General features: G+C 60.8%; 115 protein-coding genes and 1 pseudogene (1 of these 116 cut by a window edge). 50 read left to right on the top strand and 66 right to left on the bottom strand.

Going from position 1 to position 111,310, the window contains the following annotated elements:
• Nucleotides 1–157 precede the first annotated feature (157 nt).
• Nucleotides 158–805, top strand: a complete 648-nt coding sequence (locus tag J0663_RS19950; RefSeq protein ID WP_207242092.1) for a MarC family protein — start codon at nt 158–160, stop codon at nt 803–805.
• A gap of 123 nt (nt 806–928) precedes the next feature.
• On the opposite strand, the gene J0663_RS19945 is transcribed toward J0663_RS19950, so the two are convergent.
• A complete protein-coding gene (locus J0663_RS19945) occupies nt 929–1,438 on the bottom strand; it encodes a single-stranded DNA-binding protein (RefSeq protein WP_207242091.1) in 510 nt (169 codons plus the stop codon).
• 284 nt (nt 1,439–1,722) lie between these two features.
• Between J0663_RS19945 and uvrA the strand changes: the two genes are divergently transcribed.
• The 3 genes from uvrA to J0663_RS19930 are packed head-to-tail and all read left to right on the top strand — an operon-like array spanning nt 1,723 to nt 5,932.
• Nucleotides 1,723–4,644 (top strand): excinuclease ABC subunit UvrA, encoded by a 2,922-nt coding sequence (gene uvrA / locus J0663_RS19940; RefSeq protein ID WP_207242090.1) that lies wholly within the window; start codon nt 1,723–1,725, stop codon nt 4,642–4,644.
• Entirely contained in the window at nt 4,641–5,102 is a 462-nt protein-coding gene (locus J0663_RS19935; protein WP_207242089.1) for a GNAT family N-acetyltransferase, read from the top strand. The genes uvrA and J0663_RS19935 overlap by 4 nt, the downstream gene beginning before the upstream one ends.
• Nucleotides 5,103–5,125: 23 nt before the next feature.
• Nucleotides 5,126–5,932: a DUF72 domain-containing protein gene (locus J0663_RS19930; protein ID WP_207242088.1), complete on the top strand. Its 807-nt coding sequence runs from the start codon at nt 5,126–5,128 to the stop codon at nt 5,930–5,932.
• Nucleotides 5,933–5,938: 6 nt separating this feature from the next.
• On the opposite strand, the gene J0663_RS19925 is transcribed toward J0663_RS19930, so the two are convergent.
• The gene (locus tag J0663_RS19925) at nt 5,939–7,411 is read right to left on the bottom strand and encodes an NAD(P)H-hydrate dehydratase (RefSeq protein WP_207242087.1); all 1,473 of its coding nucleotides are present in this window, start codon (nt 7,409–7,411) and stop codon (nt 5,939–5,941) included.
• 344 nt (nt 7,412–7,755) lie between these two features.
• Here J0663_RS19925 and J0663_RS19920 point away from each other — a divergent pair, with 344 nt between their 5' ends.
• The 3 genes from J0663_RS19920 to hspQ all read left to right on the top strand — a co-directional run bounded on the left by J0663_RS19920 (nt 7,756) and on the right by hspQ (nt 10,070).
• Nucleotides 7,756–8,094 (top strand): P-II family nitrogen regulator, encoded by a 339-nt coding sequence (locus J0663_RS19920; protein ID WP_003539626.1) that lies wholly within the window; start codon nt 7,756–7,758, stop codon nt 8,092–8,094.
• Nucleotides 8,095–8,172: 78 nt separating this feature from the next.
• On the top strand, nt 8,173–9,582 hold the full coding sequence (glnA, locus tag J0663_RS19915) for a type I glutamate--ammonia ligase (protein WP_085778160.1): 1,410 nt from the start codon (nt 8,173–8,175) through the stop codon (nt 9,580–9,582).
• Between the two features lie 158 nt (nt 9,583–9,740).
• Nucleotides 9,741–10,070: a heat shock protein HspQ gene (gene hspQ / locus J0663_RS19910; RefSeq protein WP_064802571.1), complete on the top strand. Its 330-nt coding sequence runs from the start codon at nt 9,741–9,743 to the stop codon at nt 10,068–10,070.
• Nucleotides 10,071–10,375: 305 nt separating this feature from the next.
• On the opposite strand, the gene J0663_RS19905 is transcribed toward hspQ, so the two are convergent.
• On the bottom strand, nt 10,376–11,029 hold the full coding sequence (locus tag J0663_RS19905) for an invasion associated locus B family protein (RefSeq protein WP_207242086.1): 654 nt from the start codon (nt 11,027–11,029) through the stop codon (nt 10,376–10,378).
• Between the two features lie 287 nt (nt 11,030–11,316).
• On the opposite strand from J0663_RS19905, the gene J0663_RS19900 reads away from it, so the two are divergent.
• From J0663_RS19900 to J0663_RS19890, 3 genes are all read left to right on the top strand, one after another.
• Entirely contained in the window at nt 11,317–13,119 is a 1,803-nt protein-coding gene (locus tag J0663_RS19900) for an extracellular solute-binding protein (protein ID WP_207242085.1), read from the top strand.
• 64 nt (nt 13,120–13,183) lie between these two features.
• On the top strand, nt 13,184–13,855 hold the full coding sequence (locus J0663_RS19895) for a DsbA family oxidoreductase (protein WP_207242084.1): 672 nt from the start codon (nt 13,184–13,186) through the stop codon (nt 13,853–13,855).
• 11 nt (nt 13,856–13,866) lie between these two features.
• Nucleotides 13,867–14,424 carry a GrpB family protein gene (locus tag J0663_RS19890; RefSeq protein WP_207242083.1) on the top strand — a complete coding sequence of 186 codons (558 nt, stop codon included), beginning with the start codon at nt 13,867–13,869 and terminating at the stop codon, nt 14,422–14,424.
• A 37-nt stretch (nt 14,425–14,461) separates the two neighbouring features.
• On the opposite strand, the gene J0663_RS19885 is transcribed toward J0663_RS19890, so the two are convergent.
• The 3 genes from J0663_RS19885 to J0663_RS19875 are packed head-to-tail and all read right to left on the bottom strand — an operon-like array spanning nt 14,462 to nt 18,749.
• Nucleotides 14,462–14,929, bottom strand: coding sequence for an OsmC family protein (locus tag J0663_RS19885; RefSeq protein WP_207242082.1), 468 nt, complete (start codon nt 14,927–14,929; stop codon nt 14,462–14,464).
• Between the two features lie 14 nt (nt 14,930–14,943).
• Nucleotides 14,944–18,447 carry a transcription-repair coupling factor gene (gene mfd / locus J0663_RS19880; protein WP_207242081.1) on the bottom strand — a complete coding sequence of 1,168 codons (3,504 nt, stop codon included), beginning with the start codon at nt 18,445–18,447 and terminating at the stop codon, nt 14,944–14,946.
• Nucleotides 18,444–18,749, bottom strand: coding sequence for an FAD assembly factor SdhE (locus J0663_RS19875; protein WP_207242080.1), 306 nt, complete (start codon nt 18,747–18,749; stop codon nt 18,444–18,446). Before J0663_RS19875 ends, mfd begins: the two co-directional genes overlap by 4 nt.
• 92 nt (nt 18,750–18,841) lie before the next feature.
• Here J0663_RS19875 and recG point away from each other — a divergent pair, with 92 nt between their 5' ends.
• Nucleotides 18,842–20,947, top strand: a complete 2,106-nt coding sequence (gene recG, locus J0663_RS19870) for an ATP-dependent DNA helicase RecG (RefSeq protein ID WP_207242079.1) — start codon at nt 18,842–18,844, stop codon at nt 20,945–20,947.
• On the opposite strand, the gene J0663_RS19865 is transcribed toward recG, so the two are convergent.
• The 14 genes from J0663_RS19865 to pcsA form a co-directional block, all read right to left on the bottom strand.
• Nucleotides 20,944–21,651, bottom strand: a complete 708-nt coding sequence (locus tag J0663_RS19865; RefSeq protein WP_207242078.1) for a DUF502 domain-containing protein — start codon at nt 21,649–21,651, stop codon at nt 20,944–20,946. The genes recG and J0663_RS19865 overlap by 4 nt on opposite strands.
• A 135-nt stretch (nt 21,652–21,786) precedes the next feature.
• Nucleotides 21,787–23,613, bottom strand: a complete 1,827-nt coding sequence (glmS, locus tag J0663_RS19860) for a glutamine--fructose-6-phosphate transaminase (isomerizing) (protein ID WP_207242077.1) — start codon at nt 23,611–23,613, stop codon at nt 21,787–21,789.
• 111 nt (nt 23,614–23,724) lie between these two features.
• Nucleotides 23,725–25,086, bottom strand: a complete 1,362-nt coding sequence (gene glmU / locus J0663_RS19855) for a bifunctional UDP-N-acetylglucosamine diphosphorylase/glucosamine-1-phosphate N-acetyltransferase GlmU (protein WP_207242076.1) — start codon at nt 25,084–25,086, stop codon at nt 23,725–23,727.
• Between the two features lie 173 nt (nt 25,087–25,259).
• Nucleotides 25,260–26,036 carry a FadR/GntR family transcriptional regulator gene (locus J0663_RS19850; RefSeq protein WP_207242075.1) on the bottom strand — a complete coding sequence of 259 codons (777 nt, stop codon included), beginning with the start codon at nt 26,034–26,036 and terminating at the stop codon, nt 25,260–25,262.
• Nucleotides 26,037–26,051: 15 nt separating this feature from the next.
• Entirely contained in the window at nt 26,052–27,020 is a 969-nt protein-coding gene (gene yjfF / locus J0663_RS19845; RefSeq protein ID WP_207242074.1) for a galactofuranose ABC transporter, permease protein YjfF, read from the bottom strand.
• Between the two features lie 5 nt (nt 27,021–27,025).
• A complete protein-coding gene (locus tag J0663_RS19840) occupies nt 27,026–28,030 on the bottom strand; it encodes an ABC transporter permease (RefSeq protein ID WP_207242073.1) in 1,005 nt (334 codons plus the stop codon).
• The gene (gene ytfR / locus J0663_RS19835; protein ID WP_207242072.1) at nt 28,027–29,550 is read right to left on the bottom strand and encodes a galactofuranose ABC transporter, ATP-binding protein YtfR; all 1,524 of its coding nucleotides are present in this window, start codon (nt 29,548–29,550) and stop codon (nt 28,027–28,029) included. The genes J0663_RS19840 and ytfR overlap by 4 nt, the downstream gene beginning before the upstream one ends.
• A gap of 118 nt (nt 29,551–29,668) precedes the next feature.
• On the bottom strand, nt 29,669–30,631 hold the full coding sequence (gene ytfQ, locus J0663_RS19830) for a galactofuranose ABC transporter, galactofuranose-binding protein YtfQ (RefSeq protein WP_207242071.1): 963 nt from the start codon (nt 30,629–30,631) through the stop codon (nt 29,669–29,671).
• A gap of 144 nt (nt 30,632–30,775) precedes the next feature.
• The gene (locus J0663_RS19825) at nt 30,776–31,852 is read right to left on the bottom strand and encodes a BMP family ABC transporter substrate-binding protein (RefSeq protein WP_207242070.1); all 1,077 of its coding nucleotides are present in this window, start codon (nt 31,850–31,852) and stop codon (nt 30,776–30,778) included.
• A 49-nt stretch (nt 31,853–31,901) separates the two neighbouring features.
• Nucleotides 31,902–32,822, bottom strand: coding sequence for an ABC transporter permease (locus J0663_RS19820; protein WP_064712807.1), 921 nt, complete (start codon nt 32,820–32,822; stop codon nt 31,902–31,904).
• Nucleotides 32,819–33,904, bottom strand: coding sequence for an ABC transporter permease (locus J0663_RS19815; protein WP_207242069.1), 1,086 nt, complete (start codon nt 33,902–33,904; stop codon nt 32,819–32,821). The genes J0663_RS19820 and J0663_RS19815 overlap by 4 nt, the downstream gene beginning before the upstream one ends.
• Nucleotides 33,894–35,462 (bottom strand): ABC transporter ATP-binding protein, encoded by a 1,569-nt coding sequence (locus J0663_RS19810; RefSeq protein WP_207242068.1) that lies wholly within the window; start codon nt 35,460–35,462, stop codon nt 33,894–33,896. The genes J0663_RS19815 and J0663_RS19810 overlap by 11 nt, the downstream gene beginning before the upstream one ends.
• Nucleotides 35,463–35,501: 39 nt before the next feature.
• On the bottom strand, nt 35,502–36,482 hold the full coding sequence (locus tag J0663_RS19805) for a quinone oxidoreductase family protein (protein ID WP_207242067.1): 981 nt from the start codon (nt 36,480–36,482) through the stop codon (nt 35,502–35,504).
• 10 nt (nt 36,483–36,492) lie between these two features.
• Complete coding sequence (gene pcsA / locus J0663_RS19800; protein ID WP_207242066.1) at nt 36,493–37,221, bottom strand: phosphatidylcholine synthase; 729 nt, start codon at nt 37,219–37,221, stop codon at nt 36,493–36,495.
• Between the two features lie 345 nt (nt 37,222–37,566).
• Here pcsA and J0663_RS19795 point away from each other — a divergent pair, with 345 nt between their 5' ends.
• Nucleotides 37,567–38,379 (top strand): ferredoxin--NADP reductase, encoded by an 813-nt coding sequence (locus J0663_RS19795; RefSeq protein WP_207242065.1) that lies wholly within the window; start codon nt 37,567–37,569, stop codon nt 38,377–38,379.
• Between the two features lie 52 nt (nt 38,380–38,431).
• Here the strand turns inward: J0663_RS19795 and J0663_RS19790 are convergent, their stop codons facing one another.
• The 7 genes and pseudogenes from J0663_RS19790 to J0663_RS19760 form a co-directional block, all read right to left on the bottom strand.
• Complete coding sequence (locus tag J0663_RS19790) at nt 38,432–39,046, bottom strand: GntR family transcriptional regulator (RefSeq protein ID WP_207242064.1); 615 nt, start codon at nt 39,044–39,046, stop codon at nt 38,432–38,434.
• A 102-nt stretch (nt 39,047–39,148) separates the two neighbouring features.
• Nucleotides 39,149–39,520 (bottom strand): VOC family protein, encoded by a 372-nt coding sequence (locus tag J0663_RS19785; protein ID WP_207242063.1) that lies wholly within the window; start codon nt 39,518–39,520, stop codon nt 39,149–39,151.
• A 79-nt stretch (nt 39,521–39,599) separates the two neighbouring features.
• Nucleotides 39,600–40,802, bottom strand: a complete 1,203-nt coding sequence (locus J0663_RS19780; protein WP_207242062.1) for an ABC transporter permease — start codon at nt 40,800–40,802, stop codon at nt 39,600–39,602.
• Nucleotides 40,792–41,508: an ABC transporter ATP-binding protein gene (locus tag J0663_RS19775; RefSeq protein ID WP_207242061.1), complete on the bottom strand. Its 717-nt coding sequence runs from the start codon at nt 41,506–41,508 to the stop codon at nt 40,792–40,794. Before J0663_RS19775 ends, J0663_RS19780 begins: the two co-directional genes overlap by 11 nt.
• 12 nt (nt 41,509–41,520) lie before the next feature.
• Nucleotides 41,521–42,807, bottom strand: coding sequence for an efflux RND transporter periplasmic adaptor subunit (locus J0663_RS19770; RefSeq protein ID WP_207242060.1), 1,287 nt, complete (start codon nt 42,805–42,807; stop codon nt 41,521–41,523).
• A 226-nt stretch (nt 42,808–43,033) separates the two neighbouring features.
• A pseudogene (locus tag J0663_RS19765) lies at nt 43,034–43,407 on the bottom strand (GFA family protein).
• 8 nt (nt 43,408–43,415) lie between these two features.
• The gene (locus J0663_RS19760; protein WP_207242059.1) at nt 43,416–43,625 is read right to left on the bottom strand and encodes a hypothetical protein; all 210 of its coding nucleotides are present in this window, start codon (nt 43,623–43,625) and stop codon (nt 43,416–43,418) included.
• 329 nt (nt 43,626–43,954) lie between these two features.
• On the opposite strand from J0663_RS19760, the gene J0663_RS19755 reads away from it, so the two are divergent.
• Complete coding sequence (locus J0663_RS19755; RefSeq protein ID WP_004673791.1) at nt 43,955–44,137, top strand: hypothetical protein; 183 nt, start codon at nt 43,955–43,957, stop codon at nt 44,135–44,137.
• Between the two features lie 560 nt (nt 44,138–44,697).
• Here the strand turns inward: J0663_RS19755 and J0663_RS19750 are convergent.
• The 5 genes from J0663_RS19750 to J0663_RS19730 form a co-directional block, all read right to left on the bottom strand.
• On the bottom strand, nt 44,698–45,777 hold the full coding sequence (locus J0663_RS19750; protein WP_207242058.1) for an ABC transporter ATP-binding protein: 1,080 nt from the start codon (nt 45,775–45,777) through the stop codon (nt 44,698–44,700).
• A gap of 30 nt (nt 45,778–45,807) precedes the next feature.
• Nucleotides 45,808–46,857: a carbohydrate ABC transporter permease gene (locus J0663_RS19745; protein WP_207242057.1), complete on the bottom strand. Its 1,050-nt coding sequence runs from the start codon at nt 46,855–46,857 to the stop codon at nt 45,808–45,810.
• A complete protein-coding gene (locus tag J0663_RS19740) occupies nt 46,854–47,891 on the bottom strand; it encodes a carbohydrate ABC transporter permease (protein WP_207242056.1) in 1,038 nt (345 codons plus the stop codon). Before J0663_RS19740 ends, J0663_RS19745 begins: the two co-directional genes overlap by 4 nt.
• Nucleotides 47,892–47,902: 11 nt before the next feature.
• Complete coding sequence (locus J0663_RS19735) at nt 47,903–49,162, bottom strand: ABC transporter substrate-binding protein (protein ID WP_207242055.1); 1,260 nt, start codon at nt 49,160–49,162, stop codon at nt 47,903–47,905.
• A 63-nt stretch (nt 49,163–49,225) separates the two neighbouring features.
• Nucleotides 49,226–51,742, bottom strand: coding sequence for a hypothetical protein (locus J0663_RS19730; RefSeq protein WP_207242054.1), 2,517 nt, complete (start codon nt 51,740–51,742; stop codon nt 49,226–49,228).
• A 184-nt stretch (nt 51,743–51,926) separates the two neighbouring features.
• Between J0663_RS19730 and J0663_RS19725 the strand changes: the two genes are divergently transcribed.
• Nucleotides 51,927–52,973 carry a LacI family DNA-binding transcriptional regulator gene (locus J0663_RS19725; RefSeq protein ID WP_207242053.1) on the top strand — a complete coding sequence of 349 codons (1,047 nt, stop codon included), beginning with the start codon at nt 51,927–51,929 and terminating at the stop codon, nt 52,971–52,973.
• Nucleotides 52,974–52,994: 21 nt separating this feature from the next.
• Here the strand turns inward: J0663_RS19725 and J0663_RS19720 are convergent, their stop codons facing one another.
• Genes J0663_RS19720 through J0663_RS19700 form a run of 5 tightly spaced genes read right to left on the bottom strand, consistent with a single transcriptional unit; the run spans nt 52,995 to nt 58,140 of the window.
• Complete coding sequence (locus J0663_RS19720; RefSeq protein ID WP_207242052.1) at nt 52,995–53,738, bottom strand: ABC transporter ATP-binding protein; 744 nt, start codon at nt 53,736–53,738, stop codon at nt 52,995–52,997.
• Nucleotides 53,735–54,580, bottom strand: coding sequence for an ABC transporter ATP-binding protein (locus J0663_RS19715; protein ID WP_207242051.1), 846 nt, complete (start codon nt 54,578–54,580; stop codon nt 53,735–53,737). Before J0663_RS19715 ends, J0663_RS19720 begins: the two co-directional genes overlap by 4 nt.
• A gap of 16 nt (nt 54,581–54,596) precedes the next feature.
• Nucleotides 54,597–55,499 carry an ABC transporter permease gene (locus J0663_RS19710; RefSeq protein WP_207242050.1) on the bottom strand — a complete coding sequence of 301 codons (903 nt, stop codon included), beginning with the start codon at nt 55,497–55,499 and terminating at the stop codon, nt 54,597–54,599.
• The gene (locus J0663_RS19705; protein WP_207242049.1) at nt 55,496–56,524 is read right to left on the bottom strand and encodes an ABC transporter permease; all 1,029 of its coding nucleotides are present in this window, start codon (nt 56,522–56,524) and stop codon (nt 55,496–55,498) included. Before J0663_RS19705 ends, J0663_RS19710 begins: the two co-directional genes overlap by 4 nt.
• A gap of 20 nt (nt 56,525–56,544) precedes the next feature.
• Nucleotides 56,545–58,140, bottom strand: coding sequence for an ABC transporter substrate-binding protein (locus J0663_RS19700; RefSeq protein ID WP_207242048.1), 1,596 nt, complete (start codon nt 58,138–58,140; stop codon nt 56,545–56,547).
• A gap of 132 nt (nt 58,141–58,272) precedes the next feature.
• On the opposite strand from J0663_RS19700, the gene J0663_RS19695 reads away from it, so the two are divergent.
• The 3 genes from J0663_RS19695 to kdgD all read left to right on the top strand — a co-directional run bounded on the left by J0663_RS19695 (nt 58,273) and on the right by kdgD (nt 60,984).
• On the top strand, nt 58,273–58,983 hold the full coding sequence (locus tag J0663_RS19695; RefSeq protein WP_207242047.1) for a FadR/GntR family transcriptional regulator: 711 nt from the start codon (nt 58,273–58,275) through the stop codon (nt 58,981–58,983).
• A 63-nt stretch (nt 58,984–59,046) separates the two neighbouring features.
• Nucleotides 59,047–60,021 (top strand): mannonate dehydratase, encoded by a 975-nt coding sequence (locus tag J0663_RS19690; RefSeq protein WP_207242046.1) that lies wholly within the window; start codon nt 59,047–59,049, stop codon nt 60,019–60,021.
• 36 nt (nt 60,022–60,057) lie between these two features.
• Nucleotides 60,058–60,984 carry a 5-dehydro-4-deoxyglucarate dehydratase gene (kdgD, locus tag J0663_RS19685; protein ID WP_207242045.1) on the top strand — a complete coding sequence of 309 codons (927 nt, stop codon included), beginning with the start codon at nt 60,058–60,060 and terminating at the stop codon, nt 60,982–60,984.
• A 374-nt stretch (nt 60,985–61,358) separates the two neighbouring features.
• Here the strand turns inward: kdgD and J0663_RS19680 are convergent, their stop codons facing one another.
• The 4 genes from J0663_RS19680 to J0663_RS19665 all read right to left on the bottom strand — a co-directional run bounded on the left by J0663_RS19680 (nt 61,359) and on the right by J0663_RS19665 (nt 65,620).
• Nucleotides 61,359–62,432 carry an ABC transporter ATP-binding protein gene (locus tag J0663_RS19680; RefSeq protein WP_207242044.1) on the bottom strand — a complete coding sequence of 358 codons (1,074 nt, stop codon included), beginning with the start codon at nt 62,430–62,432 and terminating at the stop codon, nt 61,359–61,361.
• A 23-nt stretch (nt 62,433–62,455) separates the two neighbouring features.
• Nucleotides 62,456–63,304, bottom strand: coding sequence for a carbohydrate ABC transporter permease (locus J0663_RS19675; protein ID WP_064712815.1), 849 nt, complete (start codon nt 63,302–63,304; stop codon nt 62,456–62,458).
• Entirely contained in the window at nt 63,297–64,235 is a 939-nt protein-coding gene (locus tag J0663_RS19670) for a carbohydrate ABC transporter permease (protein WP_207242043.1), read from the bottom strand. Before J0663_RS19670 ends, J0663_RS19675 begins: the two co-directional genes overlap by 8 nt.
• 80 nt (nt 64,236–64,315) lie before the next feature.
• Entirely contained in the window at nt 64,316–65,620 is a 1,305-nt protein-coding gene (locus J0663_RS19665) for an ABC transporter substrate-binding protein (protein ID WP_207242042.1), read from the bottom strand.
• Between the two features lie 198 nt (nt 65,621–65,818).
• Between J0663_RS19665 and J0663_RS19660 the strand changes: the two genes are divergently transcribed.
• From J0663_RS19660 to J0663_RS19630, 7 genes are all read left to right on the top strand, one after another.
• The gene (locus J0663_RS19660; RefSeq protein ID WP_207242041.1) at nt 65,819–67,018 is read left to right on the top strand and encodes an ROK family transcriptional regulator; all 1,200 of its coding nucleotides are present in this window, start codon (nt 65,819–65,821) and stop codon (nt 67,016–67,018) included.
• A gap of 35 nt (nt 67,019–67,053) precedes the next feature.
• Complete coding sequence (locus tag J0663_RS19655) at nt 67,054–68,154, top strand: Gfo/Idh/MocA family protein (RefSeq protein WP_207242040.1); 1,101 nt, start codon at nt 67,054–67,056, stop codon at nt 68,152–68,154.
• A 16-nt stretch (nt 68,155–68,170) separates the two neighbouring features.
• Complete coding sequence (locus J0663_RS19650) at nt 68,171–68,812, top strand: ThuA domain-containing protein (RefSeq protein WP_207242039.1); 642 nt, start codon at nt 68,171–68,173, stop codon at nt 68,810–68,812.
• Nucleotides 68,813–69,163: 351 nt separating this feature from the next.
• Nucleotides 69,164–70,123 (top strand): helix-turn-helix domain-containing protein, encoded by a 960-nt coding sequence (locus J0663_RS19645; RefSeq protein ID WP_246590325.1) that lies wholly within the window; start codon nt 69,164–69,166, stop codon nt 70,121–70,123.
• 96 nt (nt 70,124–70,219) lie between these two features.
• Nucleotides 70,220–70,618 carry a GlcG/HbpS family heme-binding protein gene (locus J0663_RS19640; protein WP_207242038.1) on the top strand — a complete coding sequence of 133 codons (399 nt, stop codon included), beginning with the start codon at nt 70,220–70,222 and terminating at the stop codon, nt 70,616–70,618.
• A gap of 54 nt (nt 70,619–70,672) precedes the next feature.
• A complete protein-coding gene (locus tag J0663_RS19635; RefSeq protein WP_207242037.1) occupies nt 70,673–71,476 on the top strand; it encodes an SDR family oxidoreductase in 804 nt (267 codons plus the stop codon).
• Between the two features lie 81 nt (nt 71,477–71,557).
• Entirely contained in the window at nt 71,558–72,100 is a 543-nt protein-coding gene (locus J0663_RS19630) for a nuclear transport factor 2 family protein (RefSeq protein WP_246590324.1), read from the top strand.
• Nucleotides 72,101–72,263: 163 nt separating this feature from the next.
• On the opposite strand, the gene J0663_RS19625 is transcribed toward J0663_RS19630, so the two are convergent.
• The gene (locus tag J0663_RS19625; protein WP_207242035.1) at nt 72,264–72,743 is read right to left on the bottom strand and encodes a DUF2938 domain-containing protein; all 480 of its coding nucleotides are present in this window, start codon (nt 72,741–72,743) and stop codon (nt 72,264–72,266) included.
• A 323-nt stretch (nt 72,744–73,066) separates the two neighbouring features.
• On the opposite strand from J0663_RS19625, the gene J0663_RS19620 reads away from it, so the two are divergent.
• Nucleotides 73,067–73,864: a creatininase family protein gene (locus J0663_RS19620; protein ID WP_207242034.1), complete on the top strand. Its 798-nt coding sequence runs from the start codon at nt 73,067–73,069 to the stop codon at nt 73,862–73,864.
• 9 nt (nt 73,865–73,873) lie between these two features.
• On the opposite strand, the gene J0663_RS19615 is transcribed toward J0663_RS19620, so the two are convergent.
• Nucleotides 73,874–74,824 (bottom strand): LysR family transcriptional regulator, encoded by a 951-nt coding sequence (locus J0663_RS19615; protein WP_207242033.1) that lies wholly within the window; start codon nt 74,822–74,824, stop codon nt 73,874–73,876.
• 182 nt (nt 74,825–75,006) lie between these two features.
• Here J0663_RS19615 and J0663_RS19610 point away from each other — a divergent pair, with 182 nt between their 5' ends.
• From J0663_RS19610 to J0663_RS19580, 7 genes are all read left to right on the top strand, one after another.
• Nucleotides 75,007–76,023 carry an ABC transporter substrate-binding protein gene (locus tag J0663_RS19610; protein WP_207242032.1) on the top strand — a complete coding sequence of 339 codons (1,017 nt, stop codon included), beginning with the start codon at nt 75,007–75,009 and terminating at the stop codon, nt 76,021–76,023.
• Between the two features lie 67 nt (nt 76,024–76,090).
• A complete protein-coding gene (locus tag J0663_RS19605; RefSeq protein WP_085778108.1) occupies nt 76,091–76,918 on the top strand; it encodes an ABC transporter ATP-binding protein in 828 nt (275 codons plus the stop codon).
• Nucleotides 76,915–77,757, top strand: a complete 843-nt coding sequence (locus J0663_RS19600; protein WP_183703176.1) for an ABC transporter permease — start codon at nt 76,915–76,917, stop codon at nt 77,755–77,757. Before J0663_RS19605 ends, J0663_RS19600 begins: the two co-directional genes overlap by 4 nt.
• Nucleotides 77,757–79,070 (top strand): cytosine deaminase, encoded by a 1,314-nt coding sequence (locus J0663_RS19595; RefSeq protein ID WP_207242031.1) that lies wholly within the window; start codon nt 77,757–77,759, stop codon nt 79,068–79,070. Before J0663_RS19600 ends, J0663_RS19595 begins: the two co-directional genes overlap by 1 nt.
• A 1-nt stretch (nt 79,071) precedes the next feature.
• Complete coding sequence (locus J0663_RS19590; RefSeq protein ID WP_207242030.1) at nt 79,072–80,481, top strand: FAD-binding oxidoreductase; 1,410 nt, start codon at nt 79,072–79,074, stop codon at nt 80,479–80,481.
• On the top strand, nt 80,478–81,059 hold the full coding sequence (locus tag J0663_RS19585; RefSeq protein ID WP_207242029.1) for an NAD(P)H-dependent oxidoreductase: 582 nt from the start codon (nt 80,478–80,480) through the stop codon (nt 81,057–81,059). The genes J0663_RS19590 and J0663_RS19585 overlap by 4 nt, the downstream gene beginning before the upstream one ends.
• 43 nt (nt 81,060–81,102) lie before the next feature.
• The gene (locus J0663_RS19580; protein ID WP_207242028.1) at nt 81,103–81,495 is read left to right on the top strand and encodes a RidA family protein; all 393 of its coding nucleotides are present in this window, start codon (nt 81,103–81,105) and stop codon (nt 81,493–81,495) included.
• A gap of 29 nt (nt 81,496–81,524) precedes the next feature.
• Here the strand turns inward: J0663_RS19580 and J0663_RS19575 are convergent, their stop codons facing one another.
• The 3 genes from J0663_RS19575 to J0663_RS19565 all read right to left on the bottom strand — a co-directional run bounded on the left by J0663_RS19575 (nt 81,525) and on the right by J0663_RS19565 (nt 82,337).
• Entirely contained in the window at nt 81,525–81,791 is a 267-nt protein-coding gene (locus J0663_RS19575) for a hypothetical protein (RefSeq protein WP_207242027.1), read from the bottom strand.
• Nucleotides 81,791–81,961: a hypothetical protein gene (locus tag J0663_RS19570; RefSeq protein ID WP_164517744.1), complete on the bottom strand. Its 171-nt coding sequence runs from the start codon at nt 81,959–81,961 to the stop codon at nt 81,791–81,793. The genes J0663_RS19575 and J0663_RS19570 overlap by 1 nt, the downstream gene beginning before the upstream one ends.
• A gap of 118 nt (nt 81,962–82,079) precedes the next feature.
• Nucleotides 82,080–82,337, bottom strand: a complete 258-nt coding sequence (locus tag J0663_RS19565; RefSeq protein ID WP_207242026.1) for a DUF982 domain-containing protein — start codon at nt 82,335–82,337, stop codon at nt 82,080–82,082.
• A gap of 404 nt (nt 82,338–82,741) precedes the next feature.
• Between J0663_RS19565 and J0663_RS19560 the strand changes: the two genes are divergently transcribed.
• Nucleotides 82,742–83,569: a nickel-binding protein gene (locus tag J0663_RS19560; protein WP_207242025.1), complete on the top strand. Its 828-nt coding sequence runs from the start codon at nt 82,742–82,744 to the stop codon at nt 83,567–83,569.
• Nucleotides 83,570–83,749: 180 nt separating this feature from the next.
• Here J0663_RS19560 and J0663_RS19555 read toward each other — a convergent pair whose 3' ends face one another.
• Both J0663_RS19555 and J0663_RS19550 read right to left on the bottom strand, forming a co-directional pair.
• On the bottom strand, nt 83,750–84,043 hold the full coding sequence (locus tag J0663_RS19555) for a DUF982 domain-containing protein (protein WP_207242024.1): 294 nt from the start codon (nt 84,041–84,043) through the stop codon (nt 83,750–83,752).
• A 582-nt stretch (nt 84,044–84,625) separates the two neighbouring features.
• Nucleotides 84,626–85,570, bottom strand: coding sequence for an AraC family transcriptional regulator (locus J0663_RS19550; protein ID WP_207242023.1), 945 nt, complete (start codon nt 85,568–85,570; stop codon nt 84,626–84,628).
• A gap of 76 nt (nt 85,571–85,646) precedes the next feature.
• Between J0663_RS19550 and J0663_RS19545 the strand changes: the two genes are divergently transcribed.
• Entirely contained in the window at nt 85,647–86,474 is an 828-nt protein-coding gene (locus tag J0663_RS19545; protein WP_207242022.1) for an oxidoreductase, read from the top strand.
• A gap of 500 nt (nt 86,475–86,974) precedes the next feature.
• The gene (locus J0663_RS19540) at nt 86,975–88,765 is read left to right on the top strand and encodes an ABC transporter ATP-binding protein (protein ID WP_207242021.1); all 1,791 of its coding nucleotides are present in this window, start codon (nt 86,975–86,977) and stop codon (nt 88,763–88,765) included.
• Nucleotides 88,766–88,891: 126 nt separating this feature from the next.
• Here the strand turns inward: J0663_RS19540 and J0663_RS19535 are convergent, their stop codons facing one another.
• Nucleotides 88,892–90,298, bottom strand: a complete 1,407-nt coding sequence (locus J0663_RS19535) for an adenylate/guanylate cyclase domain-containing protein (RefSeq protein ID WP_207242020.1) — start codon at nt 90,296–90,298, stop codon at nt 88,892–88,894.
• A 281-nt stretch (nt 90,299–90,579) separates the two neighbouring features.
• Here J0663_RS19535 and J0663_RS19530 point away from each other — a divergent pair, with 281 nt between their 5' ends.
• Nucleotides 90,580–91,317, top strand: a complete 738-nt coding sequence (locus tag J0663_RS19530; protein WP_207242019.1) for a hypothetical protein — start codon at nt 90,580–90,582, stop codon at nt 91,315–91,317.
• On the opposite strand, the gene J0663_RS19525 is transcribed toward J0663_RS19530, so the two are convergent.
• Together J0663_RS19525 and J0663_RS19520 are read right to left on the bottom strand one after the other, a co-directional pair.
• Entirely contained in the window at nt 91,314–92,825 is a 1,512-nt protein-coding gene (locus J0663_RS19525; protein WP_207242018.1) for an FAD-dependent monooxygenase, read from the bottom strand. The genes J0663_RS19530 and J0663_RS19525 overlap by 4 nt on opposite strands.
• Nucleotides 92,826–93,163: 338 nt before the next feature.
• Nucleotides 93,164–93,334 carry a hypothetical protein gene (locus J0663_RS19520; RefSeq protein WP_207242017.1) on the bottom strand — a complete coding sequence of 57 codons (171 nt, stop codon included), beginning with the start codon at nt 93,332–93,334 and terminating at the stop codon, nt 93,164–93,166.
• 207 nt (nt 93,335–93,541) lie between these two features.
• Between J0663_RS19520 and J0663_RS19515 the strand changes: the two genes are divergently transcribed.
• Nucleotides 93,542–93,787 (top strand): hypothetical protein, encoded by a 246-nt coding sequence (locus J0663_RS19515; protein WP_207242016.1) that lies wholly within the window; start codon nt 93,542–93,544, stop codon nt 93,785–93,787.
• Between the two features lie 78 nt (nt 93,788–93,865).
• Here J0663_RS19515 and J0663_RS19510 read toward each other — a convergent pair whose 3' ends face one another.
• Nucleotides 93,866–94,069 carry a CsbD family protein gene (locus J0663_RS19510; RefSeq protein ID WP_207242015.1) on the bottom strand — a complete coding sequence of 68 codons (204 nt, stop codon included), beginning with the start codon at nt 94,067–94,069 and terminating at the stop codon, nt 93,866–93,868.
• Between the two features lie 336 nt (nt 94,070–94,405).
• Here J0663_RS19510 and J0663_RS19505 point away from each other — a divergent pair, with 336 nt between their 5' ends.
• The 4 genes from J0663_RS19505 to J0663_RS19490 all read left to right on the top strand — a co-directional run bounded on the left by J0663_RS19505 (nt 94,406) and on the right by J0663_RS19490 (nt 97,950).
• Entirely contained in the window at nt 94,406–94,714 is a 309-nt protein-coding gene (locus J0663_RS19505) for a hypothetical protein (protein ID WP_207242014.1), read from the top strand.
• Nucleotides 94,715–95,109: 395 nt separating this feature from the next.
• Nucleotides 95,110–96,405 carry a tyrosine-type recombinase/integrase gene (locus J0663_RS19500; RefSeq protein WP_207242013.1) on the top strand — a complete coding sequence of 432 codons (1,296 nt, stop codon included), beginning with the start codon at nt 95,110–95,112 and terminating at the stop codon, nt 96,403–96,405.
• Complete coding sequence (locus tag J0663_RS19495) at nt 96,389–96,742, top strand: hypothetical protein (protein WP_207242012.1); 354 nt, start codon at nt 96,389–96,391, stop codon at nt 96,740–96,742. Before J0663_RS19500 ends, J0663_RS19495 begins: the two co-directional genes overlap by 17 nt.
• Before the next feature lie 116 nt (nt 96,743–96,858).
• Nucleotides 96,859–97,950, top strand: coding sequence for a hypothetical protein (locus tag J0663_RS19490; protein WP_207242011.1), 1,092 nt, complete (start codon nt 96,859–96,861; stop codon nt 97,948–97,950).
• Nucleotides 97,951–98,347: 397 nt separating this feature from the next.
• Here the strand turns inward: J0663_RS19490 and J0663_RS19485 are convergent, their stop codons facing one another.
• From J0663_RS19485 to J0663_RS19475, 3 genes are all read right to left on the bottom strand, one after another.
• The gene (locus J0663_RS19485) at nt 98,348–98,692 is read right to left on the bottom strand and encodes a hypothetical protein (RefSeq protein WP_207242010.1); all 345 of its coding nucleotides are present in this window, start codon (nt 98,690–98,692) and stop codon (nt 98,348–98,350) included.
• 189 nt (nt 98,693–98,881) lie between these two features.
• Nucleotides 98,882–99,109: an HNH endonuclease gene (locus J0663_RS19480; protein WP_246590409.1), complete on the bottom strand. Its 228-nt coding sequence runs from the start codon at nt 99,107–99,109 to the stop codon at nt 98,882–98,884.
• 78 nt (nt 99,110–99,187) lie between these two features.
• Nucleotides 99,188–99,454 (bottom strand): hypothetical protein, encoded by a 267-nt coding sequence (locus J0663_RS19475; protein WP_207242008.1) that lies wholly within the window; start codon nt 99,452–99,454, stop codon nt 99,188–99,190.
• Nucleotides 99,455–99,680: 226 nt separating this feature from the next.
• Between J0663_RS19475 and J0663_RS19470 the strand changes: the two genes are divergently transcribed.
• The 8 genes from J0663_RS19470 to J0663_RS19435 all read left to right on the top strand — a co-directional run bounded on the left by J0663_RS19470 (nt 99,681) and on the right by J0663_RS19435 (nt 103,773).
• Nucleotides 99,681–99,848, top strand: coding sequence for a type II toxin-antitoxin system antitoxin (locus J0663_RS19470; RefSeq protein ID WP_207242007.1), 168 nt, complete (start codon nt 99,681–99,683; stop codon nt 99,846–99,848).
• 1 nt (nt 99,849) lies between these two features.
• Nucleotides 99,850–100,752, top strand: a complete 903-nt coding sequence (locus tag J0663_RS19465) for a restriction endonuclease (RefSeq protein WP_207242006.1) — start codon at nt 99,850–99,852, stop codon at nt 100,750–100,752.
• A 173-nt stretch (nt 100,753–100,925) separates the two neighbouring features.
• Nucleotides 100,926–101,456, top strand: a complete 531-nt coding sequence (locus J0663_RS19460; RefSeq protein ID WP_207242005.1) for a hypothetical protein — start codon at nt 100,926–100,928, stop codon at nt 101,454–101,456.
• Nucleotides 101,453–101,998, top strand: coding sequence for a hypothetical protein (locus tag J0663_RS19455; protein ID WP_207242004.1), 546 nt, complete (start codon nt 101,453–101,455; stop codon nt 101,996–101,998). The genes J0663_RS19460 and J0663_RS19455 overlap by 4 nt, the downstream gene beginning before the upstream one ends.
• Complete coding sequence (locus J0663_RS19450) at nt 101,995–102,531, top strand: helix-turn-helix transcriptional regulator (protein WP_207244574.1); 537 nt, start codon at nt 101,995–101,997, stop codon at nt 102,529–102,531. Before J0663_RS19455 ends, J0663_RS19450 begins: the two co-directional genes overlap by 4 nt.
• A 321-nt stretch (nt 102,532–102,852) precedes the next feature.
• Nucleotides 102,853–103,140 (top strand): CopG family transcriptional regulator, encoded by a 288-nt coding sequence (locus tag J0663_RS19445; RefSeq protein ID WP_246590323.1) that lies wholly within the window; start codon nt 102,853–102,855, stop codon nt 103,138–103,140.
• A gap of 18 nt (nt 103,141–103,158) precedes the next feature.
• Nucleotides 103,159–103,368, top strand: a complete 210-nt coding sequence (locus J0663_RS19440; RefSeq protein ID WP_207242002.1) for a hypothetical protein — start codon at nt 103,159–103,161, stop codon at nt 103,366–103,368.
• 30 nt (nt 103,369–103,398) lie between these two features.
• Nucleotides 103,399–103,773 (top strand): thermonuclease family protein, encoded by a 375-nt coding sequence (locus J0663_RS19435; protein WP_207244548.1) that lies wholly within the window; start codon nt 103,399–103,401, stop codon nt 103,771–103,773.
• Between the two features lie 38 nt (nt 103,774–103,811).
• Here J0663_RS19435 and J0663_RS19430 read toward each other — a convergent pair whose 3' ends face one another.
• Together J0663_RS19430 and J0663_RS19425 are read right to left on the bottom strand one after the other, a co-directional pair.
• Entirely contained in the window at nt 103,812–104,201 is a 390-nt protein-coding gene (locus J0663_RS19430; RefSeq protein WP_207242001.1) for a type II toxin-antitoxin system death-on-curing family toxin, read from the bottom strand.
• Nucleotides 104,198–104,767 carry a hypothetical protein gene (locus tag J0663_RS19425; RefSeq protein ID WP_207242000.1) on the bottom strand — a complete coding sequence of 190 codons (570 nt, stop codon included), beginning with the start codon at nt 104,765–104,767 and terminating at the stop codon, nt 104,198–104,200. Before J0663_RS19425 ends, J0663_RS19430 begins: the two co-directional genes overlap by 4 nt.
• A 202-nt stretch (nt 104,768–104,969) precedes the next feature.
• Between J0663_RS19425 and J0663_RS19420 the strand changes: the two genes are divergently transcribed.
• On the top strand, nt 104,970–105,821 hold the full coding sequence (locus tag J0663_RS19420; protein WP_207241999.1) for a YecA family protein: 852 nt from the start codon (nt 104,970–104,972) through the stop codon (nt 105,819–105,821).
• A gap of 96 nt (nt 105,822–105,917) precedes the next feature.
• Here the strand turns inward: J0663_RS19420 and J0663_RS19415 are convergent, their stop codons facing one another.
• From J0663_RS19415 to J0663_RS19375, 9 genes are all read right to left on the bottom strand, one after another.
• Entirely contained in the window at nt 105,918–107,294 is a 1,377-nt protein-coding gene (locus tag J0663_RS19415; protein WP_207241998.1) for an SGNH/GDSL hydrolase family protein, read from the bottom strand.
• Nucleotides 107,287–107,550, bottom strand: coding sequence for a hypothetical protein (locus J0663_RS19410; protein WP_207241997.1), 264 nt, complete (start codon nt 107,548–107,550; stop codon nt 107,287–107,289). Before J0663_RS19410 ends, J0663_RS19415 begins: the two co-directional genes overlap by 8 nt.
• Before the next feature lie 32 nt (nt 107,551–107,582).
• On the bottom strand, nt 107,583–107,891 hold the full coding sequence (locus tag J0663_RS19405) for a hypothetical protein (protein ID WP_207241996.1): 309 nt from the start codon (nt 107,889–107,891) through the stop codon (nt 107,583–107,585).
• Complete coding sequence (locus J0663_RS31310; RefSeq protein ID WP_246590322.1) at nt 107,888–108,061, bottom strand: anaerobic dehydrogenase; 174 nt, start codon at nt 108,059–108,061, stop codon at nt 107,888–107,890. The genes J0663_RS19405 and J0663_RS31310 overlap by 4 nt, the downstream gene beginning before the upstream one ends.
• A 49-nt stretch (nt 108,062–108,110) precedes the next feature.
• Entirely contained in the window at nt 108,111–108,482 is a 372-nt protein-coding gene (locus tag J0663_RS19395) for a hypothetical protein (protein WP_207241994.1), read from the bottom strand.
• Nucleotides 108,479–109,204, bottom strand: a complete 726-nt coding sequence (locus J0663_RS19390; protein WP_246590321.1) for a lysozyme — start codon at nt 109,202–109,204, stop codon at nt 108,479–108,481. The genes J0663_RS19395 and J0663_RS19390 overlap by 4 nt, the downstream gene beginning before the upstream one ends.
• Nucleotides 109,205–109,341: 137 nt before the next feature.
• Nucleotides 109,342–109,845, bottom strand: coding sequence for a DUF7338 family protein (locus J0663_RS19385; RefSeq protein ID WP_207241993.1), 504 nt, complete (start codon nt 109,843–109,845; stop codon nt 109,342–109,344).
• Complete coding sequence (locus J0663_RS19380) at nt 109,842–110,198, bottom strand: hypothetical protein (RefSeq protein WP_207241992.1); 357 nt, start codon at nt 110,196–110,198, stop codon at nt 109,842–109,844. Before J0663_RS19380 ends, J0663_RS19385 begins: the two co-directional genes overlap by 4 nt.
• A protein-coding gene (locus tag J0663_RS19375; protein ID WP_207241991.1) for a hypothetical protein crosses the window boundary here: on the bottom strand, nt 110,198–111,310 show its 3' portion. Its footprint extends 30 nt past the window's final position; only the last 1,113 of its 1,143 coding nucleotides appear in the window; its start codon lies beyond the right edge, outside the window; it ends in the stop codon at nt 110,198–110,200. Before J0663_RS19375 ends, J0663_RS19380 begins: the two co-directional genes overlap by 1 nt.

Below are 111,310 nucleotides of genomic sequence, written 5' to 3'. Positions count from 1 at the left end.
TGAACAGGCTTTTGCGGCTTAAAGAGGGTGAAGCGTCGATGTTTCGCGGCCGGACCGGACAAATCCGCCGCGGGCGGCGGCGGGGTATTTGCCAAATCGGAACCGCCGCTTCACAATCATCAAGAACCACACATCCATATGATGTTCCGGAGAGACGATGGCAAGCGCCGACCAGTTGATCAACGCCTTCACGACGCTCATCGTCACCATCGACCCGCCGGGGCTCGCGCCGCTCTTCCTGGGGCTGACGATCGGTATGAGCCGCGCCGAACGCAGGCAGGTAGCTTTGCGCGGTTCGACCATTGCCTTCATCATCCTCGCCATCTTCGCCCTGTTCGGCGCAGGCGTGCTCGGCGTTCTCGGGATCTCGATCGGCGCCTTCCGTCTTGCCGGCGGGCTCCTGCTCTTCTGGATCGCCTTCGAGATGGTGTTCGAGAAGAGGCAGGACCGCAAGGAGAAGACGACCGAGGTGGCGATCACCAAGGATCACATCGAGAATATCGCCGTCTTTCCCCTAGCCCTGCCGCTGATCGCCGGACCCGGCGCGATTTCGGCGACCATCCTCTTGTCCGGCACGCTGGCGACCTCGGTCGAAAAAGCCCAGTTGATCGGCGTCATCGCCGCCATTCTGCTGCTGACCTTCCTGACGCTGCTGATCGCCGAAAGGCTCGACCGTTTCCTCGGCGTCACCGGCCGGGCAATCCTGACGCGCCTCCTCGGCGTCATCCTCGCCGCCCTTGCTGTGCAGTTCGTCGTCGACGGCGCGAAAGCAGCGCTCAATCTCATCAGCGCGACGCCGCATTGAAATGATGGCAGATGCCACAGGACAGAGCCGATCCGGCTCATCCGCCGAGGATTAAAGAAAAAGAGCATGACGCCGAGTGGGGCATCATGCTCTCAGACGCTCTATAACAGGAAGGGCGGCCGATCAGAACGGGATGTCGTCGTCGAGATCGCGCGAGAAGTTGCCGCCGCCACCGCCGCGGCTCGACGAGGAGGAGGATGACGGGGCGCCGTAGTCGTCGCCGTAATCATTGCTGCTGCCGCGGCCGCCGCCGAAGCCGGAGCTCGCGCCACCGCCATCGCCGCGGCCATCGAGCATGGTTAGCGTCGAATTGAAGCCCTGCAGCACCACTTCCGTCGAGTAACGGTCCTGGCCCTGCTGATCCTGCCACTTGCGGGTCTGCAGTTGGCCTTCGACATAGAGCTTGGCGCCCTTCTTCACATATTGCTCGACGACCTTGCAGAGGCCTTCGTTGAAGACGACGACCGTGTGCCACTCGGTCTTTTCGCGACGTTCACCGGAATTGCGGTCACGCCAGGTCTCCGAGGTCGCGATACGAAGATTGGCGATCGGCCGGCCGTCCTGAGTGCGGCGGATTTCGGGGTCGGCACCCACGTTTCCAACCAGAATTACCTTGTTCACGCTACCAGCCATGCTTCTCACCCTGCCTGCCGCCCTGCCCGGCGGCGTTTCAATCGATCGGCGCACCTTAAACCATCACGGACCGCCGATGCGCATGGGCGGCATTTAATCCACATGTTTATCCATCAGAAAGCCGCATGCATCCATCAGGAATTTTGTTCTTTATTTGTTCTAGTTTATCCTTATGATCCTGTCAACAGAATCGAAAACCTTGAGCCATCCAGGATATTCAGCCTCGACTCGCCGGTCGGCATCACTAAATAAGGGCTGTTATCCAGAAAACCAAAGCAGAGACGATGAGCGAACTGAAGACGATCTCCATCCGCGGCGCGCGCGAGCACAATCTGAAGAGCATCGATCTCGATCTGCCGCGCAACAAGCTGATCGTCATGACCGGGCTTTCGGGATCCGGCAAATCCTCGCTCGCCTTCGACACCATCTATGCCGAGGGCCAGCGGCGTTATGTCGAGAGCCTGTCGGCCTATGCCCGGCAGTTTCTCGAAATGATGCAGAAGCCCGATGTCGACCAGATCGACGGGCTCTCTCCGGCGATCTCGATCGAGCAGAAGACCACCTCGCGCAATCCGCGCTCGACGGTCGGCACCGTCACCGAGATCTACGACTATATGCGCCTGCTCTTTGCCCGCGTCGGCGTTCCCTATTCGCCGGCGACCGGCCTGCCGATCGAGAGCCAGACCGTCAGCCAGATGGTCGACCGCATCCTCGCTTTCGGCGAGGGCACCCGTCTCTATATTCTCGCGCCGCTCGTGCGCGGGCGCAAAGGCGAATACAAGAAGGAACTGGCGGAGCTGATGAAGAAGGGCTTCCAGCGCGTCAAGGTCGACGGCCAGTTCTACGAGATCGCCGAGGCGCCTGTTCTCGACAAGAAATACAAGCACGACATCGACGTCGTGGTCGACCGCATCGTCGTGCGCCCGGATGTGTCGGCACGTCTGGCCGACAGTCTCGAAACCTGCCTCAAGCTCGCCGACGGGCTGGCGATCGCCGAATTCGCCGACAAGCCGCTGCCCCCCGAGGAGACCTCGGCCGGCGGCTCGGCCAACAAGTCGCTGAATGAGACGCATGAGCGGATGCTTTTTTCGGAAAAATTCGCCTGCCCGGTTTCGGGCTTCACCATCCCGGAGATCGAACCCCGGCTGTTCTCCTTCAACAATCCCTTCGGCGCCTGCCCGACCTGCGATGGCCTCGGCGCCCAGCAGAAGATCGATCCCGACCTGATCGTGCCAGAGCCCGAACGGACGCTGCGCGACGGGGCGATCGCGCCCTGGGCCAAATCGACCTCGCCCTATTACAATCAGACGCTGGAAGCACTCGGCAAACATTATGGCTTCAAGCTCGGCACCCGCTGGAACGACCTGTCCGACGAAGCCAAGGACGTCATCCTCAATGGCACCGACGACAAGATCGAGTTCCACTACGCCGACGGTGCCCGCTCTTATACGACGCACAAGAATTTCGAAGGCATCATCACCAATCTCGAGCGCCGCTGGAAGGAAACCGATTCCGCCTGGGCGCGCGAGGATATCGAGCGCTTCATGTCGGCCGCCCCCTGTCCGGCCTGCAACGGCTACCGCCTGAAGCCGGAAGCACTCGCCGTGAAGATCAACAGGCTGCATATCGGCGAAGTAACCGAGATGTCGATCCGCATCGCGCGCGACTGGTTCGAGACGCTGCCGGCGACCTTCAATGCCAAGCAGAACGAGATCGCTGTCCGCATCCTCAAGGAAATCCGCGACCGCTTGCGCTTTTTGAACGATGTCGGCCTGGAATATTTAAGCCTGTCGCGTAACTCCGGCACGCTGTCGGGCGGCGAGAGCCAGCGCATCCGGCTCGCCTCGCAGATCGGCTCGGGCCTGACGGGCGTGCTCTACGTGCTCGACGAGCCGTCCATCGGCCTGCATCAGCGCGACAACGCCCGGCTGCTCGACACGCTGAAGCACCTGCGCGACATCGGCAACACCGTCATCGTCGTCGAACATGACGAGGATGCGATCCTGACGGCTGATGATGTGGTCGATATCGGCCCGGCCGCCGGCATCCATGGCGGCCAGGTCATCGCCCATGGCACGCCGCAGGACATCATGGACAATCCGAAGTCGCTGACCGGCAAATATCTCTCGGGCGAGCTCGGCGTTCCCGTTCCCGAGGAGCGCCGCAAGCCGAAGAAGGGCCGCGAGATCAAGGTAATCGGCGCGCGCGGCAACAATCTGAAGAACGTTACCGCGTCGATCCCTCTCGGGGTCTTCACGGCGGTGACCGGCGTTTCCGGCGGCGGCAAGTCCACCTTCCTGATCGAGACGCTTTATAAATCGGCGGCGCGCCGTGTGATGGGCGCGCGTGAAATCCCTGCGGACCACGATCGGATCGATGGTTTCGAGCATATCGACAAGGTGATCGATATCGACCAGTCGCCGATCGGCCGGACACCGCGCTCGAACCCGGCGACCTATACCGGCGCCTTCACGCCGATCCGCGATTGGTTCGCCGGCTTGCCGGAAGCCAAGGCGCGCGGCTACCAGCCGGGCCGCTTCTCCTTCAACGTCAAGGGCGGGCGCTGCGAAGCCTGCCAGGGCGACGGCGTCATCAAGATCGAGATGCACTTCCTGCCAGATGTCTACGTCACCTGCGACGTCTGCCACGGCAAGCGCTATAACCGGGAGACGCTCGACGTCACCTTCAAGCAGAAATCGATCGCCGACGTGCTCGACATGACGGTGGAGGAAGGCGTCGACTTCTTCGCAGCGGTACCTGCCGTGCGCGACAAGCTGCAATCGCTGAAGGATGTCGGCCTCGGTTATATCAAGGTCGGCCAGCAGGCCAATACGCTCTCGGGCGGCGAAGCGCAGCGCGTCAAGCTCGCCAAGGAGCTGTCGAAGCGCTCGACCGGACGCACGCTCTATATTCTCGACGAACCGACGACCGGCCTGCATTTCCACGACGTCGCCAAGCTGCTTGAAATGTTGCATGAACTGGTCAATCAGGGCAATTCGGTGGTGGTGATCGAGCACAATCTCGAAGTGATCAAGACGGCCGACTGGGTGCTCGATTTCGGCCCCGAGGGCGGTGATGGCGGCGGCGAAATCGTGGCCGTCGGCACGCCTGAGGCGATCGTCAGGGAAAAGCGTTCCTATACCGGCCAGTTCCTGAGGGAATTGCTGGAGCGTCGGCCGGCCAAAAAGGCGGTTGCGGCGGAATGACGATGAGGCTGGCGTCGCCCGACGATCTTGAAACGATCGCGGCGCTGACGGCAGCCGCCTATCGGCCCTATACCGAACTCTTCGGCGCTCCGCCGATCCCTGTGACGGAGGACTATGGGCCAAGAATCCAGCGCGGCGAGGTGTGGTTGCGGCAGGCCAGCGGCGAAGCGGCTGGCCTTGTCGTCCTCGAGCGACATCGCGATCACCTCATGTTGTTCAGCATCGCCGTCTCGCCGTCCTTTCAGGGCGCCGGGCATGGGCTGGCGATGCTCAACTGGCTGGAAGGCAAGGCGCGGGAATGGGTTCTGCCGGAGATCCGGCTCTATACCAATGCGCTGATGGAGCGGAACATCGCCCTCTACAGCGCCCGCGGCTTTCAGGAAACGGGTCGCCGGCCGAACCCTTATCGGCCAGGATGGGTTCTCGTCGACATGACGAAAGAGATGGTTGCGGCCTGAGCGGCTGCCAAAGGGAGGACGACATGACGAAATCCGGCATTATCCGCACCGGCATCGGGGGTTGGACCTTCGAGCCCTGGCGCGGGCATTTCTTTCCAGAAGACCTGAAACAGAAGGACGAGCTGCATTATGCCAGCCGCCAGTTGAAGGTCATTGAGGTCAACGGCACCTATTACAGCACGCAGAAGCCGGCGGTCTTTGCCAAATGGGCGGCCGATGTGCCCGAGGGTTTCGTCTTTTCGCTGAAGGCGACGCGTTTCGTCACCAATCGGCGGGTGCTTGCCGAGGCTGGTGAATCGATGGAGCGGTTTCTGACATCCGGAATCAGCGAACTCGGCGACCATCTCGGGCCGCTGCTCTGGCAGTTCGCGCCGACGAAGAAGTTCGATCCGGAAGATTTCGAGGCTTTTCTGAAGCTGCTGCCGGCAAAGCAGGACGGGCTGGCGCTCCGCCATGTGGTCGAGGTGCGGCACGATTCCTTCAAGGTGCCGGAATTCGTCGCGCTGCTGGCTAGATATGGGGTGGCGCCGGTCTGCGCCGAACATTTCGAATATCCGATGATCGCCGACGTTACCGCCGATTTCGTCTATGCGAGGCTGCAGAAGGGATCGGACGATATTCCGACCTGTTACCCCGACAAGGATCTGAAGGCCTGGGCAGACCGGCTCCAGAGCTGGGCCGAGGGCAAGGTTCCGGACGATCTGCCGCTGATCGACCAGGATCGGAAAGTGAAGGCCGAGCCGCGCGACGTCTTCGCCTTCATGATCCATGAGGGCAAGGTCAATGCGCCGCACGGGGCGATCGCCCTGCAGAAGTTGGTCGAGCAATAAGTCGGGTTAAAGCGGCAATACCGCCGCTGCGAGATCCTCCGCCGTCAGCCCCTTGCCGGCGCGGTGGGCTGTCTCTCCATGCAGCCAGACTCCGGCGGCCGCGGCCTCGAAAGCCGGCTGGCCCTGGGCGAGTAATCCGCCGATAATGCCGGCGAGGACGTCGCCGGAACCGGCGGTGGCAAGCCAGGCTGGCGCATTGGTGTTGATGAGCGCGCGCCCGTCCGGCGAGGCGATGACGGTATCGGCCCCTTTGTAGACGATCGCGGCATTGGCGCGGCGCGCGGCCGCCACCGCCTTGTCCACCTTCCCCAGATTTTCGTCGTCGCCGATGTCAGGAAAAAGCCGCGAAAATTCGCCTTCGTGCGGCGTCAACACCAGACGCGGCTCGCCGCGGAAAAGATCAAAAAGCTGTTGCGGGTCGTCCTTGAACGAAGAGATACCGTCGGCATCGAGCACGAGCCGTCGATCGGCAAGCGCGCTGACGAAGCCGCGGGCTCTCGCGCCGATGCCAAAGCCGGGACCGAGGACGAAAGTCTGCAACCGCTTGTCGGAGAGCCACTCAGCAAGGTCCGCCTCGTCGTCGACTGCATGCAGCATGACGGCTGTGAGATGCGCGGCATTGGCAGCCATCGCTGCCCCGGAGGCGGCGATCGTGACCAGGCCGGCGCCTGCTTTCAGACCGGAGATCGCTGACATGCGCGCAGCCCCCGTCTTGTCGGCGTCGCCCGAGAAAACGACCAGATGGCCTCGCTTGTATTTGTGGGTTTCCAGCTGCTCGGCCGGCAGCGCGCCCTTCCAGGCGTCAGGTGTATTCTCAGCGATGGCACCGCCCGCCTCGGCCCGGATGATCCGAGCAGGAATGCCGATATCGAAAACCTCCAGCTCGCCGCAAAGCTCCCTGCCCGGCATCAGGAGATGGCCAGGCTTGCGCGTCATGAAGGTGATGGTGTTACGAGCACGAAAGGCGGCGCCCAGCACCTTACCGGTGCGGCCATCGAGGCCGGAGGGCAGGTCGATGGCCAGTACGGGCAAATCGGCCTCGGTGACGCGGTTGATCAAGCGTCCGACTTCCACGGGCACCGCGCGGGCCAGCCCAGCGCCGAACAGGCCATCAATGACAACGTCGCCGCTCTCGGGACGGTAGACCTCGAGCCCCTGTCCCTCAAGAGCGCAACCGGACCGAGCGCGCGCCGCATCCCCTTTCAGCCGAGCCGGATCCCCCAAATGAAACAACACCGTCTTCGCCCCACTCTGCTGCAGATGCCTTGCCGCAACATAGGCGTCGCCGCCATTGTTGCCGGGTCCGCAGAACACAACAAAACGCAGCGCGCCGGGATGACGTCGCAGAGCGGCAGCCGCGGCCGCGGCCCCCGCCCTTTCCATGAGGTCGAAGGAACAGATCCCCGACGCGGCTGCGGCCGCATCGACCGCCGCCATTTCGGAAGGTGTGAGAAGGAGGTTGGACAGGTTCTCGCTCATCAGCCTATTCAATTCAAAAAACGCTCAAAAAACAACCACCTGAAATCTTACTGCAAAGACTGCATTTTATGCATCTGCTTAGATTTTAGGCTGCCCAGAAGACATTTTGAGATTCGCGATAGGAGCGGATTTTTTCAGCTTCTGGGGCAATTTTAGGCGTCAGGCGATGTTATTTCACCTCTCCAGCCGCAAATCCGGTTCGGATTTTCCCGCAGGGGCGCCGATTTTGACGAAATCTGTGTCTTTTTTCACCGGGATGGATTTCAAACTGGCACGATATCTGCATCATATCCGCGAGCGGGAACATCCCTGCCATATCAGGAGAAGCGGAGAGACATTTTCTCATGAAAAAGATCGAAGCGATCATTAAGCCTTTCAAGCTGGACGAAGTGAAGGAAGCCCTTCAGGAAGTCGGCCTGCAGGGTATTACAGTCACGGAAGCCAAGGGCTTCGGTCGTCAAAAAGGCCACACGGAACTCTACCGCGGAGCCGAATATGTCGTCGATTTCCTGCCGAAGGTGAAAGTCGAGGTGGTGCTGGCCGACGAGAACGCGGAGGCCGTCATCGATGCGATCCGCAAGGCGGCGCAGACGGGCCGCATCGGCGACGGCAAGATCTTCGTCTCAAATGTCGAAGAGGTTATCCGCATCCGTACCGGCGAGACCGGCATCGATGCCATCTGACCACTTTGCCAAGCGTGCAAAGTCCGATACCGTCACCGCGCCAACCTATTGTTATCACAAATTGGAGGAAGGTATTTAATGGCGACCGCAAGCGAAATTTTGAAGCAGATCCAGGAAAACGACGTCAAGTTCGTCGATCTGCGCTTCACCGACCCGAAGGGCAAGCTGCAGCACGTCACGATGGACGTTGCCAGCGTCGACGAGGACATGTTCGCTGACGGCGTGATGTTCGACGGCTCTTCGATCGGCGGTTGGAAGGCCATCAACGAGTCCGACATGGTGCTGATGCCTGACACCGAAACGGTGCACATGGACCCGTTCTTCGCTCAGTCGACCATGGTTATCGTCTGCGACATCCTCGATCCGGTCTCCGGCGAGGCCTATAACCGCGATCCGCGCGGCACCGCAAAAAAGGCCGAAGCCTATCTCAAGGCCTCCGGCATCGGCGACACTGTCTTCGTCGGTCCGGAAGCGGAATTCTTCGTCTTCGACGACGTCAAGTACAAGGCCGATCCCTACAATACCGGCTTCAAGCTTGATTCGACCGAACTGCCGTCGAACGACGATACCGATTACGAAACCGGCAACCTCGGCCATCGTCCGCGGGTCAAGGGTGGTTATTTCCCGGTTCCCCCGGTCGACAGCGCCCAGGACATGCGATCGGAAATGCTGACGGTGCTGTCCGAGATGGGCGTCGTCGTCGAAAAGCATCACCATGAAGTTGCCGCCGCTCAGCACGAACTCGGTATCAAGTTCGATACGCTGGTGCGCAACGCCGACAAGATGCAGATCTATAAATATGTCGTGCACCAGGTGGCGAACGCCTACGGCAAGACGGCAACCTTCATGCCGAAACCGATCTTCGGCGACAACGGCTCGGGCATGCACGTGCATCAGTCGATCTGGAAGGGCGGCAAGCCGACTTTCGCCGGCGACGAATATGCCGGCCTTTCCGAAACCTGCCTGTTCTATATTGGCGGCATCATCAAGCACGCCAAGGCGATCAATGCCTTCACCAACCCGTCGACGAATTCCTACAAGCGTCTTGTGCCGGGTTATGAAGCGCCGGTGCTGCTCGCCTATTCGGCCCGCAACCGTTCGGCCTCCTGCCGCATTCCGTTCGGCTCAAACCCGAAGGCAAAGCGCGTCGAAGTCCGTTTCCCGGATCCGACCGCCAACCCCTACCTCGCTTTTGCGGCCATGCTGATGGCAGGCCTCGACGGCATCAAGAACAAGATCCATCCGGGTAAGGCGATGGACAAGGATCTGTACGATCTGCCGCCGAAGGAACTGAAGAAGATCCCGACCGTCTGCGGCTCGTTGCGCGAAGCGCTTGAGAGCCTCGACAAGGACCGCAAGTTCCTGACTGCCGGCGGCGTCTTCGACGACGACCAAATCGACGCGTTCATCGAGTTGAAGATGGCAGAGGTGATGCGTTTCGAAATGACGCCGCATCCAGTCGAATACGACATGTATTATTCGGCCTGATCGGCCGCAATGACGGAAAGTCCCGGTTCGCCGGGGCTTTCACCTCCCCGGTCATGAACGCCAGAAGGAGGATATGACGTTCATGTGACGCGCAGGTGCAAAAATCTTGATTTGCACTGCACCAATCACCAAATTTGGTGATGAAAGGAAGTCGTACCATGAAAGAAAGACTAGCAAAGTTCAGTATCGGCGAAGTGGTCCGGCACAAGGTTTTTCCGTTTCGCGGCGTCATCTTCGACGTTGATCCGGAGTTCGCGAATACGGAGGAATGGTGGAATTCCATTCCCGCCGAAGTGCGCCCCAGCAAGGACCAGCCATTCTATCACCTGCTCGCGGAGAATGATGAAAGCGAATATGTCGCCTACGTCTCCGAGCAGAACCTGGTGAATGACGAAAGCGGCACGCCGCTTCGCAACCCGCAGATCTATCAGATTTTCGATCAGGCCCCGTCAGGGCAGTTCAAACCCAAGATGAGCTTCGCCCACTAAGATCGGATGACCGACCGCAGGAACAAGGCCTCGCATCTCCCGGCGAGGCCTTTTTCTTTCGGTGCAAAACCCGGCGGAATGCCCCTCATCCGGCTGCCGCCACCTTCTCCCCGTAAACGGGGCGAAGGGACCCTGCCGCCGCCCTCTCCGTTCCCTCCTCGCTCTCGCAGGGCACGTCCCCTCGCCCCGTTAGAACGGGGAGAGGGTTAGGGTGAGGGGCAGCCATTGGCGCCGTAAAGAGAGCAAAGTCCAGCAACAAAAAACCCGGCCTGAAGCCGGGTTTCCATTCCATATAGCGGCAGTTTTTACTGCGCCTTGGCGGCCTTCTGGGCATCTTCCAGCTTCTTGCGGGCTTCTTCAGCCTTCTTCTGCATGCTGTCCTGCAGGCTGCGCTGGCTTTCGGCGAGCTTCGTTTCGGTAACCGGTTCGCCATCATAAGCGCCGGTGAAGCCTTCGAGCGAGATCTTGATCGGGTTGGGGGCACGGCGGAAATTGATCGACGTGAAAATCACATCGCTGCCCTTCTTGAGGCTGGCGATCATTGCATCGGTCAGCGGGATTTCTGCGGTGCACTTGTCCGGCAGGCAGACGGCGTAGTCGAGCTTCTGGCCCTTGCCCCCATCGATCTGCATGCTGATGCCGGGAGGAATCAGGCGTGCTGTCGGAACGGAGACCTGCAGGAGCTTGCGGTTGATCTTGCCGGAAACCGAAATGAGGCCGACGGCCGTGACGAGCTGACCGCCATTGGCAAGGATGAGGTTCTGGACAACGCAGATGTCGTTGTCTTCCTGCTTGCTGCAGGTCTTGTACCAACCGAGCTTGGGAGCGCCAACGCCCTGGGCCGGAGCCTGTGCCGCTGCTTCCTGTGCGAAGGAGGAGACCGGAGCCGAAGCGGCGCCGAACATCACTGCCAGGACGGACAGTGCTGCCCGCATTTTCTTTTCAGACTTGAACATCATAGCGAATTCCGTCTCCTGATATCCGTTCGGAGCAGCGACGTGCCGCCCCAACCATCGGGTCGTTCGGCACTCCACCTCATCGAAAAATAAGGCAAATGCATGACCCCTAAACTTCGGGTTCACCTGTTACATCGCAGCGTTCAAGATATCCAGCTTTTCTTTGCCAATTTGAGAGGCAATTTCGCAGCCAGGCCAAAGAAATCGCCGCTTAGTGTTGGAATCGATCGACCCCATGCTAATCTCGCGGTGAATCACGCACGTTTTTTCCGCGGATCAAGGATTGCCGAATGCTCCGGATCGTCGTCTCCCTCGTCCTATCGCTGCTGTGCGGCACTGTTGCAGCCGAACCGCTGCACGGCATCGCGATGCATGGCGAGCCGGCCTTGCCGCCCGACTACAAGCACTTTCCTTACGTCAATCCCGAAGTGAAGAAGGGCGGTAAAATCACCTACGGTGTGGTCGGCACGTTCGACAGCCTCAATCCGTTCATCGTGAAAAGCAATCGCACCACGGCGCGCGGCATGTGGGATCCGGAATACGGCAATCTCGTCTACGAATCACTGATGCAGCGTTCCAGGGACGAGCCCTTCACGCTTTACGGCCTGCTTGCCGAGACTGTCGAATGGGACGACGCCAGGAGCTTCATCCAGTTCAACCTCAATCCGAAGGCGAAATGGGCCGACGGCCAGCCGGTGACGCCTGAAGATGTGATGTTCACCTTCGAACTCTTGCGCGACAAAGGCCGCCCGCCCTATTCCGAACGCCTGAAAGTCGTCGCCAAAATGGAGAAGGTCGGCGAACATAGTGTGCGCTTCACCTTCAACGAGAAGGCCGATCGCGAGACTCCGCTGATTTTCGGCCTTTTCCCGGTACTTCCGAAACATGCGGTCAATCCGGAAACCTTCGACCGAACCTCGCTGACGCCGCCGGTCGGTTCGGGCCCCTACAAGGTAAAGACGGTGAAGCCCGGCGAGAGCATCACCTATGAACGCGACCCGAATTACTGGGGCAAGGATATTCCGGCCAAGGTCGGAACTGACAATTACGACCAGATAACGGTGCAGTACTATCTGCAGGACACGACGCTGTTCGAGGCCTTCAAGAAAGGCGATGTCGACATCTATCCCGACGGCAATCCCGGCCATTGGGCCAATGCCTATAATTTCCCCGCCGCCACCTCCGGGGCCGTGATCAAGGACGTGTTCACGCCAAAACTCCCGAGCGGCATGCTCGGCTTCGTATTCAATACGCGCCGCCCGATCTTTGCCGATCCGAAGGTGCGTGAAGGCCTGTCACTGGCGTTCGATTTCGAATGGGCGAACAAGAACCTCTACTCGGGCGCCTACAAACGCACGCAGAGCTTCTGGCAGAATTCCGAGCTTTCAAGCTTCGGCGTTCCTGCCAATGCAGCCGAGCTTGCCCTGCTGGGGCCGATCAAGGACAAAATCGCGCCGGAGATTCTGAACGGGACCTATAAGCTGCCGGTCACCGACGGCTCCGGCCGCGACCGGAATGTGCTGAAGCAGGCCGTCGCGCTTCTGAAAGAGGGCGGCTATACGATCCAGGGCGGCAAAATGCTTGACGCTTCCGGCCGCCAGCTCGCCTTCGAAATCATGACGCAGAATGCCGACCAGGAGAAGCTTGCCATTGCTTATCAGCGTTCGCTGCAGACGATCGGCATCGCCGTATCAATTCGCACGGTCGACGATTCGCAGTATCAGAGCCGGACAAACAGCTTCGATTACGACATGATCATCAAATCCTATACCTCATCGCTGTCGCCTGGAACCGAGCAGCTCGGTCGCTGGTCTTCGGCTGCGCGCGTGCAGGAGGGGAAGGACAGCTTTGCCGGGGCTAACGACCCCGATCTCGACACGCTGATCGATCATGTGCTGAAAGCGCGTTCGGCGGACGATTTCACTGCCGCCGTGCGCGCCTACGACCGGCTGCTGCTATCGAGCCACTACGTGCTGCCACTCTATCACATCGGCCAGCAATGGGTCGCGCGCAGCAAGCGCATCGGTCGTCCCGACACGACGCCGCTTTACGGCAACCAGCTGCCGGTCTGGTGGGATGCGAGCGTGCAGTAAAACGCCGCCTGGACCGCCAAGGCCCAATGTCTCTTCGGAGACGCATAGAATAAGGAAGACCCTCATGGAGCGTATCACCATCGACATCGTCTCGGATGTCGTCTGCCCCTGGTGCTATCTCGGCAAGGCACGGCTGGAACTTGCCATCGCCGAAGTGCAGGACGAAATCGGCGTCGACATCAACTGGCGACCATACCGACTCAATCCCGACTATCCCAAGGAAGGCGTCGACCAGAAGAAGGCACTGGCTGAGAAGCTCGGGGGCGAGGAGCGTGTGGCGCAGGCGCACAAGATGCTCACCGATTTAGGCCGTGAGGTCGGCATCGCCTTCGATTTCGAGGCGATCAAGATCGGCCCGAACACGCTCGACGCCCACCGGCTGATCCACTGGGCGATGATCGAAGGCCGTGAGAAGCAGGACAAGGTGGTTACGGCGCTGTTCAAGGCGAATTTCGAGGCAGGCCGTAATGTCGGCGACCACGCGGTGCTGCTCGATATCGCCGAGAAAGCCGGGCTCAATCGCTCGGTCATCGCCTCGTTGTTGGCTTCCGAAGCAGACAGCAACCTCATCGTTGCCGAAATCACCGCGGCACAGGAGATGGGCGTCAACGGCGTGCCCTTCTTCATCTTCGATCAGCAGTATGCCGTCAGCGGCGCCCAGACACCCGCCTTGCTCGCGAATGCATTGCGCGATATCGCCAAGGCGAAGGCCGAGGCGCGATCGGGGCTCAACTGACGCTGCCGGTCATGCGGATCGAGATCGAGGAGGCGCGGCAAAGCTGGGTCGAGGATTTCACGACCCTCAAATCCGCAATCATGGGAGCAGCACCCGCCGGGGCATATGTGCATCACATCGGCTCGACCGCCGTTCCCGGACTTCCCGCCAAGAATATCATCGATATTCAGCTGACGGTGAACGATCTCGCTGACGTAGATGCCGACGCCTTCAAAGAGGCGGGCTTCGAGCACAGACCGATCGTCATCGATCACTGCCCTCCGGGACTTGATCTGGCCGAAGGCGAACTGCGCAAGGCCTTCTATCGCAGCAAGGGGCGCCCGGCGAACCTGCACATCCGCGAAAAAGGCCGTTTCAATCAGCGATATTCTCTTCTTTGCCGCGACTTCCTGCGCGCCCATCCGATGGCGGCAAGCGCCTACGCTCTGATCAAGCAGCGGCTCGCCCAACGTTTTCCCGACGACGTCGATTTTTACTACGACATCAAGGACCCGGTGTTCGACATCATCATGGACGGCGCCAATGACTGGGCAAAGCTGATCGGCTGGTCCGAACCCCCAGGCGACTGAAGCCGCCAGATCACGCTTCGCGCAATTTTGCGGCGGCTCAGCCCAGAACCGGTACGCAGCGCACCTCAGTCTTCACCGAATTGGCGATGAAACATTCGTCGTGGGCGCGATGATGCAGGCCTTCCAGCTCGCTGAGGGAAGGCTGCTTTTCGCCGCTGAAGACGACATGCGGCTTTAGCGTCACCACGGTCATGGCAAGCCGGCCTTCGCCATTCTTCTCCATGACGCCCTCGGCGGCATCGGTGTAGCTGTCGACGCAAAAGCCTTGCTTGGCGGCAATCGACAGGAACCAGAGCATGTGGCAGCTGGAGAGCGAGGCGACGAAAGCCTCCTCCGGATCGACCGCATCCTCGGCGGAATAGGGCAGCGGAACGACATGCGAGGATGAGGACGCCCTCACCTCAATGCCGCCGGCGAAGGTCCAGCGGTGGGCACGGCTGTAGCGGTTGTCGGTGAAGATCGCGCCGCTCCGCTCCCAGGCGACCGTTGCGCCGTATTTCGCCATGTCTGTTCCTCCGTTTATTTCGCGAGTTCCGCCAGTTGCGTCATGATGACAGCCGCACCCTGCAGGCGTTTTTCCGGTGTCGGCAGGTCGCGGGTCAGGAACAGGCTGTGATCGCGACGGATCTTCGCCATCGTGCCCTGCTTGCCGATATAGCCGACGAGGTTTGCCGGATTGGGGAATTCCTTGTTGCGGAACTGCACGACGACGCCCTTCGGGCCAGCATCGAGTTTTTCGACGTTAGCGGTGCGGCAGAGCGACTTGATGTAGACGATCTTCAACAGATGCTGGACTTCGATCGGCATCGGCCCGAAGCGGTCGATCATCTCGGCGCCGAAGCCGTCGATCTCCTTCAGTTCCGTGATTTCGCCGAGACGACGGTAAAGCGCCATGCGCAGATGCAGGTCGGGCACGTAATCCTCGGGGATCATCACCGTCGTGCCGACGGAGATTTGCGGCGACCAGCCGGTGTCGTGAATCTCGTCGACACCCTTGACCTCGGCGACCGCCTCTTCCAACATCTGCTGATAGAGCTCGAAGCCGACCTCCTTGATATGGCCGGACTGTTCCTCGCCGAGCAGATTGCCGGCGCCGCGGATGTCGAGATCGTGGCTTGCCAGCTGGAAGCCGGCTCCGAGTGTGTCGAGCGACTGCAGCACCTTCAGCCGGCGTTCGGCCGTCGCCGTTAGCACCTTGTTGACAGGCAGGGTGAAGAGCGCGAAGGCGCGCACCTTGGAGCGGCCGACGCGGCCGCGCAGCTGATAGAGTTGGGCAAGGCCGAACATATCGGCGCGGTGGACGATCAGCGTGTTAGCCGTCGGCACATCGAGACCGGATTCGACGATGGTTGTGGACAACAGCACGTCGTAGCGGCCTTCATAGAAGGCGTTCATGATGTCTTCGAGTTCGCCGGCCGGCATCTGGCCATGAGCGACGGCGACCTTCAGCTCCGGCACATCCGACTGCAAGAAGGCATGCACGTCCGCGAGATCGGCAAGCCGCGGGCAGACATAGAAGCTCTGGCCGCCGCGATAGTGCTCGCGCATCAGTGTCTCGCGGATGACCAGGCTGTCGAAGGGCGAGATGAAGGTTCGCACCGCCATGCGATCGACCGGCGGCGTGGTGATCAGCGACAGTTCGCGCACTCCGGTCATGGCGAGCTGCAGCGTGCGCGGGATCGGCGTCGCCGAGAGCGTCAGCACGTGCACGTCGCTCTTCAGCTCCTTCAGCCGCTCCTTGTGCTTGACGCCGAAATGCTGTTCCTCGTCGATGATCAGCAGACCGAGATTGGCGAATTTGATGCCGGCGCCGAGCAGCGCATGCGTGCCGACGACGATATCGGTCTTGCCGTCCGCCACTTCCTTTTTGGTCAGCGCCAACTCCTTCGACCCAACGAGGCGCGAGGCCTGCTGGACGCGCACCGGCAGACCACGGAAACGCTCGGAAAAGGTCTTGAAATGCTGGCGGGCGAGCAAGGTCGTTGGCACGACGACGGCGATCTGGACGCCGTTCATTGCTGCAACGAAAGCGGCGCGCAGCGCCACTTCCGTCTTGCCGAAGCCGACGTCCCCGCAGACGAGACGATCCATCGGCCGGCCGGCGCCGAGATCGGAGCGCACAGCGTCAATGGCATTGTCCTGGTCCTCGGTCTCGTCATAGGGGAAGCGGGCAGCAAACTCGTCGTAAAGGCCGTCCGGCGCCGTCAGCATCGGCGCATGGCGCGTCAGCCGCTCGGCAGCAATGCGGATCAGCGCATCGGCCATGTCGAGCAGGCGCCGTTTGAGCTTGGCCTTGCGCATCTGCCAGGCGCCGCCGCCGAGCTTGTCGAGCTGGGCATCGGTGCCCTCGCCGCCGTAGCGCGAGAGAAGATCGATGTTTTCGACCGGCAGGAAGAGCTTGGCCTCGTCGGCATATTGCAGTTCGAGGCAGGCATGCGGGGCGCCCGCAGCCTCGATGGTCCTCAGCCCGATGAAGCGTCCGATGCCGTGTTCGGCATGAACGACGATCGAGCCCTCGTCGAGGCCGGCGACCTCCGAGATGAAATCGGCGGCGCGCTTGCGGCGCTTGGAGCGGCGCACCATACGGTCGCCGAGGATGTCCTGCTCGCCGATGACGACGAGCTCGCCCGCCTCGAAGCCGGATTCGAGATTGAGCACCGCAGCAGCGGCCTCGCCTTTCGCCAGCGAGCCGAGATCCTTCAGCGCCTCGACGGGCTTGACCTTTTCCAGGCCATGTTCGTTCAGCACCTGCAGCAGGCGTTCGAGTGAGCCTTCGGTCCAGGCGGTGACGAGCACTTTTGCGCCGGCGGCACGCCGGTCGGCGATGTGCTTGACGACGACATCGAAGATGTTGATGCGCTCGGCATCGCCGCCGCCCTCTGCATTCGAGCGGGCCCAGCGCTGACCCTGGCGGGCGTCGACATTGACGACCCGCCTCGCCTCACCTTCGATTTCATTGAAGGGACTGATGCGGATGGCGCCGAGCGCTTCGAGCGTTTTGGCGAAGAGCTTGCTGTCGAGATAAAGCTGGCCTGGCGTCACCGGCTTGTAGGGCGTGCCCTGCGCCATCTGGCCCTTGGCCGACTGGCCGGAATTCAGGCGGGCATCGAAATAATCGAGAACGAGCTTGGAGCGCTCTTCCGCCGCTTCGCGCACCGTGTGATCGGTGACGATCCGGAAACCGCTCAGATAATCGAAGACGGTATCGAGCTTCTCGTAGAAGAGCGGCAGCCAATGCTCCATGCCGGGGTAACGCCGGCCTTCGGAAACGGCGAGATAGAGCGCGTCGTCGCGCGTCGTTGCGCCGAAAGCCGAAAGGTAGTTCTTCCGGAAGCGGCTTATGTTATCGGGGGTCAGCGTCACCTCGCTCATCGGATTGAGATCGAGGGAGCGCACCTGGCCGGTGGTGCGCTGGCTGGCGGGATCGAAGCTGCGGATCGATTCCAGCGTGTCACCGAAGAAATCGAGGCGAACCGGCTCTTCCGAACCCGGCACGAAGACGTCGAGAATGCCCCCGCGCACGGCATATTCGCCGACTTCGCGAACGGTCGCAACGCGGTCGAAGCCGTTGCGCTCCAGGCGCCCGGCGAGATCGTCCATGCGCAGCTGGTTGCCGGGGCGTGCCGAAAAGCTCAGGCTTTCGATGACGTCATGCGGCGCCACCTTCTGCAGCATGGCATTGGCGGTGACCAGCACGATCGCGGCGTGCGGTTTCTTGCGGTGGGCGATCAGTCCACCCAACGCCGCAAGCCGGCGGGCCGATGTATCGGCGCTCGGCGAGACGCGGTCGTAGGGAAGACAGTCCCAGGCCGGCAGGGTGAGAACCGGAATGTCGGGGGCGACGAAGCCGAGCATCTGTTCCAGATCGGCCATGCGATGGCCGTCGGACATGACATAGGCGACCGGCTCTCCCGTTCGGGCGAGTTCGGCAAGCAGCAGCGGTTCGAGGCCGGCAGGCACATTGCCGATCGTCAGCGGCTCGGCAATAGCCGCAAGCTTCTTCGCATCGAAACCAGGGATCATTCCGGCGTCCTGAGGGGCTTGTCGAAATCGGGCTTGTAGGCGGCGATGCGGGCAAACATCGGTGTCTGGAAACGCTCGGGCACCGGCCAGGTTCCCATGACCCAGCGGACGAGATCATTGTCCTCTTCCGCCATGATCGTCTCGAGCTCGTCGAGTTCGGCTTCCGAAAGCGTCGCGAGCTCGGCTTCGGCGAATTGACCGAAAACCAGATCCATCTCGCGGATGCCGCGGTGCCAGCAGCGGAAAAGGATCCGGCGGCGGCGCGGGTCGAGACCGGCACTCGTGAGCGTGACACCTGTCATGGCATTACCTTCCTGTTGATGCGCCTCTATAGCCCCTCGAAAGCGGCTTGTCAGCCTTGCCAAGGCCGCATTGTTCATCGCATTTTGGCCGCATGCGCCCCGCCATTCTCGATCCGCTGTTTTCTCCCGTTTCGGGCCTTCCGGGCGTCGGCCCGAAGATCGCTGAATTGCTCGTCAAGCTGCTCGGACGCGAGACGACGGAGGATTGCCGGGTCATCGACCTCTTGTTCCACGCGCCGTTCTCGCTGATCGACCGGCGCAACCAGCCGGGAATAGCCCTGGCACCACAGGGCGCGATCGTGACGATCACCGCACGCGTCGACCGCCATCAGGTGCCGCCGCGCGGCAAAAGCAATGTTCCCTACCGCGTCTTCCTGCATGACGAGACCGGCGAGTTGACGCTGGTGTTCTTCCGTGGGCAGGCGGCATGGCTGGAAAAGCAACTGCCTGTAGACGCCGAGGTGACGGTCAGCGGCAAGGTCGACTGGTTCAACGGCCGCGCCTCGATGGTTCATCCCGACTATATCGTCAGGGCCGAGGAGGCGGAGAGCCTTCCGCTCGTCGAGCCGATCTATCCGCTGACGGCGGGGCTCTCCCCGAAAACGCTGCGCAAGATCATCGACGCCGCCCTGCCACGCTTTCCCGAACTGCCGGAATGGATCGACTCCGCGCTGACGCAGCGACAGGGCCTTCCGTCGATCCGCGACGGTTTTCATATGCTGCACGAGCCGCGCGATCTCGCCGATATCGACCCGCAAGCCCCTGCCCGCCGGCGGCTCGCCTATGACGAATTTCTGGCCGGTCAGCTGTCGCTCAGCCTGGTGCGCCAGAGGCTGCGCAAAGTGGCGGGTCAGCCGGTACATGCGACCGGCTCCGTCAGCAGCATGATCCTGAAGACGGTGCCCTTCTCGCTCACGTCAAGCCAAAACGAGGCGATCGCCGACATTCTGAAAGACATGGCCGGAGCCGAGCGGATGCTGCGGCTGCTGCAGGGCGATGTCGGCTCCGGCAAGACTCTGGTGGCGCTGATGGCGATGGCGGCGGTGATCGAGAGCGGTGGCCAGGCTGTGCTGATGGCGCCGACCGAAATCCTCGCCCGTCAGCACCACGCGACGATCTCGAAATTCGCCGCCTCCGCCGGGCTCGGCATCGAGGTGCTGACAGGGCGCACCAAGGGACGCGAGCGTGAGGAAATCCTCGAGCGCATCGCCTCCGGCGCCGCACAGATCATCATCGGCACACATGCGCTGTTCCAGGAGAGCGTCAGCTACGCCAATCTGATGCTTGCCGTCGTCGACGAGCAGCACCGTTTCGGCGTGCACCAGCGCCTGCGGCTGACCGCCAAAGGCATCTCGCCGCATATGCTCGTCATGACGGCGACGCCGATCCCCCGGACCCTGGTGCTGGCCGCCTTCGGCGATATGGATGTTTCCAAGCTGACCGAGAAACCGGCCGGCCGGAAGCCCATCCAGACGATCACCGTGCCGATGGAACGGACCGCCGAGATCGTCGGGCGGCTGCAGAGCGCGATCGCCGAGGGCAGGAAAGCCTACTGGATCTGCCCGTTGGTCGAAGAATCCGAGGAGCTCGACCTGATGTCGGCCGAAGAGCGGCATGCGACGCTCGTCTCCGCGCTCGGCCCGGATATCGGCCTGATCCACGGTCGCATGAACGGCGCGGAAAAGGATGCGGCAATGATGGCCTTCAAGAACGGCGAGACCCGACTTCTGGTCGCCACGACTGTCGTCGAAGTGGGCGTCGACGTGCCGGATGCGACAATCATGGTGATTGAACACGCCGAACGCTTCGGTCTGGCGCAGCTGCATCAGCTGCGCGGCCGTGTCGGGCGCGGCGACGAGGCCTCGACCTGCATCCTGCTCTACAAGGGACCGCTCGGCGAGACCGGTCACGCGAGGCTTTCGATCATGCGGGAGACGGAGGATGGTTTCCGAATCGCCGAGGAAGATCTGAAGCTGCGCGGCGAAGGCGAGTTGCTCGGCACGCGGCAATCCGGCACGCCGGGGTTCCGCATCGCCAGCCTCGAGGCGCATGCCGATCTGCTCGAGATCGCCCGCAAGGACGCTGCCTATCTGATCGAGCGCGATCCGGAATTGACCAGCGAAAGAGGACAGGCGGTCCGCACTCTGCTCTATCTCTTCCGCCGCGACGAGGCGATCCGCTTCCTGAGAGCAGGTTAGTCTGCTTTTGAAACCGCCACCGGCTTCGGCCGCGGCAGATGTTTCTGCTTCGGCTCGGACGGTTTATGCTCCGGAGCGACGAGACCGCCCGAAATCAAGAACTTGGCGGCGTCTTCCGGGCTCATGTCGAGCATGACAATCTTTTCGCGCGGCACGAAAATGAGAAAGCCGGCTGTCGGCACGGGCGTCGGCGGCAGGAAGACGGCGACCATGTCCTGACCCATGGCATTGAACTTCGAGGCAATCTCGCCCTTGGCGTCGGTGGCAACGAAGACCAGCGCCCACAGGCCGGGACCGGGATATTCGATCAGACCGACCTTCTTGAAGGAATTCGACTGCTCCTTCAGCACGGTTTCGAAAATCTGCTTCACGCTTCTGTAAATCGTGCGCACCAGCGGCATACGCTGGACGACCGATTCGCCGAAACGGACGATGCTCTGGCCGATGAGGTTCTTGCCGAGGAAGCCGACGACGGTGATCAGGACGACAGCAATCAGCAGGCCGAAACCGGGGATGGCAAAATTGAGATAGCTTTCCGGGTTCCAGCGCGCCGGAATATAGGGCCTGACCCAGCTGTCCGACCAGTGGATGAAGGTCCAGGTCAGCCAGATGGTAATCGCGATCGGCGCGCAGATGATCAGACCTGCGAGAAAATTGTTTCTCAGCCGGGTCGCGACCGGCATTCTGGGGGCGTTGTCGGCCATCGCTTCCTGATGAACTCCATCTCAGTCGTGGACAGGCCGGAACGCCGGCCCTTCCCCCTTGTCCGCATACCAAAATTGCCAGAATTCGATCCGCCGCACAATACGTTTCGGCGCGGAGACCCGGCTCCCGCAGGCTTATTCCACGGTCACGGATTTCGCCAGGTTGCGCGGCTGATCGACGTCGGTGCCCATGAAAACGGCAGTGTGATAGGCGAGCAGCTGGATCGGCGGCGAAAAGATCATCGGCGCGATGATTTCGTCGACCACCGGCAGGACGATCGTCGCCATGGTCGGCAGTTTCGAGGCCGCAGCACCCGCTTCATCGGTGATGAAAATGATGCGGCCGCCGCGGGCTGCGACCTCCTGCATGTTCGAGACCGTCTTTTCGAAGAAGCGGTCGTAAGGGGCGATGACGATGACTGGCATGTTCTCGTCGATCAGCGCGATCGGCCCGTGCTTCAATTCACCAGCAGCATATCCTTCGGCGTGGATATAGGAAATTTCCTTGAGCTTCAGCGCGCCTTCCATGGCGAGCGGAAAGCTGGTGCCGCGGCCGAGATAGAGCACGTCCTTGCACTTCGACAATTCGCGCGACAGGCTTTCCATCTGCGGCTGAATGAGGTTCAGCACCCGGCTCATGATCCGCGGCATTTCGGCGAGATGGCGCACCAGCGCCCTCTCCTCTTCTGCGCCGACTGTGCCGCGCGCCTTGCCGGCGCCAATTGCCAGCGACGCCAAGACGGCAAGCTGACAGGTAAAGGCTTTCGTCGAGGCAACGCCAATCTCGGGACCGGCCATGATCGGGAAGACGGCATCGGATTCACGGGCAATCGTCGATTCGCGGACATTGACGACGGCGCCGATCTTCAACCCGTTGTCGCGGCAGTAGCGAAGGGACGCCAGCGTATCGGCGGTTTCGCCGGATTGGGAGATGAAGAGTGCGGCCTGCGAGGGCGACAGCGGCATTTCGCGGTAGCGGAATTCGGAGGCGACGTCGATTTCAACAGGCAGGCGGGCATAACGCTCGAACCAGTACTTGCCGACGAGGCCGGCGAGATAGGCAGTGCCGCAGGCTGAGATCGCAAGGCCGCTTACTGCCTTGAAATCGATCGCGGCGGCATTGGCGCCGATCGTGTTTTCCGCGAAATCGACATAATGGCTGAGCGCATGGGAGATGACCTCCGGCTGCTCGTAAATTTCCTTTTCCATGAAATGGCGATGGTTGCCCTTGTCGACGACATAGGCGGTCGCCTGCGAGATCTGACGGGCGCGCTTGACCGGCTTGCCGGCAAAATCGAGCACGGACACACCGTCCCGGGTGATGACTGCGCAATCGCCGTCGACCAGGTAGGTGATTTCGTTGGTGAAGGGCGACAGCGCAATCGCATCCGAGCCGAGGAACATCTCGCCGCGGCCATAACCGACGGCAAGCGGCGGTCCGGAACGGGCAGCCATGATCGTGCCGGGATCTGCCTTGAGCATGACGGCAAGCGCATAGGCGCCCGTCACACGGTTCAGCATCTTGAGCATGGCGACGCGCGGCTCCATGCCCTCACGCAGGTATTTCGCCATCAGCTGGGCGACGACTTCGGTATCTGTCTGGGTTTCGAAGATCGCACCCTCCCCAGTCAGTTCGTCGCGAAGCTCGGAGAAATTCTCGATAATTCCGTTATGGACGACCGCCACGCCTTCGACGAAATGCGGATGAGCGTTGGTCTCATTGGGTACCCCGTGCGTTGCCCAGCGCGTATGGGCGATGCCGACGGTGCCGGGCAACGGTTCGACGTCGAGACGCTTTTCCAGGTTGAAAAGCTTTCCCTCGGCGCGGCGGCGATCCATCGTGCCCTCATGGATGGTGGCGACGCCGGCGGAATCATAACCGCGATATTCTAGACGCTTCAGCGCATCCACCAAGCGCTCGGCAACAGGCTGATTTCCGACGATCCCGACAATGCCGCACATGCAATATCCCCATAAAAGGCTTCGATAACGAGGCCAGTCCTAACGATTCCTGCTTATTTCTCAATGGCCTCGGCGGTCACTTTCAATTTCCGCCGGTTACGGAGGGCAGCCTCAGCCCTTCGCCTTCTTTGCCGCCTTGATGGCGAGCGCACGCTCGCGCAGCAGCGTCGCGCGACCCGGCTTGATCTCCTGGCGGGCGCGGCCGAGCGCCAGAGCATCGGCCGGCACATTGGCTGTTATGACGCTGCCGGAGGCGATGTAGGCGCCGTCGCCGATCGTCACCGGCGCGACCAGCGAGGAGTTGGAACCAACGAAGGCGTTTTCGCCGATCACCGTCTCGCTCTTGTTGACACCGTCATAATTGCAGGTGATCGTGCCCGCACCGATATTGCTGCCGGCGCCGACGACGGCATCGCCGATATAGGTGAGATGGTTGACCTTGGCGCCATCGCCGATCCGGCCGTTCTTGACCTCGCAGAAATTGCCGACCTTCGAACCATAGGCGAGATCCGCACCCGGCCGCAACCGCGCGAAGGGACCGACGGTCGCGCCTTCGCTAACATGGGCGCCCTCGATGTGCGAGAAGGCATGAATGACGGCACCACTGTCGATCACCGCGCCGGGGCCGAAGACGACGTTGGGCTCGATCAGAGCATCCTGGCCAATGATGGTGTCGTAGGAGAGAAATACCGTTTCCGGCGCGATCATCGTAACGCCGGATAGCATCATCTCGCGGCGGCGACGCTCCTGCCAGAAGCGTTCGATGACGGCGAGTTCGGCGCGGTTGTTGCAGCCGGTCATCTCGATCTCGGGGGCATCGACGGCGGTGACGCGGCCGCCGAGCGAGCGGGCGATCTCGACGAGATCAGTGAGATAGAATTCGCCCTTGGCATTGGCATTGCCTATGCGCGAGAGGAGATCGAGCGCCTTGCGGCCGTTGATCGCCATCAGTCCGCTGTTGCACCAGGTGACGCTACGCTCGGCATCGGTGGCGTCCTTCTCCTCGCGGATGGCGATGAGTTCGCCGTCCTTGACAAGCAGCCGGCCGTAACCGGTCGGGCGGTCGGTGTGAAAGCCGATGACCACCACATCGCTGCCCTCGGCGAGACCCCGGCGGGCGGCTTTCAGCGGTCCGTCGGTCTGGAGCGGCACGTCGCCATAAGTGACGAGAATATCGTCATAGCCTCTGGCGATCGCCTCGCGCGCCGCCAGCACGGCATGGCCGGTGCCGAGGCGCTGCTCCTGCAGGTAGGCTTCGACGCCGACGCCGTCGATCGTTGCGGCCTTCGCCACCTTCTCGGCATCGCGGCCGACGACAAGGGCGACGGAGGAGATGCCGGCGGAGGCGACCGCATCGACGACGTGGGCGATCATCGGCCGGCCGGCGACCGAATGCAGCACTTTCGATTTCGAGGATTTCATCCGCGTGCTGTCACCGGCGGCAAGGATGACGGCAAGACAAGTACGTTCCATGATCTGCTCCGCGAATCCGCACGATGAGGCGGCTTTTCTGCCTCATACTGCATAATCCTTGAAATCGGAAATCCATTTCAGGATGAACTTGGGCAGCAGTTGAAGGCGCTACGACGCCGTTTGCCTGGCTGAAAAACACGACAGCGGCGGAGTTGGAAAAGCCTGCACTGGGGTCAGATTGCCGGCGAAATCGGCCCCAAGACAACCGGAGAGCCGTGGGCCGCGAAGGCCTCGTGCACGTGATCACGGCCGTCCAGGATGACGACTTCCATCGCGCGCCGCGCGGCGGCGCTGTCGCCCGAAACGATGGCATCGACGATGCGCATATGGGTGTCGGCGATATTGGCGAACCCATTTTCGGAGGGAGGCGTGCTGATACGGAACATGCCGACCAGGGCTGCTTCGATCAGGCTGCCGAGGGTGCGCATGAAAGGATTGTGCGAGGCTTCGGCGAGCGCCAGGTGGAAGCGCAGGTCGGCGAGCGCCAGGCTGTCGGCCGTATGGCCGCTCGCCGCCATCTCCTGCGCCAGCGCCCGCAGCGTCTCGATTTCCTCGGCATTGGCGCGCTCGGCAACGAGACCGGCGGCGAAGGGTTCGACGGCGAGGCGAATATCGTAGAGCTGCAGCAGGAACTCTTCCGTCACGCCATTGTCGAAGTGCCAGGCGATGATCTCGCTGTCGAACATGTTCCAGAGGTTCTTCTCGGTCACGCGTGTGCCGACCCGCGCCTTGGCGACGACCATGCCTTTAGCGGCGAGCGTCTTCATCGTTTCACGCAGGACGGTGCGCGATACCTTGAAGCGCTGCGCCAGTTCCGTATCGCCCGGCAGGATCGAGCCGACTGGATAGGTGCCGGCGACGATCGCCTTGCCGAGCTCGTCGACCACCTGCGCGTGGCTCGTGCGGGTTCGGCGCCCTGTCTTGCGTGTCTCGATCAATTTGTTGCGCAAGCGATCCACCCTCCCTCAGGCATACCTCTTGTTCAGACTGGAAAGGAACAGGATCGCCTTCTGCATCAGTATGAATGCAAACAGCAGCAGGCCAATCAGAATCTTCGTCCACCAGCTCGACAGCGTGCCGTCGAAGGTGATGTAGGTCTGAATGAGTCCCTGGATCAGAATACCGATCAAGGTGCCGGCCACGAATCCCGCTCCTCCGGTCAGCAGCGTCCCCCCAATCACCACCGCAGCGATGGCGTCGAGTTCGACGCCGACTGCAGCAAGAGAATATCCGGCAGAGGTGTACAGCGAAAAAACGATTCCGGATAGGCCGGCGAGAAAACCCGACAGCGCGTAGATCTGGATCGTCGTCCGGCCAACCGGCACCCCCATCAGCCGCGCCGTCTGCGGGCCGCCTCCGAGAGCATAAACATTGGTGCCGAAGCGGGTACGGTGGGCAATGAAGATGCCGGCGGCAAAGACCAGAAGCATGACGGCGCCGATCAGCGTCAGCCGTCCGCCACCGGGCAGCCGCCAATAGAGGCTCGTCAGCGTCGAATAATAGTCGTGGTTGATCGGAATGCTGTCGATCGACAGCACGAAGGCGATACCGCGCGCCAGAAACATGCCGGCAAGCGTGACGATGAAGGCCGGCATTTCGAGATAGTGGATGATCGCTCCCATGACGGCGCCGAAGGAAGTAGTGATGACGAGGACCAGCGCGAAGGCGAGCAGCGGATGGACCGAGGTGTTCTGCAGGATCACCGCAAGGAAGACCCCGGTGAAGGCGATGATCGAACCGATCGACAGATCGATGCCGCCGGAGATGATCACGAAGGTCATGCCGACGGCGGCAATACCGAGAAATGCGTTGTCCGTCAGAAGATTGCCGATGACACGCGTCGACAGCATGTTCGGATATTGCAGCGTGCAGCCGGCATAGGCGAGCACGAAGATTACGATGGTCGCAAGCAGCGGCAGGTATTTGGAGTTCATCTCGGCTACTCCTTTGCGCCCTGCCGGCGGCTGGCGAAGATTGCGAGCGATTGCACTGCCGGCGACTGGATAATGAGGATGACGATAATGATGACAGCCTTGATGATCAGGTTGAATTCAGGTGGGAAACCGGAGGACAGAATGCCGGTATTGACAGCCTGAATGATCATCGCGCCGATCAGCGAGCCGACGATGCTGAATCTTCCGCCGAGCAGCGAATTGCCGCCGACGACGACGGCGAGGATCGCATCAAGCTCCAGCCAGAGGCCGGCATTATTGGCATCTGCGCCCTTGATGTCGGCCGCGACGATGATGCCCGCAATTGAGGCGCAGAGCCCGCTCAGCATGTAGACGGCCATCAGCAATACCGGCGTTTGAATGCCGGAGAGCGTGCTGGCGCGGCGATTGATGCCGACAGCCTCGAGCAGCATGCCGAGCGCGGTGCGGCGAACGAGCAGGGTGACGAGCACACCGACAAGCAGCCAGATGACGACAGGCATCGGCAGCAGAGCCATGGAGCCGCTGCCGAAGAAGATCAGGCCGTCATCATTGAAGGTCAGGATGGCGCCTTCGGTGATCAGCTGGGCAATGCCGCGGCCGGCCACCATCAGCACCAAGGTGGCGATGATCGGCTGGATGTTCAGGACCGCCACCAGGAACCCGTTCCAGACACCGCAGCCAAGACCGATCGCCAGCGTCAGGAAGATTGTATAAGATACTGAATTTCCTGAGACAATCGAGGACGCAGCGACGGCACCGCAAATGGCGATGACGGCGCCGACGGACAGATCGATGCCCTTGGTGGCAATCACCAGCGTCATGCCGATCGCCAGCAGCGCCACCGGCGCGCCGCGATTGAGCACATCGATCAGGCTGCCGTAGAAGCGCCCATTCTGAACAACAACATTAAAAAACTGCGGTGACGTTATGAAATTCAACAGAAGAATCACAACGAGCGCAATCAGCTGCGGCGCCAGACGATAGGCCAGCGCATTGGAGGAGGACTTCATGCATCCTCCTTCTTGTGCTCGGCGGCCGCAATGGCATTGACGATCCCGGCAGCGGTGATGCGTTCGCCGCTGAGTTCGGCGATATGCTGCCGGTCGCGAAGCACGATAACACGTGAACTATAGGCGACAAGCTCTTCAAGTTCCGAGGAAATTACGATCAATGACATGCCTTCGGCGCAGAGTTGTTCGATGAGCCGGATGATCTCGGCGTGAGCGCCGACGTCGATGCCGCGGGTTGGCTCGTCGAGGATGAGAAACTTGGGATGGGTTGCCAGCCAGCGGGCAAGGATTGCCTTCTGCTGATTGCCGCCGGAGAGCAGCCGGATCGGCTTTTCGCGGTCCGTGGTGCGGATGTCGAGCGCCCTTATATAGCGGTCGGCAAGCGCATTCTGCTCGGCGCGTGACAGCGGCCGGGTCCAGCCGCGGCGAGCCTGCAGCGCCAGCGCGATGTTCTCCCGGATCGACAGGTCGCCGACGATGCCATCCGTCTTGCGGTCTTCGGGGCAGAAGCCGAAACCTTTCGCGATCGCGGCACGCGGGCTCGAAAGGGTGACGGGCTGGCCGTCGATCGTCGCACTGCCACTGTCGGCATGTTCGACGCCGAAGAGCAACTCGGCGGTTTCGGTACGCCCGGAGCCGAGCAACCCGGCCACGCCGACCACCTCGCCGGCCCGGACATCGAGATCGAAAGGCTTGACCTTACCGCGTTTGCCGTAGCCGGAAAACCGATAGCGGACCTCGCCCGCCGCGATGCTGCGTTCCCTGACCGTCTCTTCGGCCTGAGCGAGTTCCCGGCCGAGCATCATGGCGATCAGGCCCTGGCGCGGCAGATCGGCGGCGTCGCGGGTGCCGACGAGCTTGCCGTTGCGCAGCACGGTGATGCGATCGCTGATCGCATAGACCTGCTCGAGGAAATGGGTGATGAAGACGATGCCGAGGCCACGCTTTTTCAGGTCCTCGATGATGCGGAAGAGCAGCGCCACTTCCTGGTTGTCGAGGCTGGCCGTCGGTTCATCGAGGATCAGGACCTTGCCGGACAGATCGACGGCGCGGGCGATGGCGACCACCTGCTGGACGGCGACGGAAAAACGTCCGAGTTCGGCGGTGACGTCGATATCGATGCCGTAGCCGGCGAGCAGTTCGCGCGCTTTGCGGTTCATCACGCGGACATCGGTCATGCCGAAGCGCCGTGGCTGGCGTCCGAGAAAGAGGTTTTCGGCCACACTCAGATTGGCGAGGAGGTTGACTTCCTGATAGACGGTGCCGATGCCGAGCTTCTGGGCGGCGAGTGTATTGGCCGGATTGATTTCCTGGCCGTCGAGCATCAGGCTGCCGCCGTCGCGGTGGTAGGCTCCGGTGATGCACTTGATCAGCGTGGACTTTCCGGCACCATTTTCGCCGAGGAGCGCATGAACCTCACCACGGCGCAGCGTGAAATCCACCTTGTCCAGGGCGACGGCGCCGGGAAAAAACTTGGATATGGCCGAGGCTGCGAGAATATTCTCGATATTGTGAACCATGAGGGCTGCTGTTCCTGAAATTGCACCTTGCGCCCGTGCGAAGACGGGGCATGACGCCCCGTCCCGCACCAGCAGTTCCGCACCGGCCCATGATGAGCCAGTGCGGTTCCAGGTTCAATCAGTAGCCCTGACCCTTCTTCTCTTCGTAGACCTTCATCGGGTCATCGGCAGGCGTATAGAGCTTGGACTCTGTCTGGATCCACTTTGCCGGAGCCTTCTTGTCCTTCAGATAGGCTTCGAGCGCATCGAAAGCGGGACCAGCCATGTTCGGCGTCAGCTCGACCGTGGCATTGGCTTCACCTTCGGACATAGCCTTGAAAATGTCAGGCACGGCGTCGATGGAGACGACGAGGATATCCTTGCCGGGCTTCAGGCCGGCTTCCTTGATCGCCTGGATGGCGCCGACGGCCATGTCGTCGTTGTGGGCATAGAGCGCGCAAATATCCTTGCCGCCATTTTCAGCCTTCAGGAAGCTTTCCATGACTTCCTTGCCCTTGGTGCGGGTGAAGTCACCGGTCTGGCTGCGAACGATCTTGAGGTTGTCATGACCGGTGAGAGCCTCTTCGAAGCCTTTCTTACGGGCGATGGCCGGTGACGAGCCGGTCGTGCCCTGCAGTTCGACGACGTTGCACTTCTTGTCGCCGACGGTCTTGACGAGCCAGTCACCGGCAACCTTGCCCTCATGGACGAGGTCGGAGGTGACAGCCGTCAGGTAGAGATCATCCGGCGCCTTGACGGTGCGGTCGAGTAGAATAACCGGGATCTCGGCTTCCTTGGCTTCCTTGAGAACATCATCCCAGCCGGTTTCGACGACCGGCGCGATCAGGATGGCATCGACGCCCTGGGCGATGAAGGAGCGCAAAGCTTTGATCTGGTTTTCCTGCTTCTGCTGCGCATCGGCAAACTTCAGGTCGATGCCGCGCTTCTTGGCCTGCTCCTTGGTCACGGTCGTTTCAGCCGCACGCCAGCCCGATTCCGAGCCGATCTGCGAGAAGCCGACGGTCAAGCCGGCGGCCGAAGCCGAACCGAACATGCAGGCGGCCAAAATCGTGGCACTCAAAAGTGCAGTCTTCAATTTCATGATATCCTCCCAATGCCGCTCCTTCGCGGCGCAGGGTCAAAAAATCATATAGTATTACTTTTGTAAATCGCTTTTTTTAACGCAGGAGCAGAAAAAAGGGCGCCCCTAAGGACGCCCTTCGAATCTGCAGAAAAGGCCCAGTATTTATTGCGCCGGCAGCTTGTCGTCGATGCCTTCGACATAGAAGTTCATGCCGAGCAACGTGCCGTCATCGGCCTTCTCGCCGGCCTTCAGCCATGGCGTGCCATCCTGCTTGTTGATCGGGCCGGTGAAGGGATGCAATTCGCCCGATTTAATCTTGGCCTCGGTGTCCTCGGCGAGTTTCTTCACGTCATCGGGCATGTTCGTGTAGGGCGCCATTGTCAGGATGCCGTCCTTCAGGCCATCCCAGCTCTGTTCCGACTTCCAGGTGCCGTCGAGAAGCGCCTGGACGCGCTTGACGTAATAATTGCCCCAAGTGTCGATGATCGCTGTGAGCTGTACGTTTGGACCAGCCTTGATCATGTCGGACGCCTGGCCGAAGGCCTTGACGCCGCGTTGCTCGGCAACCTGCATCGGAGCGGTCGTGTCCGTGTGCTGGGTGAGAATGTCGACGCCCTGGTCGAGCAGCGCCTTGGCGGCATCGGCTTCCTTGCCGGGGTCGAACCAGGTGTTGACCCAGATGACCTTCATCTTGAAGTTCGGGTTGACCGACTTGGCGCCGGTTTCGAACGCATTGATGCCCATCACCACCTCGGGGATGGGGAAGGAGGCGATATAGCCTGCCGTGCCGGTCTTCGACAGCTTCCCGGCGATAATGCCGCTGATGTAGCGGCCTTCATAGAAGCGCGAATTGTAGGTCGCGACATTGTCGGCGGCCTTGAATCCGGTCGCATGCTCGAACTTCACCTTCGGGAACTTCTTGGCGACGGCGACAGTCGCGTCCATGTATCCGAAGGATGTGGTGAAAATAAGCGAGCAGCCGGAACGGGCCATGCGCTCGATGGCGCGTTCGGCATCAGGCCCCTCCGGAACGCTTTCGAGGAAGGATGTTTCGACCTTGTCGGCGAATTCCTTCTCGACCTGGAGGCGGCCGTTTTCATGGGCCTGCGTCCAGCCGCCATCGGTGCGGGTGCCGACATAGACGAAGCAGACCTTGGTCTTTTCGGCAGCCTCGGCGGCCGAACCGATGCTCAGGACAAGGGCAGCTGTCGCTGCGAGAGCAAGTGCAAGTTTTTTCATTTTGATCCCTGTTGGTTGGAAGTTTGAAACCCGTCTTTTTTGTTGTTGCTCACCGGTCAGGCACGAAGGCTTTGCCAAGCGAGGCCGGCGTATTGATCATCGTCGTGCGCCGATTATGCGAGATCATGATGAGGACCACAACTGTCGCCGCATAGGGCAGCATCGACAGGAACTGCGACGGAATGCCGATGCCGAAGGCCTGCGCGTGCAACTGCAGGATCGTCACAGCTCCGAAGAGATAACCGCCGGCCAGCAGCCGCCAAGGCCGCCATGAGGAGAAGACGACAAGCGCCAGCGCGATCCAGCCCCGCCCGGACGACATATTCTCGGTCCACTGCGGCGTATAGATCAGCGACAGTTGCGCCCCTGCAAGGCCGGCACACGCACCACCGAACATAACGGCGAGATATCGCGTGCGGATGACGTTGATGCCGAGCGCATGGGCGGAGGCGTGATTATCGCCGATGGCGCGTATCTTCAGGCCGGTGCGACTCCTGAAGAGGAACCAGTTAACGCCGATAACGAGCAGGATCGACAGGTAGAAAATCAGATCCTGTTTGAAGAGGACGGTTCCGACATAAGGAATGGCCGAAAGAACTGGAATTTCGATCGGCAGAAGCCGGATGCCAGGCGCGCCGACGAAGGCTTCGCCGAGCATGCCGGAAGCGCCAAGGCCGAGGATCGTCAGGGCAAGGCCCGTCGCCACCTGGTTGGTGACGAGCGTCAGCGTCAGGAAGGCAAAGAGCAGTGAGAACAGCGCGCCGCTGACGATGCCGCCGACAATGCCGATATAGGCCGATCCGGTAAGCTGAGCGGCGGCGAAGGCGCCGACGGCGCCGATGATCATCATGCCTTCGACGCCGAGATTGAGAACACCGGAGCGCTCCGTCACGAGTTCGCCGAGGGCTGCAATGACGAGCGGCGTCGAGGCGGTGATAACCGTCAGCAGGATGGCTTCGAAGATGCTCATACCGCCCCGCCCCTGACCCGCGACCAGACAATGCGGATTTTGTAATAGATCAGCATATCGCAGGAGAGCACGAAAAAGAGCAGCAGACCCTGGAACACGCGCGTGACCTTGTCGGAAATGCCAATCGAAAGCTGTGCGGCCTCGCCGCCGAGATAAGTCAGCGCCAGCACCAGGCCTGACGCGATGATCCCGAGCGGGTTGAGGCGGCCGAGGAAGGCAACGATGATGGCGGTGAAACCGTAGCCGGGAGAGATCGCCGGCTGGAGATGGCCGATCGAGCCGGAGACCTCACTCATGCCGGCAAGGCCGGCAAGCGCGCCCGAGAAGAGAAAGCTGAACCAGATCATCTTCTTCGCGGAGAAGCCGGCGAAGCGCCCTGCCCTTTCCGATTGGCCGAGCACGACGATCTCGAAGCCTTTCAACGTATAGCGCAACATGAACCAGACGCCGATCGCCGCAATGATGGCGAAGACGAACGCCCAATGAGCCCGACCCGATTCTTCCCAGATCGCCGGCAGCACCGCCTCAGGCGCGAAATCGCGCGAAACGGGAAAGTTGAAGCCCTTCGGATCGCGCCAGGCGCCCCGAACCAGCCAGTCCAAGAAAAGCTGGGCGATGTAGACAAGCATCAGTGACGTCAGGATCTCATTGGTGTTGAAATGCGCCTTCAAAAGCGCCGGAACGGCGGCGAAAAGCGCACCACCAAGCGCGCCGAGCACCAGCATCAGCGGCAACACGAGCGGCGAGTGCCAGTCGTAAAAGACGATCGGCAGATAGGAGCCGGTGATGGCTCCGATGGTGAACTGTCCCTCGGCGCCGATATTCCAGTTGTTCGAGCGGTAGCAGACGGCAAGGCCGACGGCGATCAGGATCAGCGGCGCGGCTTTGATCGCCAGTTCGTGCAGCGACCAGACCTCGAGCAGCGGCTCGACGAAGAAGGCGCTCAGCGCCGCGGCCGGGTCCTTGCCGAGCATGGCGAACATGATGGCGCCGAAGGTGAGCGTCAGGACGAGGGCGAGGAGCGGCGAAACGAAGCCGAAGAGCTTCGAAACGTCGGGGCGTTTTTCCAGTTCAATGCGCATGGGCTGCCTCCGCGGCGGAACCGCTCTCGTGCAGGCCGCCCATCAGCAGGCCGATCTTTTCGCGCGTCAGTTCACTTGCGGGGAAAGGCCTGGAAAGGCGGCCCTCGGAGATGACGGCAATATCTGTCGCGACCTCGAAGATCTCGTCGAGATCCTGGCTAATGACGACGACGGCGGAGCCGGCCTTTGCAAGGTCGACCAAAGCCTGGCGGATGCGGCTTGCCGCCCCGGCATCCACGCCCCAGGTCGGTTGATTGACGACAAGCACCGCCGGCTGGCGGTCGAGTTCGCGGCCGACGATGAATTTCTGCAGATTTCCGCCGGAAAGAGAGCCGGCGGCCGGATCGTCGCCGCTCTTGCGGACATCCATCGCTTCGGAAATGCGCCTGGCGGCGGATTTCACAGCCCTGCGGCGGATCATGCCGAGCAGGCCCAGAAAGGCCTTGCGATCCGACTGGCTGCGGGCAAGGACGAGATTATCCGACAGTTTCATGGCAGAGACGGCGGCGTGCCCGTGGCGTTCCTCCGGCACGAATCCGGCGCCGAGCAGGCGGCGGACGGTAATGCCCTGATTGCCGACGTGTCTCTTGCGAATGACGATCGCCTCGGGCGAAGCGACCGGATATTCGCCCGAGAGAACGTCGAAGAGCTCGCTCTGGCCGTTGCCCGCCACACCGGCAATCGCCAGGATCTCACCGGAACGCACAGTCATAGACACCTCTCGCAACGGCATGGCGAAAGGCGTGCGGGCGGCGACGGAAAGGTTGACTACCGCCAGTTGCACCTCGCCTTTGTCGCTGCGCTCAGGATGCGTAACGGCGGCAACCTCGCTGCCGACCATCATGCGGGCGAGCGAAGCGGGCGTTTCCCGCTTCGGATCGCAGGCGCCGGTCACACGGCCGTGGCGCAGCACCGTGGCGCGATCGCAGATGCGCTGCACCTCCTCCAGGCGATGGCTGATGTAGAGCACCGAACGGCCCTCGGCGCGCAGCTTGAACAGCGTCTCGAACAGCTTGTCGGCCTCCTGCGGCGTCAACACCGAGGTCGGCTCGTCGAGAATGATGAGCTTCGGGTTCTGCAGCAGCGCCCGGACGATCTCGATGCGCTGGCGCTCGCCGACCGAGAGATCGGCGACATGGGCATGCGGGTCGAGCGGCAGGCCGTAGGCGGCCGACAGCGCCCTCGCCTCCTCGGCGATCCTGTCGATCGGAATGGCGTCATCGAGCGACAGCGCGATGTTTTCGGCAGCCGTCAGCGCCTCGAACAGCGAAAAATGCTGGAAGACCATGCCGATACCGAATTTGCGGGCCTCGCCCGGCGACGTGATCGCAACCGGCTGACCCTGCCAGAGGATATGCCCGCCCGTCGGCTCGAGAACGCCGAACAACATTTTCACCAGCGTGGATTTGCCAGCGCCATTTTCGCCGAGCAGCGCATGAATTTCGCCTGGCGCGACGTCGAGATCGATCTCATTGCAGGCGGCAAAGCTTCCGAAAAACTTCGTCAGCTTCTGGACGGATAACAACGCACCGGAATCCGGCACATTCAATGGCGACACGTTCCCCTCATTTCTTCTGCCAACCGGTCCGTTCAGATCTCATGGAATCAGCAGCGTCGTTCCTGTTGTTTTTCTTGTCTCCAGATCCGCGTGAGCCCGCCCAACCTCACGCAGCGGATAGGTTTGGTTGACATTGATACGCACTTTGTTGCTTTGCACAACATCAAATAGCGCCCTTGCACTGTCGATCAGTTCCTGGCGCGCGGCGATATAGGTGAAGAGCGTCGGCCGTGTCGCGAACAGCGACCCCCTTTGTGCCAGCGCCGCAAGGGTGAAATTCTCAATCGGGCCGGAGGATTGGCCGAAGGAGGCGAAGAGGCCGCGCGGCTTCAGGCAGTCCAGCGACTGTGGAAAAGTATCGCGGCCGATCGAATCGTAGACGACATCGACGCCCTTGCCGCCAGTAATTTCGTGGACACGGTCAACGAAGCTGTCGTTCTTGTAGTTGATCACATGGTCGTAACCATGGGTGAGCGCCAGCGCGACCTTATCCTCGGAGCCCGCCGTCCCGATGACGGTGGCGCCCAGCGCCTTTGCCCATTGGCCGGCAATCAGGCCAACGCCGCCGGCAGCGGCATGGAACAGGATGACCGTCTGCGGACCGACCTTGAAGGTGCGGTTCAAGAGATACTCGGCGGTCATGCCCTTCAGCATCATTGCCGCCGCCGTTTCCAGCTCGATGCCCTCAGGCACATGCACCAGATGCCGGGTCTCAATATTGCGCTCGACGCTATAGGCGCCGTCGGCGCTCGCATAGGCGACGCGGTCGCCGACCTTGAAATCCTCGACGCCTGGACCGACCGCGGTCACCGTGCCGGCGCCCTCTTTGCCGGTTACGAAGGGAAGGTGCGGCACCTTATAGGAGCCGTTGCGGAAGTAGACGTCGATGAAGTTGAGACCGATCGCCGCCTGCCGGATCTGCACCTCGCCTGCCGCGGGTGGCCGAAGGTCGACCTCGACATAGTCGAAAACCTCCGGGCCGCCTGTCCTCGAGAATGAAACCGCCTGTGTTTTCGTCATTTTCGCCTTCCTATGCTTCGCGCCCGAGGGCGGGGAAGAATTGCAGCACCGTGCCGATGACGTAAAGATAGATCCCGGTCACAATGAAGAGAATGAGCGCCCATTCCGGCGTTTCGAAATGCATCAGCAGCGAATAGACGCCAAGCGCCGACCACAGGAAAAAGACGCCGAGATTGAGCGGGCGCAGTCTTTTGACGCGCACCGGATGCAGGAAATTGATCGGCAGGAAGGTCAGCACCACCGACACGATCACGACGGCGAGCGCCGTTGTTGCGCTGGCGTCGATGACGAACAGCGTAAAGACGATCATGTTCCAGACGACGGGAAAGCCGGAGAAGAAATACTCCTCAGTCTTCATGCCCATATCGGCATAATAAATCGCGCTGGAGACGACAATCATCCCGGCGGCAACAAAGGACCAGGGTTCTCCGATCATGCCGCTCTGATAGAGCGCAAACGCCGGCAGAAGCACATAGGTGACGTAATCGATGATATTGTCGAGCGTATCGCCAGACCAGTTCGGCAGCACTTCCTTGACGCGCACCTTGCGGGCGATCGGCCCGTCTATGCCGTCGACGAGGAGAGCCAGGCCCAGCCACCAGAACATGTCGATAAACCGGTGCTCAGCAGCAGCAACGACGCCGAGAAAGGCAAGGAAAGAGCCGGAAGCCGTCAGGATATGGACGGAAAAGGCGCGCATTTCCGCATAAGGAACACGCTTGTAATTGAAAATTTTCATGTTCCCCCGACCGCCCTATCGCGCTCGCCCGGGCAAGCGTGTTTTTTTTGCCATCATCACCGGACCCTGTTTCTGAATCGGGTTCGACGCCGTAGGTCTTTGTTGTCGCACCGCTTTTGCCGGAAATCAGCTCCGCTTGCGGCGTGCCGCTCTAATATGCATCCTTTGCCCCGCTTCGCCAGCGGGAAATATAACATTCCCCGCTTGCCATTGAATCCTGACAATGACACGCATATTTCCTTTCAAGAGCGCTGGATGGAATGGAATGCCTTTAATTTCGGCCGGATATGTAATATCTGCCTCGCATCCGACAGTTCATCCGACGAAACGGGATCCGCTACCGCAATGAACGCGCCTGCAAAGACCGAAGACTTCGCCTCGTCCATCCCCGCCGGCGTTTACGCCGAGACGGTGCTCAGCGTGACGCACTACACCGACCGGCTCTTCCGCTTTACGATGACCCGGCCGCAGGGTTTCCGTTTCCGTTCGGGCGAGTTCGCGATGATCGGCCTGATGGTCGAAGGCAAGCCGATCTTCCGTGCCTATTCGATCGCGAGCCCTGCCTGGGCGGAAGAGCTCGAATTCTTCTCGATAAAGGTGCCGGACGGCCCGCTGACGTCGCATCTGCAGGCGATCAAGCCCGGCGACCAGGTGCTGATGCGCAAGAAGCCGACGGGCACGCTGGTGCTCGATGCGCTGACACCCGGCCGCCGTCTCTACATGTTCTCGACGGGAACCGGCGTTGCGCCCTTCGCCAGCCTGATCCGTGATCCGGAAACCTATGAGAAGTTCGAGGAAGTCATCCTCACCCATACGACACGCGATGTCGCCGAGCTGAAATACGGCTTCGACCTCGTGCACGAAATTCAGAATGACGAGCTGCTGAAGGAAGTCGTCGGCGACAAGCTGCGCCATTACGCGACTGTCACACGCGAGGATTTCGAGTATCGCGGCCGTATCACCGACCTGATCTCGTCGGGCAAGCTGTTTACCGATCTCGGCGTCCTACCGCTCGATCCGGCGGTCGACCGGGGCATGATCTGCGGCTCCTCGGCCATGCTGAAGGATACCAAGGAACTGCTCGAGAAGGCCGGCCTCAATGAAGGCGCCAACAGCAAGCCCGCCGAATTCGTCATCGAGCGCGCTTTCGTCGGCTGACATTTTATTGCGACAAGCAGATCTGACAGCGGCCCCGGAAACGGGGCCGTTTTCATGTGCGGGCGAGATAGTCGATCAGCACCGTCATGGCCGCACGCGCCTCATCCGGCCTGCCCTGCTGAATGGCCCGGATGACGGCGACATGCAGCGCGATGGCGCGGTCCATGCGCTCAGGGCTTGCGGTAGAATACCAGAGGCGACGCGAATGGGTCTGCACCGGGCCGAGCGCTGCCATGATGAAGCCGTTCGGACAGGCATTCTCGAGAACCTGGTCGAAAGCCTTGTCGGCGGCGAAGAAGCCGGCGAGATCGGCGGTGGCGGCGCATTCCTCCATGGCGCCAGCGCAGTCGCTAAGGCGCAGACGCTGCTCGTCCGTCGCATGTTCGGCAGCGAGGCATGCTGCGATCGGCTCCAACTCGCGGCGCACCTGCATGACATTGCCATGATCCTCGGGCGCGATCTCGGCAACCTGCAGCCCGACCCGCGGCTTCACCAGGATAAGCCCCTGCCAGGCAAGCTTCTGGATCGCCTCGCGCACCGGCGTGCGCCCATGCTTTGCCATATCGATCAGCTGCTTTTCGGTAACAAGCGCGCCGGGCTTCAGCGCCAGCGTCACGATCAGATGCTCCAGCGCGAGATAGGCAAGATGGCTCTGTGAAGTCTGCATGCCGAAATTCGATCCCTAGAATGCTATATCAGGTACTGATGTGCCGGAATGAGTCACGCTGATATATCATCACAGAGACAGATAGATAACATGGCTCCTGGATCAAGCGCCTTCCGCGCCCTTTCGAAAAGCTCGGCTGGAAACCGAGATCGAATTTTGACATGGATCCTTCGCATTGGCGAACATGTAGCCGTCAGCCTTGTGAATAGCCCCGAACTCCAGGCCGTTCTCCGCGCATCGACTGCAAAAGGCCTCGACGTCCTCCACCTCGAATACGAGCTTGACAGTGGATTGGCCGCTCCTCTGACCTTTTGCGGCCTGATGAAGCATTATATTCGCGCCGCCGTCCTGAGAAACCAGTTCGACGATCGTGTCTCCGGGCAGGCCAATCGCCTTGAAACTGAAGTGCTTCTCATAAAACCGCGCCGTTTCCTCGACGTTTTTGGCGTAGATCAGCAGTCTGTTGAGCGGCACGATGCTGGCCTCCGATAGCGCTTGCATTCGTTCATAGGAGTAGAGAGCAATGACGCGTTTTGCCAGCTGACGGGCTTTTTCACTCGTGCCGCAGCGCCTCGATAGGATTGAGCTGCGCTGCCCTTCTCGCTGGGAAATAGCCGAAAATCATGCCGATCGCCGCGGAGAAGAGGAAGGCGACGGCGACCATCATCGGGCTGAAGACGAAGGGGACTTTCAGGAGGGTAACGCTGACGAGGCCGAGGCTCAGGCCGAGCACGATGCCGGTGATGCCGCCGAAGAGCGACAGCGCCACCGCTTCGACCAGGAACTGGGTGAGCACCTGGCTTTCGAGCGCGCCGATCGCCAGGCGAATGCCGATTTCCCGGGTTCGCTCAGTGACCGAGACCAGCATGATGTTCATGATGCCGATGCCGCCGACGAGCAGGCTGATCGCGGCGACGGCGCCGAGCAGGCCGGTCAGGAGCGTCGTCGTGCCGGTCATCGCCTCGGCGATCTGCGTCATGTCGTTGACGTTGAAATCGTCCTGCCGGCCGGGAATGATCTTGCGGCGCTCGCGCAGCAGATTTTCGACATCGGCCTGCACCTTGGCCGTGGACACACCGTCGCGCGCCGAGATGATGATCTGCGGCACGTTGCTGTTGCCGCTGATGCGCCGCTGGAACACCTTGATCGGCATGATGACGACATCATCCTGATCAGTGCCCATGCCGGACTGACCGCGCCTGGCGAGCACGCCGATGACCGGGCACGAAACCTTGCCGACACGGATCTGCTGGCCGATCGGATCGCCGGCGCCGAAAAGCTGCGAGCGGACCGTCTCGCCGATGATGCAGCGGGACTGGCCACGCTCCTCGGCGGGGGTGAAAGTGCGGCCGAGCGCCAGGTTCCAGTCCTGCGCGACGAAGTAGTCGTTGGTAGTGCCGGAGACGCTGGTCGAATGGTTCTGGCCGCCGTAAATCACCGTCACTGTCGATTGGTTGAGCGGTGCCACCGCCCTTAAGCCGCCGACCTGTTCACGGATCGCGGCGACGTCCTTGACGCTGAAGCGTTTGGCCTCGGAGCTCGCCCGGCCGGGGCCGAACTGGCCGGGACGGACGAACAGCATGTTGGTGCCGAGCCGCGACAGTTCGGTCGAGACCTGGGCGGTCGTGCCGTTGCCGATCGTCACCAGAGCGATGACGGCGGCAACACCGATGACGACGCCGAGCACGGTCAGGAAGGAACGCAGCATATTGCGGCTGATGGCGCGTAGCGCGAGCTTCAGCGTCTCAAAGAACATGATCCGCCCTCCTCCGATGCTCGGCCTCCGTCTCCAGCTTGCCGTCGACGAAACGCAGCAGCCGCTCCGCATAAGCGGCGATATCGGGCTCATGCGTGACCATGACGATGGTGATCCCCTGCTCGCGGTTCAGCCGGGTCAACAAGTCCATGATTTCGACACTGGTCTTCGTGTCGAGGTTGCCCGTCGGTTCGTCGGCGAGCAGCAGCGCCGGCTCGGTGACGATGGCGCGGGCGATGGCGACTCGCTGCTGCTGGCCGCCTGAAAGCTCCTGCGTCTTGTGATGCTCGCGGCCGGAGAGGCCGACCAGCGCCAGCGCCTCGTGCGCCCGTTCACGCCGTTCACGCACCGCCATGCCGCGATAGATCAGCGGCAATTCGACATTCTCGACCGCCGAGGTGCGCGACAGGAGGTTGAAACCCTGGAAGACGAAGCCCAGCATGTGGCGGCGCAACAGCGTTAGCTGGCTTCGGTCGAAGTCGCTGGTCGGGATGCCCTGGAAGATGTAGTCGCCCGATGTCGGCACGTCGAGGCAGCCGAGAATGTTCATCGCCGTCGACTTGCCGGAGCCGGATGGCCCCATGATCGCGACGAATTCATGGGCAGCAATCGCCAGATCGACATGGTCGAGAGCGCGGATCGCCGCCTCGCCCTCGCCATAGATTTTCGAGACCTGCCTGAATTCGATGAGCGGCGGGCTTGCCATCCGTCTCTCCGCCTACTTCGTCCGCACCGTGGCGTCGGTCACCAGCGCGTCGTTTTCCCTGACTTCGCCAGAGACCACCTGGGTGAACTGGCCGTCGGACGAACCGACCTGAATGATGACGGGCGTGGAGCGGCCGTCGCGCAGCACCCAGACGCGGCGCTGCGCGCCCGTCAGCGCCGGACCGGAATCGCCGCCGCGCCGGCGGGGCGGCCCGAAGATTCCGAGAATGCCGCGTCCGCGCCGTTCCGCCTGCGGTGGGGCATAACGCAGGGCGGCGTTCGGCACCATCAGCGTGTCCTTGACAGCCTCGACGGTGATGTCGGCGGTCGCCGTCATCCCGGGGCGCAGCAGCAGGTCGGCATTGTCGACCGAGAGCACCGCCTTATAGGTCACCACATTGTTTACCACTTCGGAGGCGAAGCGGATCTGCTCGATCTCGGCGGGGAAGGACCGGTCGGGATAGGCATCGACGGTAAACTTCGCCTTCTGGCCGACGGCGATCTTGCCGACATCGGCCTCGTCGACATCAACCTGCAGCTCCATCTTCTTCAGGTCGCCGGCAATGGTAAAGAGAATGGGCGCCGAAAGTGAGGCTGCGACGGTGGCGCCCGGATTGACCGAACGGGTGAGGATCACGCCGTCGATCGGCGAGACGATCTTTGCCTTGGCGAGATTGACCTCGGCAAGCTGCAGGTCGGCCTCAGACGCGAGCACCTCGGCTTCGTTGATCTGTTTGGCGGCGACGGCGGAATCATACTTGTAGGTGGCGTCGTCGAGGCTCTGCTGCGTGGAGACGTTGCTCCTGACCAGGCTCTTCAACCGCTCCAGCGAGGTGCTTGCCGATTCGAGATCGGCATTGGCCTTGGCGACATTCGCCTTGGCCGAATTGACCTTGGCGCGCGAGCTCTTCACATCCGCTTCGAGCTTATTGGTGTCGAGCTGCGCCAGCACGTCACCTGCCTTGATCGTGCTGTTATAATCGACGTTGACGTCGCGCACGGTGCCGGAAAGTTCGCTCGATATATCCACCTGCTCGGTCGGCTGCACCGAACCGGTGGCGGTGACAAGCACCGTCAGGTCGCCGCGTTTTGCCGGCTGCGTGGTGTAGCTTACTTCGCTTTCCCCGCGCCCGACATAGAAGTAACCGGCAGCCGCGGCGGCAGCGAGGAGGAGCAGCAGAACGAGCAGGCGTCCGCGCCAGCGGCTGCGCCTGTTCTGCCTTCCCGACGCGGCAAGAACCGCTGCGAGGTCGGGCGTCGCGCCGGCCTTTGCTCCCTCGCCGCCTACGATTTCATTCATGTCATCCTCGATCAGTCAGTGGCCGCTTCGGCCCTGCAATGAAATAATCACACCGCAGATGAACCGGGAATTAGCGTTGCCGCCGAACTGGCACGGAATTACGGATGGGTGAAATGAAATATTGGTAAGGAAAGTCAAGTTTTTGGCGCGCTCTGACGACGGACAGAAACAAAAGAGCGGAAACGTGGCGAGCGACCAGAAGGATCGCGACACGCTTCATCGTCCGTCAATCGGCATCCTCGGCATATTGCTCAGCGCCCGGTAGCGGATGCAGCCACGCTTCGCGCCGCTTGATCCAGATTTCAGAGGTCGGCTCAAGGTCGGTCGGGGACCGTCGAGCGAGCCGAGACGGATTTCCACCGCCTCCTCCTGCAGGCAGAAAAGCCTGCTGCCGCAAGCCGGGCAGAAGCTGCGGCCGGCGAAGGTGGCGATCTCGCCCGTGTAGGAAAAATCTCCGCGCGGCCAAAGCGCGAAGAAGACGAAGGCGGAACCGCTCGATTTACGGCAATCGGCGCAGTGACAAAGGCCGACGCGGAGCGGCTCGCCTTCCACGTGATAGGCGACCGCCCCGCAGAGGCAACTTCCGGTTCGCAACCGCATGGCGGCCGTCAGGCGTCGAGACTGGTGGGGAGCCCAGGCGGGCGCCGCTTTGCCGCCATCAGCAGATCGAGTTCAGTGGCAGAGGGGCCGAACTTCTCGTAGAGACGCTTGGCCTCCTTGTCGTCCAACCGGTATTTCCTGGCAAATTCGTTGATGCTGTAGGGGCGGCCACGCAACACTCTTCGCGCCGGGGTCGCCGTTTTCGGTGCGTCGGTCATGGTTTTCTCCTTTCATCAGATAGGCTTTAAGTTAGAGCGGCCCCTCCATTTGAAAAGAGTCCCGCAGCCTTAGCAGGGCCGTGAACCGGGCGGTTTTCGAAGCGGGGCTGCGGGCCGCGCCAAGCGGACGCGGCGCTGGAGAACATCGGAATTTTTCCGCTTTCTTCCGATGGCCGACGAAATGGCAAACGTGCTCCCGACCCGCCCGGCCCGCCTCCTCATCTTTTCGGGCGAGATCACGAAATATTAAAATGCGGAACGCTTGCGCCGGCGCACGGTTGTCAACAGGAGGTCGACGTGGCCTCAGTTCAAAACCAAGGAGAAACCGAATGGCAAACCAAGGTGGAACCCATGAACAGCACGTCAAGGCTGGGCAGCAGAGTCACAAGAACGACTCCAATACCCGCAGCGCCTCTTCAGGCGGCCGCGACGCGCAGTCCAGCGGAACCCGCGGCGGCAGCCATGAGCAGCATGTAAAGGCTGGTCAACAAAGCCACAAGAACAGCCACTAAAGCTGTCGTGACATGAAACTCGGCCCGCGCCTTGTATCCGGCGCGGGCTTTTTCGTGATCCTTGAAGATGGTCGGGTATTTCGATAGCATCGTAGATATGACACGGCCACGAAGATGAAGAAACTCAATCTCGAAATGCCTCAGAGAGGCCTGCTCTTACAATCGTACTTCGTAGGCATGACATTGGGCCATATTCCGTTTCTCTTTGAAGGAATTGGACTTATAACATTTGTTCTTAAGTTTATTTTTTCAATACCAGTCATAATCTCGATATTTACTATATTTAAATACGACAAAGTACATTCACACCCATTTTTCTGGTCGTTTCTAACATTTATTTTATCTTTATGCCTGGTTATATTGATTTACTTTCTGTTATTTCTCGATGGCGGTCAGTGGGATTTTCGTCTTTTATCTGTTTTTTTTTGATCCTTGCCGTACCGTCGTCGCTAATTGCCTGCGGTTATTTCGCCCTCAGGCTTTGGCTGCAGATAAGATTCTCGCGCGGACAGAGCGAAGTTACGGTTTGACGAATGGCTTGTGGGTTGGACGCTGAGGCATCAAGATAGACGCCGGCCATCCTCGCCGAAGAGATGCAGCACAGCCGGGTCGAGATGCAGAGGCAGGCTGTCGCCCGATTTCATGCGCTGCTGGCCGGCAAAGACGGCGATCAGCTTCTTGCCCGCAGCTTCGGCGTGGACAACGGTTTCGGAACCCAGTTCTTCGACCAGGGTGACGCGGGTGTCCAGCTTGCTCGCGCTCGCCCCGTCGGCAAGGGTGATGTGCTGTGGCCGGATGCCGATGCTGACCCTGTCGCCGATTGGGCCCGCGTCGTTGGCAATAACGGAAAGACGGTGGCCGCCGACGGTTTCGACCTCAGTGAAACCGCCGTCGTGGCCGACAATGGAGCCTTCGAGGAAATTCATATGGGGCGCGCCGATGAAGCCGGCGACGAAGCGGTTTGCCGGTTTGTTGTAGAGTTCCAGCGGTGTTCCCACCTGCTCGATCTTGCCGCCTCTCAAGACGACGATGCGGTTTGCGAGCGTCATCGCCTCGACCTGGTCATGGGTGACATAGATCATCGTCGCCTTCAGGCGGGCGTGGAGGGCGGCGAGCTCGGCGCGCATGCTGACCCTGAGTTCGGCGTCGAGATTGGACAGCGGCTCGTCGAGCAGGAAGGCATCCGGACGGCGAACGATGGCGCGGCCGATCGCGACACGCTGGCGCTGGCCGCCGGAGAGCTGGCCCGGACGGCGCTTAAGGAAAGGCTCGATCTCGAGCATGCGGGCGGCGTCAGCGATACGCGCCTCGATCTCGGCCTTCGCCACCTTGGTATTCTCCAGACCGAAGGCAAGGTTTTCCCTGACACTCATATGCGGATAGAGCGCGTAGGACTGGAAGACCATGGCGAGGCCCCGGTCGGCGGCGCCGATCGCGGTGACGTCCTTGCCGTCGATGGCGATCGTGCCGCCGGTGGGCTTGTCGAGGCCGGCGATGAGCCGCAACAGCGTCGATTTTCCACAGCCGGACGGGCCGACGAAAGCGACGAACTCGCCATCATTGACGGCAAGCGAGACATCGCGAATGACCTCGACTGCGCCGAAATTCTTGACGATGTTCCTGAGCTCGAGCCCGCTCATGCACTCTCCTGTTTTATACGTGGCGCTGGCCTATTTCAGTCCGGAACCTGCGATGCCTGTGGTGATGAAGCGCTGCAGGAAGACGAAGATCAGCACGACGGGAATCATCGAGACGACGGTCATGGCGAGGATGTAATGCCATTGCACATTGAGCTCGCCGGCATAGACGTTGAGGCCGACCTGCAGCGTATAGAGCTCCTTGCGTGACAGCACGATCAGCGGCCAGAGGAAGTCGTTCCAGCGCCAGACGACCGAGAAGATCGCCAGCACCGCCAGCGCCGGCGCTGACAGCGGCAGGATGATGCGCCAGTAGATCTGCCATTCGCTCGCCTTGTCCATGCGCGCGGCGTCGATCAGCTCGTCCGGGATGGTCAGCATGTATTGGCGGAGCAGGAAGACCCCGGTCGGGGTGGCGACGGTCGGCAGAATGACGCCCCAGAGGCTGTCGAAGAGGTTCAGGCTGCCGATGACGGAATAGAGCGGCACGACGATGACCGAGAGCGGCACCATCAGCGTCGCCAGGATCATCAGCATGACGGCGGTGCGGCCGGGGAACTGATATTTCGACAGCGCGAAGGCGGCCATGGAATTGACGAGCAGCGTAATGGCCGTGGCCACGACCGTCACAAAGACGGAATTGCGCAGGAACAGAAAGAAATCGAAGCGCTGGAACGGTTCGGTGTAGTTGTTGGTCGCGAATTCGACCTCACGCACCGGCGTACGGTCCTTGATGTTGACCTTGACGATTTCGCCAGGCTGTTTTGGATCGACCATCTGACCCATGATGCCGATGCGGCGGACTTCGGCAAGCACGTAGGTGCTGCCATCCGGCATCGTCACGTTGTAGAGCGGCAATGGTTTGTCGTAACCCGGCACCACGGCCTGCTCGGTGACATAGGGCAGGAAGGACGGCGGGAATTCGGCAAGGGCGGCCGGCGTCTTGAACGAGGAAAAGACCAGCCAGACGGCCGGGCCGAACATCAGGAAAACGCCCGAGATCAGCCAGATCCAGGTTACGACATCGGTCCAGTGCCAGCCGCGGCCGCGGCGACGCAGGAGGAAGGTCGTGACCGCGCTCATCGGCGTGTTCCCTTCTTCTCGTTGCGGCTGCTTGCAGCGAGCTGAACAAGCGTCAGGATGACGAGCACGATGCCCATCAGGATCGAGGCGGCCGAGGCAAGCCCCGGATTGCGCAGTGAACTGGCAAAGCCGGTCTCGTAAATGAACTGGGTGATATACATGGTGCTGGTGCCCGGTCCGCCGCCGGTGAGCACGAATACCTCGTCGAATATCTGCACGGCGCGGATCAGCGCCAGGACCAGGACGACGATGAGGTTCGGCATCAAGAGTGGCAGGGTGATGCGCCGGAAGATGCGGGTGGGGCTCGCCTTGTCCATCGCCGCCGCCTCGTAGAGATCCTTCGGTATCGCCTGCAGGCCTGCGAGCAGGATCAGCGCGTAAAAGCCCATATGCGCCCAGACCGAGACGAAGACGGCGAAGAAGAAGGCCCAGAAACGATCACTGAGCCAGGAAAATGGCTCGAAACCGAAGGGGCTGAGCGCATAGTTCAACAGGCCCTCACGCTGAAGGATCCACTTCCAGATCAGACCGACGACAACAGGCGACAGCAGCACCGGGAAGAAGAAGACGGCGCGCCAGAAGCCGCGATTGGAAAGCTCGCGGTTGAGGATCAGCGCGGTCGCCAGTGCGGCGATCAGCATCGCCGTCACCTGGAAGACGACAAAGACGGCGGTGTTGCGCACGGCGGCCCAGAAGGTGTCGGCGGCACAGGTCGACGGGTCCAGATAAGAACCGCAATCGAACAGGATGCGATACTGTTCGGCGCCGACATAGGTTCTGTTCGGCAGAAAAATGGCGCCGCCGCTCGTGGTCGAATAGATGAAGTTTATGACCAGCGGCAGCAGGACGAAGACGGAAAAGATCACCATGTTGGGCGCCAGGAAGACGCCGGCCATGCCGTTCAGCCCCGTCAGCTTCTGCCAGGCGCGCATGGGGATATCGACGATTCCCATGGCAAGCCCGACAGGCGTCAGGAGCGCCTGCCGCAGACCGGCTTTCGCCGGCGGTTCGGAAGAGACCGTCTTCTCCGCCATCCGTTCGTCCGTCAGTTGCCGCCAACCTTGGCCTTGATGTCCTCGTCGATGCGGGCATAGGCGTCGTCGAGCTTCATTTCGCCGGCGATCACCTGGCTGATGCGGGCGACGATGGCGCTGTAATAGGCATCCGACCACTTCCAACCCGGCAGTTTCACCGCAGCGGCTGCCGTCTGACCTGCCGATTCGACAAAGGCCTTTAGCGCAGCCTGCACATGCGGATTGTCCGTCTTGAAGTCCACCGGACCGGCGGCCACCCCCTTATGCGCCGGAATGAACAGGCTACGCTCGGCAAATTCCTTCTGCACGTCTGCATTTGCCAGGTAATCCATCACCTTGGCGACGTCCTTCGGGTTCTTGGTGTACTTCACTGAAACCATGCCCGCGCCACCCTGCATGCCGCTGCAGGCGACGGTGCCGCACGGGCTTCCGGCCATGACCCAGTCGAAACTGTCGCCGATCTTCTGGGCGAAGGCCGAAACCTGCCAGCTGCCGGAATAGTAATAGGCAAGACCACCATTGATGAAGTCTTCGGCAGCAGAGCGATAGGTCGTGCCGGCAGCGCTTACCCAGACGTCCTTGTTGACGGTGCCGTCCTCGTTCCATTTGACGAAGCGGCTAAGAAATTCTTTGGCGCCCTGATCGAGCGGCGCCGGCTTGCCGTCGGCGGCGATATAGTTCGCCCCGTAAGAGATATTAGGACCGGTGACGCGGTGGCCGGACCGGTCGATCGCCATGGCGAAGACCTTCTGGCTGTCGGCGACTTTCCTCGCTGCCGCCGCCCAGTCGTCCCAGGTTGCCTTCGGGCCGGGAATTTCGACGCCGGCCTGCTCGAACAGCGTCTTGTTGACAAAGCCGCCGGTCAGCGTCAGCTGCGTCATGAAGCCGGTGATGGCGTCCGAGCCGTCGGGACGCATCCAGTCGGCCTGGGCGCCGAAATTGTCGTCCCAATATTTGGCGTCGGCGAGGAGCGGGCGAAGATCGAGCCAGTGCGGCGCCAACGCCTTCAGATTGGTGACGCGGGCGATATCCGGCCCCTGCCCGGCTTCCAGTTGCACCGGGAGCTGTTCCTTGATGACGTCATAGGAAACCTCATCAAGGATGACATTGACATCGGGATTGGCCTTCGAGAAGCGCGCCAGCAGATCCTTGATCACCTCGCCTTCGCCGCCGTCGGAATACCACATGATGCGCACGTCGCCGGCATGGGCGGCAACGGAACTTAAAAGAACCGCGGCAAAAGCCGCGCCGATCGATTTCATTCTGGTCATTTTCTCCTCCTCCTGACCGATGAATTCCTGCGCCCGGCTGGTCCTCCACCTCCGGACATGCCGTTACGACGCCGCGCGCCGAGGTTGGCTGCCTGATATCATGAGATGTACCGCTTCTCCCCGCACCGACCAGGCTGAAGGTCTGAGAATCCGGCCTTCGGCGCGCATTGTGCCATCCTCTTCGAAAACGACCTCGCCATAATCGGGATCGGCGATGATCAATCCCCCCGCATCGTCGCGCCGGGCAGCGAGCATGGCGAAACGCGTCCGCATGCCGTCGAGGCCACCTTCCCGCCCGAGATCGGATAGACGGACGATCCACCGACCCTTGCGGCCGGCAAGGCGCAGCTCGACATCCGTCGTCGGGCCGTGCTTCACCGGCTCGAGCGCGCCGTTGCCGATCAGTATCGCAAGGCCGTTGCCGGACCGGGCAAGCGCCAGATTGCCGCCGACCACCGTCTCGTCGAAAGCCTCAAGCGGGAACCAGGCATGGGTGAAATCGGGCTGGCCTTCATGGATTTCAAAATCGAGGATGGCGAGATCGCGATATTGATGCACGCGCGGCAGCGTTCCGCAGCCGCCCCAGAAACTCGGCCTGCCATAGCCGAACTGTATGGTCTCGCCGGGGTGGTTGATCCAGATCTGCGCTTCCGGCCGCTGACCCAGGCGCAGATGCAGCACCGTCTCCTGATAGCCCCAGGCGCCGGGGCGGTAATGGGCGATGGTGCCGAGCGCGGTATCGCGCGTCTTGTGGTGATAGAGAGCGGCGAACCGGTTCTCGCCCTGGGAAAAGGTCCATTCCTGCGCGTCGTCGGACTGGTGCGCGGCGATTGCCGCGAGCTCTTCGGGAAAACGCAGGCCGTGGTCACGGATGCAGACGGCAAGTTGCGGCAGCGCGTGGACACGCCGGCCATACCAGCCTCGGCCCCACAGCAACCGGGCGATTGCCGACAGCTCGACCGAGCGGCCGGGGCGCAGCGTGTGCTCGTAGGAGCGGCCCTGGCTGCCGGTCAGCATGCCGTGATGGGCCGAGCGGGCGACGATCTCCATCAGGCGGACGATGCTGGCGCTCGCCCTGGCGCGGATCGTCTCGTCCGGCGCGCAGGCGGCGAGCGCCGTCAGACCCTTGAGGTCGATCGGGAAATAGGGAACGGAGTTCCACTCGGCCATTTCCCAGCGCTCGAAATGGTCGAGCCAGGCGCGGACACGCTCTTCGCCGACCTGCATCTGCTCGGCGCCGCTGCGACCGGAACGGACGAAGACGGCATCGGGGAACAGCCTGCCGCCAAGATAGGCGGCGGTGTGGAAGAGAAGCGCGTGATTTTCCGAAAAATACCACTGAACGTCGTTTCCCGGCTCGTCCATCCAGTAGCGGTAATTGAGAACCGCATGCTCGATCCTCCGCCGCAGATCCTGCGACAGCAGATTGCTCCAGCGCGTATAGGCAAAGAGCAGCGGCACCAGCACGAAATCGGCGCAGTCGTGACAATCCTCGATGACGGGCAGCATGGCCGCTATCATCGCCTCGGTCTCCTCGCCGCCCTGCCCCAAGGCGAGGCGCGCGAAGGCGCAGACCGTATCGGGCTCGGAATGGGTGGCGACTTCGGCAAGCGCCTCGGCGACACGGTCCGCGAGCGCGGCCGGCGCTTGCCCCTGTGGGTGACAGATCTCGACCCCGAGCGTGCGGCCGAGCGAAAGCTCGCCTGTCTTGAGCGTGATCCGGAAGTGGCGGAAATCGGCTGGCAAATCAGCCGAGGTGCCGAGCTCGAGCTTCGTTGCGCCCTTCGCCATGGTGAAATCATAATCGAAACGCTCGACCGACATGAAGTCGCCTTCGATTTCGACATGGCAGGTCAGCGCCACCGGCAGCGGCGCGGGGAAGAGGATGGTCACGTCTTCGCCGAGATAGGCGGCGCGGTTGAAGCGCATGCCTTCCAGGATTGCCTCCAGCGCATCCGCGTCACCGGCGGAGATCGGAACGGGAACTGCTGTTTCGACCTCCGGCCCATCGAGGTAATCCAGCTGGAAATAGAAGCGGGCGTCGCGCTCGGCGAGATCGTCGAAATAGATGCGGATCTCGTTGAGGCCGGCGGAAAGCTCGACCTCGAAGATCTGCTGGGCTTCCAGATTGCGCTCGTAAGGCGCCATGAACCCCTGCTCGCGGCCATTGACGAAGAGGATGGCGCCGCCGCAGGTCGACAGGCGAAGCGTGGCTGATCCCGCCGACTGCGCATCGAGGAAGGTGCGCGCCCAGCAGCCGATGCGTGTCGGGCGAAACCAGAAGCCGGACAGATCGACACGCGGCGAGGCGAACGGGAGCCACCAGCGGACGGCCCCAAACGGGGTTGATGGTTGCGGTCGCCGGCCGGAGAAGGCTGCCTTGAATTCGGTGCGGCAGGGATATTCGTGCGGGATGAAGTTCTTCGTCTTGGTGACGAAGAAGAAGGGATCCATCCGGCCTTCCATCGGGCGGTCGGCGACGTCGTAGCGCTGCTCAGAAAGATGACCGAGCTGCCAGTGGACGATCGCGCTGTTCTTTGCCGTTTCGCGGCGGAGATGGGATTGCTGCCCGGCGGTCATCTCAGATCCGCTCTGGCCTGGGGCTTTGCGAAAAAACACCGACGCGTGGATGGCGGTCAAGCCGCATCTTCAAAGCCTCCCTGCTCTGCCGCTTGCCGCGGACTCCTCGCAACAATTGTGCACAGGCATTCCATTTGCGCAATCTGAAAGATTTTTGCATAACAGTAAGGAGCGAGGAGATCTCATGGCCGCGGAGCAGAAAAAAGGCAGACGTGCGCGCCTGGACGACATCGCCGCCCGATGCGGCGTATCGATCAGCACCGTGTCGCGGGCGCTCGCCGGCGAAAAGGGCGTCAGGCCTGAGATCCGCAAGCTGGTGCTGGAAACGGCAAGTGCGGTCAGCTACGCCCTGCCGGCGAGCGTGGCCGGCAAGAAGGTCATGCTTGTCGCCTCCGGCGCGGCGATGATCGACTATGTCCGCAACCAGTTCACCCTCCACGTCCTCGAAGGATTGAATGCGCGCGCCGCCGCGCTCGGCATCGAGGTTGCAATGCGCCCTGTCACAGACAAGAAGGATGAAGCCCGTGTCGTCGCCGAGGTGCGGGATGACCCGAGCTTCGGCGGCATGCTGATCCTGACGGTCGACGAAGAGGATATGCTGGCAGCGGCCGCCAGCCTCGGAAAGCCCGTCGTGCTCGTCAACAGCGACGATCCCTATATGCGGCTTTCGAGTGTGACGCCCTGCAACCGCTCGGCTGCCTTCATCGCCGCCGAACGGCTGATCCAGGCCGGGCATCAGCGCATCCTTTTCATGCTGCGCCCGGGTCGGCGGACGATCGAGCGGCGCCTGGAGGGCTGGCGCGACGCCCTGCGGCATCACGGGCTGACGGCCGAGGCCGATCTCGTGCTCGAGGTCGACGACTGGCTGCCGGAACTTGGCGCCGAGGCGATCACCCGCCTTGTCGGCGACAAAGGTCTTTCCTTCACTGCCGTCCTGACGGCGGGCGACAGTCTCGCCAGCGGCGCGGTGCGTGGATTGCAGGCGATGGGCTATGCCGTGCCGCAGGACGTTTCCGTCATGGGCATAGACGACTTGCCGCAATCGGCCTTTCTCAATCCGCCGCTGTCGACGGTGCATATTCCGATGCGCGAACTCGGCGCCACCGCGCTCGACCTCTTGCGCGACATGATGCTGGGTCTTGCGACGCCGCGGCGCCGCGTCGAGCTTTCCTGCCATCTGGTCGAAAGGAGCAGCGTCGCAGCTGTATCTCCTGTGAGGGAGGGGCGCTGAGATCCTGTGCCGGGGGCAATATCAAGCTTCCATGAAGCTCGCTTCAAACAGTTCCCGCGCATAAGCATCATGGGTGGTGCCGGCCTGCAGATCCTCTTTGGTGAGCTCGTCGACGAAGCAACCGTTCTTCATGATCAACACCCGGTCGCACATATGCGCGATGACCGCGAGGTCGTGGCTGACAAGAAGATAGGTCAGCCCCTTTTCCTCACGCTGATCGGCAAGCAGGTTGAGGATTTCCGCCTGGACCGAGACATCGAGCGCCGATGTCGGCTCGTCGAGCAGGAGGACAGGCGGCGACAGGATCAGCGCACGGGCGATTGCCACCCTCTGCCGCTGGCCGCCGGAGAGCTCATGCGGGAAACGGTTGGCGAAGCTGGCCGGCAGCCCCACCTGGATCAAGCCCCTTTCGACCTTAGACCAGATATCGGCATGGCGCATGGCGCGCAGCGGTTCGGCCAGCGCGGTGCCGACCCGATGGCGCGGATGCAGCGATCCGTAAGGGTCCTGGAAGACCATCTGGGCAAATCTCAGCTCTTCGCGCGACCGTCTCTTGCCGATCGGATTGCCGCCAAGCTCGATCTGGCCGGTCCAGCCGGTCTCCATGCCGGCGAGGCATCGCAGCACCGTCGACTTGCCGCAGCCGGATTCGCCGACGATGCCGAGCGTCTCGCCATGGCTCACCTGAAAACTGATGCCCCGGACGACATGGTTCATGTTCTTGCCGGAGGAAAAGACGACATCGAGGTCGCGGACATTGATCATTGCGCCGCCTCCAGCTCGAGTTTCGCCCGGTCGAGAACCGCAAGCCGGCGAACCGGATTTTTCGGATCGGGCAGCGCCGCGATCAGCCCGCGCGTATAGGGATGGCGGGCCTCTTCGAGGCTGGTCAGCGTTTCGACGATCCGGCCGGCATACATGACGATGATGCGTTCGCAGAATGCCGCCACCATGCGGATGTCGTGGCTGATCAGAAGCAGGCCGGAATTGTTTTCGCGCACCAATTCATCGAGCAGCAGCAGCACGTCCTTTCGCACGCTGACATCGAGGGCCGAGGTCGGCTCATCGGCGATGACAAGCTTCGGCCGCGCCAGCAGCATCATCGCGATCATCACGCGCTGGCCCATGCCGCCGGATATCTGGTGAGGATAGAGAGCCATGACCCGATCGGCATCGGTGATGCGCACGCGCTCCAGCATGGCGCGGGCGGCATCAAACGCCTGCCTCTTGCCAAGACCGAGGTGAAGGCGGGCTGCCTCGGCGATCTGCTTTCCGATCGACAGCACCGGATTCAGCGAATAGCGCGGGTCCTGCATGATCAGCGCGAGGTCCTTGCCGCGCAGCGCTCCCATCTGACGCTCGGTCTTGGCAAGCAAGGAACTGCCGGCCAGATCCAGGCGCTCGGCCGAGACGACCGCCGCCGGCGGCAGCAGACGCATAACGGCGCGACCGGTCGTCGACTTGCCGGAACCGGATTCGCCGACGATGCCGACACGTTCGCGCCCGACGTCGAAGCTGACATTGGAGACGGCGGGCACGGCGCCCCGGCCGAAACGGACGCTCAACTCCTTGACCGAGAGAACGGGCTGCTGATCACGATCTTGCATGTCACGATCTCCCATTTCACGATCTGGCATGGCGGGGATCCAGAATGTCGCGCAGAGCATCTCCGGCGATGTTGAAAGCAAGGCTGCTGAGCAGGATGGCAATGCCCGGCATGACGGCCACCCACCAGTAATCGAGCATGAACTTGCGGCCGTTCGAGATCATCGCGCCCCATTCTGGCGCCGGCGGCTGGGCGCCGAGGCCGAGGAAGCCGAGCGAAGCCGCCGTCAGGATGATGCCCGCCATATTGAGGGTCAGGCGGACGATGACCGACGGGATGCACATGGGCGCGATATAAAGAAGCAGGATGCGCATCGGTGACGCGCCGTAAAGGCGGGCGGCGACCACGTAATCGGCGTTTCTGACGACAAGCGCTTCCGCGCGTGCCAACCTTGCGATCGGCGGCCATGCCGTGAGCGAGATCGCGATGATCGCCGTGCCCAGTCCCGCGCCGAGGGCGGCGGCAAAGGCGAGCGCCAGGATCAGCGACGGGAAGGACAGAACGATATCGGTGGCGCGCATCAGAACGGCGTCGGTATTGCTGCCGAAGAAACCGGCGACGACGCCGATCAGCAATCCGATCGGGCCGACGATCAAAGACACCGACAGCACGGTCTGGATGGTGATGCGCGTGCCGAAAATGAGGCGGCTCAGAATGTCGCGGCCGAACTCGTCGGTGCCGGCCGGATGCGCCAGGCTCGGGGGCTGCAGGGCGTCGCCAAGCGACTGGATGGTCGGATCATAAGGCGCCAGAAGCGGCGCGAAAATCGCCACCACGCAAAGCAGGCCGAGGATGACGAAGCCGGCAAGGCCGAGCGGCTCATCGGCGAGTTTGCGGCCGGCGCGCCCGAATGAGGCGGCGACCCGGCTCGGCATGCTCGGCGGACGGATGCGGATCTCGCTGTGGATGGCGTCGCTCATCGGGCTGCCTCCCGCATGCGCGGATCGAGCAGGGCGTAGGCGACGTCGGCCAGAAAGTTCAGGAGCATGAAGATGAATCCCACGATGATGGTGGCTGCGACGATGGCGTTCATGTCGCCGATCATCAGAGCGTTCGTCATATATTGGCCGATGCCCGGCCAGGAGAAAACGATCTCGGTGACAACAGCGCCTTCGAGCAGCCCGCCATAGGAAATGGCGAGAATGGTGATGAGCTGCACCGCGATATTCGGCAGGACATGTCGCAGGATCGCGCCGGTCGGGCTGACACCCTTGGCGCGGGCAGCGATGACATAATCCTGGCTCAGTTGCTCGAGCGTGAAGCTGCGGGTCATGCGGGTGATGTAGGCCATCGCGGCGTAAGCAAGGATGATGGCAGGAAGAATGATGTGGCCGAGCGCATTCCAGAAGATTTCCGTCTCGCCCTGCAGCAGGCTGTCGACCAACAGCAGGCCGGTCTGCGGGGTGACCAGCCCCTCATAGAACACGTCCACCCTGCCCGGCCCGCCGACCCAGTTCAGCCCGGCGTAGAAAATCACGAGCCCGACGATGCCGAACCAGAAAACCGGGATCGAATGACCGACGAGGGCGACAACACGGGCGATCTTGTCGATCAGGCTATCTCGAAACAGCGCCGCGACCAGGCCGAGCGGGACGCCGACGAAGGTCGAAATGATCACCGCCAGCGTCGCAAGTTCGAAGGTCGCCGGAAAGGCCTGAGCGAGGTCCGAAGAGACGGGATTTCCGGTGAGCACGGCCGTGCCGAAATCACCATGCGCCAGCCCGTTCAGATAAAGGAAGAACTGCTGATATATCGGCAGATCAAGCCCCAGACGCGTCCGCATGGCCGCATAGGCGGCGGGATCGGCGAGTTCGCCGACGATTGCGCCGACGGGATCCGTGGGTAGGACGCGGCCGATCACGAAGGTCACACATAAGAGGATGAAAAGGCTGACGAGCAGATGCGCCAGGCGTCGGCCAAATTCGGCTACAGAGAGTTCCTTCATGATCGGCTGCCTCGGGAGTATTACTGGGCTTCAGACTTCGTGACGCTCTCGAGACGCGTCAGCTGGGTCGGATGCCCCACATATCCTTGCACCTTGCTCGACAGCACGATCGGCTCGAAACGTTCGAACATCGGCAGCACCGCCGGCTTCTGTTCCACGAACAACTTCTGCATCTCGACATAGAGCTCGCCGCGCTTCTTGGCGTCCGGCTCCATGGATGCTTTGGCCGTCAGAGCCGTCAGCTCCGGGATGTCCCAGGCCGAGCGCCAGACGAAGTTGCCGGCATTGTTGGCTTCTTTCGAGTTGTCGGGATTGGACGAGAACTGCTCCATCGAGCCGAGCACGTTCGGCATATAGGCGCTGGTCTGCGGGATCAGCAGATCGAAATCCCTGGCGCGATGGGCGGCGATGATTTCCGAGCCGTTGCCCTGCTGGATGTCGATCTTGATGCCGACCTGGGCGAGCGACGCCTGGATCGCCGTGGCAAGGTCGATGCGCGGCGTCTGCGCGATCGTCTTCAGCGTCAGCGAGAAGCCGTCCTTAAACCCTGCTTCGGCCAACAGCTGCTTGGACTTTTCGACATCGAGAGGCCAGTCGGGGTTCGGGATCGCAGATTCGAAATTCTCCGGAACCGGAACGTTTCTCGCCCGCCCGTATGGACCCATGATCGTCTTCTCGATGCCCTTATAGTCGATGCCGTAGGCAATGGCCTCGCGAACCTTCGGATTGGACAGGTACTGGTTGCCGGCATTCATCGACAGCACGTAGAAGCCTCCTGTCGGAATGCGCTGGATGGTAAAGCCCTGCTTGTCCTTGAAGGTCGCGAGATCGGCTGCGGTCATGGCGCTGGCGACATCGATGTCGCCGCGCTCGAGCATCACCCTCTCGACCTGGCTTTCCGGAACATGCCGGACGATGACGCGCTTCATCTTCGGAGCGCCGGTGACATAATCCTTGTTGGCGTCGAGGATGACAAGTTCGTTCGGAGACCAGCGGTTCAGGGTGAACGGACCGGAGCCGGCCGAGTGCGTGCGCATCCATGCATTTCCCCAGTCGTTGTCGGAGACATGCTTCTGCACTTCTACGCTGTCGACAATACTGGTGGTCGATGCCGCGAGCCGGTAGAGCAGCATCTCGGCCGTCACCTGGCCGGAAAAGTCGATGCGCACGGTCTTATCGTCGACTGCCGTAACGAGCTTGTCGACATTGTTCTTGTCATAGCCGACGCGCTTGAGGTTCGCCGCAGCAGCCTGGTCGAGCTTCAGAAGCCGCCCAATTGAATAAACGACATCTTTCGCCGTCACCGGATTGCCGGAGGCGAACTTGGCCTGGCGCAGCGTGAAGGTGATGCCCTTGTCGTCAACCTTCCAGCTTTCGGCCAGCTGCGGCACGATCTTGCCATCCGGCGTGCTGTTGACCAGCCGGTCGTAAAGGTTCGACATGATCTCGACGGCCTTGCCCTCGGTCGCCTGATGCGGATCAAGCGACAGGACCTGTGCCAGCGATGTCCCGATCACCAGCTGGTCCTTCAGCGTAGCGGCATACGAAAGCGGCGCGGCGATCGTCAGAGCGCCGACGAAGGCTCCGACGAACAGGCCCTTAGAAAAATGCTTCATTGTAACTCCTCCCTGGATTACTATAAGAGACATATTATGTCGGCCGTATGTCGTATTATGATTTATCGAAGTCCGGTACGATTTGCAAGACCCGTGCGGAAGACTTGAGGCAAAGGAACTGGGGAAGCGAGAATGACGACACTCGGCCGTGGGCGGCAAAGACTGGCGCAGCAGGTCATCGATCAGTTGCGAGCGCAAATCGAGGCAGGGAAATTGCGTGTCGGCGACCAGTTGCCGACCGAGCCGCAGCTGGAATCGACCTTCGGCGTCAGCCGCACCGTCGTGCGCGAGGCGATTGCCGATTTAAGGGCCGCAGGTTTCGTCAGGCCGATCCAGGGCAAAGGTGTCTTCGTCGCCGATCCGAAGATCCATTCGGTTATGTCGCTGACGCCGGTGGAGATCAAAAGCATTCCGGAAACCCTGGAATTGCTTGAGTTTCGCATGGCCGCCGAGGGTGAAGCGGCGGCGATTGCCGCCTATCGCCGCACGGCCGAGCAGGAAGCAGCAATCCGAGAGGCCAACCGCCGAATGGCGCAACTGATCGAGTCGGGACAGCAGACGGTCGAGGCCGACTATGCCTTCCACATGGCGATCGCGGCCGCCACCAACAACCGTTTCTATGTCGACGTCCTGCGCCATTTCGGCCCACGCGCCATTCCCCGCGGGCAGTTTCCGACGCTGCCGGAGGCCAATGACCGCGAGTATCTTCAAAAGGTCCATGCCGAACATGTGGAAATCCTATCGGCAATCGCCGAACAGGATCCCGACCGCGCCCGCCAGGCGATGCGTGCCCATTTGATGGCCAGCCAGCGACGCTATCGGATGCTTGCCGAACAGCAATAGGCTCGACACCCTCTAAGATTCATATTATGTCATATGACATGGATGATTTTTGAGAGGTTTCTGATGTATCTTGGAACACAGGTGGCAGCACGCGACGATGACGACTATCGGATCTTCGCGCAATTGGGCGTGAAGCATATCAGCGCCGATCCGCCGGGAAAGCCGAGCAGTTGGACGCTTGCCGACATCGAACGCCATCGAGACAAGGTCGAAAGCTTCGGCCTGATCCTCGACATGATTCAGCTGCCCCTGCCCTCGCAGCCGATCGAGAAAGCCTCCTATCCGGACATCCTTCTTGCCGGGCCTGACCGCGACCGGCAGATCGATGCGGTCTGCCATATGATCGAGAATGTCGCGGCGGCCGGCATTCCGGCAGTGAAATACAATCTCAACCTGATCGGCATTCCGCGCACGCCCGACGAACCGGGACGCGGCGGTTCGATGAATGCGAGCTTCCGATGGGACAAGACCGACCAGCAGGCCGCGCCCGGCCTTGCCGGCGTGCTCTCCGAGGACGAAAATTGGGAGCGGATCGATTACTTCCTCGAACGCGTCGTTCCGGTCGCCGCAAGCAATCGCGTCAGGCTCGCCTGCCATCCCCACGACCCCTATACGCCGCCCGGCTATCGCGGCGTCACGCGCGTGCTGGGGACGGTGGAAGGGCTGAAGAAATTCGTGCAGATGCGCGAAAACCCTTATCACGGCCTCAATTTCTGCCAGGGCTCGATCGGCGAGATGCTCGAAAATCCCCGCGAAGAGATCGACGACATTATTCGCTGGTTCGGAGAGCGCAACAAGATATTCAATGTCCACTTCCGCAATATTCGCGGCGGCAAGCTGTCCTTCATGGAGACTTTCCCCGATGAGGGCGACATGGACATGGTCCGCTCCGCCAGAATCTACAGGGAAGTCGGCTACAAGTACATGCTGATGCCCGACCATGTGCCGACCGTCAGCGGCAAGGACCCGTCCGCCACCGCATTTGCCTTTTGTTACGGCTATATCGCGGCACTTCTGCAAGTGCTCGAGAGCGCCTGAGACGATCGATTTTCAACACCTAAGCAATAGGACGTCATGATGAACCCGATTGAATTGAAAAAGGCCGTCGGCAGCGGTCTGCTCTCGTTTCCGGTGACGCATTTCAACGAAGAACTCAATTTCGACGAAGCGAAGTACCGCCGTCATGTCGAGTGGCTTTCCGGCTACGACGCCGCCGCCCTCTTTGCCGCCGGCGGCACGGGCGAGTTCTTCTCCCTCAATCCCAGCGAGATTCCCGCGGTTGTCCGGGCCGCCAAGGCTTCGGCGGGCAATACGCCGATCATTTCGGGAACCGGCTACGGCACGTCGCTCGCGATCGAGATCGCAAAGGCGGCCGAAAAGGCCGGCGCGGACGGCTTGCTGCTCTTGCCGCCCTATCTGATGTTTGCCGAGCAGGCGGGCCTCATCGCCCATGTCAAGGCCGTCTGCCAATCGGTCGGCATCGGCGTCATCGTCTATAACCGCGACAACGCCATCCTGACGGCTGACAGCATCGCGCGGCTCGCCGAGGAATGCCCGAATCTGATCGGCTTCAAGGACGGCGTCGGCGATGTCGACAAGGTGATCGAGATCACCACACGTCTGGGCGACCGTCTGGTCTATATCGGCGGCATGCCGACCCATGAGGTCTATGCCCAGGCCTATTTCGCCGCCGGCGTGACCACCTATTCGTCCGCGGTTTTCAACTTCGTCCCCGCGCTTGCCCAGCGCTTCTATGGCGCCCTGCGCAGCGGCGACCAGCCGACCGCCGATGAAATCCTGAAAAGCTTCTTCTTCCCCTTCGTCGCCTTGCGCAATCGCAAGAAGGGTTATGCCGTCTCGATAATCAAAGCCGGGCTTCGTGTCCTTGGCCAGAATCCCGGCCCCGTTCGTCCGCCTCTGACGGATCTCACGCCGGACGAGCTCGCGCTGGTGGAAAAGATCATTCAGGCCAACGGCGTCGAACGGATTGCGGCGGAATAAGAGGCTTCAGGTGGAGGACGTATCTGGCTCCGTCCTTTGGAACCGAGGCTAGGGGGATAACGGGAGCCGCAGCCTCTCGATTCCCTCTTCTCCCCAGCGGGGAGAAAGGTGCCCGTAGGGCGGACGAGGGGGCCAGCACCGCCGGTCTTACTATTGTCCATAGGAGCTTAGACCGTACCGGCGGCGATTCGACAGTGTTTGGCGTATTCGCTTTCGGCGTGGCGGAATGTGTGATTGCTGGAAAGAGTGTGTCGTGTGGCCCCCTCATCCGCCTGCCGGCACCTTCTCCCCGCTGGGGAGAAGAGATATGCCGCACGCTCTCCGCTTCCCTCTCACCTCTTGACGGCAGCAGCTGACAGTAAATGCCGTCCCACCTACAGCGCCACACCGGTCCCGCGGTCGAAGACGTGCACCTGATCGCTGGTGATGCTTGCCTCGAAGACGGCGCCGTAGCGGGCGGGATATTCGCCGTCGACGATCGCCGTCACCTGCTGGCCGGCAAGGTCGAAGACCACATGGATCTGGGCGCCCGTGGGTTCCACCAGCATGGTGCGGCCGGCAAGCGGCGTGCCGGTCGATATGCCGGGAACGAGATGCTCCGGGCGCAGGCCGATGGTGACGGCCTGGCCGCGCCTGACCTTTCGGTCGGGCGCGATGCGGATCGCAGTGCCGTCGTCGAGACGGGCGGCCGGTTCGCCGTACTCTCCGTCCACCGTCCCTTCGAGCATGTTCATCGCCGGTGAGCCGATGAAGGCGGCGACGAAGAGGTTGGCGGGTTTCTTGTAGAGTTCGAGCGGAGTCCCCGCCTGCTCCACCCTGCCCTGGTTGAGCACGACGATGCGGTCGGCAAGCGTCATCGCCTCGATCTGGTCGTGGGTGACATAGATCGAAGTTGTCCTGACCTTCTGGTGCAGCGTCTTGATTTCCGAGCGCATCTGCACGCGCAGCTTGGCGTCGAGGTTGGACAAGGGCTCGTCGAACAGGAAGACGGCCGGGTTGCGCACGATGGCGCGGCCCATGGCGACACGCTGGCGCTGGCCGCCGGACAGCTGGGCCGGCTTGCGGTCTAGCAGCTTGGCGAGATCGAGCATGCGGGCGGCTTCGGCGACACGGGCTTCGATCTGAGGTTTGGCGACGCCGGCGAGCTTCAGATTGAAGCCCATGTTTTCGGCCACCGTCATATGCGGATAGAGCGCGTAGGACTGGAATACCATGGCAATGTTGCGCTCGCGCGGCGTCATGCCGTTGACGACTTTGCCGCCGATGGCAATCTCGCCGTCAGTGATCTCCTCAAGGCCGGCAATCATCCGCAGCAGCGTCGATTTTCCGCAGCCGGACGGACCGACCAGCGCGACGAATTCGCCATCGTCGATCGCAAGCGAAATGTCGTGGATGACGTCGACCGCGCCGTAGGCCTTGCTCACATCAATCAATTCAACGGATGCCATGGTTGCACCTCCAATGGTTCAGCTCAGGACTTCACGGCGCCGGCCGTCAAGCCGGCGATGATGTGCCTCTGGGCGACGAAAAAGACGATAATCGTGGGAAGGATGGTCAGCGTGATGAAGGCGAGCACCAGCTGCCATTCCGTCCCGAATTCGCCGCGATAGACCATAATTCCGAGCGGCCAAGGGTATTTGGATTCCGAGTTCAGCATGATGAGCGGCAGGATGTAGCTGTTCCAGCTGCCGACAAAGGAGATGATGCTGACGGTGGCGACGATCGGACGCGATAGCGGCAGCGAGATGTGCCAGAAGAACCTGAGATAACCGCAGCCGTCGACGAAGGCCGCCTGGAACAGCTCCTCCGGGAGATTGCGGAAATAGTTCCTGAACAAAAGGATGCTCATGCCGAGGCCGAAGGCCACCTGCGGCAGCACCACGCCCCAGTAGGTATTCAACAGCCCGAGATCACGAATGCGGATGAAGAGCGGCAGGATCGCGGTCGCCGCCGGAAACATCAGCCCGAGCAGGAAATAGTTGAGCAGGAAGGACGAGCCGAAGAAACGGACATGGGCAAAGGCGAAGGCGGCCATCGACGAGACGATCAGCGTCAGCAGAACGGTCAGCGCTGCGATGACAAGCGAATTGCCGATCTGCATCCAGTAGCGCTCGCCAAAGAGGATGTCGGTATAATTCGCCCATTGCCAATCCGTCGGCAGGCCGAAGGGATTGGTGCGCAGGTCACCCAGTGTCTTGAAGCCGCCGAGCGCCGTCGTCAGCAGCGGCACCAGTACGATCGCAGCGATCAGGCTCAGCGACACGTAGAGATAGATGCGTGTCGATGTGCTCATGCGAATGGAAGAGCTCATGTCAGTCATGGCGCATGAAAATCCTTTTGTAACCGAAGGCGAGCGTCACGCAGATGATGAACAGCACCACGCCGACGGCGCTGCCGAGGCCCACCTGCATGCGCATGACGCCATAGGTATAGAGGAAGGTGACCATCGTCTGGGTGGAGTTGGACGGGCCGCCGCCGGTCAGCGGCATGATCATGTCGAAGAGCTGCAGTGAGCCGACGACGGCAAAGAAGATCGAAAGACGCAAGGTCGAGCCGAGCAGCGGCAGGGTGACATAGCGGAATTTCTGCCAGCCGGTGGCGCCGTCGATCTCGGCCGCCTCCAGGACACTCTTATCGACCGATTGCAGGCCGGCGATGAACAGCATCATGTGAAAGCCGAAATACTTCCAGACGACGACGCCAAGCACGGCGTAAATCGCCACATCCTTGTCTGCGAGCACGTAAGGATTGGCGAAACCGAAGAAGTTGGAAACGGCGGCGAACAGACCGTAATCACCATCATAGACGAAACGCCAGATAAGGCCTGCGGCAACATCGGCCAGTACATAGGGCAAGAAGAAGATCAGGCGGAAGCCGACAACGCCGGGAATGCGGTGGGCGAGCATGGTGGCAAGCCAGATGGCCAGAGGTACCTGGATGCAGATTGAGATGACGATGATCAGGCCGTTATTGATGAGCGCCTGGGTGAAGGCCGCATTGCGGAACAGAACCTGGAAATTGCGCAGGCCGATGAACTCGCTCGGCGTGCCGTAGCCGTTCCACTTGTAGAGGCTGTACCAGGCCGCCTCACCCATCGGCAAGATGACGAAGAGCGTGAAAAGCAGCAGCGCCGGGGGCAGGAAGAGCAAAAGCACTGCTAACCGATCGTGGGCGACCGAACTTCTCCTGTTTGACGCTCTTATTGCCGGCCTCGCGGCTGATGTCATCGTTGGGACTGAAATATTGGCCATGGTTCCTGCTTTCGCATCTCATCGGCAGCAATGCTGGCGCCCGCTTTGACGTAGCGCCAGGGAGGGTCCGCAGGCGCTGGTTACTGTTCCAGCTCAAAAGCGTCCTGGATCATCTGGGCGCCGTCCTTGGAGTTCATCTGTCCGGAGACAATCTCCACCGACACATCGTTGACGACTCGGCCGACGGCCGCGCCGAGATCCTGGTCGAAGAAATTCTGGTGCCAGGTCGAGCCCGAAAGCTGCTTCGCCGATTCGGCAAGCAGCGGGCTCGTGACGCCATCGCCGGCGCCGACGGCAACGGGGAGAAGCATACCGGCTTTCGCCATAGCCCGCTCGTTCTCTGCATTCGTCAGGAACGCCAGGAAATCGATCGCTTCCTTGGAGGCTTTCTTCGTGACGGCCCAGCCGTTCAGGCCGCCGAGCGTATCTGTCGCCTGGCCGGCGCCGCCCTCGACCGTCGGGAATGCGAAACGCCCGATATTGTCGGTCGCGAGCCCCTTGCCGTCGCCGGCATTCTTGCGCTGGTTGGCCTCGGTATTTTCAAAGCCGAGGATCATCGCGGCCTTGCCGTCGCCGAAAACGCCGAGCGTCTGCGGCCAGGTAGCGCCGAGATAGCCGGGCTGGAAAGGCTCGAGTTTGCCGAGTTCGGCGAGGTCATCGCCAGCCTTGATGATCGCGGGATCAAGGAAACCTTCGCCTTCGCCGTTCTTGGCCGCTTCGAAGACCTTCTGGCCGCCCTCACGCATGACGAGATAGCTCCAGTAGAAGTGGATCGGCCACTTGTCGCCGCCGCCTCCTGCGATCGGGACAATTCCCGCCGCCTTGATCTTCTTTACCGCCTCAAGAAAATCAGCCCAGCTCTTGATCTCCTCGGCCTTCACGCCGGCCTTGGCGAAGAGCTCCTTGTTGTAGAAGAAGCTGACCAATCCGACCTTGTAAGGAATAGCCCAGGTCTTGCCGTCGAAGGTCAGGCCGCTGACTGATGAAGGCGTGTAGGCGTTGCGCAGCTTGCCGCCATCGGCGTCGAGTGCCGCCGTCACGTCCTGAAGCGCGCCCGTCTCGGCCTGTTGCTTCAAGACGCCGCCGCCCCAGCTGTAAAAGAAATCCGGTACGTCGTCGGACTGCAGCAGCGTGGGAAGCTTGGCCTTGAATGCCTCGTTTTCGAGGAACTGCATCTGGATGTCGACGTCTGGATGCTGAGCTTCGTATTTCTTGACGATGTCTTCCCAAGCCGCGACGAATTTCGGGTCGAGCTCGAGGTGTAGCCACTTCACCACGGTTGTTGCGGAGGCAGCGCCCGCTCCCAGGAGCAACATGCCGGCTGCTGCGGCCATGGATGCGAAGCGCCTGCCGCCGAAAATGGCGCCCTTATTTGAAAAATTCATGATTTCCTCCCTGGGGACCATCCTCACAATTTTTCCCCAATGCGGATTAATTCACCGGAGCTTTCGCCCGATGTCAACCCAATTGCCTCTATTTTTGCCAAATGCGCTTGACAGCAGCACAGGATTGCCCGTTATTTATTTCGTAACCCGTTAAAAATACTAGCTTCCGCTCCACGAAACGACCGCCGGCTCATTTTCATGAAGACTGCAGATCCAGAATTGATGCGCGCGATCAATCGCCTGAACGTGCTCGATACCATCAGGCGCCATGGCCCGATTTCGCGCATCGAGATCAGCGAGCGGACCGAACTGTCGACGACAACCGTTTCCGCCATTACCGCCTCCCTGCTCGACGACGGACTGATCCTGCCGCGTCATGAAGGCGATATCCGCAATGAGGCCGTGCGTGGCAGGCCGCGCGTGGCGCTGGAACTCAATCCTGATGCCGCGCGTGTCGTCGGGGGCAAGATCGCCGCCAACCGCATGGTCTTCGTCGTCACCAATTTCCGCGGCGACGTGCTGTCGAAGCTCGCCCTGCCGATCCGCATCGACCGGCAGCCAATCGGCGTGATCGCCGATCTGGTCGAGGACGGCGTGAGGCGTTGCGTCGTCGATGCCGGGCTTTCGCTGGAGGATGTCGACAGCATCTGCCTCGGCTTTCCCGGCGTCATCGAACACCGCACCGGCTATGTCAGAAGCAGCCCGATCTTTCGCGACATCAATGTCGATTTCGCCGCGGAGATGTCGGCTCGGCTTTCGACGCCGACCATCGTCGAAAGCGACGCCCATGCCATCACGCTCGGTCATCACTGGTTCGGAAAGGCCCGCGATCTCGAGGATATGGTACTGATTTCGCTGGAACAAACGCTGGGGCTCGGCGTGTTGCACGGCAACCGCCTGTTCCGCGGCGCCGGCGGCCTCAGCCACAATCTCGGCGACCTCGTGCTCGGCATGGGACCGCTGGGCGTGGTGCGGCTCTTCAGCCAGGCCGGCGAAAGCGCCATCCTCGGCGAACAGCAGGCCGACGGACGTTTTGCCGAAGCGATCCGTCTCGGGCGCGGCATGACGCATGCCCAGGCGCTGATCAAGGCCGACGACGACCGGCTGATCGGCGCGGCCATCCGCGCCGGCGAGGCGGTGGGATTGACCATCGCCAATATCGTCACCCTGTTTGCGCCGCCGCGCGTCATCCTGGTCGGCTCCAGCCTGGCGCTCGGCGAACCCTTCTTGAACAGCCTGCGCGACGCCTATGCGCTTGCCATTCCGCCTTCGCTGCGCGGAGTGAGTGAACTCGTCTTCGACGATTCGAGCGATGATTTCTGGGCGCAGGGCGCGGCAGCCGTGGCGCTCTACGAGCTCTACGAATCGCCCTGGAGCACGACCGGGCCGGCGCTCTGACGGGCAACACAATCAAAACAGATATGGAGGACCTCATGGAAAAAGTCGGTATCGGCATCATCGGATGCGGCAATATTTCGGGCGCCTATCTCACCGCGATGGCATCCTTCCCCATTCTCGACATCCGCGGCGTCGCCGATCTGAACCGGGATCTTGCCGAGGCCAAGGCGCGCGAGTTCAACGTTCCCGTCAAGGCAGTCGAGGAGCTTTTCGCCGACCCCAAGGTCGAGATCATCGTCAATCTGACGATCCCGAAGGCCCATGTCGCCGTCGCCTTGCAGGCGCTCGAAGCCGGAAAGCATACCTATTCGGAAAAGCCGCTCGGGATTAATTTCGCGGAAGGGAATAAATTGGCAGAGGTCGCGCGCGCCCGCAATCTGCGGATCGGCGCCGCCCCCGACACCTTCCTCGGCGGCGGCCACCAGACGGCGCGCGCCCTGATCGACCAGGGCGTCATCGGCCAGCCGGTCGGCGGCTCGGCGACCTTCATGTGCCCGGGCCATGAGCGCTGGCATCCGAACCCGGCCTTCTATTACGAGGTGGGCGGCGGGCCGATGCTTGATATGGGGCCTTACTACATCACCGATCTCGTCAATCTTCTCGGCCCGGTTTCACAGGTCGCCGGTTTTGCGACGACGCCGCGAACCGAGCGGCTTGTTACCAGCGAGCCGCGCAACGGCGAGCGCATTCCCGTGCATGTGCCGACCCATGTCGCCGGCATGATGGCGTTTGCCAATGGCGCGGTCGTTCAGATCGCCATGAGCTTCGATGTCGCCGGCCACAAGCATGTGCCGCTCGAAGTCTACGGAACCGAGGGCACGCTCATCGTCCCGGATCCCAACAAGTTCGCCGGCCCTGTCGAATATCTGAAGAAGGGCGGTGCTTTCGAGGACCAGCCGGTCACTGCGCCCTATGCCGAAGGCAATTTCCGGTCGCTCGGCGTCGCCGACATGGCGCATGCGATCCGCTCGAACCGGCCGCACCGCGCTAATGGCGACCTGGCGCTGCACGTGCTCGAAGTCATGGAAGCCTTCCATACAGCGTCCGAGACCGGCCGGACGGTGACGATCACCACGGCGGTGGAGCGCCCTGCCCCCTTGTCCGAATCCATCGTCGACGGACGACTGGCGAAATAATTCAGGAGGAATGAGAATGCGTGAAGCACTGATCGTCTGGGGTGGCTGGAGCGGTCACGAACCGCAGGAATGCGCCGAAATCATCAAGACCATGCTCGAGGAAGACGGATTCAAGGTCTATCTTGAGCACGGCACCGAGGCGCTTGCCGACCCTTCCGTCCATGATCTCAGCCTCGTCGTGCCGATCATGACGATGTCGAAGATCGAGAAGGAGGAGGTCAAGAACCTCGCTGCCGCAATCGAAAGCGGCGTCGGCATTGCCGGCTATCACGGCGGTGCGGGCGACGCCTTCCGCGATTCCGTCGACTACCAGTTCATCATCGGCGGCCAGTGGGTAGCCCATCCCGGCAACATCATCGACTATACCGTCAACATCACCCGCCCCGACGATCCGCTGATGGAGGGGATCGCCGATTTCCCCTTCACCTCGGAACAATACTATATGCATGTCGACCCCTCGAACGAGGTTCTGGCGACGACGAAATTTACCGGCGAGCACGCCTACTGGATCGACGGCGTCGTCATGCCCGTCGTCTGGAAGCGCAAATATGGCAAGGGCCGCGTCTTCTATTCCTCGCTCGGCCATCAGGCCAAAGAGTTCGACGTGCCGGAGATGAAAACCATCTTCCGGCGGGGTGCGAATTGGGCGGCGCGGTGAAAAGAGGCTCCTGCGACTGGTCTCGACCCGTCTTTCACCCCCGCACGCGGACTCAGCATCGGCGATGTTTCGTGAGAGACCACCGCGCGGCCGAGATGGATATCCAGCGGCCGACCGGCGCCCAATTGGCCGGCGAGTGTCGCTTGTTGCGAGGGGACTTGCGCTTCCCTGAAATCTGGCCAAAAATACTAATCGCAATACTTGCGCCTCGACAGCAATGCGGCGCCCCCGGAAGTTATTCATTCCGCAAATGAAATATGATTTCAGATCGATGGCAGCGTGGCTGGCCCATCCGGCCTACCGAGAGTGAGCAATTCGAATTTATGTCTATCTTCACGGCGTGGATGCGACATGTCTTTCGTCGAATCGCAGGGGGACAGAAAGTATCGCACGAGCGAGCGAGTGGGTGGGCTTGTCGATTGCTCATCGCTCCAGGTCGAGCTCAGACATTTCGATCCGGGCTGGCAGGTCGACCTTACACTCGAATGCACGGAGGTAGCCGTCCTTCTCTCGGGTCAGTCGAAGATCAAGTGGACTGGTGACGGCCACAGTCGGGAGGCGATCGCCCGCCCCGGTGTCGCTTGGATATGTCCGGCGGGTGTCCATGAGAGCGGTGTGGAGATCATGGGTACCATGCCCGAGTCCCTCCACATCTTCATACCTCCGTCGCTCGTCGGTGAGAGCGCGCTTTCAAATTTCGACATCGATCCGGCCAAGGTGCAGCTCGCTTACGCGGGAGGCGTTCCCGATCCCAGGGTGCTGCAGATCGGCCAGCTGTTTCGGGGTTTGTTGAACAGGAGCCTTGAGCCTGCTGATCGTCTCTTCCTCGACGGCCTTCAGATGGCACTGGCAGGGCACCTTCTCAGCACTTATTCGGCCGTTCGCTGGCAACCCGCCGAACGAGCGCCGACTGTCGACCCCAAAAGGCTGCAACGCGTCTTCGATTTCATTGAAGCCCGCATCGCAGCAGAAATCTCGCTGCATGACCTTGCCGCGGAGGCTTGCCTCAGTCCCTTTCATTTTGCCCGCATGTTTCGCAAGGCAACAGGCCTGACGCCGCATCGCTATGTCACCGAGCGACGGATCGAAGCTGCCAAGGAAAAGCTGCGGCTTGCACGATCCACGCTCGTGGAGATCGCGCTCGATACCGGCTTCAGTTCCCAGGGGAATTTCACCCGAGTCTTCCGGAAAATGACCGGGTCGACGCCCGGCCAATACCGCGCGCTCCTCAGCAGTCAGCGGGTTCCGCCCATTGGAGACAGTGCGCCGTTCGTCGATGCCGGCTCACGGGAGCGCAAGATCCGCACATAGCGCAGCAAGAGCTGAAAATACTGCAAAACCTTTCCGCCTATACACCTGTCTCATCGAGCGGGGTGCGCTTGCCCCCGAACAAAGAGGAGGCAGGAGATGATTACCATTGACGAAGCTCGCAGGATCATCGCCGCGGGTGAGGCGCGGGCTCATGAGATCGGCGTGCCGGTCAACATCACCGTCTTGGACGCCGGGGCCCATCTTAAGGCCTTCAGCCGAATGGACGGCGCAGTGCTCGGCTCGATCGATCTGGCTATGGGCAAAGCCCGGACGGCCATATTGTTTCAAACGACAAGCGAGGCAGTCTGGGAATATTGCAAGCCCGGCGCTCCCGCCCATGCCCTCGAACTATCCAATGGCGGCCTGACCCCCTTTGCAGGCGGCATCTCGCTCTTTGGCCGCGACGGCACGGTAATCGGCGCTGTTGGCGTTTCCGGCGGAGCGGTTCCACAGGATCTCGAAATCGCGCAGGCAGCGGCTGCAGCCGTCGCGTGATGCTGCGCTGAGACCTGATTTCCATCAACCTGAAACCATCGAAAGGAATGTCTCATGTCCAAGACCATTTTGATCACTGGTGCGGGCTCCGGCTTCGGCAAGGGTGCCGCCATTGGCATGGCAAGGAACGGCCACAGCATCATCGCGACCACGCACGTTTCCTCGCAAGTGACGCCGCTGCGCGAGGAGGTCGCCGCCCTCGGCTTGAAGAACGTCCGTGTCGAGCGGCTCGACCTCACCGATCCCTACGACATCAAGCAGGCGCAGGGTTGGGATTTTGACGTTCTTTGGAACAATGCCGGCATGGGCGAAGCCGGCCCGGTTTGGGAAATCCCGATCGAACTTGTTCGCAAGAACTACGAAGTCAACGTCTTCCTACCGCTGGTGCTGACTCAGGGCGTCGTCCAGAGATGGGTGCGCGAAGGCAAGAAGGGCAAAGTGGTCTTCACGTCGTCGATGGGCGGCCTCTTCACCCCCGCCAACTGGGGCACCTATGTCTCCACCAAGCACGCCCTGGAATCGATCGCCGAAGCGCTGCAGCAGGAGCTCGCCCCTTATGGCATCAAGATCCAGACGATAAATCCGGGCGCCTACTACACCGGCTACAACGAGACGATGGCGGACAATCCGTTCCGCTGGCTGGATGACAGCAAGAACTTCACCAAGCGCGCGGATCTGCGAAAGGGTTTCGACGATTTCTTTGCGACGCCCGAAGGCAAGATGGATCCGAAGGAAATGATCGACCGGATGATCGAAGTCGTTCCGGCCGACACCGGCAGATTCCGCAACGTCGTTCCGAAGATCATCGAGGACATGCTGAAAGAGCACCAGCTGAGAGCCTGGGAAAACCAGATCTAAGCAGATTCTCAAGCGCGAGCGCCGCAAGCGGCGCCCGCCCCGCCGATGTCGCCCCACCAACTATACCTCTGGAGAAAACCGTTGTCCTACACCGCAACCATCTGCCGGCCGCAATCCCTGGCCAGGCGCATCTTCAGCGCAGCCCTCGGCATCGCCGCCGCCATCCTTGCTCTGGCCGGACTCGAAGCCCGCGCCGCAGCGCAGTCTCTTTCCGAAACCGAACGCCGCAACAAAGCAGCCGTCGAGGCTGGTTTCGCAGCCTGGGCGGCCGGCACGGGCAGCCCCTATGATCTCCTTGCCGACGACGCCCGCTGGACAATCGAGGGCTATTCACTGGCATCGAAGACCTATCCCAGCCGCGAGGCGTTCTTGCGCGAGGTGATCCGCCCGTTTAACGCCCGGATGAAGGCGCCGCTGAAGCCGGCGATCCGCAACGTATACGCTGACGGCGACACCGTGATCGTCTTTTTCGACGCCCGCGGCATCGCCCGCGACGGAGAACCCTACGCAAACACCTATGCCTGGTTTCTCGACATGCGCGACGGCCGCATCGTCCGTGCCTCGGCTTTCTTCGATTCAGTCGTCTTCAACGCGTTCTGGACCCGTGTGACGCCGGCCGACTAGAACCTTCCTCGGGTGAACTAAACGGCGTGGTGAGATAGCGTTGTTCGGGTTCGTGCTGGTGGCCGCCCCAAGCGATTGCCTGCTCACCCCAACACTTGCCGGGGTCGAGCCACTGGTCTCGACTCCGGTGGGTGCCGGCGAGCGGATGAAGGGCAGCGGCAATTTAGCCGAGAATCAACGCCGTGCCATAGAGCCCCAGCGCAAACACCGTGTGCGCAAGCAGATTGAAGCAGCGGACCTTGTTCGGCTTCGGATGCCTGGACGCTGCCCAGCCGAGGCCAAGGCCCGGCTGCAGCAGGAACCACCCTGCCCCGACGGTGACGATACCGAAGATCCAGGCGGGAAGAAATGTCGGTGCGGCGAACCACGCCTCTCCCATGATGAGCGCGAAGACTATCCCGTAGAGAATGCCGACGGCGTAATGGCCGATCCAGCCGAGCGCCAACTCTCCGGCATAAGGCTCGGCATCGGCAATGCTGTCGTGAAAGACCTTGCCGCGGCCGAGATGCCAGAACCAGCGGCCGACCGGCGCCCAATTGGCCGGCGGCTGGCCGAAGAATTTGGCGAGCACGATCGACCAAAGGTCCATGAGAATGGTTGCGCCGGCGCCGATCGCCAGGCCACGCCACAGAATATCGAACATCGGGAATCACCGGAAAAGTTGCAAAGTAGATGCGCCAGCAAACCATTGCCCGCGTCCTTGCGCAATGGCTTCGACGCCGGCAACACGTGGAGCACATTTGCAGCGCAATGAGATGCCGTCGTTTGCGGCTACGACGTACGAACAATGGACTGAAGGGAGAGGAACCTTCTGAGAGACCCCGACGCGCCTCAGGCGAGGCGCCTTGGACAGGGCACGCGTCGACCATCCGCAAAAAGGCATCGGTGCGGCCGCAAATTGATGCTTTTCGCAGGTAGCGATATTCCCTACTCACTGTCTCGAACGACAATGAGAGGCGAACGGCAATGACAGTGCCATTTTACTGGAACGAATTGGTCAGCGACGACTTCGCCGGATTGTCTCCGGACACCACGATCGCCGTTCTGCCGATCGCCTCGACCGAGCAACACGGGCCGCATCTGCCTGTTGCTACCGACGTCGCCATCGCAACGGGCATGCTTGCCGAGTTGCGGAAGCAGAAGCCGGAGGATCTCGATTGCCTGGTGCTGCCGACACAGGAAATCGGCAAGGCCAATGAACACATCTACGGCCCGGGAACCTTGTCGCTCAGCGCCGAACTGCTCATTCCGGTCTGGACCGCGATCGGCGCGAAGGTTGCCGAAGCGGGTATCCGCAAGATGGTGATCGTCAATTCGCATGGCGGCAATGTCGATATCATGAGCATCGTGGCGCGCGAGCTGCGCGTGCGCCACGCGATGGCGGTCGTCTCCACGCAATGGGGCCGCTTCGGCCATCCGGACGGCATGATCGGCGACCATGAGCTGAAATACGGCATCCATGGCGGCGAGGTGGAAACCTCGCTGATGCTGCATTTCCGACCTGATCTGGTGCGGATGGAGAAGGCTGAGAATTTCACCTCCAAGGCGGAATGGATGCGCGGGCAATCGAAATACCTTCAGCCGCTGCCGCCGCATTCGCTCGCCTGGATCGCGCACGACCTCAATCCCAACGGCGTCGTCGGCGACGCCTCGCTCGGGACGCCAGAAAAGGGCGAAGCAATCTGCCGCCATCAGGTCAGGGGCTTCATAGAGCTGCTCTATGACCTGAAGCGTTACCCGCTTTCCAATCTTTACTCGAAGTAAGGCGGTGGCTCACATGGCTGCAGAAGCAGAGGCCGCGATGTGACCCTTGGCCTGCAGCTCCTGCACCAAGCCAGCCAGTTCGGCCAGGAGGTACTCGACGAACAGGCTGGTGGCGGAATCAAGCGGCGCGCGGGCGCGGGCAAAAAGCTTCATCGGCTGATGTCGCGCATGCGGCTCAGCGATCGGCCGGAACACCAGTTCGCCCTGCCGGCATTCGGTGATGACATCGAGCGGGTTCAGGATCGTCAGCCCCGCCCCCGATTTGACCAGCTTCTTCAGCATTTCCGAGGCATTGGTTTCGAGCACCGGTTCGACATGCACGTCGAGGCGCGCCAGGGCCAGATTGATCACGTCGCGCAGGCTGGTCCCCTGCTGCGCCAGCACCAGGCGCTCCTGGACGATGTCCGCCAGGTTGATCGGGCCGGGGCCGATCAGATGATGGCCGGGCGGCAGGACCACGCCGATCGGAATGTCGAAATTGCCGAGGGTTCGGATGCCGGGCGTTGCCGGAATGTTGAAGCCGAGCCCGATATCGACCTCGCCTGACAGCACCGGATTAACTGTCATCGTGCCGGCGTCGTTGCGCAGCTGCATGAAGACGCGCGGATGTTCCGACTGGAACCGCGCGATGATCTCAGGCAGCGGCCCTGCCGCAAGGCCAACGGTCGTCACCAGCCGCACCTTGCCCGCCTGCTGCATCTTAAGGCTGCGGATGCGCCCTTCCAGCCGCTCGTAATTCTTCAGCACCTCGCGAATATGTTCGATGCAGAGTTCGCCGGCGGCCGTAAGGCGCAGCCCGCGCGGCAGGCGTTCGAACAGGGGCGCCCCCATTTCCTCCTCCAGTGCGAGGATCTGCCGGTTGATCGCCGAAGACGCGACATTCAGCCGTGCTGCCGCCTTGCGGATCGAGCCCGATCGCGCGATCTCGTTGATATAGAGAAGCTTTCTGGAGTGCAGCATCAGCACCTCGTTGCACAAAAATAAAGCACGCAGCGTAAATTAGGCACAGGCTTTCGGTGAGATGCCGAAAAGGCATCGTTGCGCACGCAATTTGATGCTTTTCAAAGAGCAAAGCAATCGCTTCTATGAAGAAAGTCGGACGCCGCCGCAACGGCTGCGAATTCAGAAGGGGAACGTCGATCATGCCCATGACAATGAAGAACAGGGTCTTTTCCGCATTGGCCGGTGTTGGCGGCATGCTCGCCTCCATGGTGTCGGTGCAAGCGGCCGACAAAGTCAGCTATGGCACGAACTGGCTGGCGCAGGCCGAGCATGGCGGCTTCTATCAGGCGGTCGCCGATGGCACCTATGCCAAATACGGACTCGACGTCACCATCGTGCAGGGTGGTCCGAACGCCGCCAACAGCGCACTTCTGATCTCCGGCAAGATCGACTTCTACATGGGCGGTCCGCAGGGCGAGATCTCGGCCGTCGAGCAGGGTATTCCGCTCGTCGATGTCGCCGCCATCTTCCAGAAGGATCCGCAGGTGCTGATCGCACATCCCGATGCCGGGATCGAGAAATTCGAAGATCTCGCGAAACTCAAGACGCTGTTTCTCAGCAAGGACGGCTACCTTACCTATTTCGAATGGATGAAGGCGAATTTCAAAGGTTTCAGGGACGAGCAGTACAAGCCCTACAATTTCAGCCCGGCGCCCTTCCTTGCCGACAAGGATTCCGCACAGCAAGGTTATCTCACCTCGGAACCCTATGAGATCCAGAAGCAGGCTGGCTTCGAGCCGAAAGTCTTCCTGCTCGCCGACAACGGCTACTCTCCCTACTCGACGATGATCACCACCACGCAGACGATGATCGACAGCAAACCCGATGTCGTCCAGCGCTTCGTCGATGCCTCGATCGAGGGCTGGTACCACTATCTCTACGGCGACAACACGAAGGCCAATGAACTGATCAAGAAGGACAATCCTGAAATGACGGATGGTCAGATCGCCTATTCCATCGCCAAGATGAAGGAATATGGAATCATCGAATCCGGCGACAGCCTCGACAAGGGCATCGGCTGCCTGACGGACGCCCATTACAAGGCCTTCTTCGACGAGATGGTGGCGATCAAGATCTTCAAGCCGGAGACGGATTATACCAAGGCCTTTACGACGAAATTCGTCTGCAAGGGCACCGGAATGGCGATGAAGAAGTAAGCCGCAGACATCGCTGCGATCCGCCGCCAGAACGGCGGATCATTCCCCCGCATGAACGAGACAGGCAATGCCCCCAGCAGAAGCTCAGGCCCTATCACCGAAAGAGATGCGCAAGCGGCCGCTGGTCGTCATGCAATCGGTTTCGAAAGTCTTCTCCAGCGGAACCGTAGCCCTTTCGAACATGTCGCTGACCGTCGAAAGCGGTGAGTTCATCAGTCTGCTCGGTCCGTCCGGCTGCGGCAAATCCACGGCGCTGCGCATCATTGCCGGCCTCGGCAATGTGACCTCGGGCGCGATCGACTGGCCGAGTTCGCGCATCAACTCCAAGGGTCTCCCTGAGGGCGATATCAGCTTCGTCTTTCAGGAGCCGACGCTGATGCCCTGGAAGACAGTCTTCGATAACGTCCATCTGCCGCTGAAGCTGAAACATGTTTCGAAGGCTGCGGCGCACGATCGGATCCTGGAGACGTTGAGCACCGTCGGGCTTCAGGATTTCGCCAGCGCCTATCCGCGCGAACTCTCCGGCGGCATGAAGATGCGTGTGTCGATCGCCCGGGCGCTTGTGACCAGGCCGAAGCTCCTGCTGATGGATGAGCCCTTCGCGGCGCTGGATGAGATCACCCGCCAGAGGCTGAACGACGACGTGCTGCGGCTCTGGAAGGTGACCGGCATCACCGTCATCTTCGTCACCCATTCGGTCTTCGAATCCGCCTATCTCTCAAACCGCATCGTCGTGATGAAGGCAAGGCCCGGGCGCGTTCATGCCGATCTGCCGCTGACGACCAGCCTGGAACGCGATGCCCATTACCGCACTTCGGAAGAATACCGCAGAGCTTGCGAGACGGTCTCGCATTCGCTGATCGGGGCGATCAACGCGGTGGAGGACCATCGATGAGTGACGAACCGGCCGCAGCGCCGCTGCTCGTCAAAACCACTGCAAGCGCCCGGAGCCGCGATCTGGCGTTGCGCATCTTGATCCCCCTGCTGGTGATCGCGGCGCTGATCCTGATCTGGTCTGCCTATGTCAGACTGTCCGGCGTGCCGCCCTATATCCTGCCGGGCCCGGCCGCGGTCGCAAGTGCCTTCGTGACCGATTGGGGCACGCTTGCCCCTGCGCTCTGGGTCACCACCAAGATCACGCTGGTATCGCTGATGCTGGCGCTCGTCGGCGGCGTCGGCTTTGCGATCTTCCTCGTGCAATCGCGCTGGATAGAACTCGCCTTCTATCCGCTCGCGGTCATTCTTCAAGTCACCCCGATCGTGGCGATCTCGCCGCTGATCCTGATCTATGCGCCGTCGACGCAGGTGGCGCTTCTCATCTGCGCCTTCCTCGTTGCCTTTTTCCCGATCCTTTCGAATATGGTGCAGGGGCTGAAAAGCGTCGACCATAATCTCATCAACCTGTTCGAGCTCTACGGCGCCTCGCGCTGGCAGACGCTGCTCTTTCTCAAGCTGCCGGCCGCCCAGCCCTATTTCATGACCGGTCTCAGGATCGGCGGCGGCCTGGCGCTGATCGCGGCCGTCGTCGCCGAGTTTGCCGCGGGCTCGGCGGGCGCCGGCTCTGGCCTCGCCTTCCGGCTCCTCGAAGCGCAATACCGGCTCAATATTCCGCGCCTCTTTGCGGCGCTGCTGATGCTCTCGCTGCTCGGCGTGGCGATCTTCGCCGTCACCTCCTTCATTTCGTGGCTTGCCCTGCACCGCTGGCACGAGAGCAGCCTGAAACGGGAAAACTGATGACCTATTCCTTCATTTCACCGCCCAATGCCGGCCGCTTCGTGCTGAGCAATGCGACTCTGCCTGCCGCTGCCGTCACCGGTTATGAGGCGCCTGTTGTCGAGGGGCTCGTCCGAGCCGATATCGTCATCGCCGACGGCATCATTGCTAGTGTACTGCCGCCTGGGAAAGCGCCCGTGGAACTGGCGAAATCCGACCTGAAGGAGGGCATGGTCTGGCCCTGCTTCGCCGACATGCATACGCATCTCGACAAGGGCCACATCTGGCCGCGCAACGCCAATCCGGACGGCACTTTCCCGGGAGCATTGGAGGCGGTGCGCGCAGACCGCGAGGCAAACTGGTCGGCCGCCGACGTCAAGAAGCGCATGGAATTTTCCCTGCGTTGCGCCTACGCACACGGCACCAGCCTCATTCGCACACATCTCGATTCCCTGGCGCCGCAGCACCGCATTTCCTTCGAGGTCTTTGCCGAGATGCGCGAGGTCTGGAAGGACAGGATCGCCTTGCAGGCGGTGGCGCTGTTTCCGATGGAAAACATGGCGGACGCCGCCTATTTCGCCGATCTGATCGCCGTGGTCCGCGAAAAGGGTGGACTGATGGGCGGCGTCACCCGGATGAGCGCCGATCTCGACGGCCAGCTCGACATGCTGTTCAGAACTGCAGCCGATAACGGCCTCGATGTCGATCTTCATGTCGACGAGACTGACGATCCGACTGCGCAAACCCTCAAGGCAATTGCCCAGGCCGTGCTGCGCAACCGCTTCGGCGGCAAGGTGACGGCCGGCCATTGCTGCTCGCTCGCCCGCCACGACGAGGAAACAGCAAAGCGCACGGTCGATCTCGTCGCGGAGGCCCGCCTCGCCATCGTTTCGCTGCCGATGTGCAACATGTACCTGCAGGATCGCTATCCCGGCCGCACACCACGCTGGCGCGGCGTCACCCTGTTCAAGGAACTGGCCGCGGCCGGTGTTGCGACGGCAGTCGCCTCCGACAATACCCGCGACCCCTTCTATGCCTATGGCGATCTGGATCCGGTGGAGGTGTTCCGCGAGGCGGTCCGCACCCTGCATCTCGACCATCCGCTGGATGCGGCCGCGCGCATCGTCACCACCTCGCCCGCCGATATTCTCGGCCGGCCGGATACGGGTCGCATCGCCGTCGGGGCTGCAGCCGATCTCGTGCTCTTCAGCGCCAGGCGCTGGAGCGAATTTCTTTCCCGTCCGCAGTCCGACCGCGTCGTCCTTCGCCGCGGCAAGGTGATCGACCGCAGCCTGCCGGACTATCGTGAACTCGACAGCGTCGTTGGAGCCTGACATGCCGGATTATCAGACGATCAAACAAGAACTCGAAGGCATCGCCATTGAAGACAATCCGGCGCTGGTGCGCCAGAAGAGCCGTGATTTCTACTGGTATTCGCCTATACTGAAGGCGCAGCTCGACAATGTGACGGCCGATCTCGTCGTCACCCCGAAAAACGAGGAAGAGGTCATCCGGACGCTGAAGGTCGCCTTCGCGCATGGCGTGCCGGTCACGCCCCGCGGCGGCGGCACCGGCAATTACGGCCAGGCGATGCCGCTTTCCGGCGGGATCGTGCTGAACCTTGCCGCAATGGACAAGATCAAGGAGATCCATCCCGGCCGGGTGATCTGCGAGCCGGGCATCATCATTGCCCAGCTCGACAAGCAGACCAAGGCTCATTCCGGCCAGGAACTGCGGTTCCACCCCTCGACGGCGCAGATGGCGACGGTCGGCGGTTTCATTGCCGGCGGCTCCGGCGGCGTTGGCTCGATCACCTGGGGTGGCCTGCGCGATCTCGGCAATATTCTGCGCCTGCGGGTCGTTACCATGGAGGCCGAGCCGCGCGTGCTCGATCTCACCGGCTGGGACCTGCAGAAGGTCAGCCATGCCTACGGCACCAACGGCGTCATCACCGAGATCGAAATGCCGCTGGCGCCCGCCTATGACTGGGTGGACGTTCTCGTCGGCTATGACGACTTCATGGCCTGCGTGCGCTTTTCGGATGCGCTCGCCAAATGCAACGGCATCCTCGTCAAGGAAATCGCACCGATCGCAGCGCCGATCCCGCACGACTATTTCACCCGTCACAAGCCCTATATCCGCAAGGGACAGTCGGTAGCGGTGCTGATGATCGCCCCACATTCGATGGATGCCTTCCTAGCCTTCACCTCAGCCCACAAGGGTGAGGTGATCTTCCGCTCCGACAAGGTCGAGAGCATGAAGGGCATCCCGCATGCCTATGAACTTGCCTGGAACCACACGACGCTGCGCGCGCTGAAGGTCGATCCGGGCTTCACCTATCTGCAGGTCCAGTATCCGGGCCCGGATCACGTGGCCAAGGTCGCCAAGATGGTGGAGATCTTCGGCGACGAAGTTCCCGGCCATCTGGAATTCATCAAGTTCGACGGGCAGATCCAGTGCTCCGGCCTGCCGCTGGTGCGCTATACCACAGAGGAGCGTCTCGAAGAGATCATCCGGATCCACCAGGATCACGGCTGCCCGATCTTCAATCCGCACCGCTATACGCTCGAGGAAGGCGGCATGAAGCGCACCGACAAGGTGCAGCTCGCCTTCAAGCACGAAACTGATCCGAAGGGGCTTCTGAACCCCGGCAAGATGATCGCCTGGGAGAACCCGGACTTCGATTTCAATGCCGGCAAGAACTATCTCTTCCCCGGCCTTGCGGCGGTCATGGAGGCCTCATGAGGGTGCTCGTGCTGCATTCGCATCCGGTGGAGGAAAGCTACGGCAAGGCGCTCTACAAGCAGACGCTGGAAAGCCTGCGCAAGGCCGGCCATGAAGTGGACGGATGCGATCTCTACGCCGAGAATTTCGATCCCGTTCTTTCCCGGCATGACCGGCTCGCCTATCACGATTATCCCGGCAATACCGAACCGGTGAAATCCCATGTCGAGCGGCTGAAGCGGGCCGAAGGACTGGTGCTGGTAACACCGGTCTGGAACTTCGGTTTCCCCGCAATATTGAAGGGTTATTTTGATCGGGTCTGGCTTCCCGGCGTCTCGTTCGAACTGGTCGACGGCAAGGTGGAATCGCGGCTACGCCATATCAGGAAGCTTGCCGCCGTGCTGACTTATGGCGCAACGCCGTTCCGTGCCTTCGTGGCCGGCAACCCGCCGAAAAAGATCGTCAAACGCGTGCTGCGAGCGCAGATCAACCCGCTGCGGCCGGTCACATTCCTTGTCCATTACGACATGAACAATTGCACGGAGGAAACGCGGACACGGTTTCTGCAGAAGGTGACGAGCGCTATGGAGCGCTTCTGACCATGTGGAAGGACTGCCCGTCCAAACACCTTAGGGATTTCCGATGAAGAAGGTTTTTAACCCGACCTCCGTCCGCCGCCCGTTCGGGCATTACAATCACGGGCTGCTGGTGCCGCCGGGCGCCTCTCTGCTCGTGACCTCGGGGCAGCTCGGCATCGGCCCGGACGAGACGGTGCCGGAGGATATCGGCGCACAGGCGGAACTCTGCTTCGAGGCGATCAAGGCGATTCTTGCCGAGGCCGAGATGAGTTTTGCCGATGTGATCAGAATCTCGACCTTTGTGACGAAGCGTGAGGATTTCCCGGCCTATATGGCCGTGCGGGATCGTTACACGCTCGATCCGAAGCCGGTCTCGACGCTGATCATCGTCGGTGGCTTCACCCGCCCTGAATTCCTCGTAGAAGTCGAGGTCACGGCCGCCAAACTGTTTCGCTGAGGCGGGCCGACGCGGGCAGAACGACTTCTTCAAAGCGCGTCGCGCTCGTATCGCGGTGTCCAGCCGCGGGCCATGCCGCGGCTCATCACACGTTCGGCCAGCGCCAGTTGCCGGCGCAGATGCCTGCAGTCATCGAGCAGCGAGCGGATCGCCGCCTTGGCATCATCGTCATGCCAGGCCAGCACGGCTTCCACTTCCCACTCACGATCGGACGATGCCTGGTCTCGCCGCTCCTGATCGGAGGCCCCTTGATCGGGCCGGCTCTGTCCAGGGCGCGGGTTCTCTGCCGGCTGCATCAGTTCAGCGCCAGCGGCAACTGCACCGGGCGCGGCAAGGGCGGCAGCGGCCGGCTGAGTTCCACCTTTTTCTGCCAGGCGGCGCGGCGCTGCTGATCCCGCTCGCGGGCCGCGCGAGAGGCTTCGACGAGGGCTAGGGCGTTGGCGATCACCTGTTCCGTATGTGTCATGACCATCTCCAATGTTCCTGTTTTGTTCTACATTAAACTTTTGCCCGGAGAAGTCAAGCGCCGGGGGACCTTCGCGTGGGAACGGGAGGAAACGGGGAAAGCGAGGTGCGGCCGCGGTTCAATCCGCGGCTTCAATGACGGCGATGCCCGCCTCCTGCGCCGCCCTGACGAAGGCGGCCCGGACATAATCCGGCGGTAGATCGCCGATAATCGCATCCAGGCAGGCTTTGACGGCTTCGAAATATTCTTCGCCGTCATCCACCGGCCAGTCATGGAGGAGCGTGCGCGCGGCATCCCACACAGAGTTAATTACGGCATAATGCCCGAGCCCCATCGAGGCCAGGCCGACCGGTCGAAAATGTGCCGTCTGTCTCACTTTGCTACAGCTTTTCCTAATTTCGGCGAGCTACTCGATGATATGCAATTTGCATGCCGTGGCAGCGGCCGTCGATCATGGCCAAGTCGGACATGTCTCTCCATGCGCGATCCGGCAGGCGACGCTTGAGAACGGAAACGTCCGAAGCGTCTCGAGGGGGTTCCGGAAAACCTGCCATCAGTCATTAGGCGACAGATTATGGTAAATATCAGAGTTATGGCACCAATCCTACTCACTAAAACCGGCTATTTCCTTGCATATTGTATCGCACATCCAGCAACGCGCTGCCTTTGCGGAAGCAACGCGTCGCAATGATCAGTCATTGATTGTTCCGAAGGTGGACGGGAACGCATCGAAATCGTACAATGCCACCTCCAGCACGAGGCGGATCTGGAGGACGCGCGATGCCTATCTTCATGGACCGGCACTACCTCAAAGGAACCTCGCCTGCCGAAGTTGCCCAGGCACATCGCATGGATATCGACATTCAGGATCAATACGGTGTCAAGTTTCTGACCTATTGGTTCGACGAACGGCGGGGGACGGCCTTCTGCCTGGTGGATGCGCCCGATATCGAAACCGTCAACTGCGTACATCGCGAGGCGCACGGTTTCGTCGCCAATGAGATTGTCGAGGTGGCTCTATCGGCCGTCGAGGCCTTTCTCGGTCGCATTAATGATCCCGATCCGGCGCCCGGCCAATCCGCGCCGCACATGGATCCTGGCCACCGGGCGATCCTGTTTACCGATATCGTCGGCTCGACCGAGATGACGGCCCGCCTCGGCGACCGCATGGCGACGGAGCTGGTCAGGGCCCATGACGCGATCGTGCGCCGGTGCCTCGTCAAAAATTCCGGCCGCGAAGTGAAGCACACCGGCGACGGCATCATGGCGGCCTTCGCGGCTGCGACCGCGGCCGTGGAATGCGCCAGGGCGATCCAGCAGGAATTCCAGCATTACAACGGCAGCAATGCCGAGCCGATCCATGTTCGCATCGGCCTCGATTGCGGCGAGCCAGTCGAGGACAGCAACGACTTGTTCGGTACGACGGTGCAGCTCGCGGCCCGCCTCTGCGCGGCCGCAGCCAGTGACCAGATCCTGGTGTCGGAGAATATATTCCGGGAATATGGCGCCGGCGACCTCTTCGCCCACGCAGCACGCCGGCGCCTCAAGGGATTTTCCAAGCCCATGCTGGTCTTCCGCTGCGATTGGGCGGGTGCCGGCCAGCATTGACCGGCGTCGCGACCGGGAAGCCCTGCTCCCGCTACGGGCTCTGCAGCGAGCGCAATCCGACCCGCGCTTCGTCTTCAGGCTGATCGCCACACGCCGAGATAAACGGTCAAGAAATTTTCCCGCAGTAGCTGATTTCGCTCACTGCGGCTTTATGCCTGTCAGTCTACGATCTGGATCAGATCAGGCATTGCCGATCGTTTGATCGGCCATCAGGTGCTCGAATTTCGGAGCGCTCTCCGCCTTGGCCAGTACGCCCGACATCTTCAGAAAGCGACGGAAATTCTCCCTCGCCGCGCTTAGCGGGAACCGGCCGCTCGCCGTATCCCTGCACGCCTTCAACAACGTGTCATATGCCAAGCCTCGTTTGTCCTGTGGCCACTCGTCCAGAAAATCGAAGATTTCGTCGAGACTCGTGATCTCGGCGACGAAATGCTGGCGACGAAGCAAAACAGGCTCAAACCGAGCTGAAGACATAGTAACCTCCCATTTATATTACTTTTTTATGGAACAATATTACTGAAAATCGTCGATTTGTTCAAGGAAAAATCGAGATTAGTTCGCTCGAGAACACTATGAACTTGCTTCCATAATCGCAGAATAGCTCGAGCAGATTATCGGGATTCCGATAACGGGGGACGGTCGCTCGATGATGGAAGCCATTTCCTATCAGATCAGCGTGATCGCTCTCGCCGGTCCTCGCATCTAGTTGTATCGGCATGATAGATTGCCGAGACAGATATCAGGAGAAGCTCAGATGACCCGATTCCTCACATTGGTCGCAACCGGCGCGATGATCGGTTTGTCCACGCTCATGTCTTCCTGCAACACCTCGCCCGCGAGGCAGGACCGGCAGGATTTTCAGTATCAACGGGATACGTCGAGGAACCCGGCCTGCGCGGGTGGCTTCAGGCCCAGCAATGCTCGCTCTTGCAGCTATTGAAACGGGCTCGTCAGTTGGCGCCCGGCACGGCGGAATTCCGGGCTCACAGGTGCTCCGTCATGTATCCCGGCGGCTGACGTTCCGAATCGAATGCATCTGCCCCCACGGCGACTGCGTCACCCCTCCCCGATCAGGTCTCCCAGGTGCTGGCGGGCCCAGCTCGCCTCTTGCGAGGCCGTACGGCCGAAGTGCCGCTTGAAATCGCGGCTGAACTGAGCCGGACTGAGATAGCCGACCGCCAGTGCAATATCGGCAATCGTCCTATCTTGGCGCGCCATCATCAGCCTTGCCTCGTGAAGCCGCATTGCCTTCAGGTACTGAATCGGACTGCTTCCCGTCAGTTCCTTGAAATGGGAGTGATAGGTCGGGACGCTCATGCCCGCTTCCGCCGCAAGCGCTGCAACCGAGATCTTCGTGGCATGGTCCTCGCGCAATCTGGCCAGGCTCCGGACGATGCGGCCGGAAGCGCCTCCTTGCTGCAGCGCCGCGATCATTGCAGATCCTTGCGGGCCGACGAGAACTCTGTAGTGCAACTCGTGCAGGATGTTCCCAGCCAGTACGGCCGTCTCGACGGGATCACCGAGCGCCCTCAGAAGGCGTCCAAGGACGTCCTCGATCTGCGGTTCCATGGCACTTGAAACAAGGCTTTTCGCCCGGGCTACGGACTGCCGCGGATTTTGCCTCTCGACCTCCGAAGCGATCCTGGCCGCCAAAGCGATATCGAAATCGACATAGACAGCCAGCAGCGGCCGTTGCGGGCTCGCAAAGGACTCCATGCGGAAGGGAACAGGGATCGACACGGCCAGGTAATGGTCCTCGTCATATCGATAAACATTGCCTTCAAGCATTCCTTGCTTGCGGCCCTGAAGGACGAAAACCGCGCCTGGTCGGTAAAGGACCGGGACGTCCCGAAGAACCGTTTCGCTCCTGAGAATGCGGACAGCGCCAAGTCCCGTCGCATTATAGCCCTGGCGGGGAGCAAGCCGCGCGGCCAGCTCGACCAATTCGCTCCGCCGGGACGCTTCTGAAAGGGTATTCATAGGAATTGGCAAGACACTCATAGCAATCGGCCTCGATACCCCTCTGGCGACAGATTATCCGTCAATCGGATCAACCGAGACCAAGGGAAAGTCAAGCATGCCAAAGAGAAGCTTTTTTGTAACCGGAGCCAATTCCGGCTTCGGCTTTGCTATCGCCGCCGCCGCCAGCAAGGCCGGTCATACAGTCATCGGCACCGTCCGATCGGAAGCGTCGCGAGCGAGCCTTTCAGAGCGCCTCCCGGACGTCCGCTCCGTTTTATGCGATGTCACCGCCTTCGACCGAATAGCCGTTGTAGTGGAACAGGTCGAAAAGGATCACGGTCCCGTCGATGTGCTGATCAACAATGCAGGCTACGGTCACGAAGGCGTTCTTGAAGAGTCGCCGCTCGAAGAAATGAGACGCCAATTCGATGTGAACGTCTTCGGTGCCGTCGCCGTCGCCAAGGCGTTCCTGCCGCGTTTCCGGCAAAGGCGTCGCGGTTTCATCGTGAACGTAACGTCGATGGGCGGAATGATCACCATGCCGGGCATCGCTTACTACTGTGGCAGCAAATTCGCGCTCCAGGGGATCTCAGAGGTCATGCGCTCCGAAATGGCTCCCTTCGGCGTTCACGTCACTGCTCTCTGCCCCGGCTCCTTCCGGACCGACTGGGCAGGACGTTCGATGGTGCGGACCGATCGCTCTATCCCGGATTACGATGCGCTGTTCGATCCGATCCGCCATGCGCGGCAGGAAAGGAGCGGCAGGCAGCCCGGCGATCCGGATAAACTTGCCGCAGCGGTTCTTGACCTGATCGAATCCAACAACCCACCGCCGCAGCTTTTGCTCGGAAGCGATGCCCTCAAACTTGTCCTGCAGCGCATTGAGCGCCTGCAGCAGGAGATCGACGCCTGGAAAGCCGTCACCCTTTCAACCGATGGCTGATCGACCGCTCGATGACGGTGGCGGGCACGCCAAAAGCCGGCCACCTCGCCTCGTGTAAATGCCACTCCGGCCGAAGGTCAACACTCCGGCCGTTCTCGGCGCGACCGCACAGAATGCAACATCTCTGGCCTGGCCTGAGCGGGTCGAGACACCAGCTATCATTCTTTCCCAGTCTCTGAATTGTGTCGTTTCCGCATCACTGTCCTTGCGGTTGTAATTTCCCTCTTGGCAATGGCGAATAGCTTCGCTACAAAACGCTACCGCTTCAGATCGAACAAAGGGAGGCGTTGAATGGCATCAGCAATCATCGAAGCCCTCCCGCGTGGTATGTCCCGACGCTAGGTCATATCCGTTCGCGGCCCGCCTTAAGCGCGCCCGACATGCGGCTTTTCCATCCTTCACAGCCCGATTGATCTGACGGGATCACTTCGTCTTCCGCGCGGGCTGTGCCTTTCAACTGTCGATTTTGAGGACCGGAATACCGTCCGGGCAAGATTAAAATGGCTCGCAAGAAGCTCGATTTCCGCGCCGATGCCTATCGTCACGTGCTCGGCTTTGTTTTTCATCATTGGCGCCACCGACCGGCACTGGTGGGCGCCATCATTGTGCTGGTCGTCGCCAGCACGCTGGCAGAGGTCATGGTTCCGGTGTTTTCCGGCCGGATCGTCGATGCCATCGCCGGCGGCAACGCGGCCGATGGTGCGCTCAGCGCCTTTGTCTTCGTCGTGGTGCTCGGCCTGACCAGCGTCGTGCTGCGCTGGTTCATCTTCAACGGCATCATCCGGCTGACGCTGCGCATCATGGCGGATGTCGTCAATAACGGTTTTCACAAGGTGCAGCGCTTCTCGACCGACTGGCACGCCAACAGCTTCGCCGGTTCGACGGTTCGCAAGATCACCCGCGGCATGTGGGCGCTGGACTCGCTCAACGACCTGTTGCTGGTGGCCCTGTTGCCCTCCATCGTCATGCTGGTCGGCGCCAGCATCGTGCTCGGCAGCTACTGGCTGGTCATGGGGCTGATCGTGGCTGCGGGCTCGCTGATCTATATCGGCGTCACCGTGGCGCTTTCCATGGGCTTCGTCTCGCCGGCGGCAAGGCTCGCTAATGCCTGGGACACCAGGCTCGGCGGCGCGCTGGCGGATGCGATCAGCTGCAATTCAGTGGTCAAGGCCTTCGGTGCTGAAAAGCGCGAAGAAGCCCGCTTGCGGCATGTGCTGTCGAAATGGGACAGCCGCACGCGGCGGACGTGGAAGCGCGGCACTTTGAGCGGCACGATCCAGGGCTTCATGATGGTTTCCATGCAGGCCGGCATTCTGGGAACGGGCCTGGTCATGTGGCAGCAAGGGCTGGCAAGCCCCGGCGACATCACCTTCGTCCTGGCGATGTTCTTCGTTCTGCAAGGTTATCTGCGCAATGTCGGCCAGGACATCCGCAATCTGCAGCGCGCCGTCAACGACATGGAGGAACTGGTGCTGCTCGACAGGATGCCGCTTGGCATCGAAGACAAGCCGCACGCCAAGCCGATCGCGATCGGCGCGGGCGAGATCGTCTTCGATCGCGTCACCTTCCAGTATGGCGCTCACCCCGACCCGCTCTACAAGGACTTCTCGGTCACCGTCAGGCCCGGCGAACGAGTCGGCCTTGTTGGGCATTCGGGCTCGGGCAAGACCACTTTCGTCAAGCTGATCCAGCGCCTCTATGACGTGAACTCGGGCGCCATCCGCATCGACGGGCAGGATATCGCCGAGGTCACACAATCAAGCCTTCGTGGCCAGATCGCTATCGTGCAGCAGGAGCCCATCCTGTTTCACCGCACGCTGGCGGAAAACATCGCCTATAGCAGGCCGAACGCCTCGCGGCGCGAGATCGAGCAGGCGGCGAAGCAGGCCAATGCGCACGGCTTCATTATGGACCTTCCGAAGGGCTATGAGACGATGGTCGGCGAGCGTGGCGTCAAGCTCTCGGGCGGCGAGCGGCAGCGTGTCGCCATCGCCCGCGCCTTCCTGGCCGATGCCCCGGTGCTAATCCTCGACGAGGCGACGTCGAGCCTCGACAGCGAGAGCGAGGTGCAGATCCAGCAGGCGATGGAAAGGCTAATGGACGGCCGGACGACGCTTGTCATCGCGCACCGGCTGTCGACAGTGCGGGCGCTCGACCGGCTGCTGGTCTTCGACAAGGGCAAGATCGTCGAAGAAGGCGACCATCAAGCGCTGATCCGGCTCAATAACGGCATCTACCGCCGGCTGTTCGAACGCCAGGCGCTGGAGCTGACCAAGGGACTGGTTGCGTAAACCGAGGCGCCAGGCTGCCGCTCTGGCGCTTCTTCTTCTGCACCTGCATTCGACATTGGGACCACGAGCGGAGCTGCGGCCAAAGCACCCGGCGCAAACGATACCGGCAGCTTCAGCGGACTATGCTTACGACAAGGCGAAGATTCTGACCTCGCGGCCGATGCCCTGAAGTTCCGCCATCCGCGAGGCCGAGACGATGCCGCCGTCGCGCAGGATCTCCGAAACATGGGCGTCCTCGACAACAGTCTCGGTCGTCATGATCACATTGGGATCGGCAAGGCCCTGGACGCGAGAGGCGATATTGACCGTCTGGCCGAAATAGTCCTGCCGGTCGTTCAGGTTGACGGCGAGGCACGGTCCCTCATGGATACCGATCTTCAGCAGGAGGTCCTCGCTGCCGTGCTCGGCATTCAGCCGGCGCATTGCCTCCCGCATCCTCAGTGCGGCCGCGACCGCCCGGTCCGGGCTCGGAAAGGTCGCCATCACGGCATCGCCGATCGTCTTGACGACCGCTCCGGCCTCGGTGGCGACGATCTCGTGAAGGACGCGAAAATGCGCCCGCACCAGATCGAAAGCGGCCAGATCGCCGACACGCTCGTAAAGCGCCGTCGAGCCCCTCAGATCGGTGAAGAGGAAAGTCAGGCTGGTGATCTTGAGACGCTGGTCGACGTCGAGCGTGTCGGTCCGGTAGATATCGCGGAAGCTTTGGTTCGTCAGCAGCCGCTTGGCGGTCAGAAACGCCCGCCTGCGGCCGAGGAGCTCGTGCAGGTCATCTCCGGCAATGCAGACATTCGGCACCACCCTGCGATCGGTGTGGTTCTCGAGGGTAAGCCGCAGCGTGCCGGGACGCAGCGTCACGGTTTCGTTCAGCGCATGCCCGCGGCTGATGACCATCGAGAGATTCTGGCGCTCGCCGGTGGGCTCCCCCTGCACATCGATGAACTGCGCCGAATGGGTCACCGCATCGAAGATGATGACGAATTGCGCCGGCAGTTGCAGCGAGACGAACGCCTTTTCGCCCGGCGCCAGCTCGATCATCTCCAGCAGGATGCGGTCGAACTTGGCTTCGAGATCCTCCGGCAGGTCGACACCGGAGCTGAAGAAAATCTGGCGGTAATATTCGAGCGGCGGCAGCCGGTCGGGCTCGTGCGCGGCAATCCTGCGCACCCGCGGACTGACCGTGAAGGTGACCTCGACCATCTCGTCGAGCGTCGGTTCGTATCCTGCCGCACAGAGGGCACAATGATAGGTGTCCTGGTTGACCCCCTTGAGGGTGGCGCCGCTGTCGAGGACCCCGCCGCATCCCGGACAAAGCACATTCCACGTCATCTCGAATGCGCCGATGCGGGCCGCGTGCAGAAAGGCTGCGATGGTCTTTTCTTCATCGAGATGATGCTTGTCGGCGAAGGCGAGCGCATTGATGCGATTGAGATCGCGATCGACGCCGTGCTTGACGACGTTTTCGATACACTCGACCGTCTGCGGGTCAGCCGCCTGTCGCAGGGTGGCAAAAAGGACGTCCACTTCGCTCATTGGACAAGTCTCGGTGCTGACAACACGGCGAACGACATCCAGGATCATACCATGGGACCTTGCCAATAGAAATCTTTGCGCCTCGATAATGCCCGGCATGCAATTTTCCGGTGTCGGCTTTGGCGGCCTCCTCGCGCCGCCTCGGAAATCGCGGGGCTGCCCGGATAAGCTGCGGGCGTCAATAATCCGGGGAATGACGCACAAAACGCTAACATCACCGCCTGGAAATCCTTTACGATCAGTCGTTTCGGCCTCTCGGGGCCTGTCGCAAAGGAGAAACGATGGATCGTCTCGTCGGCGCGGATGAAGGGGCTCGATCGGCGGATCGGGCTGAAGAAGCCGGTCGTGCGGATGGTCTGGCGCGAGACGTCACGGCGGTCAAAATCGGCGACTGTCTCCTCGGTTACAAGGCCGTGCAGCGCCGCATGCGGGGCGGCCGCTGGAACCATTTCCGCGGCCGGATGCGCGAGATCGAAAAATTGATCCGGCATCGCCATGGCGAGATCGTGCCCGAGGCGGATGACGCCTTGATCTATGTCGAGGTGATTGCCAGCCTCGCCTTTGTCGAATTCAGGCAAGCCTTCGTCGAGGTCGTCCTCGGCTGGGCGGCGCGATGGCTGCCCTGGGCCGGGAAAGGCGCCATAGAGGAAATCATCTACGAGCGGACGAAAGTGCGCTATGCCCCCTTGACCGCCGACGCGCTCGGTCACTCCCTGCATCTGAGCTACGCCGAACGCAGTGCGCTCGACATTCGCACCATCGGCGCCTTCGACGTGCCGAAGACGAAACGAGCAAACCTGCAAAAGGGAAAGCGGCGCAGGCGCGACCGAAGCCGAAAAGAGGAGCAGCGGCGGGCCGCCGGCGCGCTTTCCAGAGCCGACTATCTCGGCAATTCCCTCAGCACGACCCGCCCCTGGGAGGCTTTCGGCATCAGCCGCCGAACCTGGGAGCGCCGCGGCAAACCGATGCCGGAACCGAAGATAATACTGGACGCCGCCGCCGTGCCGCTCGCCGCTTAGAAGCTTTCCGGCTTTGAGCGGGGCGTTCCGAACCAGCTCGTCATCGCTTCGTGCAGACCATCCTGCGTCCGCTCGCCTACCCACGCCACATAACCATCGGGGCGAACCAGCACCGCCGACGGCGCGGAGACCGCACCGAGCCCCGGCAGCTCCCAGGGCCCGGCATAACTGGCGTGGACCAGAGGCACGCGGTCCGACCAAGGCGTAATGTCGAGGCTCCCGGCTGCGCCGAAGTTCAACAGCACCGGCCGCGCATTTCTAAGCAGCGTAAAAACGCGGGTCGGACCACCCGGCGTGATCAGGTCGAGGTCGGGCATGCGGCGGCCGAGCAGCGGATGCCCCTCGCCGAACTCGTAACGGATGGCAAGGCCGGACATTTCGGCAGCGATCTTCTTGCGGGCCTGCTCCAGGCCGAGCAGCTCCAGGACGATGTCGCGCAACGCTTCGCTGCGGTCATCGCTGCGTTGCAATGCGACCTGCGCCATCGTCACACGCAACACGCGGGCGGCGACCGGATGTCGTTCGGCATGATAGCTGTCGAGCAGGGCCTCGGGCGATATCCCCTTCACCACCTGGGCGAGCTTCCAGCCGAGATTCACGGCATCCTGCACACCGGTATTGAGGCCCTGCCCGCCGACCGGGGAATGCACATGCGCGGCGTCGCCCGCCAGGAAAACCCTGCCCTTGCGGTAGACCTCCGCCTGCCGCGACATATCGGTGAACCTGGAAATCCACCTCAGGCCATGAATGCCGTAATCCGTGCCGCAGGCGGCGATCAGCGCTTGCCTGAGATCGTCGAGCGTCGGCTCGCCCGTGGCGCCGGCCCCTCTCTCAGTCACCATGACGTTGATCGGACCTTCGCTCGCAAAGACCACCTTGCCGCCGCGGATTTCATAGTCCTCGCGGCCGAAAGCATGCATGCCGAGCGCCGTGCGATGGACGCCGAGCGGCGGTTCCTCCTCCATCTCCGCTTCGGCGAGAATGTTGCTGGTCGTCGCATCCCAGCCCGGAAAGGCGATGCCGGCCGTCTTGCGTACCAGACTGCGGCCGCCATCGCAGCCGACGAGATAGCCTGCCCTGAGCTGAGCCCCATCGGAGAACTCGATGCTGACGCCGGTGTCATCCTGCACGAAACCGGTGAGTTCGCGGCCGCGATAGATCGCCACCGGCAGTTCGCCGACCCAGCCGGCCAGGATGCGCTCGATATGTTTCTGCCGCAGCGCCAGCCCGTAATTGTGACGCGTCGGGAAATCGCTGATATCGAGCCGTGTGACGGCAAATCCGGTGACCTGGGCGACCTGCCCTTCCGCGAGGAACCGGTCGACGATGCCGCGCTGATCGAGAACCTCGAGCGTGCGCGCACTCAGACCGCCGGCCCGTGAACCGACGATCTCCTGATTTTCGCGGCGTTCGACGATGGCGACATCGATGCCCGCCAAGGCCAATTCGCCCGCCAGCATCAGCCCCGTCGGCCCGCCGCCAGCGATTACGACCGCATGTTCTTTCATCCGCAAACTCCTCCGTTCAGATTAGCCGAGCGCAATAGCCGGCATTCCGGGCCGACCTGGCCGGCTGATTCTCCTTGATTTCGTAAGTCCCGCCCGGATGCCGATTTCCCTGTCGCAGGTTGTTCCCCCTATAAGTATAAGCTCTCTACTGGTGGGAAGGACTTGCGACAGAATCTCTGCCTTGCTTTCCAAAGCCCATATCGCTTGCCGCTTGCGAGATTTCCGGCGGTGGAACCCAGGTGTTTCAGCATGACCAGACCGGGTGGACGCCGGATCTGGCAAACGCTTTGCCTTTCACCATTCGTTCTCGGCGATCAAAAGCAGCTGACCAGCGCCTCTCACTGCGGGGCTGTTGCTTTCTGCGGTATGGTCTGAGCAGCTGGTTGCTCGGACGGATCGGCCGGATGGCCATAGATTGTGTAAACGGCGCCCGCCAGAATGCCCAAGACGAGAAGAACGAGCACGTACAACATCATTCCGCGGATGGCCGTTTTCGGTGTCCTGTCCATCGTGGACCTCCAGGATAACTCGGGAGTCAAAGTTAATGCGAGCGCTTTTGGTTCCGAGAATGAAGCCTGTGGACTTCCCGCCACCGCATTCGGGATATCGGGCTGTTCGCCGTCGCCACCGCATTGATTGGCGATCGAATAGACCCGCACGGAACGATCCGGTGCGCATCTGGTTTATCTACACGCACCTTGCTAGCGGAGGCTACCATGTGGGCAATCCTGATCGGCGCCGCTCTCATAATCGGCGGACTTCTTTTTCTCTTCTCTTCGGCGCTTCTCCGAAAGCCGAGCAATCCGCATCAATTGCCGCAAGGCGGCACGACGCTGGAACCACGACGCCAGGGCCTGAGGTTCCTCGGCCTGTCGCACAACTGGCCAGCCTTGGCCGTTATTGCGATCGGCGCCCTTCTGTTGGCTTTCGGCGGCTACTTCGAGATCCCGGCAGCACCTTGACCGCTCGGCATTGCGAGGAGGCGGCCCCGGCCTCATCGATAACAAAAACCCGGCGATTGCCGGGTTCCTGTTCAGGCGCTACCAAGTCTGGCGACCGCACCAGTCATCGACGTCGCGTTTGACGCGATCCCTTTCGATGCCATAGCGTTCCTGTATTTTGCCTTCCAATTGGTCGCGCTTGCCCGCGATCTGGTCGAGATCATCGTCCGTGAGTTTGCCCCACTGCTCCTTGATCTTGCCTTTCGCCTGCTTCCAATTTCCTTCCACACGATTCCAATCCATGGCGGATTTCTCCTATTCGTTGATGCGAACAAAACGAACCGCGATGGAAGTTGGTTCCTGTGACTTTGGGCGAATTCACAGACCTCGGCCTATCCTGCGCGTCGGCTGCGACACGCATGGTTTTGCGAGGTCTCGGCGAGGTTGGTGGCGATGGCGATAACGTCGGCACCCTCGAGGTCGCGAGCGGTTTTGCGAGCAGCAACCGCGACACTAGACGAACACGAGCACCACCCTCTCCCTGAGGCGCACCGGCCGGCGCATTTCCGGGGAGCGCGCAGCCGTTCATCGGAGGTTAATGCTTGTTAACTCAGAATCGCAGCCTGAAAGGATGCGCCGATGAAGATGCTTTTTTCCTCACTTGCAGCCATGGTCTTGTCTGCATCTTTCGCCTTGCCGCTAAACGCCGCGCCGATTGTCGTGCCGAACGCAGTACAGCTGCACAGCCCCGACATCGAGCAGGTCAAACACCGGAGCCATCGGAAATGGCATGCGAAACGCCACTGGAAACAGCGATACGCCTACCGCGACTGCCGGTATTACGGTTCCTGCTATCGTCCGCGGTATTACGGGTATCGCGACTATTACGGCTATCGCGACCCATACCCCTATCGTCGGTCAGGTGTGACCGTTTACTTTGATTTTTAGCCGGCGGCGCCACGCAAACCAACCTTGGCGCTCGACAGGCGAGCCCGTCGGAGTTCCACTCCGGCGGGCTTTCCATGTGCCACGTGACAATCATGTGCCGTAAAGGTGCGCAATACGCGCTGCAAAATCGGTAGACAGCGGTAATGTTTCGCGCCAACCAACCCAATTAAAACATGGAAATCATTGCTATTTTATGGTGAGAGCGTCGGGGTTCGAACCCGAGACCTACTGATTAAAAGTCAGGCTTGTTGTGTTTCATCGAATTTCCTTCTGTTTCCTATTGCATTGTTTTTTCGTCATTTTGTTCCTATATTCCCGTTGAATGCATCATCGAGTTTCACCGTGTTTCTGTCGCCGGTGGCGACTCGGTGGCGACTAAATGAAGTGAGGGGAAATTGCCGACAATCAAAATCAGCCGTAAGGCGCTTGCGGACATCGTGCCCAGCGCAAAGCCTACCATCTATTACGACGCCACCCTCAAGGGTTTCGGTCTTAAGGTAATGCCGACCGGCGCCAAGTCGTGGATTATCGAGTACCGGCCTGGCGCCGGCGGCCGCGGCGTTTCGAAGAAGCGCATCAAGATCGGCACACTAGCCACTCACTCGCCGGAGGCGGCCCGGGACGAAGCATCGCGCACCCTCGCCCGCGTGACGCTCGGCTCGGATCCCGCCGCGTCAAGGTCTGACGAGCGCAAAGGCCAAACGGTCGCTGAAGTCGCCGACTCATGGCTTGAAGAGCACGTGCGGATTAAGCGTAAGCCCAGGACATACGGCGAATACAAATTGGCCGTAGAACGCTACATCAGGCCCGTGCTTGGAAGCATGAAATTCTCTCTCGTGGAGCCATCTGACGTGCTCCGCATGCAGGCAAAGATCATCCGTGGCAAAACAAACAAGGCCAACGGTGGGCGCACAATGGCCAATCGCGCGCTGGCCGCTCTGTCAGCCATATACGGCTGGGCGCAAGACTTGAGGATCGTCCCCGTCGGCTTCAATCCGGTCACGTCTATCGAGCGCTTCAAGGAAAACCAGATCGAGCGCTTTCTGACGTCCGAAGAAATCGGAGCACTGGCCGCGGCCCTTACTGAGGCCGAAACGATCGGCCTTCCCTATGAAATTGACGAGACGAAAGCCAAGGCTAAGCACGCGAACAAGGCTGAGAACCGTCGAACTGTCTACGGCGAGCACGCAATAGCCGCCATAAGGCTATATCTCTTTACCGGCTGCCGGCGCAGTGAAATCTTGAAGCTCATGTGGTCAGACGTCGACCTCGAGCGAGGTATCTTGTTTCTGCCGGACTCCAAGACGGGCAAGAAGCCGGTGATTTTGTCACCCCAGGCGCAGGCAATCCTTACGAATCTGACCCGAATTGGAAAATATGTGATAGCTGGTGCGGATGCCGGCACGGAGAACGAAGCGCCGCGCGCAGACCTTGACCGGCCATGGAAGGCAGTGACGCGCCGCGCCGGCCTGGATAAGCTTAGACTTCACGACCTCCGACACACCTATGCAAGCATCGGCGCAGGCGGCGGCCAGGGATTGCCGATTATTGGAAAGCTCCTCGGCCACAAGAACATGGCCACAACGCAGCGCTATGCGCACCTAGACACGGATCCGATGCGACGTGTAACGGACTTCATCGGCGACCATATCGACCGGGCGATCGGAGGCGGAAATGGCCAAGCTGCCTGAGGGGTTTAGTGTGCAAGCCATCCCCATCCGCTCGGCTTTGGCGGAGGGAAGAACGGAAGACGCCAAGACCGAGGTCGTCCGACTCCTGCTCACCGGCAAGGCGGACAAGATCGTCCAGCGTCTCGCGGCGGAAATGATCCGGCCGCCAAAGCGCGGACGCGGTCGTCGCTCTGCCCTTACGCGGCACTGGCATGAGATTGGCGAGGAATACCATCAACTGCGTGAGGCTGGCGTGAAGTACGAAGACGCCCTCCGCATCGCTTCGGAAAAGTTCGGCTATTCGGAGACGCACGTCCGTAATGCGATTGCTGATTATGATCAGGGTCGATCTGTTTAGATGGCAAAGAAACTTCACTCTGCATTCTTGTTGCCCTGTGGATAACATATCCTCGAGCCGCTAGCGCTCTCTCAACGCGATCCCTATAGTTCGTTGCGTGCAATGGCGGGAACTTCATGAAGCCGGACAAACTTCGCAACCTGCTGCAGGAAATGGATACTCGCGTCGCGCGGATGCAACGTGAAAGGACGGACCACTTCACTGCGAACCTGTCAGGGATCCGGACCGATGTTCAACGACTTCTCAGCAAAGTCGATTCCATACGAACGTCGGACATCTCCGCACTGGAGCTAACGCTTTCTGCCATTCCGATTAATGACACGGACCGATCGAGTTTGCGTAATCTGCTGCTCGGCATGAAGTTCGGCCTTAATCGCCTCGGCCCTGAGGATGTGCTTGAGGCCGTGCCTGGTCAGAAGCCCGCAGCTTTTCAGTTTGGCTTCGACGGCGAACGCGTCGTCGTGGTTGATCAGCCTCTTAGAACTCGAGAGCGCGACAGGGACATCGCCGCTGCAGCATTAGAAGCGGCCATCGAGAAGGGCGTCTATGTTGGTGAACAGCTGGCTCAGTCGAATTGTTCGCCGCGATTGAGGGAAGCCTTCAAGTCACTCCAGGACAAGCTCGAGGCGCGCTCTAACATCATTCAGGTAGGCATGTACAACCAGGCATGTGGACGTGTCTTGAGAGGGGATGTCGAGGAACTTTCGCCCACGCTTTTCGAGCTATTGCGATCACACGTCGAGCTCGTCTTTGCTGCGGCGTCGCAGTTTGAAGATTGGCGGGTATTCCGTGAGAATGCGGTGGACATAGATCGAGACTCCGTCGCCGCACTTTCCCAAAGCACGCTTGCCTTGGTACGAGGTCTTAAAGCACAACCGGACACGGATCCCGATGTAGCGGCCGCTCTCGATACTGTGGTGGGCTGGACGCAAGACAAAGCGGCTGACAAACGCGACGTGCTTGCTCTGACCGGCACTCTGCAAAACCTATGGTCTCTCGCTGCCAAATCTGCGCTTGCCAAGGAAGTTGCCAGCGAAGGTCGCAAGCTCGTAGCCAAAGCTATAATCGCAACTCTTCTGGCCGCCACCACGGCCGGCGCGCTCGCTGCCTTCGGCAAGGTGCCTGGAGCGGAGTGGATCGAAACGACCGTCGCATATTTCAAATCTGCGACAGAAAGCCCTGCTGCCGCGCCCGACAATAATCGGTAGCCCCGCCCGAAGGCGAGGCCACGTCATTAAAACCCTGGCACGCCTACTGCCTGTACGGCCTATCCCTTTCCGATACTTTGATCCCCTCGCAGCGAAGCTGATCAGAGCCAGACAAGTAGCGGCGCAGGTTGCCGATCTGCATGTTTTTATGTCGAGGGCAGTAGCCGTTTGTTTTATGTGGCTTGCACAGCCCGCAGGCTGCAATGCGTGGACGTTTCCTCTTGTGATGCATTTCGATCTCCGAGCGAAGTCGGTGCGCCCCGATGGCGCACGCGTTTCTGTCGGAGATGGATGGTCGTGCTGTTCATCTGCACTCTTTACTACAGCGGCGAGAAACGGAAAAGCCGCCGGCAGGTGACGCCGACGGCGCGCTTGTTGGCCACCCTGGCATTGGCGACTAGAAATCGAAATATACGCTCACGCCTGACCGACGATGATACGGGTAATTGCGATAGCCGTAGTCGCGATAAGGGTAGTAATCGCGATAACCATAATAGTCGCGGTGGCCGTAATACCGCGGTCGATAGCACGAGCCATAATACCGGCAGTCACGGTAAGCGTACCGGTGTTTCTTCCAGTGGCCATACGCATGTCCATGACCGTGGCGACGGTAATGGATCAGATCGACGTCGGCGACGGACATCGCTATTGATTTCGGCACGACCATCGGCGTGGCGCTTAGCGGCAGGGCGAAAGATGCAGACAAGACCATTGCTGCAAGTGTGGAAAAAAGCATCTTCATCGGCGCATCCTTTCAGGCTGCGATTTTGGGTTAATGAGCATTAACCTCCGATGAACGGCTACGCGCTTGGAGGAAGACCGGCCGGCGCGCCGCTGGTGTGGTCGCGGGTGGTGATCGCGCCGGCCATTGGTGTTCATCCTGCCCGCGCCGATGCGGCTCGACGACGGGCAGGCAGCCGGCCGCCACCGGCTATCTGGGTCGCGCGCTCGGCGCCTCCTTAATCAATTCCCAAATCTCTCCACGGCGATAGCTCGTGTATAAGAGCCAGTCCATGCCGCCGCGCTCCTCGTTGCAGCGCTTGCATGCCAGGGCGATGTTGTCACGGTTATTCCGGCCGCCGTCAGCCCGCCGACGCAAATGCTCGAGTGTCTCAGCGTTCGGCGGCTGCTTCCAGGGTGGCCGGTCACTCAGAACCATCGGCTGGAGGCAATAACAGCAGCGGCCGCCCTGTTTCTCGCGTATCTTGATGCGGTTCTGGATGTGGCGTGTCATGGCTTAGCCAGTGATAGGATCGAGGGCCTGGCCGGTCACGGTTCGCCGCGGCCGCCCGTGTGCTGTACTTAGGATTTCGATTTCGTAGATCTCGCGGCCCATCAGGGTGGCGGCTCGATTGGCCACGATCGCCGGCATGTCGCCGAACACAACACGGTCGCCGACAGCGAAGCGGAAGCTGACCGGCACCTGCGGCGGAAGCGTCGCCGGCGGCTGCCATGCCCCGCTGGCCAAGGTTGCGGGTGTGGCGGGGATGGAAACGTTCATCATCTCGGCCTCCCCTATCTTCTTGCGAAGTTTGCGCCGAGGGATCTCTTGATCAACGCGCGTGGCAGCAAAGTTCTGTCAGTGGAAGAGATGTTTGGCATCGGGTTACTCCTCATTGCGTACGTAATTGTTAGTATTTGTATATCGAATGATTTCATAGCGGTCAACAGCAAAATGCGATAAATGTTTGCATACCGCGAACATGCGGCTTGATATGGAGTGAACTGGAATGGCGAAGACAGCCGCAATCGGCATTCGTATAGAGCCCGAGTTGAAGGATGCCATCGAAGCGGCCGCCAAGGCCGAGCGCCGTTCCGTGGCGTCTTACATTGAAAAGGTGATCGCTGATGACTTGGAAAAGAGGGGCTTGCTGACGCCGGCCAGCAAAGGTGGCTGATATGGGAGCTCACGCCGGCAAGACCTCCGCCGATTTCAAAGGGCTTGAGGAGCTAGTTGCCAAGATACAAAAGACGCTGGCACCTCAAGCGGAGGTACTTCACAATGTGAAGCTCGACGGTCATAGCAGCAAGAGAAAGCGCCAGATTGATGTCCTGGTGCGAGACAGGATCGGACAATATGAGATCCTGATTGTGATCGAGTGCAAAGACTATAAATCACCTGTCGACGTTAAGGGCGTCGAAGAATTCTCCGGTTTGGTGCAGGATGTGCGCGCTCAGAAAGGGGTTTTGGTCTGTCCGCGTGGCTTCACAAAAGCAGCCAAACAACGCGCGCAATCTCTTCAAATGGATCTCTATAGTCCCATAGATACCGATATTCATAAGTGGACTGCGCGCGTTACGATGCCTGCGATATGCGATTTTCGCTCCGCCGCAATGTCGTTTGGAGTTGCGGCATCCTCACCGTATCCATTCAGACTTGAATACGATTTCTTCAAGACATCCGATGTGTTCGACGAAGAAGGCGCTTCCCTCGGCACTCCTCTCGCGATTGCTTCAAAAAAATGGAGCAATGGCGAGTTTCCAACAGCCATTGGTGAGCACGAGAAGGTCGATATCTACTCGGTAAAGACCTTCATGGATAATGGATACGGTACGCGTTCTCCGATTGATCTATGGGTTGGGTTGCGAGTGACTGCTGATCTGTATTTCGGACAATATCCCATCGCCAAGCTCTCCGGGTTCAAAGATGAAGTCGCTGGTTCAGTTATCGCCAATGCGTTTGAGCTGGGGATGCTCGATCCGCACCACGTCGAAAAGCAATGGAAAAAGCTAAGATCAATTGATGAAGCGCCCGTAGAGCCGGTGATTGTGATGACAGGGCTAATCAGCTGGGCGGATTGAACTTCTCATTGACCGACCGAGCCCGACTCGCCTAGCTTCCAACCGCGGCCCACCACTCCGCGCAGGCCATCCCGCCTAACCACCACTTGAAGAGGATCAACCAGCTTTCGGCATTCGTGCCGGCGGCATGCGTTCTTTCTATGTGGTGAGATCAAGTGACGCCCTCAATTCCGTTGGACAACATCTACACGGCTGACGAAGCCGCTGAACGGCTCAGGCTGACCAATCGTGGTGTGATCAAGCTTGGCAAAGCATACGGCTTGTGCTCACGGCGCGGCCGCGACTATCTCTTTTCGGAGGCAGACATTCAAGCTTTGTGGGAGGTAATGCGCGAGCCTGCCAAGCAGCCCAAGCCCCCAACTGTGAAGGTTGCGCCGGCTCGCGACTTTTGGAAGAAAAACTTCTGGCTTTTCGACCTATCCGTCGCGGTCGATCGGCGCGAGATGGCAGTCCTGCGATTCCTCAGCAGTCAGAGGGCGCCGCGGTCGCGCAATCAGATCAAGCGAGCCGGCCCCCGCACGGTTGAATCATTCCTCAAACAGGGCTTCGTCGTCGAGCGCGCTCGCGACGCTCAAGGCGATCCCATGATTGTCATCACCGACGAAGGCCGCGAGCAAATCGCCAAAGCCGATCGCTGGATAAAGGAGAGGGCCAAACACGGAAGGGGTGCAGGTGGTTGGGATCGGACCGTGGGTGGCAAATGACGTTTCCACCGAGCCCATTCGATCGTCTGCCGCTTTTCGCAACTGACGATGAGATTGCCGTCGCTGTTGTCGGCAAAGCCAGGGCGTCTGCCTGGAAGCGCAACGGCCTGCGTATTCTCGAATCCAAAGGCTTTCCCAAGGTCGACGTACTACATGGCGGCAGATCTGTGCCGCTAATTCGGAAATGGTATGAAATGCATATGGGCCTCGACAAGAATTATATTCTGGCGACGCTGGAGGACGGAAAGGAAAATCCTCAAGCATGGAGACCAAAGCGAGAGCAGCGCGCCGACAGAAAGCCGCGGCTGAATCTCGATACTCGATGCCAGACGGTGCTGCGCCAGATGATCGAGAACCCCGATTGCCGCACTCAACGAGATATGCGGGGTGTAGGAGAATTGACCTTAGAGAAGCTTCAGGCGCACGGCGTGATAATGTCGTCAGGCAAAGCCGATACCAACCGCATCTGGTCGGTGACGGACTTAGGCCGCGAAGAGATAAAGCGCATCGACTATTGGTATTTCGGAAAGACAGCGCGATGACCGTTCCCCCTCGCCTCATTGGTCGCAAGGAAGCGGCTGAATATTGTGGAATTTCGCCGACATGCTTCTCGCTGTGGGTGTCGACCCACAAGATGCCGCCGACGATTCCCGGCACCCGCATGTGGGACAAGCGCGCGATCGACGCCAAGCTAGACGAAATCAGCGGCATCATGTCGTCTGCGCCCGAGGATCCATTCGACAAATGGGATCGCGAAAATCGGACCGGTCGACCGTCTGGCCGCGATAGCCTTGCAGAGTGGCGTGCCGGAAAAGAAAAGCGCCGGGCGAAATACCGCCCTCAAATGGGACTCGAATACAGGCTCGAGTCCATTCTCGTTTACCTGGCTGCGCATCCAGACTGCGACACGGCGTCGTCGATACCCAATGCCGGGCCAGCGATGCTTGAAGAGTTGCGAAAAGCGGGCGCGGTTCAGCTGGTCGAAATAGAGCGGGAGGCAGTTTGTTACGCCTTAACGGAAAAGGGAAAGGCAGAAGCCGCGCGCATCAAGAAGTGGCGTTCACTGGCGCCTTGATCTTGGCTGGGGTGCCGGAACGCAATAGGAACGATTATGGTGTGCATAAACATGTGGATTAAATGCCGGTCGTGCGCACGGCCTCGGCGATTTCAGCCATAATGCTCTCGCCGCCAAGGAAACGACTGTGCCTGGAAACACAATGATGTCGTCCCTTAGCGACTGGAGCTGTACCCGCAAAGGAGGGGGATGGTCAGGGCCATTCCCCTCCGGATTAGGCTCACCTAACCTGCTACAAGTCACCTAGTTGCGCAACATGCAACGTGTCGATATCCACGGTTCATGCGGACGTTTTTCCGCACCAAACGGAGTCCAGTTAACGTGGCCACCGATACCGCCGCTCTCCTCGAAGACGCCGCCGATCGAATTGCGGATGTTTCCCGGGCCGATCTTCAGATCATACTTCGTCGGGCCGCGCTGCTGTTGCGCAACTCGGGATCGATCGCCTTTGATAACGATGTGGAAGAAGCCTTGCGGGATCTGTCCGGCGAACTTGGCAAGACGCGCAACGATACTGTCAGGTATATCGTCCGGGAGTGGATGGAGCAGAACACCTACCTGCCGGTGCACGAGCTGGACGAAGATGGCGATGTTGATGGGAGTGCATGACGCGTCAGGGAGACAACAATGACGATCCGCATAGACCTCATCGATAAGGCCAACCTTCTGCGGGACCAGCTCCGCCTGTTAGAGATGGCGGCGCATGCGGTGGATGACCGCGACCAAAGAAGCGCGCTTATAGGAGGCTGTGAGCAGGCCAAGGAATTTATGGAAGAATTGCTCGACATGATGCGAAGCATGCCAAAGAGCGAGCCAATCGCGGCAACGAACGAATAGCTGCGAGCCGGCCGAACAAGAGACTAAATGATGATCGCGGGCTTGATCCTATGCGCATCGCTGACGGCCGTCGACGGCGACACCGTGAAATGCGATGGGCAAAACATGCGACTGCTGGGGGAAGGTGTTCCGTTCGTCTCGGGCATCGATACGCCGGAGATAGGATCGCACGCGAAGTGCCCCAAGGAACGGAAGCTGGCGCTGATCGCCAAGGGCAGGCTGAAAGAGCTTTTGGCTGAAAAGGGCTTGCGTGTCATCTTCAGCGGCGCGGTGGACAGGACGCCGTCGCGCCGGCCGCTCATCAACATTTATCGACCGAATGGGGAAGAGATCGGGAAGAAGCTGCTGGAAGAAGGTTTCGCGTGGCCCTGGAGCCCGAGGCAGCGGAATGATTGGTGTGATTGAACAGCAGCGTTGCGCTGAGACAATGTCGCGATGGGACTTCAGGGCAAAATAGTAAAAACTCCAATAACACTGACGAAATCTTCCAGCGGACAGCTGCCCGAGACGACGTCCTCGATCTTGCCTGCCCAGAACTCATTGTCGGGCATAATTAGGGTGGCGCCGTTTTTTGCCAGGAACTCTGCACCGGCATGGAATGCTGTTCTTTTATTGCCTTGTTCAAAGGCATGCGCTTTGGCGATCGCGAACAGCATAGTGCCAAACGCTCGCACGAGATCTTGACTCTCGTAGAGCCAATGGTTCCTTGGCGACATCACGGCACTTTCCAACGCGCCAAAGTCTCGCAAGAAATGCGCCTCACCAGTCCGAGAGACCTGCTCGGCGTTTATCGCAATCACATCATCGACATTTATCCAAATTGGCGCGGTCATCTAGCCAAATAAGCCGTGACTCTTGGATATCGCCTATTCAGGTCTTCACGGATAGCTGTTGGATCATCGGCAATGGCTCGGGCTTGTTCCCGAATCTTGCTATCGATCTTCGGCTGAATCTCCTGCTGAAGAAAGGAGATGAAGGCCTCGTCTATTCCCACCGCCTTCTCGTGCGCGTTGATGGATTCAGCAATCTTTGTCCGAAAATATCTCCGCTTCCCTGGGTCGCTTATGCGAGCGGCGCGCTGCTCGAAGAGCCGGTGCATGTCTTGGATGACCCGACGTGAGATCGAGATGTTTTTGTACGCGCTCGTGCCATATTCCAGGCAAGCCAATCTCAATTCAATCAGCGCAGTTCTGTTGTTGTCTTCAATCGCTCCATCAACCGCGCGAGCAAAGGCCACTCGATCGAGTGCATCGGCAGAGCGAAGTTTAAGGACAAATTTTGCAAAACCACGAGCATAAGCGGCTGCGACCTCTGCCGGATCGGCGTCCAAAGACGGCAAATCCGGCTTGGGGAAGTCCTCAAACCTTTTCGTCCGCTCTGTTAACAACGCTAGAGACATTGCCACCAATACCTTTTCATCTTTAGATACGGCATCATTAGCTCATGTTCAATCGCCGCCAGTGCAGAGTGGCGTCTCTTAGACATGCTTGCTGTAAAACAAAGCAGCCGCCTCCCCGGCTAAAGAGAGGCGGCTGGCGGTTGCGGCTAGACTAATCTCCGCCCTCCTGCTCAGATGGCGCATCTTGGCGGGAGCAATAACAATGCATGAGAATTCACCGTGCTACTGCGGTAGCAGACGCAAATTTAAGAAATGCTGCGGCGCTCGCGGCGGGGGAATATCAAACCAGTTTTTTGTCGCGGCCGGTGAAGCTAACCCTTCATTGGGAGAACTCATTTCAAAGGTCAGAGCATTTTTCGGTAGCTCGTTTTCAGGAACAATCCAGCAAGGGCTCACGTCAGATTACGTGATAGGAGGAGATAAGTTTATTGACCGCGCCAGCGTGTCAATCGTCACGCGCGATCCTGATCGCGCGTTTGTTTATTTAGCCCATGAGTTGTTACATCTAGATTTGCATGCCCGCGGCTACGGCATATATCGGGGTTGGCCTGGTTTAGCGCCAAAAGTCGCCAACGCAGCCCAGGCTTTCAAGCGAGACCTAGAAGGCCTTGTTAATCAAATACACCATCTGATTTTCTTCGAGCAATTCGTCGAAATGGGTTTTCCGCCGGCTCTTTTTGTGCTGCCAGTCGCGCCACCTCAAGATTATTCTGAGTTCTCAAAGATCCACAAGGCCATGGGATTCCCGGAGCTTCATGGGTTTCTTCGGCTTTGGTGGGTACATGAGGCCATTCGGCACTATCTCGCTCCTATGCAGGGACAACCCGATGAATCACGAAAAGTCGACATTATAATCGGCCAGGCGATGTCAGTTTTCCATGATTTTGACTGCACATGGTCAGATATCGTTCGTTGGGTCGATAACGGTGGTTTTAAAAAACCCGAGGGATACATTCCCGCATTCAATAATCTCGCTACTATACTTGCCATGCCCCGTCCGACATTCGCGTCAATAGATCCCCGCACATTGGCTATACAAACTCTGCCACTGTAGGTGTTTTCATCAAAGGATTGCATCTGCCTCAGTTGATCGAACAAGGCGCGGTGTTGCTCAAGGGTGGAGCCCTTATTGCTGCCGCTCGTATAGAAATCACGCATAAGCAAGCCTCGGATTGTCGACGAAGAAATAGCCGAGCCGCTTGACCTTTGCCCGCATCAAAGCGGTTCCTCCGACCCCAAGCGCGCGATCAGCGTTCGGATAAAGACGGATTGACAGATTGGCGGTGTCGGAGCTGACTTGAACGGCGTCAGTCATAAGCCAATAGGTCTGCTGCTGCGCGTCGCCGATAAGGCCGCTCCATCCGCCTTCGTACAGAGCGCGACGGCCGTTCGCCCAAAGTTGCGGGACGAGCAGGGCGTCATTGCCCATGACCTCGATCTCGGCGATAGACCGTACCCACTGGCCGGTTTGCCCCACCACCGTGAAATCGCCCGTGGTACCGATACCAAGCTGGTAATAAGCAGTCGCGCCCGTACCTACAGCGGTAATGTCGAAAATGCGCGTCTTGCCGCCAGTGTCTGGGTTATCTTCCGACGAGAGAGCGAGCGTAGAGCTTCCGGTCCCGCCCTTCTGCGTCCTCATACCGGTCGGCGTTGAGCCCGTACCGTTGGCCGTCACGCCGCCGTTGCCCAGGAGCGTAGGATAGGGATACTTGTTGAGACCGGTATTCCACAGCTCCAGCGCATAGTTGCGCGCCGGGATAAGCAGATCCAGGATCTGATTGATCAGCCGGGCGCACTTGAGCGCGCCTTGCGTTCCAAGATGGATATAGTCCGACATGTTGGAACGATCGGTCCATCCGGTATTCGTCGGGTCGAGCGCGATGTCATAGTCAACCAGGATGGCTTTTGATTTCGGCAGGGTTGGCACCCATGCGCGGATAGCAGCATTGATGTAGGCGCGATTGATATTGTTGTCGGCACCGTTGAAGGCGTTGGCCGGATCATTCACCCAAGGAGGCATGGTGCCGATAACGCAGAACACACCTGCGTCCATCGCCATTTGCAGGGTCTCTTGGAAGTAGGCGAACGTTGCTGGCCCTGTTCCAGTACCAACGGAGTTATTCACCGATGGCCGGTAGAACATCATATCGGGATGCATCGGCAGAAGGTAATTAACCATCATTGCGCGATGGCTGGCCGCATTCGATCCGGAAATGGCCTGATTGGCGCCTGTCGTGTATCGGTCGCTCGACGGGCTGAAAGCCCCTGTATCGGCCGGCCAGTTGTCGTGTCGAAACCGCTGATGCATCATCAGAGCTAGGTTCAACTCGCCGGCGTTGGTCTGCCAGCAGTTCACCGTGCCTGGGTTTGCGCCCTCGATGCCGTGAGCGATCAGGCTGTCTCCGATCGTGCCAATCTTCGGATTGACGAACGTAGGGTAAGCATCTCCCCCGCCCTGACGGCGGGCAGCAACGCTATACCGCCCGATCGGCGAGAACAGCGGAGTAAAAGGAGAACTAAGCACCAAAGACCCCGCACGTTTCGCCTGCGACGCGGCTGAAGCGGTATGTGCCTGGCGCGGTGATGGCGATGGCGGGGCGGAAAGGCGTCAGCTCTCCAACGTCGGTATAGCCGCCGGCGTCGTCCTTCAGCGTGACGCGCACCCGGGCCTGAGACCCCAGAGCGCCCTTGATGCCGACGGTGACGGTGGAGCCGGACGCTACAACGAGATCAGCAGAATTGGCCGCGGTGGAGCCCACCGCGAGAAGTTCGGTTGCCATGATGATTGATATCCAGGAGATTGGGAGAGGAATTAGCCGCGCGTGGTGCGCCGCTGTGGTGAGTTCTCGTAGAGGCGATCGAGACGCTCGTGCACGCCATCTATCCTGTTGCCCACGCCCTCGATGGCGCGCAGCAATTGTGCGGTCTGCTCGGCCTGGCTGGTCTTGGTCGCGAATGTCTCTGCGGCGTGTAGTTTGTGCGCCGCCAGGTCCGCTCCGACTTTGTCGGCCTTGTCCTCGGCGATCTTCACCTTGGCCTCGACGCGAGCCCAGACGCGCCAGCCGGCGCCGGCCAGCATGACGAAGAAGCCGACAACGGCCATGATTTCCGGTCCGGTCATGGCTTGCGCTCCAGCCTGCCGTCGCGGTCGGCATAGAAGTCGCGCAGCGCCAGGTGTTTGCGAATACAATACAGGAGCCTATAGCGATCCTCGGTCCATAGCTTTTCGGCCTGTTCCTGCGTCAACGCCTTGTCGCCCAAGTCGACCGGCCCGAGACAACGAGCCGTCAAGGCGCTATCAGGCCGCGCCAGTTTCGGAGGAGCCGGCGGAACAACCAGTTTATCGGACCTTGTTAATGCGCTGCACGCCGGGAGCACCGAGAGCAGTGCGGCCAGCATCAGGATCTTCGCCAGCTTCACGCTCGAGCTCCTTAATCTTCAATTCAAGGGATTCATTTTCGGCCCGCATCTGGGCGATGCGTTCCGCCTCGCGGGCCTTCGCGGCGTTGTTGGCTGCGGCTTGCCGCTCGGTCTCGGCGTTGGCTGCTGCTGCTGCGGCCTGTTTGAGCTCGGCGATTTCAACTCTGTATTTCAGGCTGGCCGCGTCATAGCCGTTGTTGTAGATGGTCGAGGCGCCCCACCAAACGGCGAGCGCGAGCAGGACCACGGCGATGCCGTAGCCCACCCATTTGTTAGTCAGCGCTCCGATCATTGCGACAGCCCCGATACGCAGATTTCAGCCTCGCCTGCGCGCTGGGCGTCGCCCATCTCGCGGCGCTTCACCAGGCCCTGCACGACACGGCCGCCGGCCTTGTTCCAAGCCGTCTGGGCCTCGCATGCCTCGCGATAGCGTCCCTGCACTGCCAGCCGCGCCGCGGTCGAGTTGACCATGCCGGACACACCGAAGTTATAGGCGCCGGAAATCATCGCGGCCTGCACGCCGATCGGGAAGCGCGTGAAGCCTTTGATCCGCTTCGTCAGCGGCTCGTAGTAATCACGCTTGACGCGCGCCTCGAGGATGGCTTCGCATTCGGCGGCCGTGAAGCTCATGCCGGGCTTGACCGGCTTGCCGTCGATCAGCGTCTCGCCGTGGCAGATGTCCCATATCTTCGCAAAAGGATCCCAGTGCGATTTCAGCACCAGGCCCTCCCACGGCTTGATCAGCGACTCCATGGCGAGAATGACCGCGGCCGGTCTCTCAGGCTCGGCGAAATACGACTGGCCGCCAGCCAGCACGGCCGCGAACATGGCTGCCGCAATGGCAGCCTTGCCGCGCTTCGTCGCGACAATCTTATTGATTGGCAACTGGTGCCTCCTTGTTTTGGATGAGCACAGGCGCGCGACCCATGCGCCTCCGAGCAGCGCGAGCGTCAGCCACCACGGCAGGTAATCGGAGACGACCGGCACGAGGTTGAGGATGATGTCGGCAAGCATCGCCAGCTCGATGAGACGAAGCGACCAGGCGCGCTTGAATATGCTGGCCGCATCGGGGATGAGCACGCGCGCGACAACGTCACGCGCCCCTGAGAAAAGCGTGCGAAGCAATGGTGGGCTCCGATTTTGGGAGTGGGTTAGACCCGCTTGAGGCCGATCTGGAAACTGTAGTGGTGGTTCCGACCGTCGTAGGCCCGGTTAACCCAGCCGAACCACAGCTTGACGTAGAAGCCGGCGGCGAGCGGCTGGTCACGCTTGAAGCAGAAGAACGGAACGCCAGCCGCCGTCTTCATCAGATAAAGCTGCTGGTTTGGATCCAGGCTGAGCCGCGCTTGGACAATGGAAGACCCGGCCGCAGGCATGCCGAGCACTGTCGATTGCCAGCCGTGGGCCGGGTTTCGACAGATCCAACATGTGCGTTGCCACCAGAGGCGCCAGCCGCGGAGACCGGCTCTGTATCCCCTCACCCGCTGCGTTACGCCACCGTCGAGATCGGCATCGAGCGTTGAGAACCACTGCAGCACACCAGGCAGGCGTGGGCCGGTCAGAAGTGACAACCCAGCAAGTGCCGGCGCCAAAAGATAGGACAGCAGCACGAACGCGAGATTGATCGGGAAATAGGCCAGGTAGCGAAGGATCATAGTTGGGCCGCCGCAACGAAGAAACCGTCGATCTGCTGCGGAGTGAATCCCATGGCGGCAAAGCCTGCCGCCATCATCGTTGAGTTTCGAACGAAAGTGCCGGAATACTCATAGGCGATCTGTACATCACGCGGCTGCTGCGCCACCCATGCATCCACGCTATCGAGCAACCCTGCCGCCAGGAGTTGAAGCTTGAACTGGCGTGCCGACACCGATACCACCGGCAGGGGCTTGTAGTGATGGGCAATCACCGCAGGATCGTCAGCGGCCAACAATTCCTCAGCAAAACCCTCCTGTGGCTGTTCAAACAGACCACAGATGTCGCCGTCGGCATTTCTCATTACATATGGCATCAGCCAATCCTCTTGCAGGGGAAAATGAAGCCCTCGGTCCAGACCCAAAGGCTACCAGAGGCGCCCGCGACCTGGCGGATCTGCTTGCTGGTGTTCGTCCAGATCCTTCCGGACCCGACAGCGTAGTTGCTGGCGACCTGAATAGCGCCAACGTTCGCACCGTCGTTTCCGATGCCGGCCACGAGTGTTCCTTGCGCCGGATCGTGAAGCAACGCAGATGCGGTAGTCGCCGACGCGGAAAATTGGAACCTAAGCTTTGCCTCTACCTTGGTGCCATTCGGTACCGTCAGGGCCAAGAGTGCAGATGTCGAAGAAACGCTCAGGCTGACAGCATCCTTCACAGGCGACGTAAAGGTGTACTCGTCGCGGGCGTTCATAATGAACTCCCGGATATTCGAGCTGCCGTCCGTCAGGGCGACGCCGATCGGCGCAAGGACATCATAGCCGCCTAAGAGCGAGGTATTGACGCCGCCAACCGTTGCCGACGTTGATAGAACTGCCTCGCCGGTTCCGTCCGACTGCTTGCGAAGCGCGTAGACGAAATAGGTAGCATTGGCCGCCTTCACACCCGTATCCAGGCCGCCATTGTTTCCCGCTACCCAGGTGCCATTGATGTTCTTGGTCAGCGTGCCGGCCAAGATCGCCACCTTGCTCAGCGCCTTGACCTTGAAGGCGGCGATATCAAGGTGCGTCAGCGGCGTCGACGCGTTCGGCAGCACGATGCCGCCCTCGACAAAGTCTGGGCCGAGCAGCGGCGCAAGGAAGGTGCTGAGAGCGGTAAGCGTCAGGCTCTTCGCATCGCCAACCGCGCTGTCCCAGATCCCCAGCTTGTCGGCCCCAACGGCCGTCGTCTTTGCAGTCAACCCGTTGATTGTCGATCCAAGGCCGCTCCAAACGATAGCGTTCGTCGCCGTGTCGAGCACCATCAGCAGAACGTCGTCAGATCCATCGTAGAGATAGAGCTTCAGCTGACCAGCCGTGGCGGTGGAGACCCAGAATGTCCCGGCGACCGCGTAGGACGGCCGGGACGCGCCGGAGTTGCTGCTGAGAAGAGCCCTGAAGCTGTCGTCCATGCGGGCGGCCATGGCGCTTGGCGTAGCCGGGCCGGTTGT

The organism is Rhizobium lentis (assembly GCF_017352135.1).
In the GTDB taxonomy this organism is placed as follows: Bacteria; Pseudomonadota; Alphaproteobacteria; order Rhizobiales; family Rhizobiaceae; genus Rhizobium; species Rhizobium lentis.
The sequence above is the reverse complement of the archived record's forward strand: the minus strand, read 5'-3'. Positions and strand labels throughout refer to the sequence as shown.

What these genes read in the sequence shown, in the direction of transcription:
- J0663_RS19950 (WP_207242092.1), top strand. Translation starts at nt 158, where the DNA reads ATGGCAAGCGCCGACCAGTTGATCAACGCCTTCACGACGCTCATCGTC.
- J0663_RS19945 (WP_207242091.1), bottom strand. Translation starts at nt 1,438, where the DNA reads ATGGCTGGTAGCGTGAACAAGGTAATTCTGGTTGGAAACGTGGGTGCC.
- uvrA (WP_207242090.1), top strand. Translation starts at nt 1,723, where the DNA reads ATGAGCGAACTGAAGACGATCTCCATCCGCGGCGCGCGCGAGCACAAT.
- J0663_RS19935 (WP_207242089.1), top strand. Translation starts at nt 4,641, where the DNA reads ATGACGATGAGGCTGGCGTCGCCCGACGATCTTGAAACGATCGCGGCG.
- J0663_RS19930 (WP_207242088.1), top strand. Translation starts at nt 5,126, where the DNA reads ATGACGAAATCCGGCATTATCCGCACCGGCATCGGGGGTTGGACCTTC.
- J0663_RS19925 (WP_207242087.1), bottom strand. Translation starts at nt 7,411, where the DNA reads ATGAGCGAGAACCTGTCCAACCTCCTTCTCACACCTTCCGAAATGGCG.
- J0663_RS19920 (WP_003539626.1), top strand. Translation starts at nt 7,756, where the DNA reads ATGAAAAAGATCGAAGCGATCATTAAGCCTTTCAAGCTGGACGAAGTG.
- glnA (WP_085778160.1), top strand. Translation starts at nt 8,173, where the DNA reads ATGGCGACCGCAAGCGAAATTTTGAAGCAGATCCAGGAAAACGACGTC.
- hspQ (WP_064802571.1), top strand. Translation starts at nt 9,741, where the DNA reads ATGAAAGAAAGACTAGCAAAGTTCAGTATCGGCGAAGTGGTCCGGCAC.
- J0663_RS19905 (WP_207242086.1), bottom strand. Translation starts at nt 11,029, where the DNA reads ATGATGTTCAAGTCTGAAAAGAAAATGCGGGCAGCACTGTCCGTCCTG.
- J0663_RS19900 (WP_207242085.1), top strand. Translation starts at nt 11,317, where the DNA reads ATGCTCCGGATCGTCGTCTCCCTCGTCCTATCGCTGCTGTGCGGCACT.
- J0663_RS19895 (WP_207242084.1), top strand. Translation starts at nt 13,184, where the DNA reads ATGGAGCGTATCACCATCGACATCGTCTCGGATGTCGTCTGCCCCTGG.
- J0663_RS19890 (WP_207242083.1), top strand. Translation starts at nt 13,867, where the DNA reads ATGCGGATCGAGATCGAGGAGGCGCGGCAAAGCTGGGTCGAGGATTTC.
- J0663_RS19885 (WP_207242082.1), bottom strand. Translation starts at nt 14,929, where the DNA reads ATGGCGAAATACGGCGCAACGGTCGCCTGGGAGCGGAGCGGCGCGATC.
- mfd (WP_207242081.1), bottom strand. Translation starts at nt 18,447, where the DNA reads ATGATCCCTGGTTTCGATGCGAAGAAGCTTGCGGCTATTGCCGAGCCG.
- J0663_RS19875 (WP_207242080.1), bottom strand. Translation starts at nt 18,749, where the DNA reads ATGACAGGTGTCACGCTCACGAGTGCCGGTCTCGACCCGCGCCGCCGC.
- recG (WP_207242079.1), top strand. Translation starts at nt 18,842, where the DNA reads ATGCGCCCCGCCATTCTCGATCCGCTGTTTTCTCCCGTTTCGGGCCTT.
- J0663_RS19865 (WP_207242078.1), bottom strand. Translation starts at nt 21,651, where the DNA reads ATGGCCGACAACGCCCCCAGAATGCCGGTCGCGACCCGGCTGAGAAAC.
- glmS (WP_207242077.1), bottom strand. Translation starts at nt 23,613, where the DNA reads ATGTGCGGCATTGTCGGGATCGTCGGAAATCAGCCTGTTGCCGAGCGC.
- glmU (WP_207242076.1), bottom strand. Translation starts at nt 25,086, where the DNA reads ATGGAACGTACTTGTCTTGCCGTCATCCTTGCCGCCGGTGACAGCACG.
- yjfF (WP_207242074.1), bottom strand. Translation starts at nt 27,020, where the DNA reads ATGAACTCCAAATACCTGCCGCTGCTTGCGACCATCGTAATCTTCGTG.
- J0663_RS19840 (WP_207242073.1), bottom strand. Translation starts at nt 28,030, where the DNA reads ATGAAGTCCTCCTCCAATGCGCTGGCCTATCGTCTGGCGCCGCAGCTG.
- ytfR (WP_207242072.1), bottom strand. Translation starts at nt 29,550, where the DNA reads ATGGTTCACAATATCGAGAATATTCTCGCAGCCTCGGCCATATCCAAG.
- ytfQ (WP_207242071.1), bottom strand. Translation starts at nt 30,631, where the DNA reads ATGAAATTGAAGACTGCACTTTTGAGTGCCACGATTTTGGCCGCCTGC.
- J0663_RS19825 (WP_207242070.1), bottom strand. Translation starts at nt 31,852, where the DNA reads ATGAAAAAACTTGCACTTGCTCTCGCAGCGACAGCTGCCCTTGTCCTG.
- J0663_RS19820 (WP_064712807.1), bottom strand. Translation starts at nt 32,822, where the DNA reads ATGAGCATCTTCGAAGCCATCCTGCTGACGGTTATCACCGCCTCGACG.
- J0663_RS19815 (WP_207242069.1), bottom strand. Translation starts at nt 33,904, where the DNA reads ATGCGCATTGAACTGGAAAAACGCCCCGACGTTTCGAAGCTCTTCGGC.
- J0663_RS19805 (WP_207242067.1), bottom strand. Translation starts at nt 36,482, where the DNA reads ATGACGAAAACACAGGCGGTTTCATTCTCGAGGACAGGCGGCCCGGAG.
- pcsA (WP_207242066.1), bottom strand. Translation starts at nt 37,221, where the DNA reads ATGAAAATTTTCAATTACAAGCGTGTTCCTTATGCGGAAATGCGCGCC.
- J0663_RS19795 (WP_207242065.1), top strand. Translation starts at nt 37,567, where the DNA reads ATGAACGCGCCTGCAAAGACCGAAGACTTCGCCTCGTCCATCCCCGCC.
- J0663_RS19790 (WP_207242064.1), bottom strand. Translation starts at nt 39,046, where the DNA reads ATGCAGACTTCACAGAGCCATCTTGCCTATCTCGCGCTGGAGCATCTG.
- J0663_RS19780 (WP_207242062.1), bottom strand. Translation starts at nt 40,802, where the DNA reads ATGTTCTTTGAGACGCTGAAGCTCGCGCTACGCGCCATCAGCCGCAAT.
- J0663_RS19775 (WP_207242061.1), bottom strand. Translation starts at nt 41,508, where the DNA reads ATGGCAAGCCCGCCGCTCATCGAATTCAGGCAGGTCTCGAAAATCTAT.
- J0663_RS19770 (WP_207242060.1), bottom strand. Translation starts at nt 42,807, where the DNA reads ATGAATGAAATCGTAGGCGGCGAGGGAGCAAAGGCCGGCGCGACGCCC.
- J0663_RS19760 (WP_207242059.1), bottom strand. Translation starts at nt 43,625, where the DNA reads ATGACCGACGCACCGAAAACGGCGACCCCGGCGCGAAGAGTGTTGCGT.
- J0663_RS19755 (WP_004673791.1), top strand. Translation starts at nt 43,955, where the DNA reads ATGGCAAACCAAGGTGGAACCCATGAACAGCACGTCAAGGCTGGGCAG.
- J0663_RS19750 (WP_207242058.1), bottom strand. Translation starts at nt 45,777, where the DNA reads ATGAGCGGGCTCGAGCTCAGGAACATCGTCAAGAATTTCGGCGCAGTC.
- J0663_RS19745 (WP_207242057.1), bottom strand. Translation starts at nt 46,857, where the DNA reads ATGAGCGCGGTCACGACCTTCCTCCTGCGTCGCCGCGGCCGCGGCTGG.
- J0663_RS19740 (WP_207242056.1), bottom strand. Translation starts at nt 47,891, where the DNA reads ATGGCGGAGAAGACGGTCTCTTCCGAACCGCCGGCGAAAGCCGGTCTG.
- J0663_RS19735 (WP_207242055.1), bottom strand. Translation starts at nt 49,162, where the DNA reads ATGACCAGAATGAAATCGATCGGCGCGGCTTTTGCCGCGGTTCTTTTA.
- J0663_RS19730 (WP_207242054.1), bottom strand. Translation starts at nt 51,742, where the DNA reads ATGACCGCCGGGCAGCAATCCCATCTCCGCCGCGAAACGGCAAAGAAC.
- J0663_RS19725 (WP_207242053.1), top strand. Translation starts at nt 51,927, where the DNA reads ATGGCCGCGGAGCAGAAAAAAGGCAGACGTGCGCGCCTGGACGACATC.
- J0663_RS19720 (WP_207242052.1), bottom strand. Translation starts at nt 53,738, where the DNA reads ATGATCAATGTCCGCGACCTCGATGTCGTCTTTTCCTCCGGCAAGAAC.
- J0663_RS19715 (WP_207242051.1), bottom strand. Translation starts at nt 54,580, where the DNA reads ATGCAAGATCGTGATCAGCAGCCCGTTCTCTCGGTCAAGGAGTTGAGC.
- J0663_RS19710 (WP_207242050.1), bottom strand. Translation starts at nt 55,499, where the DNA reads ATGAGCGACGCCATCCACAGCGAGATCCGCATCCGTCCGCCGAGCATG.
- J0663_RS19705 (WP_207242049.1), bottom strand. Translation starts at nt 56,524, where the DNA reads ATGAAGGAACTCTCTGTAGCCGAATTTGGCCGACGCCTGGCGCATCTG.
- J0663_RS19700 (WP_207242048.1), bottom strand. Translation starts at nt 58,140, where the DNA reads ATGAAGCATTTTTCTAAGGGCCTGTTCGTCGGAGCCTTCGTCGGCGCT.
- J0663_RS19695 (WP_207242047.1), top strand. Translation starts at nt 58,273, where the DNA reads ATGACGACACTCGGCCGTGGGCGGCAAAGACTGGCGCAGCAGGTCATC.
- J0663_RS19690 (WP_207242046.1), top strand. Translation starts at nt 59,047, where the DNA reads ATGTATCTTGGAACACAGGTGGCAGCACGCGACGATGACGACTATCGG.
- kdgD (WP_207242045.1), top strand. Translation starts at nt 60,058, where the DNA reads ATGATGAACCCGATTGAATTGAAAAAGGCCGTCGGCAGCGGTCTGCTC.
- J0663_RS19680 (WP_207242044.1), bottom strand. Translation starts at nt 62,432, where the DNA reads ATGGCATCCGTTGAATTGATTGATGTGAGCAAGGCCTACGGCGCGGTC.
- J0663_RS19675 (WP_064712815.1), bottom strand. Translation starts at nt 63,304, where the DNA reads ATGACTGACATGAGCTCTTCCATTCGCATGAGCACATCGACACGCATC.
- J0663_RS19670 (WP_207242043.1), bottom strand. Translation starts at nt 64,235, where the DNA reads ATGGCCAATATTTCAGTCCCAACGATGACATCAGCCGCGAGGCCGGCA.
- J0663_RS19665 (WP_207242042.1), bottom strand. Translation starts at nt 65,620, where the DNA reads ATGAATTTTTCAAATAAGGGCGCCATTTTCGGCGGCAGGCGCTTCGCA.
- J0663_RS19660 (WP_207242041.1), top strand. Translation starts at nt 65,819, where the DNA reads ATGAAGACTGCAGATCCAGAATTGATGCGCGCGATCAATCGCCTGAAC.
- J0663_RS19655 (WP_207242040.1), top strand. Translation starts at nt 67,054, where the DNA reads ATGGAAAAAGTCGGTATCGGCATCATCGGATGCGGCAATATTTCGGGC.
- J0663_RS19650 (WP_207242039.1), top strand. Translation starts at nt 68,171, where the DNA reads ATGCGTGAAGCACTGATCGTCTGGGGTGGCTGGAGCGGTCACGAACCG.
- J0663_RS19645 (WP_246590325.1), top strand. Translation starts at nt 69,164, where the DNA reads ATGTCTTTCGTCGAATCGCAGGGGGACAGAAAGTATCGCACGAGCGAG.
- J0663_RS19640 (WP_207242038.1), top strand. Translation starts at nt 70,220, where the DNA reads ATGATTACCATTGACGAAGCTCGCAGGATCATCGCCGCGGGTGAGGCG.
- J0663_RS19635 (WP_207242037.1), top strand. Translation starts at nt 70,673, where the DNA reads ATGTCCAAGACCATTTTGATCACTGGTGCGGGCTCCGGCTTCGGCAAG.
- J0663_RS19625 (WP_207242035.1), bottom strand. Translation starts at nt 72,743, where the DNA reads ATGTTCGATATTCTGTGGCGTGGCCTGGCGATCGGCGCCGGCGCAACC.
- J0663_RS19620 (WP_207242034.1), top strand. Translation starts at nt 73,067, where the DNA reads ATGACAGTGCCATTTTACTGGAACGAATTGGTCAGCGACGACTTCGCC.
- J0663_RS19615 (WP_207242033.1), bottom strand. Translation starts at nt 74,824, where the DNA reads ATGCTGCACTCCAGAAAGCTTCTCTATATCAACGAGATCGCGCGATCG.
- J0663_RS19610 (WP_207242032.1), top strand. Translation starts at nt 75,007, where the DNA reads ATGCCCATGACAATGAAGAACAGGGTCTTTTCCGCATTGGCCGGTGTT.
- J0663_RS19605 (WP_085778108.1), top strand. Translation starts at nt 76,091, where the DNA reads ATGCCCCCAGCAGAAGCTCAGGCCCTATCACCGAAAGAGATGCGCAAG.
- J0663_RS19600 (WP_183703176.1), top strand. Translation starts at nt 76,915, where the DNA reads ATGAGTGACGAACCGGCCGCAGCGCCGCTGCTCGTCAAAACCACTGCA.
- J0663_RS19595 (WP_207242031.1), top strand. Translation starts at nt 77,757, where the DNA reads ATGACCTATTCCTTCATTTCACCGCCCAATGCCGGCCGCTTCGTGCTG.
- J0663_RS19590 (WP_207242030.1), top strand. Translation starts at nt 79,072, where the DNA reads ATGCCGGATTATCAGACGATCAAACAAGAACTCGAAGGCATCGCCATT.
- J0663_RS19585 (WP_207242029.1), top strand. Translation starts at nt 80,478, where the DNA reads ATGAGGGTGCTCGTGCTGCATTCGCATCCGGTGGAGGAAAGCTACGGC.
- J0663_RS19580 (WP_207242028.1), top strand. Translation starts at nt 81,103, where the DNA reads ATGAAGAAGGTTTTTAACCCGACCTCCGTCCGCCGCCCGTTCGGGCAT.
- J0663_RS19575 (WP_207242027.1), bottom strand. Translation starts at nt 81,791, where the DNA reads ATGCAGCCGGCAGAGAACCCGCGCCCTGGACAGAGCCGGCCCGATCAA.
- J0663_RS19570 (WP_164517744.1), bottom strand. Translation starts at nt 81,961, where the DNA reads ATGACACATACGGAACAGGTGATCGCCAACGCCCTAGCCCTCGTCGAA.
- J0663_RS19560 (WP_207242025.1), top strand. Translation starts at nt 82,742, where the DNA reads ATGCCTATCTTCATGGACCGGCACTACCTCAAAGGAACCTCGCCTGCC.
- J0663_RS19555 (WP_207242024.1), bottom strand. Translation starts at nt 84,043, where the DNA reads ATGTCTTCAGCTCGGTTTGAGCCTGTTTTGCTTCGTCGCCAGCATTTC.
- J0663_RS19550 (WP_207242023.1), bottom strand. Translation starts at nt 85,570, where the DNA reads ATGAGTGTCTTGCCAATTCCTATGAATACCCTTTCAGAAGCGTCCCGG.
- J0663_RS19545 (WP_207242022.1), top strand. Translation starts at nt 85,647, where the DNA reads ATGCCAAAGAGAAGCTTTTTTGTAACCGGAGCCAATTCCGGCTTCGGC.
- J0663_RS19540 (WP_207242021.1), top strand. Translation starts at nt 86,975, where the DNA reads ATGGCTCGCAAGAAGCTCGATTTCCGCGCCGATGCCTATCGTCACGTG.
- J0663_RS19535 (WP_207242020.1), bottom strand. Translation starts at nt 90,298, where the DNA reads ATGAGCGAAGTGGACGTCCTTTTTGCCACCCTGCGACAGGCGGCTGAC.
- J0663_RS19530 (WP_207242019.1), top strand. Translation starts at nt 90,580, where the DNA reads ATGGATCGTCTCGTCGGCGCGGATGAAGGGGCTCGATCGGCGGATCGG.
- J0663_RS19525 (WP_207242018.1), bottom strand. Translation starts at nt 92,825, where the DNA reads ATGAAAGAACATGCGGTCGTAATCGCTGGCGGCGGGCCGACGGGGCTG.
- J0663_RS19520 (WP_207242017.1), bottom strand. Translation starts at nt 93,334, where the DNA reads ATGGACAGGACACCGAAAACGGCCATCCGCGGAATGATGTTGTACGTG.
- J0663_RS19515 (WP_207242016.1), top strand. Translation starts at nt 93,542, where the DNA reads ATGTGGGCAATCCTGATCGGCGCCGCTCTCATAATCGGCGGACTTCTT.
- J0663_RS19510 (WP_207242015.1), bottom strand. Translation starts at nt 94,069, where the DNA reads ATGGATTGGAATCGTGTGGAAGGAAATTGGAAGCAGGCGAAAGGCAAG.
- J0663_RS19505 (WP_207242014.1), top strand. Translation starts at nt 94,406, where the DNA reads ATGAAGATGCTTTTTTCCTCACTTGCAGCCATGGTCTTGTCTGCATCT.
- J0663_RS19495 (WP_207242012.1), top strand. Translation starts at nt 96,389, where the DNA reads ATGGCCAAGCTGCCTGAGGGGTTTAGTGTGCAAGCCATCCCCATCCGC.
- J0663_RS19490 (WP_207242011.1), top strand. Translation starts at nt 96,859, where the DNA reads ATGAAGCCGGACAAACTTCGCAACCTGCTGCAGGAAATGGATACTCGC.
- J0663_RS19485 (WP_207242010.1), bottom strand. Translation starts at nt 98,692, where the DNA reads ATGAAGATGCTTTTTTCCACACTTGCAGCAATGGTCTTGTCTGCATCT.
- J0663_RS19480 (WP_246590409.1), bottom strand. Translation starts at nt 99,109, where the DNA reads ATGGTTCTGAGTGACCGGCCACCCTGGAAGCAGCCGCCGAACGCTGAG.
- J0663_RS19475 (WP_207242008.1), bottom strand. Translation starts at nt 99,454, where the DNA reads ATGATGAACGTTTCCATCCCCGCCACACCCGCAACCTTGGCCAGCGGG.
- J0663_RS19470 (WP_207242007.1), top strand. Translation starts at nt 99,681, where the DNA reads ATGGCGAAGACAGCCGCAATCGGCATTCGTATAGAGCCCGAGTTGAAG.
- J0663_RS19465 (WP_207242006.1), top strand. Translation starts at nt 99,850, where the DNA reads ATGGGAGCTCACGCCGGCAAGACCTCCGCCGATTTCAAAGGGCTTGAG.
- J0663_RS19455 (WP_207242004.1), top strand. Translation starts at nt 101,453, where the DNA reads ATGACGTTTCCACCGAGCCCATTCGATCGTCTGCCGCTTTTCGCAACT.
- J0663_RS19450 (WP_207244574.1), top strand. Translation starts at nt 101,995, where the DNA reads ATGACCGTTCCCCCTCGCCTCATTGGTCGCAAGGAAGCGGCTGAATAT.
- J0663_RS19440 (WP_207242002.1), top strand. Translation starts at nt 103,159, where the DNA reads ATGACGATCCGCATAGACCTCATCGATAAGGCCAACCTTCTGCGGGAC.
- J0663_RS19435 (WP_207244548.1), top strand. Translation starts at nt 103,399, where the DNA reads ATGATCGCGGGCTTGATCCTATGCGCATCGCTGACGGCCGTCGACGGC.
- J0663_RS19430 (WP_207242001.1), bottom strand. Translation starts at nt 104,201, where the DNA reads ATGACCGCGCCAATTTGGATAAATGTCGATGATGTGATTGCGATAAAC.
- J0663_RS19425 (WP_207242000.1), bottom strand. Translation starts at nt 104,767, where the DNA reads ATGTCTCTAGCGTTGTTAACAGAGCGGACGAAAAGGTTTGAGGACTTC.
- J0663_RS19420 (WP_207241999.1), top strand. Translation starts at nt 104,970, where the DNA reads ATGCATGAGAATTCACCGTGCTACTGCGGTAGCAGACGCAAATTTAAG.
- J0663_RS19410 (WP_207241997.1), bottom strand. Translation starts at nt 107,550, where the DNA reads ATGGCAACCGAACTTCTCGCGGTGGGCTCCACCGCGGCCAATTCTGCT.
- J0663_RS19405 (WP_207241996.1), bottom strand. Translation starts at nt 107,891, where the DNA reads ATGACCGGACCGGAAATCATGGCCGTTGTCGGCTTCTTCGTCATGCTG.
- J0663_RS19395 (WP_207241994.1), bottom strand. Translation starts at nt 108,482, where the DNA reads ATGATCGGAGCGCTGACTAACAAATGGGTGGGCTACGGCATCGCCGTG.
- J0663_RS19390 (WP_246590321.1), bottom strand. Translation starts at nt 109,204, where the DNA reads ATGCTTGCCGACATCATCCTCAACCTCGTGCCGGTCGTCTCCGATTAC.
- J0663_RS19385 (WP_207241993.1), bottom strand. Translation starts at nt 109,845, where the DNA reads ATGATCCTTCGCTACCTGGCCTATTTCCCGATCAATCTCGCGTTCGTG.
- J0663_RS19380 (WP_207241992.1), bottom strand. Translation starts at nt 110,198, where the DNA reads ATGCCATATGTAATGAGAAATGCCGACGGCGACATCTGTGGTCTGTTT.